The organism is Leptospira vanthielii serovar Holland str. Waz Holland = ATCC 700522 (assembly GCF_000332455.1).
GTDB classification, from domain to species: domain Bacteria; phylum Spirochaetota; class Leptospiria; order Leptospirales; family Leptospiraceae; genus Leptospira_A; species Leptospira_A vanthielii.
Genome location: NZ_AOGY02000072.1, coordinates 75,172 through 190,514 on the forward strand (window position 1 = coordinate 75,172; position 115,343 = coordinate 190,514).

Here is a 115,343-nt window from a genome sequence, read left to right on the forward strand (position 1 = left end):
GAAGGACATAGGGAAGAAAGAGGACAAGTCGAACAAAATGTCCGGCGTGCCTGGCAGTTCTTACGACCGAGAAATATTAGGTACAGAGATAGGTTTCGGCAAATCTCCTTAGGAGTGATTTTCAGCATCTCCCGTTCAATTTGTACGGGGTCCGTTTTTTGGGTAAAACCCAATCGTTTGGTAAGACGTTTCACATGGGTATCCACTACAAAACCTTCTACCACTCCATAAATTTCGGCAAGCACTACGTTCGCGGTTTTTCTTCCAAACCCAGGGAGTTTGATGGCCTCCTCCATTGTATTAGGAATGGTTCCACCATATTCATTTAAAACCATACGCGCAAAACCTTGGATGCTTTTGGCTTTGTTTTTATAAAACCCGGTGGAAAAGATTTTTTTCTCTATTGAGGTGAGTGGGGCGTTAGCAAAAGATTCGAGTGTGGGAAAACTACGAAAAAGTTCAGGTGTGACTGTATTCACACGTTCGTCCGTACACTGTGCACTGAGAATGACCGCAATGGCCAATTCATAAGGTTTGGAAAAATGAAGGGGGGTTTCTACTTCACCGAACTCCGCCGCTAAGAGACGGTAGACTTCGGTGATTTTAGGTGTTTTTTTGGATCGTTTCAATCCACAAGCAAACTAAAAAATTTAAGCTGCTGGCGTTGGTTGTGCTTTGGGAGTGATGCCAACGTATTTTTTAGGAGTGATGGCTGTGATATCGCCGCCGTGGTCTTTAATTGCCACTTTCAAACCTTTTTTACGAAGAGTTCGCAAAGCACGTGTAGAAATCTTAACGCGAACCCAACGGTTCTCGTCTTCCAAAAAGATTTTCTTTGTGATCACATTCACCTTCCAGATACGGCGATTCTTTTTATGAGAATGGGCTACGTTGTTCCCTGCCGTTGTTCCTTTTCCGGTTACTACACATGTTCTAGCCATAATTATTACCTTGTTTCGCTATGTTTTTGTACCCTCAGAATGGGTCAATTCGAAACGAATCTTTTCCTGAAAGAATCGAAGGGCATCTACAGGTGTGTCAGCAAATCCAAACAACTGCAGGTCCTCTTCTGAAATCAGACGCATCTCGGCTAGTTTTTTGAAATTAATCACTTGGGTCCAAAATTCTGTCCCATACAATAGGATGGGAATTTTGGATTTTTTTCCCGTCTGGACAAGGGTTAAGGTTTCGAAGAGTTCATCGAAGGTCCCAAACCCACCAGGAAAGGCAACCATCCCCCGACAAGTTTTCATAAACCAAAGTTTTCTCATAAAGAAATAATGAAACTCGAAAGTGAGCTCTGGATCTACATAGGGATTCACATGTTGTTCGTGAGGGAGAACAATATTGAGAGCTACTGATTTGGACCCGGCTTCTCTAGCACCACGGTTTCCGGCTTCCATAATTCCCGGCCCCCCCCCAGTGCAAATATTCAAATTTCTAGAAGGATTTTCTTGTTTCAAAGTAAAAGCCCACTCGGAAATCAATCGTGAAAACTCAGATGCCTCCTGATAGTAATGACCCAAAGTTTCGAGAGGGGAAGTTGGATTCTGTTTGGGTGATTCAGGTGAGGGGATTCTTGCAGATCCGAAGACCACAATGGTGTCTGTGATTCCATGGGTTTGGAATTCGGATTTAGGGTGGAGGTATTCGGAAAGGATACGGATGGGGCCGGCTTCATTCCCCCATAAAAAACTTTGATTCTCAAAGGCTAAATCATTCATCTTGTTATCATAGATCGACCGAATGGTATAAAAAATGCGGAAATTCCCAAAAACACTCCCCGTCTCTATTTCTTTAGAACATCTCCCAATGACTGAGACCGATTTAAAACAAATTTGTTTAGATTGGGAAGTGCTGGGGTTTCCTTTCTTTCGTCCCGCCGTGGTTATGGATTGGAAAACAGAAACTTTGCCTTTGGGTAAATCTAGATTGGACCTAGATTTAATCCTAAAATTGCGGTTTTGGCAAAGTTTAAGTGATTGGATCTTACCGGAATGGTATTCTAGAAAAAAAGCAGAGCAACTAACAGAAATATTGCGGAATCAAATTTTTTCAAAAGATCGGGAAAACAAACCAAACTCACTCTCTGGGCTATGGAAGCGTTTTTGGAACACTCCCCTTTCCCTAATTTGGCTAGATTTAGGATTCACTAAGCTACGAATGGATTTAGATTTAGAACAGGATTTCTTTTCGAATGCAATTCCTCTTTCTTTTGATGGCGAAAAGAAACTCTACTTCCGCACAGGGTATCTAAAAGCCATCCACTACCGATTGACTAAAAAAGAATTTAAAGCGCCCTATCCAAAGTTTGCGGAACTTTACATCAAAACCAGAGACAAACATAAAGATGAAAGTTTAGGTGGGGTTTATTATAGTTTTATCGGATATTTACTGGAAAAAAAGAGCGACGAATACCTGTTATCTTACTGGGGATTTCCATCTAAACTAGCAAATTACATACGGAACCAAGTTCCAGAAGAAATCTGGAACTTTACGAACTTAACAAAAACACTCCTATGGAAAGAAAAAAATCTTTTGGGAAAGGAATTAGAATTTAGGACTGTCTACCAGGTTTCCACTTCTTCGCCAAATCATCCAAGATGATAAAACGAGAGTTTTTACCAATGACAACCTCATTGATTTTTTTATCTTGTAATGCTCGGTAAACAGAGGTTCGGCTAGTGTTTTTCTTTTCAGCGAAATACTTGATCTCCAATAGATTTTTACTGATTTGTTTGCATGTATTCACTAGTGCATCTGACATTGTTGAACTAACCTCTCTCATGTTAGACAGTCTGTTCGTTAAAGAGATAACAATTTTTTAAAAACGATCCAAACGAATGGAAAATTCTATCTGTTTTTCTGTCTTAGGTGCTATCGTTTTAGGATTACCACCAGGGAAGTGTAAAAAATTCCCTGTTCCCGTCATAGGTTCAATCGCTATAGATCTTCGATCTTGTGGAGTATATACTTGATAAAACTCACCACCTTGGATGATGAGTTTTTCTTTTTTATTCATAGAAAAAAGCCCAATATAGGAATTTTGTCCATGGATGGCCGAGTAAAGATCATCTAAATTTTTGCCCATCAGTGTTTCTTCAGAACTAAGTACAACATCTTCTGTGTGAATCTTTTCAGGAAGTAGATAATCCCCTAACTTCACTTTATGAAACCCAGAACCAAATAAAAAAAGATCATCGATGGATTCATCTTCATTCCAACGAAAGTAAGGATGGATTCCGAGTGCAAAAGGAAATTCTGAATCCGATTCATTAGCCAAACGATAAATAATTTTTAACTCTGATGGATAAAGAAGGTAACATTCTTTCACTTGAATTTGGGATAACAAAGTCCCTTTCCAAATAGAAGGGATTTCCATTTCGAATTCAGCGTAAGATTCTTTGTCACCGATTTCTTCTTTTACCAAATGCCTGGGAAGGTTATGGTAGAGGCCATGTAAGGGAATTCCATTCCCATCAGTGAGCCAATGGGTGCTGGGATAAAAAGGATCTCTGGCCCAAGGATTGGGTTCCAGACGGTTCACCCAGGGGAACATAAAAAATGACCCAGAAGCAAAAAAAGGATCTGGGGCCTTGTGTCCAGAAACGACGGATATGGATTTTCCGTCCACTGGCGAAAGGAGATGTAAACCGAGCCATTGGCCACCACCGGTGGGGTGGGTTTCAAAACAAGACTGTTTTGTTTTCAGTTGGTACAAGATTTATCTCCCAAAAATGATTGAAGTCACAGTTTGCCATCTTAGAAAGGTTTGTATGCCTTCAAGAAAGCCTTTTCTTTTCGTTTGTATCGTTCTTCTTTCGGTTCTTTTTGCCGAATCTTGTGTCATTGGGAACAGTCTGAACTTGTTACCACAAAGTGGCAAGGCTGATTTCGAAGAGAAACTCATTGCCGGAAGGGATCAAGAAAAAATCGTTATCATCTCCATTGAGGGTATGATTTCTGATGATTCCAAAGAAACCTTTTTTGGTACTTCCACGGAATCCATGGTCGCTCGGATCAAAGAATCTCTGAAATATGCAGAACGAGATCCAGATGTAAAGGGTGTGATTCTAAAAATCAACTCACCTGGTGGAACGGTGACAGCAAGTGACATTATCTACCAAGAAGTTCTCAAATTTAAAAACAGAAAGTCCATTCCTGTGTTTGCAGGATTTATGGATACCGCAGCGAGTGGAGCCTACTATATCGCAATGGCAACAGATGCCATTGGCGCCCACCCAACAACTGTTACAGGTTCTGTTGGTGTCATCATGTCTGGGATCAATGTAAAAGAAGGTTTGGATAAAATTGGAGTGAAGGATCAGTCCTTTACCTCTGGCCCAAACAAAGCTCTTGGTTCTCCTACAACAGAGATGACTGCGGAACAAAGAAAAATCCTTCAGTCCATCATTGATAGTTTGTATGGTCGTTTTTTTGAGATCGTAAAAAAAGGAAGACCGAATGTAGGAGAGACTCGCCTCAAAGAAATTTGTGACGGAAGGATCTTTACTGCAGAACAGGCTAAAAAAGAAGGGATGATTGATTTCATCGGCTACTTTGATGACTTTGTTTACCAAATGATGCAACATCCAAAATTCCAAGGGAATCGTGCTGGAAATCCACGTGTCATCACTTACCAAAGAGGAAAAGGTCGAGTAGATAATATTTACCAAGCAACAGAAGGAAACAAAAATCCTTTTTCATTAGGAATTGCTGATAAAATTTTAGGAACAGGAACCAATGCTAAATTTCTTTATCTTTGGGATCTATAATTTTTAAGGCCAACTAATCAATGTTATTTAATTCTATTCCCTATTTATTACTTTTTGCGTTTACATATTTAATTTACTGGAATATCCCACAAAAAGGAAGAAAACCATTACTAGTTGTCTCTTCCTTAATTTTCTATGCTTATTTCAGTTTTCCTTTTTTGTTTCACTTCCTACTTGTCATTTTAGTCAACTATGGGTTTAGCGAATGGATCTTTCGTAAAAAAGACAAAGGGGAAAAATACAACCATTTACTGTTTAGTATTGTTGCATTAAACCTAATCAATTTAGGTTTTTTCAAATACTTCTACTTCATTACAGGTTCCCTATTTTCTTTGACTGGTTATCCAGCTTTCAAAGAAATTTCTGGAACTTGGAGTATCTTTTTACCATTAGCCATCAGTTTTTATACCTTTCAAATCATTGCGGTGCAGGTGGACATCCATAGAGGAATCATTGAAAAAAGAATGTCCGCCGTGGATTATTTTTTATTCATACTTTTTTTCCCACAATTGATTGCCGGTCCCATCATGCGTTCCCAGGATTTCCTTCCGCAACTAGACCATCCCACAATCGATTCCGACCGAATGAAAAAAGGTCTATTTCTCATCATCGGTGGTCTTTTTAAAAAAGTAATTATTGCTGAAAACATTGCACCGATTATCTCCCCCATCTATATGGATCCGTCCAAATTCGATAGTTTTTCGATATTTTTTAGTGTTCTTGCATTCGCCGTACAAGTGTATTGCGACTTTTCTGGATACACTGATATGGCACGTGGTTCGGCAAACCTACTTGGGTATGAGATTCCCGAAAACTTCCAAGGTCCATTTTTTTCACAATCGTTTCGAGAACTATGGTCTAGATGGCATATCACACTTTCTTCTTGGTTACGTGATTATATCTATATCCCACTGGGAGGAAGTAAAGGTTCTATTTTTCGTTCCAATCTAAACTCTTTCATCACAATGTGTCTTGGGGGACTTTGGCATGGTGCCAATTGGGCTTTTGTGTTATGGGGGGCCTATCTGGGTGCTTTGATATGGATTGAAAGATCGTTGTATCTGGGTCGGGGGAAAAAGAAGCTCCTTTCGGACTCCATTCCCTTTGTTGGAATTTTTCGCACGATAGTCATCTTTATCGCGTTTTCTTTTTCCGGTGTTTTTTTCCGAGCCGCAGCAAGAGGTGAGGAATCGATGAATGTAGCCTTCGAGATCTTTAAAGGTGTTTTGACATTCCGTAATACCGGGGAGACGTTAAGCCGAGTGGATGAGTTACCTACCTTTATTGCTTTGGGTTTGATGTTCAACTGGTTCCAACACTCTAACTTTGTTTACGAAAAACTAAAACCTTACCAAAATATCCTCCTTCCGTTTCTGTCCGTAGTCATCCTGTTGTTACTAGGAATCTTTGGAGATGGTGGACAAGATTTTATCTACTTCCAGTTTTAAATCCGCACTTCTCAGAAGTAGGGACAATTATAAAAGATCGGAAAGAATGATTCCCATTCTTTCCCTTTGTCTCCTACTCTTAAGTTTACAATGTACTCCCAAAGTGGAATGGATTCGATCCCTTCCTGTGGATGCTGCAAGGGATCATCAAATCACCCTTGGATTCTATTCAAGACCTGCTGAAAAAAAATCGGCTTTTGGATCTAAACAATTCCAACTGTATTGGAAGGAAGAAATTCATTTACAATCTAACTCCAAATTCACAAAAATCTGGATCGAGTGGAAAGTATATGAAGACCATTCTGAATTCCACCATAAAGTAGGATTGGGTAACTTTGAAAAGTCTGGGGATTGGGTTCTGTTGCAAACAAACATAATCACGGAATCAAAATGTATTTCCTTTGAAAAAACAAAAACCATTCCACATGGCAAAGATTGGTCAAAGTTGTTTCCTTGTTCCACACCAATCTCGCCAAACAACCGTTCGATAGACCATCGATTGTTGTATTATTATGATGGAAAATCTCTTTACCCATTGCAGTATGAATCGGGATACACGGAAGCTAACTTTGGAATTGCTTGGGAATCAGACCTTCCCTACACTAAATCGAGTTTGTTTGAAATTGCTAAATTAAAGTATGGAAAAAAAGAATTCCAACCCCACGTGTACAACCACGTGAAGTTGGATTGATTCGAAGACGAATCAAAAAAGGGTAACCATCTCTAGAAAGAATCATTACATATTGTTTATCGAAAAGCCACTACTGCACAAACACGTGCATACTCTTTATGTTCTACATTTGCTTTTTGTTCGAATTTAGTAATACCATGTTGGCGGAATCCTTCACTTGCTTTTTTTGCAAATGTGGATGCCTCACAAAAGTTCCCTGCTTTGGAATGGGCAAGGCTTGCTAGGTATTGGATGGAAGCAAAACTTTTGTGTTCACTCATTCCAATCGCTTCTCTAATTTTAATCGCTCGTGTATAATGTCCAGAAGCCAAATCAAACTCCCCCATCCCCTCTTCTTCACTGGCAAGTTTTACAAGTTCGTTGGAGATTGCGGTCAGAGTTTCTTTGTCGTATTGGCTAATGAGGGAATCTAGGTCTTCGTTCATAAAGGAAGACTCTCCAGCAGAAATCGAAGCGGTAAGTGCCAAAACTAGAATGGGTAGAATTACTTTTTTCATATTCCCTCCGAACCAATAGTTCTCTTACAATGATGCAACTATCGTGCCAGGACCAAAAGCCTCCAAAACGCGAGAGAATGGCAAATAGGAGAGTCCACAAAGGGAACTTAGGACCAAAATGCTTAAATTGTACGCACAATGGTGAATTTGAAATAAATTTCCTACGAAATCAATACCTAGGTTCTAAGATTTGTTTTCAGGGTCTTAGGTTTTAAATTTCCGAGAAATTTTACGTAAAACGCGCAACAAAAAAGAGAAACACGTTCCGAACAGAACCTAATGTGAATCTTAGATGGCTTGGGGTTTAGAAAGCGGGATGCATTTCTCCTCTTAAATGTATATTAAAGAGGAGAAATAATGGTTAATAAAATTAAAACTTACTTTAATTCCTCATCGGAGATTTCTAATTCTCTTTGGAGAAAGTCGGTTAGATCCATGGACCTATAGTGATCACGGTCCCCATCACATTGCCTTCCACCGGGAACGGCCAAAGTTCGACCAGCAATGGTAATCGGTTTTAAAAACAAGTTCCCCGTCAAAGGACAGTTAGGTCCTGGAGACAGACCGTTAAAAGCACAGGTGGCTCCCTTAACTACGTCTGCCGGGATCTCTTCTGTGCGTCCATTGGGGTAAAATACTGGGTAAGGACCTTCGTTGTACCAGCGTGAGTAGATTTTTCCCCAAATCGGTGCAGCCACTCCCGCCGCAGTCACTCCCTTTCCAAGGGACAGTGACGATTTATCAAATCCCATCCAAACGATGGATGTGTATTTTGGGTCAAACCCGGCGTACCAAACATTGGTATAAGAAGAGGTGGATCCAGTTTTTCCGCCAGACTCTCCCTTATAATTACCTTTATCAGCCGCACGAAGGGCTTGCGTAGGAGTTCCCCCCATAGCAACACCAATTAACATTTGTTTAATGATGTAAGCCGTAGCTTCGGGAATGATTTGGATGGATCCATTTTTTGCTTCTTCGGCAAGAGTTTCTTGGACTTCCTTTTCTTTATTGTAAACAACAGTTCCACTTTGGTTCAAAACATAACGAACACTAAAAGGAATCACATCCTTTCCCTTGTTTGCAAGAATAGAATAACCAAGTGCCATTTCATAAGGAGTCAGTTCCGCCACACCGAGGGCCAAAGCGGGTCCTGTGGGAAACCGAGCTTTATTTGTTTTGGTTACCTTAGATGCAAAATCAATCACTGAATCGGTTCCCGTTCTCATAAGCACTTGCACAGAAACGATATTTAAAGATAAAGATAGTGCGCGGGAAAGAGGAACCATTCCTCTAAAATCTCCAGAGATGTCTTGGGGCGAATACCCTTCCCCTTCTTCCGTAATCGTTGTGAGAGGAGCATCCATAATTCCTGTTCCAGATCCTACAGCCCTATTTTGAATGGCCGCTGCATAAACAAAGGGTTTGAAGGCAGATCCGGTTTGGCGTCTTGCTTGCATGGCCCGGTTGAACTGATTTTTTGGAGAGAACCTAGAACCACCCACCATCGTTTGGATATAACCCGTTTGGTGGTCGATCGTGACAATAGCACCTTCTACGTGTAAGTTGGAAGAAAATACAAGCGAAGACCTTTGAAATTCTTTCACTGCGGAACTTTCGTTTTCCGAAGGAACAAAGTCAGTGAGAAGTTCCAAGGCTGGTGCCATTTCTTTTTCTAAATGGAGACGAAACACTTGCCTATCATCCAAACTAGTTACGTAAGGAACTCCCACTGGGAATATAGAACCAAATAGATGGTATAAGGAAACAAGACCTCGATCGGCCCGTCCCACATAACGGAAGTTTGCTCCGAATGCATATTTATCTTGTTCAATTAGGCCTTTTCTAAGTTCTTCTTCGGCGATCTCTTGTTTTCTCACATCGATGGTTGTGTACACTCGTAAACCACCCGTATACAGAGCCTCTTCCCCAAGTTCCTTCTCTAAAATTTGCCGCACCCATTCCGTAAAATATGGTGCTCGGTTGAGTTTTGCTCCCCAAGTGGAACGAGAAGGAGATTGTGTGATGACAACAGGCCAATACCGATCCCAAAAATCATCATGGATTTTTTGCACCTGGTCTTTCGGAATGAATCCATTTTTTGCCATAAGACCTAAAACAACCATCTGGGCCTGTTTGGCTTCTTTCGGATTTTTAAATGGGGAATAAGTAACAGGAGCTTTGGGTAACCTTGCAAGCATGGCCGCTTCCGCAATACTTAAGTCTCTTACATCTTTTTGAAAGTAAACATTGGCTGCAGACGAAAGACCTGTTGTCCCATGACCTAAATAAATTAAGTTAAAATAAATTTCTAAAATTTCTTCTTTGGTATACTCTTGTTCAATTTGTAAAGTGAGGAGTGCTTCTAAAAACTTACGACCAAAGGTTTTTTTCCTTTGTTGTAAGATGGTTTTTGCTAACTGTTGGGTAAGAGTGGATCCACCTTGGACAATCCGTCCAGCAAATACGTTTTTGATAGCCGCACGAACAATGGCCAAAAAATCGATCCCGAAGTGGTTGAAAAAGTTATCATCCTCAACAGAAAGAAAGGCATGAATAACATGGGGAGGAATGTCGCTGTATTTTAATAATTCTTGTTTGTGACGGTAAAGTTCTGCAAACAAAACCCCATTCGAATCATAGAGTTTGGTGGGAGTTGTAGGTTGGTAAGATGCCAACTTTTGTAACTCTTTTCCTTTATTTACCTCAGATAGGATATATCCAAAAAAGAAACCACCGAGGAGTGCAATGCTAAAGAAAGTAGTGATAGTGATTCGAAGTGTTTTTTCTTTGTTCATAGTATTATAGGTGGAATCGCAATCCTTCCCTTGCTAAATGAATTTTTAATTTTTTTTCGCCTAACTGCTCTTTGTGAAGTTTGGCATCATTATAAATTTCGTAAATTTTTTCATCGGAGTAACTTGGTTCGTGATGAGTTAAAACCAAGTTCTTTACCTTCCAAGAAGAGGCGCAGTTCACAGACATAGTGTATGCCGTATGGCCCCAATCAAACTTAGAGAAAGATTCGTCTAACGTGTATTGGGTGTCGAGTATGAGTAAATCTGCTTCGGCAAAAAAAGGATGACACTCATGGATTAGGTCCATGTCGGCGCCCGTAAACTCGGCGTCGGTTGCAAAAATAAAGATTTTTCCGGCCCTGTTTGTAAACTTGTAAGCAAAAGACCCACCCGGATGTTTCAGTGGGTAACATTCCACCTTCATTCCTGAGGCAAATTCCAGAACATCCCCTGGAAAAAAAAGTTTGAAGTCCTTAGCAGAACCCGTCCCATCCAAGGAAACCGGAAAGTATTCTGGTTCTTGTTGTTTTTGAAGTCTGGATTCTAAATCCGAATAAGGAGAATAAAAATTCAGTTGAAAATCGGGAAAATAAATGGGTTTGAAGAAAGGAAGGCCTTGGATATGGTCCCAGTGGGTGTGGGTAATAAAAAAAGAGACCGTCTTTTTTAGCTTAGAGGAAAGATAATCCGAGACAAGTTCGTCCCCTAAATTCCGAAGACCCGTTCCCATGTCCAAAATGTAGACTTCTCCCTCGTCGTCTGTGACAGAAACGCAAGTGGTGTCGGATCCTGTGACAAATTTTAGATGGTAAGGAAGATTTTGCCAAAACTCATCCGCCGATACACCAGCCCCCGTTTGCCTGTAGAGGTCCAGAATATCGATAATTTTTTTGCGGTAGTCTTGGTTTCGGAGGGGACTCGCTATGGAGCCGCGGACTCCGTAGAGTTGCACAATCACTTCCTCGATGCTAGGAAATCGACTTTCCTTGTCACTCAAGATTTGCGACCTTGAATTTATGGCCTCTCGTTACCCAGGATATGAACTCCGATTTGGACCTCCCATGGTTCCCGTTGTACGCACTCTCATGATTATCAATGCAATTCTCTTCCTCCTGCAGATGGCAACGAAACTGGCTTTCCATTCTCCGATTATCGAACTGTATTTCGGGCTTACTCCGGAGCTGGTTTTTAATGGTTGGGTCTGGCAACTCTTAAGTTATGCCTTTCTCCACGGAAGTTTTCTTCATATCCTTTTTAATATGCTGAGTCTTTGGATGTTTGGTTCAGAGCTCGCTGAAATTTGGGGAGAACGTGCTTTTTTAAAGTTCTATCTGTTTACCGCATTTCTTGGTGGGATTTGTACCATTGTTGCCCATTTTTTTGGCATCCCCCAGGGACTTGTCGTTGGTGCCAGTGCCAGTATCTATGGCCTACTTGTTGCTTATGCGATGACTTGGCCCAATCGTGAACTTCTAGTTTTTCTCATTTTTCCCATGCGAGCCAAATACTTTGTGATGATTGTGATGCTTATGGTTCTTTTTGCGCAAGGGGAAAGAGTGGCCCATTTCGCTCACTTAGGAGGAGCCATTGGCGGTTTCCTGCTAATGAAAATCTATACTGGTTGGAAAAATACAAAGGCTTCCGTTCCAACTTGGTCTTTATCCCGTTATTTACAGAAACGTAGGTTCAAACGTTACCAAGAAGAAATGGCGAAAAGAGAAAATGCAAAAACGAAAGTAGATGAACTTTTGGAAAAAATTTCCAAAAATGGAATGGAGTCCCTTTCTCGTAGCGAACGAAAATTCCTCAATGATGCTTCGCAGAAATATTTCAACGAGTGAATTCCAAAGTATTTTATTTTCCACAAACTCCCCCCAGATCACCTTACTATAATTTGGCGATTGAGGAGGCTTTGTCTCTCCAACTGGTTTCGCAAAATCTCACTGCCGGAGTCAGGTTTTGGAAAAATCCAGATTCCATTATTCTCGGACTTTCAGAAAATCCTTTTCGTAACATCAAAGAAGAGGTTGTAACCAAATACGAAACAGAAGCCCGCACCAAGGGATTCCAAAAAAAACCAAGACCTAATTTTTGTTATATTGCAAGACGAGCATCTGGTGGAGGAACCGTATTTCATTCCCTCACAGGAAATATCAACTATTCCCTCTATGTAAATTTAAACGAAAGAAAAGAACTCTTTCCCGTGAAAGATTCCTATAATATTTTACTTGGGATTGTTGCAAAATCTTTAGAAAGGCAAAACATCCATTGTTCTCCCAAAGGAAAATCGGATTTGGTTTTAGAAAAAAATGGAATCTTTAAAAAAATTTCCGGCAATGCACAGTTTCGAAAACGCAACTGCATTGTCCAACATGGCACTTTGATTTTGGAAGAAACTCTGATCACACGAGTGGCCGAAGTCCTCCACCACCCTCCAGAAGAACCTGATTACCGCAAAGAAAGAACCCATAAAGACTTTCTCACCTCCCTTCCCGATTTTTTCTCTGAAAGTATTTGGGCAAATGATCTAGTTTCAGAAGTTTTTTCCTATTTAGGGGAACCAAAGCCCGAAGATTTTTCAAAAATTTCCTTCTTTGGCCCGGACTTTTCTACTTTTCGGAAACTCGTCCTCCAGGAATCTGAATCTATTCGTAAGAAGAAATACCAAAATCCAGACTATACACTCCATAGAGAAATTCCCACATGAGTTATTTAGAAAAACAAGATCCTGAAGTTTACGCTGCATTAAAAAAAGAAGACGAACGCCAAGAACATTCCCTCGAAATGATTGCGAGTGAGAACTTTGTTTCACGCCCAGTTCTCGAAGCCTACCACTCGACTCTCACCAATAAATATGCGGAAGGGTATCCTGGGAAACGTTACTACAATGGTTGCGAAAACGCAGACAAAGTAGAAGAACTCGCCATCGAACGTGCCAAAAAAATGTTCGGAGCAGAATACGCAAACGTTCAACCACATAGTGGGGCTCAGGCGAATATGGCAGTATTTCTTGCGACTCTCGAACCAGGAGATAGTTTTCTTGGAATGAATTTGGCACATGGTGGCCACCTAACTCATGGTAGTGCGGTCAATATCAGCGGAAAATATTTTAAACCCATACCTTATGGTGTGGATGAAAAAACAGAAACTATCAATTACGATGAAGTGGCAAAACTTGCCAAAGAACACAAACCAAAACTGATTGTAGTCGGCGCTTCTGCTTATCCAAGAACCATTGATTTTAATAAATTCAGAGAAATTGCAAATGGTATTGGTGCCAAAATTATGGCCGACATTGCACATATCTCTGGTTTGGTGGTTGCGGGCGAACACCCGACTCCGATTGGTGTTTGTGACTTTGTTACCACTACCACTCACAAAACATTACGAGGTCCTAGGGGAGGACTCATTCTTTCCTCTTCTGAACACGAAAAGATTTTAAACTCACGAGTATTCCCTGGAATCCAAGGTGGCCCACTCATGCATGTGATTGCTGCAAAAGCAGTAGCATTCGGTGAGGCACTCAGACCAGATTTCAAAACTTATATCCAACAAGTGGTAAAAAATGCAAAAGTTCTTTCGGAAGTATTCCAAAAACGTGGATTCCGAGTGGTATCTGGTGGAACGGACAACCATATCGTTCTTTTAGATGTGTCTGTCAAAGGACTCACAGGAAAAGACGCAGCGGATGGACTCGATCATATTGGAGTGACCGTAAATAAAAACGCGATTCCTTTTGATAAAAACCCACCGGCGGTTGCTTCCGGAATTCGACTGGGAACACCGGCTCTTACCACTCGTGGGCTAAAAGAAAAAGAAATCGAAGCAGTTGGAAATTTAATCTGCGATTACCTAGATCATTTTGGTGACGCCACTTGGGAATCCAAAGTAAAAGCGGCGGTGAAAGAAATCACTTCCGCTTTCCCTATGAAAAATTTCCGATTGGAAAACTAAGTTTCGCTAAACTGTAAAACCTCTCTCCGTTCCGTAAATTCATCTGAAAGCGGATCGGAGAAACTGCGCTCCACTACTTCTACCGATTCCTTTCCATAAAACACTAAAGTCGAGGCTCGGGTTCCGTAACCGGGAACACGAATCCGTATCGAAGACAAATATTTCTCTTTTTCGAGTCCGATTCCTGTATCGGGGAGAAGTGAGTCCTCTTTTACCAAATCCGAATCACTTAACAATCGAAAAAATTCCGGCGTCACTTCTTTAGTCCAGTCCTGGCCTTTCGCAATAGAATCAAACACCTGTTTGACGCCCAATTTTAATTTTTCTGTTTTGGGCCAGATGGTATTCCAATTGGCATTACTTACGGCATGAAACCCTGGCTCTAAAATCTCGGACTGCAAAGGATCCCCACCAACATAACTGGCAACCTCTCCATCAAAGACAAATAAATTGAAACCTTCATAGTCAGAGGCCGTTTTTAGAACTTCCTCTCGGTATTTCTCAGAGCTCAAATCCTTAGATGATTTTAAAAAATCCAAAACTAGACCACCGCGTGATTTCGGTTTTGGGTGCGGCGGTTTCTTTAGGTTTCGCACATTGGTGAGAAAGGCCAACTTGCCAAGAGAACTCACACCAAGCCAAGTCCCCCCAGCTTTTAAATCCTTTCCCGCAAGAACCTTTGGATTCGATTCCCAAAGGTGAAGTGGCCCCGTAGGTCTTTCAAAAAACTCATCTCTGTTGGAAACAACGACAAGAGGAAATTTGGGATGGATCCTGTATGCGATTACAACTAAACACATGAGAATTCAAATGACCAAAATAGATGGCAAAAGAAAGCGAAAAACCTGGGAAATATTTGGATTGAACGCCAAAAACCATATTAAATCATGAATTGCATTACGATATGAAAGCATTGGAAGCCAAAAAAGCCGTCTCTATTTTCCAGGAATCCGTTCTGGATTGGCATAAAAAAGAAGCCCCCCATCCAAATCCTTATCCTGAAGGAAGTTTGGAGTCCACTCTCTACCAAAAAAACCACATCGATACCATCCAGTGGCATATTGAAGATGAAATTCGTAGGCCAGACATAGCTTTAGAAGATGTTGTGACTCTCAAACGAAAGATCGACAAACTGAACCAAGACAGAACCGATATGGTGGAAAAACTCGACGACTTTGTGATCGAAATGTTTCGTTCCGTCACACCAAAACCGAATGCGCGGCTGAATTCTGAATCGCCCGCTTGGTTACTCGATCGTATGAGTATTTTAGAACTCAAAATTTACCATATGGAAGAACAAGTCGCAAGAAAAGACTCATCTGCTTCCAAAGAACATATCGCTAAATGCCAAGCGAAACTAGATATTCTCCTAGACCAAAGAGAAGATTTGAAAAAATGTTTGGATGAACTTTTTCTCGACTACTCAGAGGGAACAAAACGAGTGAAAGTTTATCGTCAAATGAAGATGTACAATGACCAAAATTTAAATCCGTCTCTGTATAAGAATCAAAAATGATAAACCTTTTAGTGTTACGATTTTCGGCGATGGGGGATGTGGCTTTAATGACACCAGCTCTCATTGCCATTGCAGCTAAATATTCTAACATTCAGCTGACAGTTGTTACCAGAGGAAACTTCGCACCATTTTTCTATAATATTCCTAACCTAAATGTATTAGGAATCAATTTAAAAAAATACAAAGGAATTTTAGGTCTTTGGAGGATGTATCGTGACATCGCCAAACTTGGACCATTCGGTCATGTCATTGACCTACATGGCTCTGTACGTTCTCGTTTCATTGCCTTTTTGTTTCGTAGTCAAGGAGTCGCTTACTCCAAAATCATCAAAGGCCGTCGCGAAAAACTAGCACAAACACGACGTTATAATAAAAAACTAAACCAACTCCCGCACACAGTGGAACGTTATTTAAATGTATTTCGCAAAGCAGGCTTTGATGCACCCATTCGCAAAGGCCCCTGGCTCAATGTCGATGGGGAATCTAAAATGTATGCCAAGGACTTTCTTAAATCCGTAGGGATTGATAAAAAAGAAGGCCAATGGTTTGGATTTGCACCTTTTGCAGGACATGCTCTAAAAGAATGGAGTTTTGAAAAATGCAAACGCCTGGTGGAAGTTTTGCTCGATGAATTTCCAGACTGCAACGTATTCCTGTTTGGCGGAAAAGACGAAGCGAAAGAATTAGAAATCCTTCGTAATGATCAAAAACGAGCTCATATTGTGCAAGGTGGGAATTTAGGAATCCGCGGAGAACTTGGGATTATGGATCGCTTAGATGTGATGATTGGAATGGATAGTTCGAACGTTCACATCGCTGCACTACTCAAAAAACCCGTGATTGGAATTTATGGAACGACCCATCCTCTTTCTGGATTTGGCCCCTTTGCACAAGAAGATTCGGGAGTTTTACAGGTGGATTTACCTTGTAGACCTTGTTCCATTTACGGAAATACAAAATGTTGGCGAGGGGACCATGCTTGTATGGAACTCATTGACCCACTAGACGTTGTTCGTCGAATCCGCCTCATCCAAAATGTAAATACACTTTGGTGATACACTAAACACTCACATCCTATTGAGAAAGGAAAGGAGACTTTATGTTATTCCTAGTGGAAAAGATTACTTCTGTTTCTCCAAATACTTTTAAATGTAAACCTAGTATCACCTCTCCTTTCCTCCATTCCCGATCTTATAGAACCATACCTAAGAGAGTTTTTTTCCTTTCTCTGACACTTTCGATTTTCCTTTCTCTTTTTTCATTCCCATCACAAATCCAGGCAGAAGAGTTTTCTTCGGAGTTTCAACCAGTCATTCTCCCTTCTCCCAACAAAGCCGATTACGAAGAACAAATCAAATGCCAAGAATTGTACTGTAAAAAAATTCCTTACTCAGAGGACGGAAAGTATTTATCTGAAGTTTGGGAAGAACTAGGAAAAAACGGTGGTAAGGTCGTCGTTGATTTTTCAGATTCTCCGCTTTCTCTCAGCGAATCGAAAATGGACGATATCACAGAATACTTACGCGAAATTGCCAAAAGGGATGGCCATGTCAGTTTAGAGCCATTTTATATCGCCACAAGAGGCCTTGGAATTACCGATGTCCCTATTGTTAAGGATCTTTTTGGCCTGAGTTATAATTTATACAAACGAATTCGTTCGGCACTCAAATTTGGTCGCATGGGAAATTACAACGCGAAGGTTCTCTACCATCCCACAACCGGTAAAGTGTTACAGGTATTTTTCTTTCATAAAAATTATGGGAATCTCTGTAACACAGTGTATTCGACCTGTGATCGCATTGAATACATCGATGATGATTTGTTTGACAAACAACTTTCTCTTAGGCTCGGTGATACAAATACAAAAGGAATTGAAGTTCGTTTCAACCAAACTCCCGCCATCCTTCCTCAAATGAAACTAGACATTGGAAATCTTTTGGATACAAATCGTTCGGCAAGACTTTATAAATGGCTGATCATTACTAAAAAAACAGATACTAAAACGGTTACTCGGGAACGGTTTCTTGGTGTGGAGCTTGCGATTAAAGTTTTGGATTATACTTTAAGTGCTTACGAAATTGTAGAAGCGATCCAACTCTATATGCCCGCTCGTACCAAACAGGCCGAAGTGGTTTATGAAGACACAGAAGAAGGTAGAATCCTTAAGTCTGTGACTTTTTATCCAGCACCTGATAAAGATTAGTTTCTAAATTCGATTTTCGAATCTTTACCATCATCACAAAAACAAGGCAAGCAATTCCAGCAGACGCAGGAAATAAAAGAGTCGTTGGATTCCATTCCGCTAAAGCAATGATCGCAAGGAAATTACGAAACAAAAAAATCAGGTAAAATCCAAGGGGTTCAGAGTTGGGAAGAAGATATCCTTTTCGAAAGGTAGGAATAAACCCCAAAATATCAGCGATAGACAAAACAATCACGGCAGCGAGTGGATGGGAAAAATAAAACCAAAATGGCAAACTCGAAAGCGCTAACCCAAAGAAAAACCAATCCGATTTTGTGATATTGATATCGCCACGTTTGCGATAAGCAAAAACGGCCACAAGGATAGTGATGATCCCAGAAACACCGATGGGAATACTTCCGATACCTCCATTTCCAGCCACTTGTGCAAAGAACACGATAAAGGTGGTTGCTCCCCAGATGATCCAAGAGAAAACATGAGGACGAATATTTCCTAAACGAATCCCCTGAATGTAAGGAATGTATGCATAAAAAGTTAAAAGAATAGCGCAGCCCGAAATTACCGAACGCACTTCAACACTGACTAAACTTGTCATTGCATAAAATCAAAAAACAAATCAAAGATATTTTGTTTTTTCACCTTTCCTTTCATTGCTTCAATCACTTTGGAATACACTTCTTCCATTGTATCTACACATTTATCCATATCATGGCCTGAAGCAATTTGAATGGAATTTTTGGAAAACTTGGCATACTCTTCTGGGTTACGAACAATTTCCAAGGCCCCTTGTGCGATTCCTTTGGAATCAAAGGGTTTGGCAATGTATCCATTTTCGCCATGACGAATGAGCTCCGGCAATGCGAAAGAATCCACTCCCACAGCAGGAAGTCCACAAGCAATTGCTTCCAAAACAACAAGTCCTTGAGTTTCCATAGTGGAGGCAGTCAAAAATACATCATACTTCGGATATTCTTCGTGTAACACAGCATTGGGGATAAATCCTTTAAAAGTAACCGCAGTTTGGATTCCTAAATGTTCCGCTTGTCTTTGTAAGGAAGGAATGGCCGGGCCTTCTCCAATGATGGTTAGTGTTGCCTTGGGGTAGTGTTCATGGATAGTTTTAAAAGCATTCAGGACCACGTCACAATTTTTTTCATACGAGATTCGACCCACATGTAAAAACTTCGGTGCGTCCCCACCAGTATAGGTTTTGGGAGTTCCCTGGAACCGTTTTAAATCCATTCCATTGGAAACTACTGTGATGGGACGAGTGATTCCATATTCAATCAGTTGTTCTTTAATCAGGTGGCTTGGTGAGATGACCACATCACAACGGTTATAGATATCATTACAGATCTTTAAGATGATTTTTTTCCGAATATTGAAGTTATCAAATTTTACAATTTTATCCAGTTCATCGATATTTAATTTTTTTTTGAACTTATTGGCTTTGAAAAAAAGTTTATCGAGTTTGAACAAACGATAAAAGGAAACATACATTTCCTGTTCTGCCATCAGTGTATGGTAGGTTCCAATTACGGGAACACCGAATCTCTCTGCAGCGTTCACAGCGTAAAGACCGAGTAGGCCCGGGGTATGGATGTGGATGAGGTCGGGTTTGAAGTCTTCAATGATCCTTTTGATTTTTCCAGGAGAAGGCAAAACCACTTTGATATCGGGGTAACTCGGTAGGTATCCCGAGCGAAATCGTACAACTTGGATGTTGTCCGTCATCCGATCAAAGTCCCCATCACCATATTTGGGAGCACAAATACAAAACTCGTGCCCACGCAAAGCCAAAAGTTCAGAAAAATTCTTAATCGAAACAGCGACTCCGTCGGTTTTTGGCAAAAAAGTATCGGAAAAATATAAGACTCGCAACTGTTACCTCTTTACAAATTGGAGAAAAGCATTAGTCTCATCCAAAGTTATGTTTTACCGAATCTATCGCTTCTTTCTTGCCTTGTCCATCATTTCCTGTGCCCTTTCTGTTTCTCTTAGCCAACTTTTTCTACTCCTTTCTTTTGTTTTTTTCCTCCTTCTCCCAGAAAAACCAAAACTGACAAGTCCTTTGATCAAAATTCTCTTCTTATTTTATCTTTGGCAAATTGTAACCGTATTGTATCATTTCTCCGCTTCCGGTTTTGACATAATTTCCATCAAACATGCGTTTCGTGATGAGATGAAAGATATTTTTCTTGTCGCGGCATTTATCTCAGTCCAAGGAATCAAACCAGCAGATAGAAAATACCTGTATAAAACTTTTTTTATTTTTGCTCTTGTAATCGTGATCACAGGTTTTATCTCCATTTTTTCCATGACGAGACTCTCTCGTTTGATTTCTGATCTTTATAAAACCTCTGCCTCATGGCCTTACCAACACCATTACGGCAAAATTTCAAACATCAACATTTATCTTCCTATAGGTCTTATGAATACCCACCTTACTTTTGGTGGGTTACTAGCATTTATCTTTCCTGGGTTTGTATTTCGATTGTACGATTCTTGGTATAAAAAAGAATCTTTTTCCAAAATCTCCATGAGTGCCATATTACTTTTGTTAGTATCCGTAGTGTTTTTGTTCAACAACGCCAGGTCTTCGCTTCTTGGAGCTTTGGTAAGCACAATCTTTGGTATTTATATCCTGGTATTTATCGACAAAGACATTTCCAAAAAAATGTTAAAACGCATCGGTATCTTTAGTCTTCTTTTTTTAGTAGTAGTTTTTACTGGTTACAAAACAACATCAGCAGTCAAACGGGTAGTCGATCCCTTGTTTGGTGGAGAAAAACATACGGACTCGGGAAGGACGTTTATCTGGGATTCCACCTTTCCGCTTATCGAAAAAAATCCTATTTTTGGGATTGGATCAGGGAACTACCAAAAAGAGATCGAGATCTCAAGAAAAGAAAGGGAAAAAGAAAACAAAGAGCTAAGTTTCTTTTACGAAGTCACTCAACGTGGTCATGCCCATAATGACTACTTCCATTTAACAGCCGTATTTGGTCGACCACAAGGAATTCTCTATCTTCTGTTATTTGGGACCATCCTTTATACACTTTTAAACGGAAACATCCCCAAAAAAATTCGATTTATGACTTATGGTTTAGTCGGTTTTTTCTTTTCCGGACTTTTACAATGTTATTTTCAAGATGATGAAGTTTTGATTGTGTTTTACTTTTTACTTGGGTATCTCAATCTCTATGCCGAATCAGAAAAAAAGACAACCGAACTAAAGATAGAAGGATAAATCAATGGCACCAAAAAAACTCTCCCCCCAAGGCGAATGGTTTGTAGATGTTAATGGAAGAAAAGTAATCTTACGTGGAATTAACTTAGGGGGCGATACCAAAGTTCCTTATCCGAATGGTGGGACCCAATTCCCTAACGATTTTTCAGACCATAAAGAAGTCAGTTTTATTGGCAGACCCTTTCCGCTTTCAGAAGCAGATACCCATTTCACACGACTCAAACAATGGGGGTTTAACGTATTACGTTTATTAACCACTTGGGAGGCTGTCGAACACAAAGGCCCGAATGATTACGACGAAGCCTATTTGGATTATTTTACAGAAATCGTTCGATTGGCTGGAGAATACGGATTTTATGTTTTTGTTGATTTCCACCAAGACGTTTGGTCACGGATGACTGGTGGTGACGGAGCTCCAGGATGGATATTTGAAAAACTAGGAATCGATTATCGCAAACTTTCGGAAGCTGATGCAGCCATAGTCATGCAAAGGACATATGACTACACAAGACCAGGCATTCGTCAGGAAGAGAACTATCCAACAATGTGTTGGTCGCAGAACTATCGTTATGCTGGTAATGCCATCCTTTGGACTTTGTTTTTTGGCGGAAAGGACTTTGCACCGAATTTCCTTATCGATGGCAAAAACGTTCAGGATTATTTACAAGATCACTACTTAGGTTGTATGAAACAAATTGCCGAACGAGTGAAAGGTTTCGATTTTGTTTTGGGATTTGATTCTCTCAATGAACCAGGCAAAGGATTTATCGGTCGAGCCATGAACGATCGTGGCCTCAAGAACACTGACGAAGATCCCGCCAAACCAGGACTAGGTTGGTCACCTATTGATGCCCTTTTTTCATCTCATGGACATGCGATTGATTTACCCTACCTCACTCTCAAAGTATGGAAGGGAGGATTTGTTCCTACAAAAACTGTCACCGTCAACAAAAACAAAGTATCCATTTGGTTACCTGAATCTCCAGGTGATCCCTTCCAATTGGAAGGAGCTTATACCATCACAAAAGACGGAACCCCCTTCATTGAACGGAATGATTTTTTTCAAAACATCAAAGGAAAAACCATCGACTTCGATAGAGACTACTTAATCCCTTTTATGCGAACCGTAGGCGAAACCATCCAAAACATTCGAAAGGATTGGATGGTTTTTATTGAAAGGGAAGCCTCTGATGCATTCACCCACCCTCACTTAAATGGAGAGGCGCCAAAGCTGGCAGTGAATGCTGCCCATTGGTATGATATCCTAACCCTCCTATTCAAAACCTTTCTCTATCCAATCGCCATCGATACTCTCACCAAACGGCCAGTATTCGGTAAGTCTGGAATCGAAGCAATGTATGTGCGCCAACTCACGCGCATTAAAAACACTGCCGACTCCGTTCCAGGAAAAATTCCAAGCCTTATCGGTGAGTTTGGAATCCCTTTTGACCTACAAGGAGGGAAGGCATACAAAGAATGGAAAAAAGGCAACCGCTCTCCAAAAATTTGGAAACGGCATGTGATGGCCCTTGATGCGATGTACAATGCGATGGACCATTTATTTCTTTCCAACACTCTATGGAACTACACTGCTTCGAACGAAAATGATTTGATGGTGGGAGATGGTTGGAACCAAGAAGATCTCAGCATTTTTTCAAAAGACCAAATCATTCCTGGTTCCGATCCCGATGTGTATGGAGGTGGCGGCCGCGCCATCGAAGGGTTTTGCAGGCCTTATGCTGCTTTTACCCAAGGAACTCCTATCAAAATGACATACAACCTAGATAACCGTGAATTCCATTTTGAATGGTTATCGGATCTTGCTATCACAGAGCCTTGTATCATCAAAGTTCCAAGGTTCGTATATCCAAATGGCGTACAAATTGTACTCTCCAATGCAGAAAAAATTTCGGAAAAGGAAGGGGAACTTACAGTCAAAGGGAATGGGGGGAAAGCGAGCCTCATCCTAAAACCACTATGATTGATTTGGAATCCTTACTGCAAAAATACCCCTGGGAAGATCGCTGGAAAACACTCGCAACTCCCATGGATTCTCTGTGGGAGTTTGATCTCCCTGTGACTCGGGAAGAAATTTGGCCCCACTTGATCGATACCTCCGATCTCAACCATAGGATTGGTATGCCCAGATTTGACTATCAGGAACAAAACGGAAAACTGATGGGAAAAACTAGACAAGTTGGTTTCCAATTAGAATGGGAAGAAGTTCCTTGGGAGTGGGAGTATCTCAAAGAAATTGGGAATGCCCGTATTTACAAAAAAGGATTTGGTCACTACGTCCGCAGCAGAATCATCTTAGAAACATTAGGTGAATCAAGAAGCAAAGTATACATATACTTCGGATGGATTCCTCGAAATTTTTTTATGCGTAAACTATTGCAGTTTGCAATGCCCAAATTAGAAATTTCCTTTCGCAAAGCACTGAGCGAGATAGCCGAAGAAATCAAACACAAAAAACCAAGACTAACTTTGGTTCCTGGAAAAGAATTTTCTTTTGTACCAGAAGCACAATGGATCCATCCAGAAAAGTTGGACAAAGAAACCCAAAACCTGATAGACAAAGGTATTTCTAAAGAGGCCGTTGGTTCTGTTTTCCAATGGATCAAAACTGCATCCGATAATGAACTCGACAGAATCCGCATAAAGGAAGTTAGCCGAAAATTAAACCTAGATCCCGACGAAGTTTTATTTTTATTTTTACAAGGATGTCGTTTGGGGATCTTTACACTCAGCTGGGACATTGTTTGCCCCCATTGCCGTGGCGTTCGAACAAGTCTCACTCGCCTAAGTGATTTACCATCCAAAGACGAATGTGAGGTTTGCGAAATTGATTTTGATACCACTGGTGTTAATTCCATCGAAGTCACCTTTCACCTCCACCCAAGTATCCGAATCATAGAAAAACAATTTTATTGTGCAGCAGAACCCGCCACCAAACAACACATCCTACTCACCAAAACAATACCCGCTAGAAAATCCTATTCTGCCAGTTTACTGGTTGGATCAGGAGTTTTTCGCCTACGAAAAAAAGGGGATAAAAAATATCGTCTAGTAGATATAAAACCCACTTACCAACAAACAGATATTTTGTGGTTACCGGAAACCAAAGAAGAAGAAATCAAGGTTTCACCAAAACCAAACTTAGTTTTTGAAAACGAATCCGATTCCGATGTTACCATTATCCTAGAAGAAAGAAGCGAAGACCAAACAAGCCTTAGACCCTCTGAGATTTTTAACTACCAAGAATTTCGGGATCTTTTTTCCGAGGAAGCCATTGCCACCAATTTACAGCTAGACATCGGGATCAAAACCATCCTATTTACAGACATAGTTGGTTCGACGAAGTTCTATGAAACGGAAGGGGACCACGGCGCTTTTTTGCAAGTGCGAGAACACTTTATCAAAACCAACCAAATCATCCAAAACTTTAGAGGAGTGGTTGTGAAAACCATAGGTGATGCGGTGATGGCGAGTTTTTCAAGCCCCTTACAAGCATTAAAAGCTGCCAAGGAAATGCAGGAATGGTTTCACCCCGAAAACCAACATACGCCCGTTAGGATACGAATTTCCATCCATACAGGCAACTGCCTGGCTGTAAATCTTAACAGTAACATTGACTACTTTGGGAACACAGTCAACTATACCGCAAAAATTCAATCTGTAACCAACTCCGGAGAAGTTTCCTTTAGCGAAACTATCTTCCGTGACCGCGACGTCCGAGAATACCTACGCTCCGAATCCATCAAACTTCACAAAACCGAATTCCCTCTCCCTTGGGCCGACCGGACTGATTTTGTTTACGTTTGGAAGGTATGAAGTTCTCTATTTCCCACTCCTGCCAGCGGAACATCCTATTCCGACTGGCGAGCTACGGCCATCCCTGGCCTCGCCTCCGTGGGAAACAGGGAACTTTGGATAAGAGAAGAGAAGTTTATAGGGATTAGTTGGTGGAGTGGCTGGGGCGCCTCGCAAACGTTTGGTGGAAGCTACATTAATTGTTCAAGCGACCGCGCTTTACGCTGCAATCGCTGGTGCGGGGTTTATTTAGGAGGCGGAGGGACGAGATATAACTCAAATCCGTTTTCAATTTGTGGTTTAACGGGATCTTCAAGAACTATCGAAAGAAATTTTCTTTTTTCTGTATCATCATAATGATCATAAAAGCGGTTCCCAATAGTGAGAAATAATCGGTGTTCGTTATCATCTCTATAATAACGAACATTGCAATTAATATATTCAATAGCGAAGTTTAATTTTTCACATTTGTCGTATTCACAAAACTGCTCATATATCCAGCTCTCATTTTTTTTATAAATTCTACCTTTTCCGATTTTTTCATACTCGACTCTTTTTCTCAAAGGCCCTCCTTCCAAAACGGTTATCGTACCTAGCTTATTAATGTAGTAATTTAAAGTTGCCTCTTGAAAGTTGGGACTTGTCCATTTTGTATTTTTTAAGACTTGGTCTATCCGTGAAAATTTTGAATTTTGCAGAATATTGAAGCAAAGCATGTCTTCTTTTTTAGTTATACATTGGCTCTTCTCCTTTATATTTCTATCTATTTGAGTTGAATAACAACCCTCTTCTAAATCTGAATAAAATGGGTCCTCATCTTCCGACATAATTTCTTGCTTTTTGCAGAGAGTAAGATTAAAAAGTATTAACATTAAAAATAAAATCCTAAGTCTCATTTTCTGCCTCGACTCTACTTTGTGGTCTTAATTCATATAATTCAGATCTATGAAAATAGTCAGATATAGGTGATGTTCTTAACATTTTTAGCAATTTGGCTTCAATTTGTTTTTTTGATAATCCATTGTTAGCTAAAACTGGTCGGAGTTTTTCTCTGAGCATTTGGTCCGTTTCAGACCGTACCCACCGACTATCAACTCCCTTCCCGCCTCGAGATTCCGCAATCTGATATTCAAAAATCCCAAGTTCCTTATTGAACCTTTTGTCGGTGATCATGTAGACATGATCCGACTTTACTGCGGATACCGTGCTATCTGGCAAATTTATATCGGCCCTTGTGATTCCAATAAGTCCCACGCTGAGTTCCTTGGATTTGAAATTGGCTTTGTGGTCTTTTAACTCCTTACTGGTTGTAATTCGATCAGAAACTAAATTCATAAAACCGGAAGCCTGGCGAAAGTATTCCACTCCATTTTTATGGACAGTGCGATTTGCGTATTCAGAACTCATATTTTTCATTTCATTTGGCATTTGGTAAACATCTGTATTTAAATTTGCAAAACTACCCGGGGTGGTGATACCAGAGGCATTCAGAACGGCTCCAATAAACCGAATACAATCAAGTCCATCCACAGAGCGAAATCCATTCGCATCTACAGGATTTACAGCAGATACCACTTCTTTACCATCGATTATTTTATATTGCTCGTAAGAAATTTTCCCTTTCAGCGATTCCCCTAAAAGCTTGGCCACGTTTACGGCATGTTCGGTGACTAATTCCTTAGTAGAAAGATCTACATTTTTGGAAGCTTCACAGATTTCATTCCCCAATCGTTTCAAATAGGCGGCATTTGATTCTTTCTTAGAGTCATGTTTTAGGTTAACCCCTGCCAAGGCACTTGCGGATGGGAGGTAAACTGTCGTTCCTGGAATGAATGTATATTGTGAATTGGCTTCTCGCAAACGGATGTATTCATTCAGTTCCTTTTCGACAGCCTTAGTGATAGGAATATCTTTACCGCCTTGGAGTTTTTTTATTTTTGCTTCAATCCCTGCTGAGTCAACTCCCGCCTTTCTTAGTTCATAAAGTTTCTTTTCTGTATCAAGACGAGAGTCCTTTTCAAAATCATCAATCACACTAGATTCAATTTTTTTGATTTCCTCACGAGATGTTTGTGGTTTGGACTCGGCTTTTGATTTTTGGTTGTGATCCAAATTTTTATCTATGGTGAATCCATCGGCAAAACTCGAAACAGATTCTCCCATGCGAAGTAACCCTGCCTTTAATGGATTGGTGATCGCTCCCAGTAGAGATTTCTCAGAGGAAGATTGAATATCAAAGGTTTGTGTATCAGAGCCAATGGACGGAATTCCCGTGAGTCCTTCTCTGAACCGGTTTCTTAGGCTAAATCCCAAACCCGCACCCCCGAGTAACAAAGCCCCCATGGTGCCAGCTGCGGTGGAAAAGTCAGAAAAAATATCAGAATCACTTTCCGGGTTAGCCAATGATTCCCCATCACCGACTTCACTTTCATCCTGTGCGGCATTGATATTTTGTTCTGCAAAATTCATTTCCTGCATTTCAAATCCGCCTTTTGAATTTGTTCCTAGAGTCACACCTTGTAACTCAGATGAGGTGGAAACTCCATTTTTATCTATTGAAGAAGTTAGACCAAGTTTTGAATTGGGATCAGTATAACCGATACTTCCACTAAGACCTCCCCCATTTAAGTCATACATCATAGAAAAATTCCAATCCTTTCTAGGACCCTCACCTGTAGGATTATAATTGAAACCTAAATTGGCAGCTCCATTGGTTGTGACATCCGCTGTCACTTGCACTCCCCTACCCAAAGATTGTGAAGCTTGGATGGTCGTATTTCCTTTCTCGGAGAAACTAACACTCATATTGCTAATTGTGTTTCCAATCCCGAGAGATCCGCCCCACCCATTCGTATTAGAATAGGTAACACCAATCCCGGGCACCATCCCCTTAAACAAACCCGATTGGATTTTTCCAACCCCTTGTGTAATTCCACCTAATACACCGTTAGCGAACCCTGCCATTGCTCCTTTCGGTCCTTCATGGCTTCCTGCGAGGGTTTGCACAAACGTAGAGGCAACAGCTTGTCCGACTTGGGTTGTAGCAGGCAGTAGTCCGTTAGTGACGCTACTCACAGCTTTTCCTATTGCCGACAGCGCTGAATTAGCTCCTGTCAATAATCCGCTAGCTCCCATAGTGATGGCAATGGAAACGGCATTCACAACAGTTTGTCTGACTGCATTCGACCTAGCCTTTTTATCTGATTTTTGTTTTTGGTAAGAAGAATAAGTTGAATCTACAAGTTGACCGATTGCGTCCTCATGTATTCCCATAGATTTTGCTAATTCTTTTGTAAGGGCTTTTTTTCCAAGATCTTCTACCACAGCTTTTGAATCGCGAAGATTGAGGTAGGCACTTTGGTGTTTTGTCCAACCCGCTTGCATACCCATAGCTTGTAGGGTATAACCAAAACTAGAGTTAGTTGACGAATTTTGATCTATATTTCCTGCATTGATGATTCCATTGGTGTCTTCCAAAACCGATTGGATTTCATCCTCTGGCATTCCAAACGCAACTATGGCTGTTTTCGCAATCCCGCCAAAGGCACCCATTACCTGTGATCCCAAATCCAAGATAGGATTTTTTGCCAGGTCATTGTTTGCTTTTTTTGCTTTGATTTGACCATACTTGTCACCTAACATTTTTGAGATAACATCAGTTGGTATCCCTGTACTTTGAGAAATTGCTGCAGATATTCCATTTTGAACTAACATTCGTTCATTTGCTTTAATCTCTTGTAAACGTTTGCCAGTTCCTGCGATTTGGCCATTGATTTTATTATATTGTCTATCTCCAATCAGTGATTTAGTTACAGCCATAGAAGATGCTTGTGTTAAATTTAAAGTCATCGTCGACATACCAAGTGTCGCTTTGTCCATAACTTTTATTGCAGTGGATAGAGTTTTTGCTGTAATTGATTCTAGAGCTTGGATTGGATTTTTGATCGATATAAATTGATCACGCGATTGTATCTTTTTGGCACTCATTCTACCTCGCATAAAATCGATTAACATTGATGCGGTTTGTATGTCGGACTCGCTACCACCAGTTGCCGTGATCCAAGCTTTTGCCAACTCACTATTAATCGCCGAATCCAGTTTTCCCTTTAGTGATGCTCTAACACCACCTGCCCCCCCTGTCAAATAAGCCACCGCCAATTCCTGGAAAATAGAATCTGCATTCTCTTGTGACTCCTTCCTTGTTAAAAACAATTCCTTATTTCGATTATCCTTCTCTTGGATAGAAGCCATACCCGAGCTGATAAACTGCTTATCTTTTTGCAGCGAATGAGTTAAAAAAGACTGAGTGATTTCGGATTTCTTTTGATTGAGAGAAACCCAATCTTCTTCATCCCAAATAGCAAAAAAACTGTTGTTATTTGCTATTTGTATTTTCCCGACGGAACTCAACTGAACATGACGAACCTCTTCCGTTTTTCCAGCTGTATACTGCCCTTCGGAATTTTTCCCGGCGAGTAAACCGTTATGTATTTCTTTTTTTAAGGTAACCACTCCATTCCTTGAATCAATAATTGTATCATATTCTTTTTTTAATAATGTTTTGCATACATCGGCATCAGGATTTTCGTAACAAGATCCAAATTTATTTTGTTCCTCAATTGATAGTTGCGATATGTCATAATTTCCAAGTAAAATCTTTTCCTCTTTGGTTAGTTCTCTTCCGCCCAATGAATCCCATTGGATTCCATAAGCCATTTGGTTGATTAGTTTCTTCTGTTCTAAACGTTTAAACTCTTCTAAATCAGTATTCATCTGAAGAACCGAAGCATACTGACCTACACCTACGATCGTTCTCTGTAATTCGTTTAAAAGACTACCATTGCCAATGGAAATGTCATTCGTTGGCCCATTAAAAATGCTTAAAGCCTGAAATTCAGAAAGTTTTTGATCTTGAAACAGATCTAATTTTACATTGGGGGACCAAGCAGAAATTGTGGGAGATGAAATCTCTTTTGTTTCCCCGCGTTCGTATAAATCTGTCCAAGTCCTAAGTCCGTTCCGTTTTTCCTCATCGAGACGTTGTAACCAATCTTCTTTTGAACGTTCAAGCTCCATTCGATTGGTTTCCAATTTAGCAGTAGCATCGGCGATTAAGTTTTCTCGATTGTCTTTCCAGTTTTCATAAAACTCGGAATACTCTTTTACCTTGGTTTCCCAATGGGATACAGCCGGTAATAATGTATTTTGAAAATGATCACGTTGTCCACCTAACTGGAAATGATTTCCCTTCCAATATAAAGATGTTTGGTAGGAATTATCATCATACATCTCATAGATAACCGAATAACCTATGGCACCCATTTGAAGGTTTAATCTCTTTTGATCCGACATCGAAAAACTTCTTTCAGCTAGCCATAAACCATATTTATCTTTTCCATCTAACAATAAATTCCCACTTGTGTGGTGCGCTTTATCAAAGGGAACGTAAAAATCGCCAATTTTTTCATTGTTAATATAATTATACACATCGGTATACAAATTCGCAGAAAATATGGATTGGACACTCCGTCCATCACCTAACCTACTGTTTATGATAGAGGTTAACCTTTGGTAATCAGAATTATGGATGGATTGAAAAATGCCTTGTAGTTCCGGATCGTAAACTCGACTAAAATTTCCAATTTCTCCAGATCCTCCCGCTAGCCAATTTTCATAACGTTTGTCTGACGATAGCTGCAAAAATGACTGATGTTTAAGGTTCCAATCTGCTCCGCCTAAATCAAATTTTGACTTAGTTTGATCTAAATTGATTTGAAACCCTGTTTGATATGTATAAATTTGATCGTTGAAAATTGTGTATTCCGAAAATGCTTTATTGGATTCATCAGACAGAAAATCTCTAATTTTCGTGGAAATTACTGTAAGGATAGAATCTGGATCAATATTCGATTGGCTTAATTGTTCAGAAAGATCACCAATGAACTTTGAAAATAGCTTTCCTGCTTCATTGAAACTACCATCAAAGTTTTTATATTGGCAACCGGTGTCCACCGAACATGAAGAATCCAATCCAAGTTGCAGTTGCGATACTACTTCTCGTAATGCGGTTTTGATTGTTTCCTTATATGTGTTAATTGCATTCAGGTTATCTGCAAATTGATTTTCAGTTTCAGATAAAGAATGAATATATGCCTGATAATCGCTTTCCAGCTCTGTAAATGAATTTGCAAAAGAATCCAAACCTTCTTGCCTTGTTTGTCCCCACTGAAACTCCCATTCTTTTGCCGATTCCAAAATTCGATTTCTATTTTCTGTGATTGTTAACTCTTCCTTTGTGTATTCCTCATACATTGATACCTGGCCAATCCTTTGGAAATACAGAGAATCTACCTTACCTGTCTCTAATTTGTATAAAAAAGCATTTCGATTTTCAAAGTAATCATCGATTAACTCTCTTTCCCATGCAGAATAAAGAACTGTAACTTCAGAAAATAAAGATTTCCTTCTTTCATCTATATAACCTTCGTTTGCGATAAATGCATCCGATCCATCTTCTAACATTAACATTTGTTCAACCATTAAGTCAGCCGCTTCTTTCCACTGGACCATTGATTGATACAAAACTTCTTCAACTTTATAGTCCCACTCATCTAAAGAATGTGAAAAATATACACTCCCATAAAACTCAGAGTAGTCGGAAGGTTGGTAAACAGGAGGGTTCCAAGTTTCAGAAAGAGACTGACCGGAGATGGTATACCCAAATACGGAAACCAAAAAACACAAAATAAAAAATAAGAAACGGCGAAAAGAGGATTGAAAATGCATAGAGAACCTCAGTTCTCTTAGGTATCAAAAGGCTGGTTTGGTTTTAAAAAAATCTCCTCTGTGAATAATTTTATATTGGAGTAGAAAAAAAATAAGAACAAGAAACAATCCCCCGAAAAAAAACTTACCTCCTTCTCCTGGAAAAAAATATGCAACGAAAAACAAAAGAATCAGGGGAACAATTGTTTTCGGATCAAAGGAATGACTTCGAACCCGCAAAATTGAAAACGCTAATGGGAGCACAACAGCCCCAAACAACAAATACTCAGCGCCTACAAATGAAACCTGCAACCTCCAAAGAAACAAAAATAGAATGGAACTAACAAATGAGCGAACCTTCTCTTTCTTTCGATACAGTAACGAAGTAATCCAAAGAAACAAAAAAAAGGGACGGTATTTCGTTTCAGCGTCTCGTTGCGGCAAAATTTCAGAAAGTTTTACTGGACCTTTATTTAGAAAATTGTTTATATTAGATTCTAAATCATCCCATTGAATATTTTTTCCTTTCACTAAAACCTCCAAACTGGTATCTCCATTTTTGTGGTAGATCCTTCCGGGTGTTTTGATGTTTTTGTATTCTGAAATTGATTTGTCAAACAAGGGTATCCCTGTAGTTAATTTTATAGGTTTATCAATATAACGTTCGACCTGTTTATTTTGTTTCACAGAAAAGCGAATGTCTGTTAACTTTTTATCAACCAACATTTTCCCAACAATCGCAGATTGTAAATCCAACGATCGTTCGCGAACAGAGTCCGCTGTATCATAATCATAACTAAATAAACTTCGAAATTTTCCAGGTGAATGTAACTCCAAACCTTCTGTAGACGGCTGAAAACACAAAACAACGTCAGAGACTCCTTCAAAATTACGTAGCCACGGAATCAAAGGTAGTATACCTTTCTCCAGTGACTCTGTATCTGCGTTAGAAAAACGAAGGATTCTATCCGAATTTGTTTGCGACTCACCTAAAATATGAAAGTATCCAGACTCAGTTGGTAAATCATTTAAACCACTCCTAACACCTAACTCATTTAGATCAAAATAAAAATCTGCATTGGATGAATTCTGTTTTACCACCAATAAATCAGTTAATTTTCTATTTAAAATTGTATCTTCTACTTGTTTGGTGATACGAAGGGATTCTTCTTCTGGAATCGATGTGGGAAATTCCAATCGACCCATTTGTATGGTTCCATTGGAGATTGTCAGCGGGTAAAACGAAAGACTAGAATGAATTGAGGAAACAAATCCGATCAAAAAGAAAACTAAAACCATGAGCCAATGAATAAATGTTTTCGATTGTTTAGATTGACCTATATTTATTTGTGGAAGGAAAAAATTAGAATCCAAAAATCTGAACCCAAGGTTTGAAATGGAATCCGATAAAAAGGGATCAAACAGAATTTTCAAAAAAGAAATGGATACCAAAAAATATAAATTACATACTAAAATGAAACAAAAAGACTTGGGGATCCAATTCCAATAAACAAATAGGAAAAATATAAAAAAGGAAAAAGTGCATTTTTGCATCCAACGACCAATCTTCTTTATCGGAAACACCGCCAAAAAGTATTTCCAATAGGTAAATAGAAAGAGAATCGGTTTGCCGATTGGATACGAAATGATACAACAAATACCAAGAAAAATAAGAAGAGAGGTATAATATGCGGTCAAATAAATTACTAATTCTTTTTCTCCTTTCATAAAATATGAGGCAAAAAAAATCAGAACCAAATCCAGAGAAAAGAAAATGACTAAAAACCGAAACAAATCATTGTTAAATTCCTGGTGACTATTATACAAGAAAATCCAATCACCATAATCCAATAAAATTTTCTTTAATCCATTTGTCAGAAGATGTAATGAAGTATTACTATCCGCTTTTACAATCATGGTTTCAGAACTTAACCCGTTAATACGTGTTCCGTGCCGAACCGCCCTCTCTTCCAAAGAAACTTTTCCAACCGAAGACAGTAACAAACCTTCACCAAATCGAGAAGGAATTCCCAGTTTTGACCAGTTTACAGATTGAATTGGAATGTCTTTGGGGAACCAGGCACCACCAGACTGATCCAAACTAAAACCCCAACTATAGTTTCTAATCGTCGAAAATATTTGCGATAAAGACGGAAATTCTAAAGTTTGAATCCAATCAGAATGGATTTGGATGAGAATTTCCTTCTCTTTATTGGAATAATGAACTAAGGATTCAAATCCTGGAATGTTACGTATCTTTTGTTCCAATTCCTTGCTATTTTTTTCCGAGCCTGCTTTTATCTTTTGCAAAATAACAATATAAGTATCTTCCGATTTTCCTGGTTTGATTCGAGGGAAAAAAGAATCTTCTGGGAATCTTTGCCTTTGTAATAAATACTCATTACGAATTGTCTGGATTATATTCTGGGTTTCTATTCCTTCCTCTAATTCTAAATGAATTAGAGAACTTCCAACTTCAGATATGGATTCTATTTTTTTGTAACCAGAAATCGATTTTAAAATTTGTTCCCAAGGTTTAGTGATTTGTTCTTCCACCTGTAAAGCAGTTTTGTTAGGCCAATGATTTGTGATTTGGATTGAACTGTTTTTCCCACCCAAGGAATCCTCACCAAAAGAAATTCTCTCTAAAGAAAGCACCGAAATTAATAATAAAAACAAAACTATAACCAAAAGACGATACCGAAAGAAGTAAATCCAATGGCGACTCATTACAGCTTTACCAAAAACTTCTGGAATAAAGTGGGATAAACATAAAAAACAAAAAATACCGAAACAGGGATTCCAACAAACATTGTCAAGGCGATTGATCTTGAAAATTCAGATCCAGAAGTCCCGAAAAAGATAACAGGAAAAATTCCCATCAAAGTTGTACCAGCATTTAAAAAAATGGGCCAAACTAACCAACGAAAAATCAATTCCCTTCGTGGTGAAGAAATAGTGTCCTCTTCGATTTCCATCCATCTCTCGCCAAACAAAGAAATACTATCAATGGACAATCCAAGTAATACAACAAGGCCTATGTAGTGTCCTAAATGAAATTCCCGAAATAAAATAAAAACAAAAGAAACTGTTACGGATAAATAAAACAAAGAAATCCCGAGATAAACTACAGGGGTTCTAAAAGATTCATAAATACCCACCAAAGCCAGGTAGATGAAAACAAAAGAAAGTAGAAGCAAAACAAACAGGATAAGAAAAAACTTTCTTATCTCTTTCTTAGCAGAAAATTGTATTACAGACAAACCATTCTTCGTAGCAAACAAATTGGAATCAAATTCCAAAACCTCCCCCTTCCATTCCGTGTAGAACAATCCAGATTCTCTATGGTATTGATCATAACTTTCCTGTTTTTTGGAGGTGAAAAGGGTGCCGATAAGAGTGGTTTCGTTCGTTTTTGTTTTAAAACTGATTCGTTCTGGATCGACTCTCTTCCCCAAATCTAAACCAAAAGAGTCCATACCTAAATACAAATCCGTTTTTGTGGCATCACCAATAGGTCCCAAATATTTTGGAATCTGTTGGTATAAAATTCTATGTTTTAAGTCCTCTTCATTAGGAATGAATTCAGGAATAGGGATTTGATTTCGAGACCACTCTTCCAGTGTGATTCGATTTGGGAAAAAAACAAAATCATCACCTAACTCATGATTGCTGATATTTTTTCGAAATTCTCTAGAAAAATTTAATAGTGCATCGAAAGATTCATGTAGAAAAACTATAGAATCATTCGGAATAAATGGCAGTGTTATCGAAACTTGAGATTCGATAGGTTCCAATTTCCAAGCCCATTTAGAAGGAGGAAGCAGCTCGACAAATAAAGTTTCCAATTCTTTGGACTTTTCGATTCCGAGAAGTTTCCATTGGATGGGAATTGGTTTTTGTGGATGTTGCTTTTTTGTATCCAATGGATCCAAAGGAAAAACAAGAGTTGAAAGTTTAGGATCAATTTTTTGCATCTTACTCTGCAATTCATACACAACATCAAGTTCTTCATCCAAAGAAAGATTTGTCTTTGGTGACATTTGCAATCGGAATCCGATGGCTGGTTGTTTTGGAAATATATTCCATTTAAATTTCAAAACGAGAAAACTAAATAACAGAAGAAAACAAAGAATCACGGCTATATTCTTTTTTTCTAAAGTGTTCCACGCATTATACGTTCTCTCATACATTGATACTAGCAGTTTTTCTCGATTAGTATTCAGCTCTGCCTTTTTTAAAGATTTCATAAGGGGAATTGATAATAAAGGTACAATCCATAAAGAAGAAACCAATGAACAAAAGACCAGGAGTGCGATACATACTCCCGAATCAAAAAAGAAGTTTTTCCATTCTATGGGAAAAACCAAAAGGGGAATAAAAACGACAATAGTAGTTAGGGAAGAAGAAAATAAAGAGATAAAAACAGATTGAATGCCTTTGGTTATCGATTCTGATGCGAATGCCATTTTTTCTAATTGTTTTCGAATAGAAAAAACAATTAGATTACTTGCATCAAACAACATCCCGATACCGACGGAAATTCCACCTAAACTAAGTATATTGATAGAGATAGAAAACAGTAATACTAGGTGAAAGAACAATACAAGGGAAAATAGGACCGAAACTAATAGGATAAGAGCTGGCACCCAACTCCGATAAAGAAAATAGGAAAATACAAAAGCAAACGTTAAACTCCAAATCAAATTAATTCCAAACTGGCGTATTTGATCACGTAACTCATTCGAAGCATCGTAAAAGATCTTCGGTGATAGGTTCGAATCCAAAGTTTGAATTTTTTTCTGAACCTCCGAAGAGACCCTAAGTGGATTTGCTGACGAATCAGTAAAGACTGCAATGTAGATAGCATTTTTCCCATCCATTCGTGTAAGTTTTTCGGCAGGAAATTCTGATTTGAAAATCGTTGTTAGTCGTCCAAGACTGACTGAGTTTCCATTCCCCAGATGGACGGGAAACTGTGAAAGATCTTCATAGGACTGAATTTCTGCAGAAAACTTTAATTCGGTATCCTGTGTATACCCCTCTATTTTCCCAAGAGAACCTCCACGCATTGCCGCTTGGATTTGAGATTCCAAATCGCGAATACTGATTGGAAAAAGATCTAATACATTTGTTTTGATAGAAATAAAAGCAGAATGTTTTGGTTTTCCTACTACACGAACTTCCGTTACACCTGAAATTCTTTCCAATTGGAATACCAATTGTTGAAAACGGAAATCGAAACTAGTGACATCGTTCCCAATCCCTTTCGGAATGAGGATTTCCATAAATGGTCTTTCCTTTGCCTCTCCCTGCAACAGTCGTGGCACACCTACACCTAACGGAAGTTTTTCATTCATTTCTAAAATTGTTTGATACAACTGATCTTTAAACTCAGAGACAGAAGCTCCAAATTGTAAATCGATTTGCACTATCGATTTTCCGTGTTCTGAAATTGTACGAATGCGTTTGACTGATTTCACAGAGGATACCATTTCTGAGATAGGTACACTTACCGACAGGTCTGTGTCTTCTGCGGAATGGTTAGGAAATTCTGTTACTATGTAATAACGAATTGGCGTTAACCTTGGTAATAGCCAAATTTCTAATTCAGGAATTCTAAAAAATGCCGCCAAAAAAAAGCAGATAAATACCACCCAATACAATCGTTTATGTTTGAATAAGGAAAGAACGTAACTTTCAACATTCATAAAGACAAACTAGTTTCTACTTCGTCTTCAAGAGAAAGCCCAGATAGAATTTCTAATTCATTCAATAAATAAGGTTTGAATTGTATGAATTTTTTAGTAGTCCCCTCTTTTTGTTTTACATTTACATAAAACCCGCTGTTTTCATCACCATGAAGCGAAGAGGAGGGAATCAGAATCTTTTCTATTGTTTCAAGCAGTTTAACTTGCACAAGTCCAAACATACCTGGTAAAATATTGGTTTGTTTTGGTTCCAACCGCACTTTAATTCCAATACTGTGAGATCTTGGATCTAAAAATCCACCGACCCGATCCAACTTACCTTTGATCGCTGGTAGGTTCTCCTGCGAGGGAACAAAAAGAACCTCCTTCCCTAGTGAAACATACAAAAGATCCGATTCACCAATTTGAAATCCAGCCGACAACTCTCCCTTCTCCATTAAAATCATTACAGGAGATTGGGTGGTCAATTCCCCTTCTTTGATTTGAATTTTTAAAATTTTACCCGATTTAGGAGCTCGCAAGCGAGTTTCAGATAACAATTGTTCATTGGATTTAATTTGGTTTTTTATAATTTTAAGATGAGACTTACTTAGTTCATATTCCGATTTTTCCAGAGATGTATTTTTTTCTCGCCAGACTTTTAGTTTTCCTTCAAAACTAAGATCCTCAAGTTCTAAATCTAAATTAATTCCTGATAAAAGATTTTCCCTATCTCTAATTAAGTTTTTATATTGCGTTTCTTTGGACTGCTCCTCTTGTTTTAATTTTTCCACCTCCGTTAAAGAAACAAAACCCTGTTTCCAAAGTATTATCTTTTTCTCTTTCAGATCTTTACTAAGAATCCATTCCTTTTCTGCTAATTCAACCAACTCTGTTTTTTTGTCGACTTCTCTGAGTTTTACATCAACTTGTTTCTCTGCCTGTTTCCATTTTTCGAAAGCAATTGTTGCCTGTGACTCAGAGACGTTCAGAGAGAGAGACAATCTTTCCCCTTCTAAACGAATCAATTCATCATCGATTTCCAATAGAACTTGGCCCTCTTTAACAAAACTTCCTTCATCTACATAGATTTTTCTTACACGACCACTCTGTTTGTTATGCAACTGAATTTCTTTTGTAGGTTCCACCACAGCAGGAAACTCAATTACTTTATTTTCTTCCAATAACCGAGGCCTCTGAAACACCAAATCTTGATTTGGTGACTCCATCGCTGAGACCTCATTTATTGTCTCCCAATAATTGGGAAAATAAAAAAAGCCAACCAAAAAAGGAAAACGATTTCTTATATCGACTGTCGATAGGAGTGTATATAAAACCGAAAAAAGAATATAACCAACTCCCATAACAAGGAGTTTACGAACCAAAATTCTAATTTTTGTCATTTGATTTGATTTCATACATTTGCCAAAACCAAAACAAAAAACATAAACAGGATGGGGTTCACATAACCCAAACTATGGGAAAGAAAGGAAACCGACCGATCACTGGATACAAACAACCTTTTATAAAGTTCCCCATTTTGAATGATAAAGAACAAAAATAAACCAGTCCAAAACATAACAACTAATACAGAATAATAACTTCTGTATTGAAAAAAGCCTAAACACTGATTCCCGACAAACAAGATGCAAACAAATTGAAAAAACTGTCGGGTAAGACTTCTGAAAAACTCAGTGATGTTAGTTCTAAATGTTTCCTTGGCTTTTTTCCCAAAAGAAAACAATAAATTGATACTTAATGAAACCAGAAAATACAAAACACCAACAATAAGCACACTTACGATTTGAAAAGGATACAAACTCCAAAGAGAAACCTGTTGGCCAGAATTTATTGCGCTCAATTCCAAATTTCTGTTTATATTCATAAACTCGGACCAATTCCATAGACAATGGAATCCGTAAAGGAAGAGATAAAGAAATACAAAGAAAAAAGGAGATCTATACAAAGTCATCAATTGACTCTCAATTGCCATCCATCGATTTCGAATACCAGTGCAAACAAATTCATACAAAACAAACCATTTCATTTTTTTTCCCCCAACTCTTTATGTAGTCTATCAGCTTGGGTTTGGAATTGTTTCCATTGGGCCAAAAAAAGTTTTTTCTCTTTGTTTGTATGTTTGTTTTTGTTGAATTTTAAATACAACAAACAGGCTTCTGGAGAAACGGGTAATAGTTCGATGAGTTTTGATTCATCACTGGAAGATACAGAAATCGGTGTTTTGGCAAGGAGAACTGCTTTAAAATAGAATAAAACCATCTCCGGTGTTTTGATAGAAACCACAGACCAATGATTAAAAAACTCTTTCCATTCCCCTGAGTAAAACAATGTTTTAGAATATAGAATTTCTTCTTCTTCTGTAAATTTTCGTTTTCCTCTTATCTCCTTAAAAATGGAACTGACTACAGTGAGATGACCTGCACGATAAGCATCTGTTAAAATTTTATATTCATTTTTTTCCGAAGACGAAGGCGGTGAACAATAGACACAAAATAGAATCATCAAAAAATAACTAGTCCGGTTTTTCATTTTTTACCCCTGTGATATGTTGGATAGATTCATGAAAGGGAATTGGATCTTCGGGATTCCAATTCCAATCAAAACGAATCACTTCTTTTTTTTCAAAATGAATCCAAAACATTCGGATTTGTTTTATTTTATGTTCTAAAGAAAAATGATACCGAAAAAGAAATACATCTGAGGCACCGATCTTTTCTGCACGTTCCTTCCAGACTTGAATCCTTGGCCGTTCTTCTACTGATGTGTGGCTTAAATTTCTTTGAAATATTTCTATGTTGTCTTTTGGGATAATAGGAACTTTTGGATCTTCCCATACTTTCTCACTCACAACTATCGAGTATCCTAACTCTTCTAGCTTTTCTAAAATCAGAAGGTTTACCTCTCTTTCCTCCGCATAAGAGTCATAAAAAACCGGTGAGGAAATGTTAACAAAAAGTATCTTTCTTCCATGAGGGATGGGATAAGTTACCGTTTTTATATCACGAGGACCAGAAACGCAAGAAACCAAAAAAAGGGGAATGGCAACTAACAAATGCTTCATTTTGCTTCTACCTGAATGACAAAGCCAACCTTCATTCGTTTTCCCGAAATGGATTTTGCTTCAGGCTCCAATCGAAATTCATAATAAGGGTAAAAATTGGGAGCTAGAGCCGAAGCGGAGAGATTAAAATCTCCTCCAGTGGAAATATTTCCAAACAAAGTACCATTACAACTGGCTTCACTTTCTGCATAAGAGTATGTCAACTGCCTACATCCAAAAGGGTATGTTGTTTGGCAATGGGACCAAACCCATGTAGACAAACGAATGTTTGTGGAAGGGGGTGAAACTTTTGATAATCTTGTGGCCCCGATCACAGAGGTTGTATCCATATATTGGTTAAAAAAAATTCGAAAATTATCTGTATTCTCATCGGCACAGGCAAGTGGACTACCAGAAATTCCCGTTCCATCATCACCTCCTCGAAACTGATAAAGATTGGGACTTAAAATAGGTAAATCTCTACTCCAGAAACAAAATCCAGAGTCCCAACGAGCACCCGTTATGGATCCTAATTCCTGAGTTCCTAAACCACAGTTTTGTGATTCTAAACCAAAACCTATGACCTCAGGATCACTCAAGTCAGAACCTACAAGAAAATTCAATTGTAAGGTTTCCAGAAGATCACTACCATCTAACGAGTGTATTCCCTTGGGGAATAAAATATGATATCTTGTGTCGGCCTGTAAAATGAAATCCGGCAAAATCCTAAACTGTGATGGATTTTCCCATTCCAATCGATAAGAAATAGGAGGTTCAATCCTTAACCCAAGTTCTACCTCTGTTTGGTTCATCGGTTTTGAAAATCGAACAAGGAAGGAAGGAGGCCCAGGAATACCCGAACATGCAGAGTTTATTTCACCTAACATTAAGTCTGTGAAGCTACCTCCAACCAAACATTCTGATTCTGTTCCTGTCAAAACTAATAACGATTCCAATTCCGGTGACTTTGGAATTTCTTTTTCTCCTACACGAAATGGAATGGTATATACTTGGTCTAAGTCCTTCCCATTTTTATCTTCACATTGTTTGGTGAGCCGAACGATATAACCACCCGAAGGGAGTTCGGATTTCGGCAAAAACTTCAAACTTAAATCTGTTGTTTCAAAAGCACCTCGCACTTGCGGTTCCAAAGAAAACGCAGAAATACAAGATTGGATGGACATAGGATGACTGAATAGAACCGTAATATTGGTTTCTGGCCTTACATCGATTGCATCAGAGGAAGGAGAAAATACCAAAACCTTGGGAGTATCTTCCAAACTCAAAACTCCTAACCAATCTTTCATAGAACCAAAATTTGAATGACAATGAAAAAATAGAATAAACCAGAGACAATTCCATCTAACGAGTTTCATACGGATCCTCCATAAAGAATGGGTATTGTTTTTTTGATTTTGGTTCGTTTATTTTTCTTTTTTCTATTGAGGAGTCTTGTTTCCAATGTTCCAAAAGCATTGTAAAGTCACTGGATATTTGTTTGGAATCCAGTTTATAATAGCGATTGTCAAACGGATTTTCACCGAGTAACAAAACAAGTTCCAAAGCAGTAGCGATGTATTGAAAGTAATGATCCAATAAAATTTCAAAACCAACAAAGACCTCTTCTTCTGATTTTAAATATTCTATTTCGGAAATAATTCCCTGAGTACGTTCTTCTCTTTTGAATCGGTGTTGAAATATATTGGATTTTGTACTTTCTAAATAGAGATTGTATTTACTATACAATTCAGTTAATTTGATTTCTGTAGATTGGATTTGGTTCAGAATTAAAATCTCGGATTGTTTCCATTCTGCTTTGGCCTGCAATAGACTCATTTTTGAATCGAAAACTTTTTTATTCCTCCCCATATCGTCAAACAATCCAATCGATCCACTTTGAAAGGAATTTTCACCGGGACCTACTGGTTGTGGGCCGTATCCTGGAATTCTTTGAATTCCATTCCCTTCGGATTGGATTCCGTTTTGTGTATTGGTTTGGAAACTAGTTCCACCCAAATTGGCTTGAACGCCAAAACTCAAACCATAAATTTCATTCTGTAAGGGAAAACCTGCATTTCCATTTTTGCCTACATATCCACCTAACACAAATTTTGGTTTCCAATCATTCTCCAAACTTTCCTGGTCCAGTTCCGCAAGCTCCATTTGCAATCGGGCTTTTTTTCGTATGGGATGATTTTCATTGGGCGTAGTTTTCGCTTGAAAAGGATCAAACAACCGAATGCGTTCAGTAAGTCCCCCTTCCAAAGTAATACCCACACCTGGATCAAGAGACATCGCATGTTGTAATTCCAAAACGGCTAGTTTCATTGCGGACTCAGAATGGATTTTTTTAGATTGGAACTCCACTTCCCAAACCTTCTGCCAATCAAAATCCCCTTTAGGAGAAAGGCCAAGATCCGATTCTTTTTTTCGTTTTCTTTCTTCCCACCTGTATCGTTCCGATCTAAGTTGGTAAACCATATCAACTAACTGTCGTTTATTGAGTAATAAATATGACAAGGAGATCGATTTAAAAACTTTTTCACGTAAGATTTTTTTTTCTTCGGAATGGATCAGTTTTCGGATTTCTATTTTTTGTTTTTCCCGTTCCGTTTCCCCTCCGTCATACAAAAGTTGTTGGATCTGCAAACGCACATCTCGGTATTCTTGGTCAATTTGTTCCTGGTTTTTGGAGAAAATTCCAAAATAATGCACTCCTAATTTGGGAAGGTATTGTTTCCATTTGTCCCTGGTAAGAATGGGAAAAATTTCGGAACGAATCTGCTCCAAACCCAAATTACTATTGCGCTCCATCCCAATCCAAACACAATCCTCCCATAACAATTTCCCCTCTGCTCGCAACGGAGTCCAAAGGCAGCCTAGATAAAAACAAAGGAGAGAAATTTTATACCACATATCAGAAGATAGGTGGTAAATAGGAAAAATGGTTCCCTTTCTCCTCATTTGTAGGGAATTTTTTGATTTTTTTTTTAGTTTTTTTGACTTGTAAGACAGGAGAGTTTGTTTATAAAAGTGGCATGATTCGAATCCTTGTTTCCATTTTTTTTCTACTTTTTACCGCCACCCTGACTGCTGATGAAGTAGGGATCATTAGTTTCATCCAAGGAAAAAACTATCTTTCTGGGCCACGTTTTAAAAAAGCAAAAGAACCAGTAAAATTAGGAAGTATCCTAAAAAAAGGAGACACCATCACTACAGAAGACGGCACTTGTGAAATCCAATTGGCAACCCAAGCCACCATCCGTCTCGCAAAGTATTCCTCTGTTCAAATCGAAGACCTTCTCAATCCAAAATCAAAATCCACCACTTTGAAACTAGTTGGTGGTAAGTTATTTGTAAAAGCACATAAACCGGCCGCGGGTGTGCCGAGCCAAAACCAACTAAGCGTGGTCAATCCTAGTTTTGTTGCAGGTGTTAGAGGCACAGAATTTTTAGCCGCAGCACCAGACACTGGTGGGGTAGATGAAGATCTTAGCAATGTGGAAACGGGCGTTTATGTAAACGAAGGAACCGTAGCAGTAAGCCCCGATAAAAAGGGAAAAGAAACTCTCGTAAAAGAAAACGAAGAAGTCCTTGTGTCTGGCAAAGAACTTAAGAAACAAATTTTAGATGAATTTGTAAAAGAAAAAATGCGCATCTTCGAAGAGTTCAAAGCCATCAAAGAAGAAAACTACCAACGAATCAAAGAACAATACGAAAAAAACGACCAACTGATGAATGATTACAAAGGTAGGGCAGACGAATGATGAAACAATTTTGGATTCTCTCATCCATCATTTCCCTTTCTCTCTTTTCTTCAGATCGAATCGGAAGACTCCCTGTTTACAAAATTGCAGTTGAGGTGTCTCCCTCTACCGAAGAGGCCATCGCCTTACGTGATTTTATGAAAGAACAAATCCAATCGACAGGCCGCGGGATGGTTTCTCTTCCATTGAAGGGCCTTGAGTCTGGGGTTTGGGAATTTGACAAAGAAGGAATTGCTTCCCAAAAAACTGCGGAAAACTTAGAGAAACTCGCAGATGTAGACAAACTAGTGCTTATTGCAACGGAAGATGGACAAGCAGTGGTTTCCTTTGTGGACGTCCTACACAAAAAATTGGAATACCGAAATTCCCTTCCCGATACTCTCTCTAAAACTTTGGTCTCCGACTTTCTTGGTTTTTTAGACAAAAAGAACATCTACTTGGCATTATCCGAAACAGGTTCTGGGTCCAATGCCCAACTCAAAATCAATTCCTTAAAACCTACTTATGTAGCAGGAGAACCCATTCGTTTTGAAATCGAATCCGCTGAAGACAATTATGTGTATGTAGTACTTGTCCCTGAAAACCAAAAAGGGGAACCCGTCCTACTTTTCCCAAACCAATTCCAAAACGATAACTTCATCCGCAAAGGAGACAAAGTTACGATTCCTGATAAACGAATTTCGTTTAAAGCCGCAGCCACTCCTTCCAAAGATCGGATTCGTGCCTTTGTTTCTCGTGAAGAATGGAAAGAGTTCCAACTTCGTGGAAAAAAAGAAGATTCGTTTTATAGACTCCTTCCACCAGCAGTCACAGGTACCAAGACCACTGCAAGGTCTATGATGCCACTAAATACCATGACCGCTGCCATTGAACAAAGTCCAGTGATGGAATGGGAATACCAAATTTTATCTAGATAATTTCTTGCAAAAACTTCTCGTACCTATTGTTATCATAGGTATGAGAAACGTAATCCTTAAATCCTTTGCCATTTTAGGACTCTCAACACTCGTCACTTGTTCACTCTTTAAAAAAGAAAACAAAGACGAGGATATGTTGAATGCCTTCTTACTTTTGCTTTGGGCAAATAGCCAATCTGCTGGTTGTTCTGGGACTAAGTCTGGATTTACCATCTGTATTCCCAAAGGAATCGCGGAGTAAACCATGAAAAAAATCCTATATACAATCATATTTCTCGGAATGAGTTTTCAAGTTTCTGACTTCAACAAACTCACTCGTTTAGACCAAAACAAACAACTGGCAGAGTTCTTTGGCAATGCCATCCAATTTGGATTTGGTTCTGAAAAACTTTGGTCTGCCACGAATGCAGACAATTGGGGATTTGTGCGCCAATCTGCCACTTGGGCGCGTGGAAACTCCGGTATCATCGACAACCTTATCTTGGGTTTAAAAAACGCCGGATACTTTAATAACTCTTCACCTCGCAATGATGTGCTAAACAATATCAATTTGAATGGATTTGGTTCGGCAACCCTTACCATCAAAATCAGTACACCAACAACTGGAGTAAGTTCCACAGCCTATACAGGAACCAAAGATTTTAATCATTTTTTTCAAATTACAAAAACAGGTGCGTCCGCTCCCTCCTTACAATTGTTCTTCGATGATCCCAATACCACCCTGGGAAACGATGGAGCTTTGATTTACTATCGTTTGGTTGATTTTGGAAGTTCACAATTTGCAACAGTGGGAGATGTCATCACAGAAAGTTACACTGCGAATGAATCTGTTTATGGAACCAAATTTCAAACCTATACTTGGCGAAACGGTCCAGAAAATGCGGCTTGGATCAGTAAACATGGCCGAGTGGTTTTAACAGAAGTGGATGCAGGGAGACAACTTTGTTTTCGTTCTGTGGTTCGTTTGAGTTTTGCCAAACTCAAAGCATTAACCCCTGCCAATACGGCTGCCCTTGAGAATTTGAGAACGTCATGTAATACTCAACTAGGTGTAGCCGCCGGCAACGACAACCTTTACTATGTGTTGGCCTATATGCAGAAGTTTGATTCTCCCTTCCAAACAACGGCGAAAGCTACTTACACAACGGCGGCAACAAAACATGAAACCATCTGTAACTTAGGAACAAAATTGTCTTATGGAATTTTCAATGTCAATGGTTATGTAACAGACCAACTGACAGCGGGAGAGGTTCCGTCAGATTACCCAAGTCCCACAGTCGGTGGTTCGGACTTTATGTCTGTGGATGATGCCTTCATTCGAACTTATGCTGCGCTGAACCAAAACGTAGGACAGGTCAGTTTAGGGTTAGTCAAACAATATGAAACCACTTCCCAATCATTTTTGGATGCCTTTGATGGGGCCGACCAAAACCTAAAATTCAAATAAGTGTAAGAGTTTTTTTAACTTAGTTACTTCTGTAAATGGCGTTGGAGAGGATAGAACCTGTGAGGGCAATCATCTCCAACCGCACATAAGAATCTTTCTCTTGAAAAGTATATTCTGCTTTGTTTGTGTCTGGGCTTACTTGTAATACTTCACCCTTTTGCCCAATGAAGCGAATCTCCAAATATCTTTCTTTTGAATTCAGTTGGATGGTATTCTTCTTTGTCACCTGAATCTTGGGAACTTTCGGGTCTTCTGCCGCTTGGAAGAATTTTTTTACACAATAAAACGATCCCGAGTTAAGAGATGCCAATACGGACGGTTGGTCCTTAACACCATCGGCTGTTACAATGTAACGTAGGAAACTTTCTCCCTTTCGGTATCTTTGGTTTCCCAAAGTTTGGATCATATCTTTCCAAAAAGGTTGATCAAAAGTTTTGATCGAGTTTTCTGGAAAATAATGTAGGTCATCACTGGCCATACAATGCACATTCCGTCCTTGGCTTAGAAGTGAATCCAAAATTTTAGGATCATCACCAAACGGAGAGTATACTTCCACAGCTTGGAAGCCGCCGATGGCAGATAGTTCTTCTCTAGAAAACGAATCAAATAGTTTTGGATGTGAAATGATGACATATCCACCTAACTTTTGCATACGATCCATCACCCAATTTAAGTTCTCACGAGTGGCATATACGGGAAAATAATCATAAAAGGATTTTTGAATTCCAATCGCAAGCAAGTGGCGTTTTTTTAAATTTTGTCCCCATTCCATTCCACGAATGTAATTTGGATTTTCAGTTTGCGAAATTTGTCCATAGTCGGTGATGGCTACGTTAGAAAAACCTTCTCGTTTGTATTCGGATTGGATTTCTTTTATTGTATGTCTTTCGGGGGTAAACCATACTTCATTGGAATGGGCATGTAAGGATATTTTTTCCTGGCCATTCCCATTCCAATTTTGGTATGGATTCACAATTTCTGATCCTTGGAACGAAGATGCTGGCAAAACAATAGTCTTTCTAAGGAGTAATACAACCGCTAGTTGGTAAACAATCAATATTCCGAGTAAAGATAATAAAACGAGTAAATATCTGTATTTCCACAGGGAGGGACGCATAGCTGTTTGCCTATCTGTATAGGCAATGGACCCAGAAACATTGAAAAGCATAAGGAAACTTTATAGACCTTTCTTTCCAATTTGATTCCAGTTTTGTTACAAAATGAATACAAAACCAAAGATTCATTTCTGCTTTGACAAAATGGAAGATGGTTTCAGTCCTTGAGACTGTGAAATTCCTATCTGTCCACCGCACCTTCCTCATCTTACTTTGTATTCTCATTGTGTTTTTATTCTATGGGAATTTCTCTCCTCTTGTGGACCAAGACGAAGCCGCCTACGCTGGTTTTTCACGGTCTATGATGGAAACAGGGGACTACCTTACCATGGACTTTCCCTACTCCACTCCGCATAGAAAACCACCACTGCATTTTTGGATTACCTCTTCTCTTTTCAAAATATTTGGCAGTACCGAATGGGTGTTACGTTTATTCCCTGCCCTTTGTATCCTAGGAACTAGTTTATTAACCTACCATCTGACAAATGTTATGTACGGATCAAGGACAGCTTTATACGCGTTCAGTATCCTTAGTTTTTCCTTGTATTTTCCACTCAATGGAAAAATTGCCCTAGTGGATTCGCTTTTAGTTTTTTTTGGAATGGTTGGATTTGTTTCTCTCTTCCACTGGATCCAATCAAAGAGGAAAATCTTTGTTCTTTTATTTTGGCTCTCTGTAAGTCTCGGACTTCTTGTCAAAGGGCCTCCCATTCTGATCTTTCTTGGGGGAACTTGTGTCCTTCTTTTGAGCGTAAACCAAATCCGTTCAGAGATTTGGAAATTAAATCCATTTATATTTCTCCCTATCGCATTTCTTCCACTTCTTCTTTGGGGTTATCTTTCTTGGCAAAAAGACAATGGTTCACTCATCCGATGGATGTTGGATTGGTATATCTTTCGAAGAGCAACCGATCCAGTATTTGGACAATCAGGCCCACCTGGCACCTACCTAGTGTTATTTGTAGTTACTCTTTTTCCCTGGAGCCGATTGTATCTTTCGTTCTTAAATGAAAACGGATGGAAACTCATTGCCTATCTAAAAACGGAAGGATTTTGGGTGATAAAAAATCTTCTTCCTTGGCATTGGGAAAAAAGTAATTTTATTTTTACATCCAAACGGTTTCTTCTTTTAGGTCTTAGTTTTTCTTGGCTCTTTTATGAATGTTTGGCGAGTAAACTTCCCTCTTATCCCTTATCTGCCTATCCAATACTTGCCATCCTACTCGGTGACCAACTCGCAAGAAAACACAATCAAATTTATATGTACAGGTTGTACCTTACAGTTTCAATTTTGATGATCGCGACCATTTCTTTCATTGTCCTACCTAAGTTTTCAGAAATGAGAACCGACACTATAAAAGCAGCAAGTATGGTCCAAAGTTTAGTTCCCGTAAATAAAACCTTACGCTCATTTGGTGCTCATGGAATTCCCAGTTTTGCCTACTATTACCACAGGCCTATCCATGAAATGACTTGGGAACAAATCCAAACAACAAAAGGGTATTTTCTTGTCTCCGAATCGGACTATGTGGTCTGGAAAGGACTCGGTTTAGAGTGGGAGGGAATCGGAGAACCACTATCCATTTATGCTTACGATCGGAATAAAAAGTTAACCCTTAGGCTTGTAAAAACCAAAGGACTTTAGTTTAAAAATCGTTTTTGGATGTTTGGTGAAGGGACCATACAGGATTCTGCTTTGCCAAACCATTCATAGCGGTGTTTGGCGATGTATCTATAAATGGGATTACGAAGAAACCGAGGAAAAAACCAAAACCCAAAAAATAAGGGCCAAGGAAATTGTAACTCCCTAGTTACTTGCAAAATGGCATCCGATTCTAAGTACAACTTACCTTCCTTCCAATACAGGATACTATCGGGCAACTGCGGATAGGAATCTTTCGGAAGCAGGGCCAAAAAGGTCTCAGATCCAATGGCAGAAAAATATAAATTTTCCTTTTTGTTTTGTTTCAAAAGAAACTGAACCGAACCCATACACAAATGGCAAACCCCATCAAAGAAAACAATTTTACTTTTTTCCGGTGGCATCCTTTCCCTCTACTCCCAAACTGACAGAGAACTATTTGAAATCGAGTCTAAATCTGTAGAGGTCATTATGTTTCCTGAATTTCATTCTGAAAATCTTCCTAAAAAAGAATCTGCCATTTTAGAAAAAATGGAGTCCAACAAAAGTTTCATTCAAACCCTATTAAAACTAGACAAACCTACATTTCAAAATTTTGCAAAACCCTACCAACGGATCCAAACAGAACTCGGTGATCTTGTTACTGAAATTTCTCATCTCAATTCGGTAAAAAACAACGATGAAAGCCAAACAATCTATAGTCGGCTTTTGCCAAAACTTAGCGAATACTATACAGACCTGGGTCAAAACGAAGACATTTTTTCTACTCTATTAAAAATCCAATCATTGGAAACAAATCTAAACCAAGAAGCATCCAAAGTTTTAGAAAATGAAATCCGCGACTTTCGATTGTCTGGAGTGAGCCTAAACTCAGAAACCAAAAATGCACTAAAAGAAATTCGGATTCGCCAATCGGATCTTTCTAACCAATTTTCGCAGAACGTCTTAAATGCAACCAATGCTTTTGCACTTTATCTTTCGGAAGCCGATGTTGTTGGCCTTCCCGAAAGCGAAAAAATCTCTGCCAAACAAGAAGATGGAACTTATAAATTCACACTCCACTTCCCATCTTACATTGCTTATATGACCTATGGTGAAAATAGAGAAATCCGAAAAAAACTCTATGATGGTTACTGCACAAGAGCTCCAGAAAATGGAAAACTAATGGAAGAGATTTTGGAACTCCGTGATAAAGAAGCAAAACTTCTAGGATTTCCCACATTTTCCCATTTAAGTTTGGCCACTAAGGTTGCGGACACTCCAGAACAAGTCATCGAATTTTTAGACCATTTAGCACTAAAAGCCAAACCAATCGCCTTACAAGAACTAAACGAGATCAAAAATTTTGCTAAAAAATTAGGACATAATGATCTCGAACCATGGGATCTTACTTACTACTCAGAAAAACTAAAAAAGGAATCTTTTTCCTATGATGAGGAAATCTACCGCCCCTATTTAGAAAAAGAAACTGTCATTTCGGGAACCTTTCAATTTTTAGAAAAACTTTTAGGAATCCAATTCCAACAAGTGAACACTCCCGTTTGGGAACCGTCTGTTCTTTGTTATAACCTCGTTGTGGAAGGAGAAATCAGGTCACGGTTGTATCTGGATTTAGAAGTCCGAACTGAGAAAAAAGGCGGGGCCTGGATGCACAACTGGAAACCTCATTTCCAAGATGAAACGGGAAAAACAGAACTTCCCGTTGCCTTTGTGGTTGCTAGTTTTCCCAAAGCCACAAGTACACAGCCCTCTCTTCTTCGGCCAAGTGATGTTGTGACTCTTTTCCATGAATTGGGACACGCACTCCACCACTTACTCTCTCGTGTTAAGGAAGCATTTGTGAGTGGGGTCAATGGTGTGGAATGGGATGCTGTCGAATTCCCATCCCAATTTTTAGAAAATTTTGCTTATGAACCAAAGGTATTAGAACTTTTCGCCAAACACTACCAAACGAAAGAAGCAATCCCCAATTCCTATATAGAAACAATGGTAAAGGCTAAAAACTTTATGTCAGCGATGGGTGTCGTGAGACAGTTAGAATTCGCAAAGTTTGATATGTTAATCCATAAAGAAAAACCTAACGAATCGAGAGTTCAGGAAATATTAGACCAAGTGAGAAAGGAAGTTTGTGTTGTGTTTCCTCCGGCATACAATAAATTCCAAAATTCCTTCACTCATATTTTTGCTGGTGGGTATGCAGCCGGATACTATTCTTATAAATGGGCCGAGTTACTTTCCGCCAACGCCTACTACTCGTTTGTCGACCGAGGCGTTTTTGACTTAGAACATGCGGCTCACTTTAGAAGGACAGTTTTAGAAAAAGGTGGTTCGGCAAGTGCTATGGACCTATTCCGCGATTTTTACGGAAAAGATCCAGAAATCGATGCCTTACTTCGACTGAATGGCATTGCCGCTTAACACCTGTATCGACTTGGTGATTACTTCTTTGGAATCGGTGGACTTGATGAGTTTTCGAGTTTTCCGATTTTTATCCAATACATAAATGTAGGTAGAGTGGTCAAAATTTTGGCCATCTTCCGTTTTTTGCACGTAAGCCGCATATTGTTTCAGAATTTGATTGGTTGTATCTGCAGAAAAAGAAAGTCCCACAGATTGAGGTAAATAGAACTGCACATACTTTGTGGTTGTTTCTGGGGAATCACGCACTGGATCTACAGAAATAAAAACAACTTTGAATTTTGATTTTTCCTCTTCGTTTAAGGGTTCTACCGCAGCCTTAATTTTTGCCAAGGTATTTGGGCAAAAGTCGGGGCAATAGGTGTACCCAAAAAAAACCAAAAGAACCGGTTCGCTAAAAGAGTTGAAAGATATTGATTTTCCCGATTTATCTTTGGCTTCAATATTTCCACCAATCGGAAGTTCGGTGAATTCTAACGCCGAACCACATCCTACAAAAAATCCAACTAACAATATTAAGACAAATTTTATTTTCATAACGCTCTCTCTTCCACTAACACAGTCCTACTTTCTCCGTTAGAAAATTGAATTTTTAATTCCAACTTTCCCGAATGATCCAATTTCTCATATAACATCAAATGTTTTCCAGATCGCACAAGTTCAATGGTCTCATTGGCTTTCAGTAAAATTGGATAATCCAATTTCCGCATCCTAGTAACTCCCGACTGGTCGTCTAAACTCGTTTCATGAAAATCGACTGTTTTGTATCCATTGCTAACAATGGTTCGGATCTCCACATCAGTTGCATAAGGATTCTTAATTTCCCCATAAACGGCAGCAGTTTTTGCTACCTCTGGGGGAGGTGTCATCCAGAGTCGGATGGGTTCTGTCGGTTTGTGACAGAAAACGAACAAATTGACTTGAATTAGTAACAGAATTCCTGCATTTGTTATATTTATCTTTCGTAACAAGAGAACCTCGATGAGAATAATAATCAAATGGGTGATTGCGATCACTCTCATTCTTTCTTCATTTCTAGTATCCACTTACAACTGGTCTACCGGCGAATACAATTATGATTCCTCTCGTAAATTCGAAAATTTTGATGCCTTTTACCAGAACGAACTCGAACTGAGTGCGAAAGAAAACACAAGACCTAACAACGAAGAACTACTCGTTCGAGTTTCGGAAGAAAAAACTCCGATAGTTATCGTTTATATCCATGGATTTGGTGCCAGCCGAGGTGAAGGTGAAGAAGTCACAAACAAACTCACAGAATACTTTGGTGCCAATACTTATTATTTAAGACTACCTGGACACGGAACCAATCCGGAGGACCACCTCCACACAAATTTCCAGAAGTATCTTCAAGATGCGGAAGATAGTTTGATTTATGCAAGAGAGCTTGGCGACAAAACTGTGTTAGTGGGAACGAGCATGGGTGGAAACATTGCTTCTTATTTAGCGGCAAAACATCCCGATCTTGTGGACTCACTTGTTCTTGCGTCTCCTTTTTATGATTTCGACGACCCAAGCGCCCACTTCTTTCGATTCCATTGGGGTAAATCCTTTATCAATGGAATCAAAGGAGAAATGCGAATTTCTAAAACTGATCCAAGAGATGAGTCGGCCAAGTATTGGTATTTAGATCAGTATTATGCAGCCATTCAAAATATCCTAGAATTAAAACGATTTGTAGACAAAGCAAATCCTTATCCTCAAATAACAGCTCCCACCTTACTTATGTACTACTACAAGTCAGAAAGAGAACATGACTTCGTAGCCTCCATACCAGCAATGTTAAAGGTATATGATGCGATTCAAACAGGACCAAATCCCAATCCTAAAAACAAACTCTTAAAAATCGAAAACGGGGCCCATGTTTTACTTTCGAAATATGTGAAGTCTGACAAAGAATTGATCGAAAAAGAACTCATTCAGTTTATTAAAGATACTACAGGTGCTGAAGAAGTTAAAAAATCAAAGAAATCCAAACGATAACAAAATGGTTTCGTAAAGTTCATCTACGGATATTGGTTTGGAACGAACCAATATCCCTTCGGCATCCAATTCCTCAGAATCAAGTCCATCCATATTTCCCGTATAAAGAACTGCGGAAAGATTCGGATTTGCTTTTTTAATTTTTCGAATGAGATTAAGCCCATTCATTTCTCGCATCCTGTAATCAGATAAAATAAAATCGGGAATTCTAATTCTTAAATTTTCCAATGCCGAAGAGGCACTTCGGAATACTTTGGGAGTGATTTGTTTTTGAGAAAGGACAAAACTGATGGCCTCGCTAGCAGCTTCATCGTCTTCTACGATCCAAATTTCTTTATCAGAAATCACAGACCAAACATCTTTAGGTTTATTCTCTTGGTTTGATTTTGTTGCCCCGAGTAGGACCTGTCCTTCTTCCAAAGGCAAAAAGATATGAATAAGAACTGTCATCGGTTCTGGTTTTTCTATATAAAACTCACCACCCCAGTTCTTCACATAACGATTGATTAGGTGCATTCCAGTCCACTGGAATTCCTCATCACCAAAATTGACAAAGTCGAGTGTGTTTAAACCAGAAAGACTGGGCAAAGAAAGTCCGGTAAACTCCATAGAAACCAAAAGTTTGAACTCATCCGCAGGTGAAGTTTTGACTCGAACAAGACCACGTTTTCTGTCATCCCAAACAAGGAGACCACCAGAGGTTAATTCACAGAGAATTTTAGAAAACCTAACTGCATCTAATTTAGTATATAGGGGAGATTTATGGAAATCAAATTGGGCCTCCACATTTTTCGGTAGACCAGCATTTACGAGGGGAATGGTAGATTCAACCACGGATGAAATTTCAATTTTTGCTGCCGAGTCTTCATCTTTTACCTTTGAGTATTTAATGATTCTATGAATCATAGAACGAGCATTATCTGCTCCCATCCGAATTTTTTCCAAATACTCTAAAATTTTGTTTTGATCATATTTTCCCGCTTTGATCTGTTCTTCACCTAACTGGGAAAAAACATGAATGGGTTGTAGGTAATTATTTAAATCGTGGGCAATGTTTGTCGCCAAACTTCCAATAGTTTCCATTTTCTGAGAGTGTAACTGATAAGATTCTATTTGTTTTTTTTCTGTTACATCATCCAAAAACACATAATAAAAATCTGGTTTCCCTTGTGAGTTACGAAATGCACTAATTCGGCGATAAACATTAATTCGGCGACCATCCTTTCGGGTAAGTCTCGACTCTTCCGCCCCTTCTTTAAAAAATCCGAAGTATTCCATTTCCTCTTCGGATATGGGTTCTCCTTTGATTCGTTTGATATTCAAATCCGTTAGGTTTTGAAAACTATAACCGGTGATTTCTGTAAACCTGGGATTGGTTCGGAAGTATCCACCTTCCCAGTCCTGTAAAGCCATCCCCACCGAAGCATTTTCAAATAACCCTAAAAAAAACTGAATTTGTTCAACGATATTGATTTCGTTTGTTTTTTCATTGGTAACATCACGAACAAAAACAATTTGAAATTGTGAATCCATATTAGGAATGTTTACTTTTCTTTTTTCAAATTGGAACCACCGAACTAAAATTTCATTCGGCATACGGAAACGGTAGTCCCCTTGTGCGGTGTCGCGTTCAAAATGTTTACTTGGAAAAAGAATTTGGTCTCGAAAATTTGACTTATCTTCTTCTGCGACCCATAACAAAAGGTCGGACTCAAAACATTCCTCATTGGTTTTGTGACAACCCAAATTGTTTTTAAAAAAATCGTTGGAAAATAAAATCTGACCGGTTTTGGGATCTGTTAAGTAGACACCGCCGGAAAATAGATTGGGCAAGACCTTAAAGAATTCTATCATTCCGCTTGCTTCTAGATTCGTTTGCATAACTCTTGCCTTAAGAGGGAAATATGCCATCCAATCCGTTTTCTTTTCAAGCACCTATTGCTTTTTTTAATTTGGGACCATGGGAGATTGCACTCATCGTCTTCTTAGCGTTACTTTTTTTTGGTGGGAAACGCCTTCCAAGCCTTGCCAAAGATTTGGGTTCCGGAATCAAAGAATTTCGTAAATCCCTAACAGGCGGGGAAGAGGAACCGACCCAACCCACTTTCCCACAGGAAGAGCCTAAGTCGACTTCACAAGCTGCTTCCAAGTCCGGTAAAAAGAAAAAAGCTTAAAAGATCCAAACCTTGGCTGGGAAAAAGAGAACCACAATTCCACTTCCGCTGCCGGAGGATTCCGAAACCAGGGAAAAGTATATGTCCCTGGGGGATCATTTAGAGGAACTCCGTCAAAGGCTAATTTATTCCATCTTAGTGGTGTCTGTCTTTATGATCGGCACTCTGTATTTCGGTAGCGAAATCCACAGTTTTCTCATCCAACCCTACAAATCAGTTCTTGGCCCAGACGCCCATTTTTTCCAGATCCAACTAATGGCGCCATTTCTGATCTATCTCAAAACTTCTTTTATTTTATCTGTCCTTGTTTCTTTGCCGTTTTTGTTGTACATCCTTTGGGGTTTTGTAACTCCCGCCGTAGACACTCGGACAGAAAAATGGGGGAAGTTCATTATTCTTTTTTCTACCTTACTGTTTTGGTCGGGACTTGCTCTTTGTTGGTTTACTGTTTTTGAAAATTTTCTTAGAGTTTTCCTTGTGGTCCTCCGGCCCGATGGGGTGGATCCTTATTTACCAATTGACGAATACTACGATTTATTCTTCAATTTGCACTTAGTGTTTGGTGCGTCCTTTCAGTTACCAATTGTCCTCATCCTACTCGGTAGGATCGGAATCCTTTCCTCTCGTTTTCTGATTTCTAGATGGCGAGAGGCAGTCCTTATTATCGCTGTTGTATCTGCGGTTCTCTCTCCTGGTCCCGATGTGTTTTCTATGTTGATGTTACTTGTTCCCCTTAGCTTTCTATTTTTTCTCTCTGCCATTGTTATGAAAGTTTTGGAAACAACAGACCGCAAATGAGCTTTCGTGTCAAACTTCCCGTCCTACTTGGAATCATCAGTTTCCTCTTCTTTTTTATCCATTTTTTATTAGCAGAATTTACTTTTACCCATTGGCAAAACCCAAAAGGAGAAAACACACTTAACTTCAATTTGGTGGGGATCTACTCTTCTTTCGTATTCTCTTTGTTAATTGGATTTTTAACTTATTATTTCCTTGGATTTTTATACCAATACATTCTACATTTAATTGCACATATCCAGGACAACGAACTTCCCAAAGACATTCGTAATCTAAACCCTGAATCAGAAGAATACAAAATCTACAAGTCGGTCAGGTTTACTCTTTTGCAAGGGGATGAAAGTTTAGGGGAAGAACAATTCGAAAACAAATTCGATTGGAAAACAAACCAAGCAGTAGCCGTTAACAAACAAATTCCTGACATTCATATTCCAAAAACACCTGGGTTTGAAGTTTCCGTATTTCCATCAGTCATGCGTTATGCGGGAGCCGATTACATTCGTATTGTAAGGGCCAAAGATGGAATTTTTGGAATCCTTGCCGGACATATAGAACCAGGGATTCTGGAATCTTCCGAAAAGGTTTTTATCCATGGGATTGTATCTTCTTTTGGGGATAGTCTTTTTTCCACAGAAGAACTTTTGGAAAAATTAGAAAATGCCCTTCACCAATTTACTTTTTTAAAATTAAAAATCTCCGCCTTTGGAATCCAAAACAAAGAAGATAAAATGTCGTTTCTTCACTATATGGACATGCCCATCTTCCAATTTTCTGATCATGGAATCCAAGTGATTGAAGGGAGTGGTGACGACCATTGGTATCCCAACCACAAACACCCACTCTCCATTGCGGATGGGATTGAGATTGGAGACTATCTGGTTTGGGCTAGTGACAGAACTCTCACTCAGTTTGGACTTACGTCTTTTGAAATTATGGAAGAGTTTGTAGATTATCTTTTGGATTTAAAACCAAGTTCTTCTAGGCAGATGTTACTTGCCATTGCCAAAAAGATGAGTGCTCTTGGGGCCGAGAGAAATCTCACAAACCCCATGGAAAAACTTTCCATCTTAGTGGTTCGCCGGAACAAGTAACCGAATCGTATGACGGAGTAAATCTAACTTCCCCCAATCTCCATGGCCTGGAACCACAACTTCCGCATCGGGGTAACGCGCAAGAACCCTCTTCAAAGAATTTTCCCACTCCTCTAAATTGGCATCTTTTGTGTTACCGAGGTCTTTGGCATCGAGTGACTTCACAAGACAACCTCCAAAGAGGATATGAGTGTCTGGGAGCCAAACCACTATGTTATCTACAGAATGACCAGGCCCAGGATAAAATACTTCCACCGATTGGTTTCCCGCACCAAGTCTTGTTTGGAGGTCGAGGATAGGATTTGTTTTTCCAAACCCTCTTTCTTTTGCCAGTTTCGCTGTTAGATTTGTGCTATAAATGGGAATGTTTCGATTTTGGAAAAGTGAGACTCCCGCCATACGGTCGTCATGTGCATGAGTCACAATGACATAAAGAATTTCTTTTTGGAATTTGGCTTGGATCTCAGAGAACAACTCTTCGGTTTGTGATTCCGTCCATGGTGTATCAACAACAACAACACCTTTATTTGTTAACACCACGAGTCCGTTAGCAGAATAGATCTGTCCCCCAAACTCGCCAAAACTTCTATGAATCCAAACGGATTCTTTGATTTTGATCCATTCGAGATGATTTGATTTTTGCAGATGCTTCTCAATGGAAACGGGAGTGGGATTGAGATCAGGATCTTTTTGCCAATGGCAATGAAAAATCGAAACTCCAATGAATAATAATTTAATTAAAGAGAAAATCAAAATCGAAGATTTTAAGTTTATATGAAAGAGTTTTGGTAACCGAGATTTGATCGAATTTAAAATTTTATTGGAATCCATCATAGGTTCTTACCCCACAAAAAACAAAACCTATCACTGCGATAGGTTCTTAAAAGTTACTCTAGATCCACAACCGGAATCCAAAAAAATTAAATTTAGTTTATGCGATTTTTTCGATATCGCCTTTTAAGATGGTGATGGGAGCTTCTTTTTTAAGGACAGTTTCATCGGTTACAACTACTTCCAATACATCTTTCCGAGAAGGAATTTGAAACATAAGCTCCATCATAATCTCTTCTACAATCGCACGCAGGCCCCGAGCCCCACTTTCGCGTTTGATCGCAGTCTGGGCAATGGCTTCAATCGCAGCTTCTGTGAACTTGAGTTTTACATTCTCAATATCAAACATCTTTTGGTATTGTTTGAGAAGGGAATTTTTAGGTTCTGTAAAAATAGATTTCAAACTTTCAATCGTGAGTTCATCTAGTGTGGCAATGATCGGAAGTCGTCCTATGAATTCTGGGATAAGGCCAAACTTCATCAGGTCATCAGGAATCACATGGTGGACCATAGATTCCCCTTCTTCAATCTTTCTTCCCTTATCGTTTACAATTTCATTGGAGTGGAATCCGATCGACTTCACACCAACTCGTTGTTTGATGATATCACTTAGACCCACAAACGCTCCCCCGCAAATAAAGAGGATGTTTTTTGTTTCCACAGGAATGTACTCCTGGTGGGGATGTTTCCGTCCACCTTGTGGCGGAACATTGGCAACAGTCCCCTCAATGATTTTAAGAAGTGCTTGTTGCACACCTTCCCCACTTACGTCACGTGTGATAGAAGCGGAATCAGACTTACGTGAAATTTTATCAATTTCGTCGATGTAGATGATTCCCATCTCCGCACGTTTCACATCATTGTCAGCGTTTTGGATGAGTTTGAGAATGATGTTTTCCACATCTTCACCCACATAACCCGCCTCTGTTAATGCCGTCGCATCTACAATGGCAAAAGGAACTTTTAGAATCCGAGCGAGAGTTTGGGCAAGGAGAGTTTTTCCAGAACCAGTAGGACCAATGAGCATGATATTGGATTTTTCCAATTCCACATCTCCCGCCTTACGTTCGTTATGAAAAATTCTTTTGTAATGATTATACACAGCAACAGCCAAAGCTTTTTTGGCCTGTTCTTGACCGATCACATACTGGTCTAAGATCTTTTTGATTTCGGTTGGTTTGGGTATGTCACCGACGATAGCAGTTTTTTCGCCACCTTGCGGCTCTTCTGCGATGATTTCGTTGCATAAAGAAATACATTCATCACAGATATAAACACCAGGACCTGCGACAAGCCTTCTTACTTCGTCTTGGGCCTTTCCGCAGAAAGAACAATGTAATTTTTCTCTGGGGTTACCCGTTTGGCTTGCACGTTTGGTCATGGAGTAAAGCCCCCCTTTAGGCTTGTGGCATCTGTTTGCGTTCTTGAATGACGTTGTCTATGACACCGTATTCTTTTGCTTCTTCTGCACTCATAAAGAAATTTCTTTCTGTATCCTTACGGATTTGGTCGGAGGTTTTTCCAGTGTGCCTTCCATAAAGATCGATGAGTTTGTCCTTGATCTTTATGATTTCTTTGGCAGATATTTCGATATCAGAGGCTTGTCCACCCGCGCCACCGTAAGGTTGGTGTAACATAATGCGAGAGTTTGGCAGGGCCGAACGTTTTCCTTTGGCTCCACCAGCAAGGAGAAGTGCCGCCATAGAAGACGCTTGTCCAATACAAAGGGTTCGCACTTCAGGTTTGATGAGTTGCATGGTATCGTAAATGGCAAGGCCAGAACTCACATACCCACCAGGGCTATTGATGTACAAATAGATGTCGCGATCTGGATTCTCTGCTTCTAAAAACAAAAGTTGTGCCGAAATCACATTGGCATAAGTTTCATCAATGGCAGATCCAAGAAAAATGATCCGATCTTTTAGAAGCCGTGAAAAAATATCATATTGGCGTTCGCCACGGCTTGTTTGTTCAATTACATAAGGCATGAGTGTAGACATAGTTTACTCTTCTTTCCCGCTGAGAATTTTCTCTGCTTCTTCCGTTGAAATAGTCTTAGGCGACTTCTTTTCTACCTCAGCGTATACAAACTCGTCGATTTTATCAAACAGGAATTTGTCACGGTAGTAGGTTTCCGCCTTCTGTTTTTGGACTTCTTTTTTGAGAGTTTCGGCAGGAATTCCTTGCTGAGTTGCCTCTTTTTCGTAACCCGCTTCTACTTCTTCGTCAGAAATTTGGATTTTGTGATCTTCTGCGATTTTCTGCTTCAAAATATAAGTTTGGATCCGTTTTTCAGCCGCTTTGGAGAAAGATTCGCGAACTTCTTTTTCTTCTTTGTTCAATCGTTTTGCGTAGTCCGCAAGTGAGGAAACAGGAAGACCGAATTCACGCATAAAGTTTTGGAAAACTGTTTCTGTTTCTTCGTAAATCAAAGATTCAGGAATGATGAACTTGGATTCTTTGATGATTTCATTATATGCATCATCGGTTGCACGTTTAGTCAGTGCGTTTCCGAAAATTTCAACAAGTTGTTTTTTTGTTTTTTCTTTTAACTCTTGTAAGTTGGCAGAACCATCGACTTCCGATGCAAATTCGTCGTTGATTTCAGGATAAGTCACTTTATAAATCGCAGTTACGGTAACCGTGTAAACAATAGTTTTTCCTGCAGATTCTGGCGATTGTGGATACGAATCAGGGTAAGTAAAAGAGAACTCTTTAGTTTCGTTTAGTTTCATCCCAAGAAGGTTGGTTTCAAAACCTGGTGGGTTTTGGGGAGCACCCATTTGGAATTTTCCCACTTGCCCTTGTTCCGGGTATTCCTTTCCGGATTCCTTAAACTTATAGTTGATTTCGAGTAAATCTGCAGATTCCACAGGTTCTCCCTCTTCTTTCAAAGAGTTACGAGCCATGTTTTTTTGGATTCCTTCCAATTCTTTTTGGATGTCCGCGTCAGAAATTTTTATTTCTTTGGGTTGGATTTTGATTTTCTTAAGCTTTGGCAGGGTGACTTCTGGTTTGGTATCGTAAGTAGCTTTGGCTTTGGCACCAGTATTTTTATCAAATGTTTCCATTTGGAATTGCGGCAGGCGAATTGGTTTGTGTTCCAATTTATCAAAAAGATCTGCCATAGCTTGGTTTAGCATAATGTTGGCAGCATCATCCATAACGGAATCACCCAAAACTTTTTCGACCATGCTTAGGGGGGCTTTTCCGGGGCGAAAGCCAGGTATTTTTACTTTTTCAGATGCATTTTTGTAAGCCTTCGAGTAGGCAGTGCGGACTTCGTCAGCGCTAAATTGAATGCTGAGGTCACAAGTTGCGTTGTTATTTTTTTTAGCCGTAAATTCCATCGTATTATATCCAATGTAAAAAAAGAGAGTGTAGTGGAAAGAAAAAGAAGCGTACCTTCATTAGCGGGAAACGGGACTTGAACCCGCGACCCTCTCCTTGGCAAGGAGATGCTCTACCGCTGAGCTATTCCCGCAGAAGGTTTGTGAAACCATCATTTGGAATTGGGGCAAATCGGCAAGGAAAAAAGGCAAAAATTACAAAGGAAAATCAGAAACGAAATAAGAACTTGTTATTCAAAATTCATCTAAAACAAGCTACCGCAAATGCCACCTAATAAATATTCAACCAAATAATGACAAAAAGTTGTCATCCCATTTTCTGATCTCCACCTTTTGACTTTCCCTTCCTGAAATAATAACACCGTACTTTTTTAATCAATAATCGACCAGTTCAGCATACCTTTATATTCGAAAACGCAAAGTGACAACTAAATCCATTGTTTCTCTCTTTGCTGAATTCTTTGGCTCTACGGTGAGTGATCCAGGCAATAAGGAACAGAATTCAATACACAGTGACCTAAGGAAATCCCTTGAAAGAACTCTCAAAATACAAGCCATATATGGTATTTTAGCTTCTGGATCTATTACTTAAAGATTTCGCGAACGCAAAATTCCCTCCAAACAACGCCCGTTAGTACCGCCGAACCAACGCTTTCATTACCGGGACTAAGTTTCGTAAGGCTATTTTTCTACCAAACAAAGTTCACTGTTCTTATATTCTTAGATTGATTCCATGTCGCCGTAACATCTGCACATATACTCAATGAACCTGAAAAAATATGACAGTTCAGAAAAAAAATACGTATTTAAACCGAATTCTCTTGACACATTTTCCATATCTGCGACTAACTAGTACCCGCTGGCAAACGGCGACAATATTCCATAAGGAAACACGAATGAAAAAAACTACCTCTATCCTCCTCGCTCTACTTTTTGTAGCTGCGGTTTTTGCAAACTGTAAACCAAAAGAAGAAGACGATAACACTCCTGTACTAGCTTTATTGCTTTATGCAAATGACCAATTAAGCGGTAACTGTGCTACTATCGTAAAACAAGGAACTGCTTATGCTGCAAACCTCTCAGTTGTACCCAAGGGTGGTTGTAAAGTGAGCCAAACAAAAGCAGAAGCTGTTGCAAGTTTAGAAACACAAAGAAACAGCATTGTTGCATTCTACACAAAAGCTGGTTCGGCTTGTGATGCAGTAGCAGCATCTGTAACTACTACTTATAATTCTTTTATTACTAATACTAACAACACCGCAGATGCTACGTATGCTGCTTCTGCTGCACTTCAAAGAGCTGTAAGCATTAGCAATATAGTAACGGAATCAAAGAATACACTTGTAGTGCAAGGTAGAACAGAAGCTCAAATTGCTGCGACTAAACCAGGTAACTTAAACGACTTATTTTTCGCATCAGCTTTCCAAACAGCTGCGGGAGTACCTGCATGTGCTACAGCTGTAAAAGCTCTTGACCAAACAAGCGCAGATGCTTTAACATCGACTCCTCCTACTAAAATCGTAAGTAGTGCTTGTGGGTATGGTACAGGTGCTTCTTACACTACATCATCAGGTGTTACTTTGCCTCTTGCAACTACAAAATGTGCAACTCTTAACACTGAATTCTAAGAACTCTTAAGAAATTTAAGTTTTTAAGGACCGGTCACCTAAGTGGCCGGTTTTTTTATTTACTTTGCCCATCTCATTGTAATCCTCTTCTCTATATGAAAAAAATCTTATTCATTGTAATTTCCTGTCTTTATTTTAACTGCTCTCCCGTGCAATTCACAGAAGTAAAAAACCAAGCGATCATCCAATGGAAAGATTTAGGTCTTGGGTTTTTCTTAGCTACCAAAGAAGAGGGAAACCTTTATCATGACTTAGCTTGGATCTACGGCGATTTAGAGGACCAAACCAAAACCTTTCCTCTGTTTAACGAATCGAGAGACCCTAAAACAAAAAAACCAATCCGTCGTTTGTGGTTTGGACCAGATACACAAAAACTGGTCGAATGGTCTGACGAAAATCAAAATGGGATTTGGGAAACAAAAACCTATTTCAACCAAGCGGCTAAAACAGGAATCATATCGGGACATATTGCCTATTCCGACTTCGATACTGATGAAAATGGTTTTATGAATGTTCGAATTTTTTTAGGGGCTCGAGTCGAAGAATTGGTCCAGGAAAATGGAACCATTCGTATCTGGGCTGAAGGAAAAGAGAATCTTGAAAAAGTCGATGCTTTTATTCGCTCTAAAAATCTAACCGACTTAGGCCCAAGCCGTAAAATTCCCATTTCAGAATCTTGGGCGATTCACCCAGAAAAAGTATCGCAAAGTAAATATAGGGCGGTTTATCAACCTTAAGGAGGATAATGGTTGATAATTTCCTGATTGAATCAATAAATAAGTTTACACAAAGTTTTGTCAGTTTTAGGGTCTAATGGTTATGTCAGGAAAAGTTGTAAAAAGTTCTGATCTAAAAGACCAGTTGAAGCAAATGCAGGAACTTACGAAAAAAGTGACCGCATCTAAGGTTTCAACAAACGCTTATTTAGCAAAGACAGGTATTTATACCAAATCAGGTCATCTCAAAACTGCATTTAAAAAATAGTGTATTCATCTGTACCAGGTCTTGTTTTTGGTTTTCACGGATGCGATGAAGAAATAGCCAATTTAGTAATTTCTGGCAATATACCACTCTCGAAAAGCCAGAATAGTTACGACTGGCTCGGACATGGAATCTATTTTTGGGAAGGAAATTATTCAAGAGCACTCGAATACGCCCACCTATTGATAAAAAATCCAAGCAGAAACAAAGGAAAAATCAAAAAGCCAGCTGTCATCGGTGCAATCATAGATTTGGGAAACTGTCTAAATTTACTGGAATCGGAATCAATTGACCTTCTTAAAGAAAGCTATAATTTACTATCAATATCCAGTAAAACAACAGGTAAACCACTACCTGAAAACAAATCCATAGACACGGAAAAAGACCTTTTACTAAGACACCTCGATTGTGCTGTCATTGAAAATCTTCATGCAATGAGAAAGGAAATAGAACTACCTGTTTTCGATTCTGTAAGAGGTTATTTTAGAGAGGGAAAAGAAATCTACCCCAACGCAGGATTTCATGACAAAAACCATATTCAGTTATGCATAAGAAATCCGAAATCGATTAAGGGTTTTTTCAAGCCTATAATTTAATCCCAAAAAACACCTAACATAAAGCAACCGACAACAGTTTTAAAAATCCAGATACTTATCATTCTCTTACTTAAGTTACAAGCAAATAAGGCAAAGACACACCTATTTCACTAACAAAGGTTTCAGATATGGATAAACTGTTTCGGAAACTAATTTATGGCCTGCTTCTGTGGGGTGAATACCATCTTTTTGATTGAGTTTACGGATGGAGGCAACTTTTTCTAATATAAATGGAACTAGAGGCACATCCTCTTCTTTAGAAAGTTCTGGATATATAGAATTAAATGCACTCGCATATTTTTTTCCCATATTGGGAGTTGCATACATCCCGACTAACAATATCTTTGTGTTTGGATATTGGGATTTAATTTGTCGAATCATCAAACGAAGATTTTCTTTTGTTACGTTTGGACTAATGCCTCGGAGCATATCATTGGCACCTAACTCGAGCACAAAGATAGAAGGTTTTTCAGCAAGCACCCACTCCAACCTTCCAAGGCCTCCGCTGGTTGTGTCCCCAGAAACCCCTGCGTTTGTCATTTTATAAGAATACCCTTCCGCATTGATACGTTTGGTAAGGACATGGGGCCAGGCATCTTCGTAATCCAAAAGACCATACCCTGCCGTCAGGGAATCTCCGAAATAAATAATACGTTTAGTAGCATTTTGTGTTTTACTTGCTGAAGAATTGGTATTCGTCTGGTCGGAAGAGTTCCCACAAGAAAAAAGAAAAAACACGCTGAAAAAAATTATATAAGGCATTATCTATTAGATTGTTTGGAAAGGATACAAATCAAACATTTTTGATCACAATATATACAAACTCTTCGACTGATTGGCTTTCAAAAAATTTACCTTAGGGTCGGGAATGGTTGTATTCAGTAAATTTTGTCTGCGTCGTAAAAAAAAGAAACTCCTGGCATAATATAAAACTCTGTCACTGTATGTTTAACCGAGGCAGACATTTCCGAAAATCCAATATATACACTTCTAGAGGAATAATCGCTTCTTGGAACACCTCCGAGCGTATCACCCAAATACGTATCGTAACTACGTTTGATATCTTGGCGGATCATTCCAATGTCCAAGGTAAAACGACAATATTGAAAGGAAGATTCGATATTAAGAATCGTTCCTTTGTCTCTTACTTTTCCGCCATAAGCTGGAAGGACTCCTGTTAAATTTGAACTCCCATCGCTAAAAACTTCTTGGATGATCTGAGAACCTAACACCGAAAAGTTTCCTTTTCTATCCAACAATTCCAAACGAGCACGAAGTTCCCACCAATCCTTTAGTTTAAATTTGGCAAAGATACCAGGTAAAATTCCTTTCATAGAATACTCTGCATTGGCATCTCCTCCAATGGACCAAGTGGCTTTATTAGGAACGGCCGATTCTGGTCTACTTGTAGAATAAGAACCATAAGAGATATTATTTCGTTCCGTATAACGGTGAAAGTTGATAGATGGTCCAATCATAAAAATCTTAGAAACAGGATGTGTATAAGAAAAACGAAGATGTTGGCTCACACCTTCAAATCGTAACAATCGGTTTCCCTCAAAAGCGCTGGCCCAATAGGTATCGGTTCTAGGGGAAAAAAAGTTATTGGATGCTGGAAGATCTCGGCTATAAACACCGAGGGACGTATCTTCCGCCAACTGAACTTCAAATTTATTTTTGTATCCGTAACGAATGTCCCAAAACTGAGAATTGAGTCCCAACTCTTTGGCTGGTTTGTATGGGACAGAAAGTGGAGTTCCAGGTTCTGTGAATTGACGGAAAAGGGAATTTTGAAACCAAGCAGGCCCCGTTTCATTGAGGATTGCAGGAGATAATTTTCCAATACCCCAACCAGTTCGAAGCATAACTCTATGTTCATACACCTGATTAAAAATATCCATTCGAGTTTGGTTATTTTCTCTATCTTCTAATGGGACAGAAGAATTTGTATTTGCATCTGTGCTTCCCGTTTTAGATTCCTCTGACCGCAAAGGTATTACTGCAAAGACAAATAACATAGAGATTAGAACTGAATAAAATTTTAATGAAATCAATTTTGAAAATTTAATAAACAATGCGAACCGTCCCTACATAAATTTCAGTTCTACGGTTTTTCTTTTCCGCAAGCATTGTATCGACTATTTTGTGTAAATCAGCGAAACCATCCACTTCCTTAAAACGTGCTTCAACAATTCTGTGAATTAGTTTTAATTCAAGTTTTACGGATTGAGAACGTTCCTTACTTAACTTAAGGTTCATTGAGAATGCACCCACACTATCTGTGTGTCCACCAATACGACAATTGGTTTCAGGGTATGCTTCCATAGCGTCGCCAACTTTGGCGATGAGTTCTTTAGCTTTAGGAGTGAGGGTGGACTTTCCTGATGGGAAGGCGACGTCGCCATCAATGACAATCAGTAGTTCTCTAAGACGTTTTTCATCATCTTCAATTCGTTTGAGTTCAACCCCTTTTCCGACAAGGCTACCTCCCACTTCTTCAAATGGTGTTCCGGTATGTTCGAAATCACTACGGAGTCCTTTGTATAATTTCTCCAAATATTCGGAAGTTCCCATTTTATCCAAAGAACCTTCGGGTAAACTTCCTAAGTGGTCACCAGCTTTATCCTCTTTAGGGGTGACGCAACCGCAAAACTTTTGAAAGGCTACCGACTCTGCCCATTCTGGTTTTCCTGTTGTATTACAACTTACAACAGTTAACATGAGTAAGATCGAATTTAAAACATTGTAGGAATAATTTTTTTTAAGCATAAGGTGACAATCCTTATCTTTGGAACCAATCAATGAAATCAATTGTTAAATTACAGAAAGCAAAATTAACACCATTAAGATGGTGAACCAATCTTCATAACATGAAGTTGACACATACATTAGGAGAACACACTAGGGACACTCCTCAGATTCCGCTACAACCTGCCTATTTTTTCACCACCAACTAACTTCTGTATTAAGATATCTTTCGAAATTCATGAAACTTCGGATTTTCGTTGCTCCTACTAGATAAAAAGAAAGATTTGGACTAGCTGAAACATTGGTGACTAAAAACTATTTATGAACTTTTATCAATACATCCGATCCCTTCCCTTAGTTCTTTTTTTATCTTTATTTCTATTCCAAAATTGCAGCGGCCAAGTTTCTGCAGGAGATACATTTCTCTTTGGACTGAGCGAACAGTTTGATAAATTATTTGGGAAGGAAGCTGCGACTATATCTTGTTCGACTGATGTAGTGATTACGGCAAAAAAAATTGATCTCGTGGAAGATGGAAACGTTTCCGCATCATTTAGTACAACAGAAGATTCTGGAATTACTCCTTCTCCAACGGAAAACGATTGGGGATACAGTAGTTTCGAAACGTGTATTTACCCCAATTCTCCCTTTAGCGGTTCTCTTGAAATTCCTGTATCACTCTCCGCAACCTATGGCACAAGAATCAATTCTGAACAATCCATACCTGCCCTTCCTGCTATACCTGCCAAACTTACATTTACTGGAAATGGGGTAACAGCAAAACAATGTCTGCGATTCACATCAGTGAACGATAATGATCGAAATGTAGTTGTCGATCCGATGACAGTGGATTTAGGTAAAATGGTCCAAAAAGATGGTGATGGGAAAGCAACATCGGGAACTTACTCAGGAAAAGATGCCTGTGATATTTCTATATCCCTAGAAGATGATGAAGCACCTGGAGTTAGGGTTTCCAACATTCGCGTTATGGAAGAACCTGGACCTTTAGCAAATACCACTTACGGAACTTTCAAAGTCAAATTGCGGTCTGCTCCTTCAGCCAATGTAACTATCCCCATCAATGATGTTTATGATGCGGTAAACGTTGGGAATCGAGAAGGAACTGCCAATCCAAAAACATTAACATTTACAACAGGAACTTGTCCAGCAACAGGAAACTGGTGTGCGGAACAAACTGTCAGGGTTGATTCTGTCGACGATTTAGAGTTAGATGGACTAAAATCTTATACTATCGAACTTGGAAAAACAACGAGCACCGATTCCGAGTATAACGGAATCAAACCAAGAAATGTAGTGGTTTACAATCTAGACCAAAGTGTCCCAGGGTTTAGTGTTCTTAAATTTAGTGGTGGTTCCACAATCAATTCAGCTAGTGCAAATATTCCAACGATTACAGGTTTTGCGACTGACGAGAACAACCAATTTGGCGATAAATATGCCAACTTCCAAATTCGACTTCGTTCCAAACCAACAAACAATGTTACGTTAAATTTTACATCCAATTGCGGAAATAAATGTACCATCCAAACACCATCCTTGGTATTCACACCGAGTGATTGGAATACCTACCAAACCTTTCGCGCCATCGGGAAAACAGATTCGGCAAATGCGGGTAATCAAGATTATACTGTCTCGTTTACAGTAAGTTCCTCTGACTCAACCTATAGTACAACAGTCTATAAACCAAGTGTTACGATTCGTTCTTGCGATAATGATGGGACAAATCTCATCCAACCTTGTAATTATTCTGGTTCTCCCGATGGAACTACGACGAATACTCGACTCAGTGCAGCGGAAGGAGGGTCCACTCAAATATGGCTCATCACTCAATCTTCTCCGACTTCTCCTGTCACCGTTGGTCTCACTTCCAGTGATACAACAGAAGGTACAGTTCCTGCAAGTGTTACTATCGATTCTAGCAATTATCATGGAATGGAAACAGGCGCCACAAATCGAATAGGTTTGACTCATGTGGATGATGCTTTAGTAGACTTAACACAAAACTGGACCGTCACTACGGCCACTTCTACGGGTGGTTTGGCTTATGATCCAATTGATATTTACGCAGCTACAACAGACGACGAAAAAGCATTTTATATAACTCACACAGGTTCGCCAAAAGAAGGAACGGCCAATGTAGCTACAGTGCATGTTTGTTTAGGTGGAAATAATCCAGATGAACCTGTGGTTCTAAATATTAGCTGTAAAACATATACCTCTACAGAGGCCGCTTACAACGAGTGCGATACGATTTCCCCCTCGCAAATTACTTTCCCTATAAATAGCGAAGTTGAGCCAATTAATGCTTCTGATTCGGGATGTGCTGCTTCAGCAAAAAAACAATCTTTTACCGTTAGTGGTAAGGATGATTTATTTGCCGATGAAAACCAACCTTTTGACATTCGGTTTACTATGGCTGCCAATACAGATACAAACTATTCGGTCGCAACCAATCCTTCAGACCATTCCATTACGAATGAAGACGATGAGCCAGTAGGTAAAAAAATATTTACAACTTCCAACTCCTATAAAGGTGAAATGGGTTCAGATGGGGTTTTTGGTGCCGACCTTACCTGCAATAACAATAAACCGCCAGGCGTTTCAGGAACGTACAAAGCGTTGATCATAAGTAATAGTGTTGGAGATACATCGATTGCAAACCACCGGGTGCCAAACGGAATTAACTGGGTCCTTTCGCCTAACTATCATTACTACCGTTGTATCGGTTCGGGATATAATGTTTGTAGCGATGAATACACAAGACTTTTTGTTACAGATGGGTCTGCTTCATTCAATCCGACCTCCATGTCCCGTGATTTTTCAACTACTGCATCAGATGAATTTTGGACTGGAATGAAAAGTGACCTAACGCCTGCAACCCAAACAGCATTAAACCCTGATGCAACGGCTTGTAATGATGCATCACTAGTCTATAGACAAAACTGTCACGGCTTCAATTACGAAACTTGTACAACAAATGCCGCTACCTACTTCTACGGCGAGATATGGGTTCGCAATGGCAATGGTTCCGTATCCAATGCATCGAGACGCTGTGATTTGTTTAAAAAACTGATCTGCGTAGAACAATAAACAACGGTTAGCTCAATACCTTCAACTTTTCTTTCAAAGACTTGGCGGCCATCGCAAAACCGCCGTCAGCTCCATCTACAAAATGAACTTCCTCTGATGATGCCACTTTTAATACACAGGTCATAAGCGACCTGTTGGATACATAAATTCCATAACAAAGAAGGCCTTCCGATTCTAACTGGTCCAAAAATGAAACAAGGGTCTCTCTATGTTGTTTAGATCCATCAATGACCATCTTTAAGGTTCCATCGTACTTACGAAAGTCCGCAGAAAGAACTTGGTAGTCTTTCAATTTGTTTAAGGAATAATGTCCCGATCGGAGAGGGATTCCAAACCGCATGGCGAATGCCATCACCGTTCTTTCGATCCAAATTTTTGCGAGTGTCAGATAGAATTTTAATCCACTGGCGGTGCCCACACGAGCAAGCGCTTCGTTTCGTAAATAAGGACCCGAATCGAGTTCAATGTGGTTCACACGTAAAGGATGATAGTCTCCTTCTTCCCCATATTCGGAACGAATGAAATGGAGAACACGGGTAACTATTTTTTTGCAAACTTCAAAATCTTTGTGGATGGGTTTTACAATGAGAGAAACAATTTCTCCTCGTTCACTTGGGATATCTTTCCATCGACAAGTAAATCCTGTAAAATCAGCAGGTAATATCTTTTCATTTTCGCGAACCAGATAAGATTCATCTTTTCCTTCTTTGATCCAGGTTTCTGCGAGTGGCAAAGCATCACCAAACAAAGAACATTGGACATAGTGTTCGGATGCACGAAACTTACTTAAAAATAACTCTGCACCGGCACGATACAACTCCTGAACCGGTACAATCCCGGCGCGCATCTCTAAACCAAAGGCAGATCGCACTTGGGAGATGGTATCAGCAATGGCAGAACGAATGGGAAATAATAAATTGATAGGAAGTAAAAAAGTAACACCATCCCCACCAAATACAAAAGGGAAGTCCATATGTCCATAAACATTGGCAACAGCTATGGCGGTAAGTCCTCCCGCAGTATTCACATCTTTATATCTACCCTCTTCAATGGCTTTGGTTGACCCGACAATGTCGGTAATCAAAACAAACCAATCATCAGGAACTTTAGTAGGCATATTGCCATCAAAAAGATTTTGAAAATCGGGACTTGGCTTTAGGTTTTTATAAAAATCATCCACAGAAAGTCAGACGATGGATTTCACATACAAAGTAGAAATTTTTCTTAGTTGTCTCGGAAAAGCCGTCTGTAAATCGTACTATCATAGCTTATGAACCAAGTTCTACTTCGCACATCCTTTTCTCTCTTCCTCCTTTTCGGATTTTTTGGCTCTTCCTATTGTTTTGGATTTTATTTAAGCGAACTTGCCGCCAACGAACGTAAGGTTTGGTTAGAAGAAAAAGCATGGGCCATCACTAATTCCATGACAGAAGCGGAACTTGTCGGTCAAACCATCCACATTGCCATTCCTCAAAAAATAGTGGATTCTGTTGCCATCGAAGAAATTTCAGAAACTAAACCTGGCGGAATCATACTCTTTGGAAAGAACTTAGGCAAAAAAGAAGAAATCCTCTCTCTCACAAGAGGATTACAATCGCAAGCAAAGGAGAAAGGACTTTCCCCCTTTCTTATCTCCACAGACCAAGAAGGTGGACGAGTTTTCCGAGTTCAAGATGGGATCACACCTTACCCCGGAGCTATGGCTGTGGGCCAAACAGGAAATACCCAATGGGGAGAAACCGTAGGGTTTGTTACTTCTTATGAACTTCGTAACCTTGGACTCAATTTTCTTTTTGCACCAGTCCTTGATATCAACAACAATCCGCTAAACCCCGTCATCAACACACGGTCGTTTGGTTCTGATTCCAAACGAGTTTCGGAAGTTGCAGTGGCTTATGAAAGAGGAGCTCGTGCGGGAGGATGTCTTCCCGTTATCAAACACTTTCCAGGACATGGGGACACCACTGTCGATAGCCATTTGGGCCTTCCGATTATAAACAAAAGTTTGGAAGAGTTAGAACAATTGGAATTGGTTCCTTTTAAAAAATCCATAACGGGCGGTGCCGAAGCAGTGATGTCTGCTCACATCATGTATCCTAAAATTGATCCGCAGTTTCCCGCCACTCTCTCCAAGACCATATTAACGGATGTTTTACGAAAGAGTTTAAATTTTGATGGAATCATCATCACAGATGCGATGGAAATGCATGCTATTTCCAAAAACTATGAAAAAGACAGGCCGGGAGTTTTGACCCTACTCGCTGGTGCCAATATTGTTCTTCTTACTAGTTGGGGTGAAACGGCTCGTAAGTTTAAAGCGCAACTAAGTGATGCTTACAAAAACGGAGAGTTCCGTTACGTGGACAAAGATGGAAAAGAACATGACAAACTGAGAGATGCTGTCCAAAAACAAATTCGCAAAAAATTAGAACTGGGACTTTATGATGAAAACTCTATCCTTCCCAAAGTTTACGATGAAAACCAAAAACAAAAAGATTTTTTGACCAATTGGAATTTGGAAAGAAACCAAAGATACGCAAAACTATCAGAGTCCAAAAACTTTGTAAAAGAAATTAACGAAGACTCCATTCACGCTTATCCAAAACCAGTTTTGACAGCAAACATCTTACCAACCGAGACTCTATCGTTTGTAAAAAACAATCGTTTGCGAGAAACTCTCAAATCAAAAAAAATCGATTCGGTTCCTTTCAAATCCTTCCAAACCCAATCAAAAAACAAATTGGTCACAACTTATCTTTTTGATTCCACTTCCGAAGCAGAAGTTCTATCCATTGTTAACTTAGCAAAAAAACATCCCACAAAAAGATTTATCACTTTGCATGGAGGAACTCCGTTTATCAAACTTCCGGAACTTCCCAACTTAGAATATTTGTTATCGTTTTCTTTGACCCAAGGATCTTGGGAAGCATTGGGTGAGAAAGTAAATTCAGGGAAAGAGATCCCTAAAGTAGATTTGATTTTACTACCTAAGGGATCGAAGACACCATCCAAAGGTGCCTTCCCAGAACGACTGTAAATCTTTAAGTAAGAACCTCTCTGATTCCACCACGTTTGCGGATTTCATCATACAAAGTTTTCCGCATAGCTTCATCAGCATCGACATAACGAAGCAAATACAAATCTGACTTTTGTTTGGTGGGCATCATCTTTGCTCGGATATGAAACATAGGTCCATTATCAAAACTAAAACTCACTTCCCAAAGGTCTTGTTGTTTCCAAATTTCGGACGAAATCCCTGGAGGAAACATAAATACAATTCCTCGATCCGACAATCGTTCTGAAAGTGTAATAAAAGGTCTGGGTGTTTCTTTAATATCGAATCGTTTTTCGTTGTTTTCTTTTTGGTCTTTTGCAATTCGTTTTAAAACTTCTAACTGTTTATCTATATTTTCTTCTGTGAGTAAAAGTTTATTTTTATCCAATTCCAAAACCTGTTTTTTTTCATCTGGTGGAGGCCAAGGAGAAACAGTAATGGATACTTTATCCGTTAACATCAAGTGGGATTCCCCTTTCCTTTCAATTTTACCATTAAAATGAAAAATCACTCCACTCTCGTTGGTTCGAATCACTTTACCTTCCAAAAGATAACCACCGCTACTTGGTCGGAACACGTATAATTTGGCTTCCTTACCTGGAACGAGTAAATCTTTAGAAAGACCTTTGATCGACAAAAGAAGTTCGTCTGCCGTTTTTTGCATCACATAGGTAAGTTCTTCTCGTCCATCAGCTTCCAAAGCACCTACTTCACCCACGGTCAGTTCATTCAAAGAAAGAATTTCTTTTTTGAATTCCACACCAGACCGGAAGAGTTTATCAAAAAGGTCCACCTCCTTTTCTGTTGTATTGGCATTGGATTTTAAAAAGTATCGATAGAGTGCGTTCTTTAGTTTGTTACGGTTTTCAGGTAAAAGATAAATTTCGCGTTCTTCTTCATTCAAATGGTCATAAAAAGCGTGAAGGATATTCAACTCTACCTGGTTACACTTTCTTGCTATGGCATATCTTTGGAACTCAACCCAGTAGTTTACAACATTTGCTTGTTTGTGTTGTAAATAATTCATCACCCTCACGTAAATAAAGGCGGCAACACCCATAAGAAAGATGTAAAAAAGGTAGATTGTATCAAATTTCGGAAAAATCCAAACGACTTGTGCTATAAAATTCATAATTTACTTTTCCTCATATCCATATTGTGTCGAATGGAAGCAAGGTGAGTTCCTCCTACTTCAAAATTATCGGCAAAAATCCTCTCCACGGGACAGTTGTTCCCCAAGGAAATAAAAATGAAGCATTACCGCTTCTCGGAGCTCTCCTTCTTTGGGAAGGAGACGTCATTCTGGAAAACCTTCCAGAAATTGCCGATGTTCTCAAACTCATGGAAGTCCTCCGCCAAATTGGTGTGGAAATCTCTGCCCTCGATACAAAAGGATCATACCTCTTTCAGAAAAAAAATCCAGTGAAATCGGATCTTCCTTACGAACTTTGTTCCCAACTCCGAGGAGCTGTGACACTGGCCGGTCCTATCCTTGCTCGCACAGGTAGAGTTTTCCTTCCTAAACCTGGTGGGGACAAAATTGGCCGTCGGCGTATGGACACCCACTTACTTGCATTAGAAGCACTGGGTGCCAAAATCGAAGTTTTTCCAGACGGATATATGATCACTGCAGATCGTTTGGTGGGAAAAGACATCCTTCTAGATGAGGCCTCTGTCACTGCTACAGAAAACGCAGTAATGGCAGCTGTGTATGCAGAAGGTGTCACCACCATCCGTAACGCCGCCTCCGAACCACATGTACAAGGTCTCTGCCGTTTTTTAATCGGCGCTGGTGCCAACATTGAAGGTGTCGGTACAAACCAGCTAACGATCACAGGTGTCAGCAAACTTTCTTCCCCACTGGGTGGACTCAAACATAGAATTGGTTCCGACTACTTAGAAATTGGATCTTTTATTAGCCTTGCTGCCGTCACTGGGGGAGAAATCCACATTACGGATGTTAATCCCGAGGACATCCGAATGATTCGGATGGTTTATTCTCGACTGGGCATCGAAGTAAGGCCGACAGAAAATGGAATCCTTGTTCCTGCCGACCAAAAGATGGAAATCATCCCCGACTATCATGGTGCCACGCCAAAAATTGATGATGCTCCTTGGCCTGGATTTCCAGCAGATATGACTTCTGTGGCTCTTGTCACAGCGACTCAGTGCAAAGGGACAGTCCTTATCCACGAAAAACTTTTTGAATCCAGACTCTTCTTTGTAGACAACATCATTGCTATGGGAGCCCAAATCATTCTCTGTGACCCCCATAGAGCCATTGTAATTGGTGCCAATCGTTTGTATGGCCAAAGGGTAGCAAGCCCCGATATTCGAGCCGGGATGGCAATGATCATTGCTGCCCTCTGTGCCGAAGGCCAAAGCGAAATTCATAACATAGTTCAGATTGATAGAGGTTTTGAATCGATTGATACCCGTTTACGTTCCTTGGGTGCTCAGATCGAAAGAGTCTCCGATTAGATGAAACGAAAGGATCTTTTCCGAGAAGGTTTTAAGTCTGTCTTTCAATTTACCTTTACGAAAGCAGATGAACTGACAGAAGCCATAAAAGAAGTTTGGGAAGACGAAAAAACTCCCAAACCGAAGCCCTCCCATAAATCCAAACGACCATCTGACAAAGAAAAGTCGGTAAATAAACAAACAACTGTCCGGAAACGTAAAACAAGGATGTTCCAGACTTTGTCCCAACCTCCTGGTGCTTCTCCCGATTTTTATTCTCTTTGTACTGGATGTAACGAATGTATTTTTTCTTGCCCTTACGCCGTCCTATTCCCTGTCACAATACCGGAATCAGGAAAAATATTTCCCCATTTAGATCCCAATGCAAAGGCCTGCCATCTCTGTACTGACTGGCCTTGTATTAGTGTTTGTCCTGAACAGGCACTTCTACCGTACGAACTGTCCGGAGAAAAACCAAATTTTGGTAAGGCGAAAGCCATCACAGAACATTGTATTAACGAAAAAACCGGTGAATCGACTTGTAATGTTTGTTTTGTTACCTGTCCTATTGAAAAAACAGTCAAATTTAAAGGGAATTTGCCAGTTTTTACATCATCCTCATGTACAGGATGTGGACTTTGTGTTGAATCATGCCCTAGTTTTCCCAAAGCAATTCAAATCAAATTCAAAAAATAATAACGATCACCTATCAATCGTTTTAGAAAACAAAATCGTCGCAAAACATCAAAAAATTGTTATTCGGTGAAAAAAATATCTTGAATTTTTCAGAGAGCAGAGAGATACCCTTGTTAGGGCAAGGGAATTTCCCTCGTCAAAAAAAAGATAAAATCTAGATTTAAAGGAAAAAGAAAGCTATGGAACCACAAAAAGTAGGCCCAGGACAGATCGACAAAATTGCAGAGGATTTGAAAAAAGATCCTGAAAAATCCATTGGAAATTACCTTTTCAAAGGTTTCAGAATTCAAATCTCTAAATACAAAGCTTCCGGAGCAGAAAGAGTACAACAACTCTACAAAAGAAGAAGAGCTCAAGGTCTTTGCATCGTTTGTGGAACTAAAGTAACTCGTAAAAACCCGGTAACAGGAATCCTTTACAGACTTTGTGACACACACAGAGCTGAAATTGACCAAAAAAACAAAGAAAAAGCAAAAGCTAAAAAAGGTAAATAAACCTTTCATCGCATTTTTCTAACTAAGAGGGGGCCTTGGTCCCCTTTTTTGTTTACAGACCACTCCTACCGCTTATCCTTTTTGTCATGAAGTTCCTCCTACCAATTTTAGCTCTTACCCTTATCGGATGTTCTCAAATGATCTGGCGCCACGCACAATTGGCAGAAGAAGTCTCACCGAGTAATGACCCCAACTTCAATTTAATTCTTACGGTTGAATATGAAGAAAAAGATTCCTGGAATCCAATGAACGGAACTACGGACAAAAAAAATTATAAAAGTAAAATCAAATTGGTAAAAAATGCACCCACAGGCGGAAAGTCTGTGAAGGAATGGGACCTACCTTCTTGGTCACTCGGTGATGGGATTTTTTACCATACGAGCACTTCCACTTTATTTGTGTTATATGGAAAGGATGATGAGTATGGGACTTTAAACCAAACTCTCTCTTTGTATCCAGAAACTGGAGGTGCCTTTTCTTATCCAGCCACTCCCGAAAAACGTATTATCTTTCAAATGGCACCATCCCCTAACGGTAACTTGGTGGCACTTGTCACTGCAAATCCTACGGCGGAAGGGGAATTTTCCGAATTTGAATTGAATGTCATCCAACTCTCCGACAAAAAAATCCAAAGTTATCCCATCAATTTCTGGACGGCCCTCCCTCTTTACGGAATTCGCTGGGCAGAGGATGGAAAAAAACTCTATCTCCGAACCCCAGACCGCATTTTGGTTTGGGCTGGATCAGAGATTCAGGAAACCAAATCCTTTCCCGATTGTTTCACTGTCTCCACAAACTTCGGTAAATGGGCATACGAATCGGCGAGTGTCAGCGATGGTGGAAATGTAGTTCTTGGGAAAAAATTACCACCCCCCCGCCAAATCTCCAATATCGACAATATCAAACTCTGTCGTTAAGGAGCCAACCAATCTAGACCTCTCAATTCGCTTGATTTAATTATGTCACATGATTGGATGAGTGAAAAGCCCCCATGATTGAAAAGAAATTTACGGAACATATCGATGCCATTTCCAAGTACCTGAATGTCGTCGAAAAAATTGAACCCATTCGCAAAAGTGGGGTCGTTGTATCCGTGGTAGGCAATGTCATTTACTCCCAAGGACCTCCCGATTCCAAGGTGGGAGAAATTTTAGAAGTCGAACGTGGTTCGGACAGAGGATACCTCGCTTGTGTCCTTGTGGGTTTTAAAGACCATCTCTACACCTTAATGCCATTAGGTGACACCCAACAGATATTTCCTCATGCTTTTGTATTTTCTTCCGGTAGACAAATCACTCTGAATGCGGGTCCAGAACTTTTAGGACGAGTGTTAAACGGTCTTGGCAAACCCATCGATAACAAAGGGATTCTCATTACCAAAGAAGAAAGACCTTCCGAACCTCGGTTCTTAAATCCACTCGATCGTCCACCAATCACAGATATTCTGGAAACAGGAGTTCGGGCCATTGATGGAATGTTGACTGTGGGACGTGGCCAAAGGATCGGAATTTTTTCTGGATCCGGTGTGGGTAAATCAAGTTTACTCGGAATGATCGCTCGTTATACGAACGCTGATGTGAACGTGGTAGCTCTCATTGGGGAAAGGGGTCGCGAGGTAAATGAATTTTTACACGTAGAACTTGGAAAAGAAGCCTTGGCAAAATCTGTTGTGTTTGTGGCAACATCAGACTCTTCCAAAATGGAACAAGTCAGTTGCGCCAATTTAGCTTGTTCTGCTGCCGAATACTTCAGAGAAAAAGGAATGTCCGTAAATTTGTATATGGACTCTCTCACTCGTTATGCGGAAGCCCTCCGAGAACTTTCCATCGGGGAACCGGTGGTTACCAAAGGTTATGCCTCCAGTGTTTTTAGCAAAATGGCAAAACTTGTAGAAAGAGCCGGTACTTCACATAACGGTGGTTCAATTACCGGTTTTTATACAGTATTAACTGATGCAGAAGATGATATGGATGATATTGTGGCAGATAAAGTGCGCGGGTTCATTGACGGCCATATTGTTCTTACAAGAAAACTTGCCGAACAAAGTCACTATCCTGCGATTGATGTACCCGCTTCCCTTTCTAGGCTTATGCAAAAGATTGTGAACGAAGACCACTATATGCGTGCCTCCATAGTCAGAGAATTGATTTCCAAATATAAAAACTCAGAAGATATCATATTACTCAATGCTTATGTTCGTGGTGCCGATGAAAAAGTGGACATGGCCATAGATAAAAAATCTCAAATTGATGATTATCTGAAACAAAGGATTGAAGAAAAGTCTAGTTACAACGATTCAACAAACAGACTCACAAAAATTTTACAATCTGCAACTCGTACTGAGGACGATTTCTAACTGATTTCTAGAGATAGGACCTAATTCCGAACAGACACAATTCCAATCTCAAACTACCTATAAACTGTATCTAAATTCAAACTAAACTGATCGGGATTCTATTCAATCTCTAAAATCACTAGAGTCACATCATCATCTGGAGAACGATTTCCCGTAAATTCTTTGATTCTTTCGAGTAACAAACGTTTGGATTCGGAAATCGGATACCCGCTGTACCTATGTACAACACTTTCCCAATTTTCCTGACCAATCATTTCTTTTTCTGCGTTAGTGGCTTCCGTAATCCCGTCTGTATACAAAACAATCCGGTCCCCAGTATGAAGAGAAACTATATCTTCCTGAATATCTAACTCAGGAATCCAACCAATGAGTTTTCCTTGTGGCAAACTGAGTTTCGATTTGGATTCTCCTCTGCGGTTGATGATCAGAGGTGGGTGGCCGCAGCGTGCATGGATCATTTGTTTTGTTTCTAAATTTATGTAAATATAGGACGCAGTGAGAAAGGCACCTTTCATTTTTCCAAGTAAGGTGGAGTTGATTTGGGTCATCAGTTGGGCGGGTTCTCTGGACAAACGGATTTGCGTGGAAAAAGCAATCTTTAACATCGCAGAGATAAGAGCTGCAGGAATTCCATGCCCCGAAACATCAGCAACCATCACACCTAGTTCCGTCTCCGAAATGGCATGAAAATCAAAGAAGTCCCCTCCCACACTGTCCATTGGTTCATAATAAAACTCTGTTTTGATACCAACAATATTAGGGGCTTCTTCGGGAAGGATGGAACTTTGGAGTTTTCTCGCAAGACCCAATTCATTTTGGAAGGCAATGAATTTGTTTTGTTCTTCTACTGCCTTTTTTAAAGTAATTAAGTTCTTAGCACGAGAAATTAACTCTCGTTTGTCGAAAGGTTTTACTAAATAGTCGTTTCCACCAGCTTCCAAAGAAGCTATGATATCGGTGATTTGGTTTTTAGCGGTCAAAAACAAAATAGGAAGTTGGTATAAAGAATAAGACTCTCGTAATACAGAACAAACATCGTATCCACTCATTCCTGGCATCATAATGTCGAGTAACATTAGCTCATATGGGCCATCATCACGCACCATACGAATGGCATCTCCCCCATTGGATGCCTCATGTACATCACAACCAATCAGTGTTAGGTGATTTTTGAGAACTTGGCGATTGATGGGTTCATCGTCCACAACAAGAACTTTGATTTTTTCCCCATCATATTCTTCGGTGGTTTCTTCAATGGGTTCAAACTCGGGAGACTCACCACCAAACCATAAGTCTGATTTTTTGGTTGGAGGTTTTTCCATTGGAATTTCCCCTTCCCTTGCCAGAGGAAGAGTGAATCGGAAAGTAGAACCTTGCCCCTCCGTAGATTCCACCCATATCGTTCCGCCATGTAATTCCACCAAACGTTTGGAGATCGCAAGACCAAGTCCCGTTCCACCAAACTTACGTGTGGTGGTCGCATCCACTTGTTCAAAGGACCTAAAAATATCGTTAAATTTATCTTTTGGAATGCCGATTCCCGTATCTTTAATCGAAAGAACCAACATCCTTTCCATAATTTCAGCCGAAACATCAATCCGGCCTTTTTCTGTAAATTTGATCGCGTTTCCGATGAGATTGAAGAGGATTTGTTGGAGCCTTGCTTCATCTCCTAAAATCGGAGGAAAATCCATAGGAACATGATTTCGCACCGTTAGATTTTTGGTTACATAGAGTGGACGTGAGATCACAAGAACCAAATCACAAATTTGATGTAGATTTATTGCCTTAAGATCCAAATCCAAATCTCTATTTTTCATTTTGGAAAAGTCCAAAATATCATCCACAAGGGAAGAGAGACGTTTTCCAGAACTCACAATCATTCCTAAATTTTGTCTTTGTTCTTGGTTTAATCTTCCTCCAATCCCATCAAACATAGATTCAGCGATTCCAATAATTCCATTGAGAGGTGTTTTTAATTCGTGAGAGGTATTTGCTAAAAACTCATCTTTTAGTTTGTCGAGAGCAAGAAGTCTTTTAGAAAGGGTTTCCACTTCTGAAAAAGCACGGCTAAACCGCCTGGAAAGTGTTAATGACTGCACTAAAATAAACACAAAAATTCCAATAGGAATCGCTTCCACTGTATACACAATTTGGTAGGCGTTGAGTAAATCAATGAAGGCTGCTGTCACCACAGAAATAATCCCAATCGCAAATAACAAACTACTCTCTTTTCGACCTAAAACCGCACGAAACACCCCTTGTAAAATCAAAAGAATTCCCGATAAAAAAACGATATGGAAATATCCATTTAACTCTGTATAAACGGGTGTTGGCAAAATCAAAAGAAAACTAATAAAAATTAAGGTGGGAATGAGGAGAAGTCGATCCATCCAACGCGGATAAAAGTTAGGATAAAATTCACGAAAAAAAGCAAAAAATAGATAAGGTGATAAATAAAAAGTTAGGTATTCAATGCGAAGGCAAAGGTTCCAACCGATATAGGGAGATAATTCATTAAACACAAACCTTTCCCCAGTAAATAAAGTGCGTAACGATAAAAGAAGTGCGGCAAACCCAAAAAGCAAATTTCCTTTATCGGAATGTCTAAAATAAAACAATCCAAAATGGTATAAGGCAATGATAAACACAGCTCCTGCTAAAAACAGAGAGGAAGCTAAGTCTTTTTCATTTTCTTTAAAGAGTTTGTTCCACTCACCTACGTAAGGCGGCTCCCACATTCCACCCTTGTCATGATGGAAGTTGGAAATTTCCACCAAAAGTTCGTTAGGCCCTTCCTTCCATGGAAGAGGATAAAATTGAAATTGGTAAGAGGGTCTTGATTCTTCGAGATTTTTGGAAACCACACCGGAGGACCCGAGGAGTTTCCCATTCCAGTAGACTCGGGATGCAGTAGCTAAATCTACAAGTTTGATTCCGTACACTGTGTCTGGATCTGTGCCCTCTGGCCTTTCCAAAACCAACCGGTAGGTCCCAAACCCATTCCCGGTCCCAAGTGCTGAATTCCAAATCCCAGGAACTAAAAGTTGGAGTTTGGTCTTTGGCACTTCACCCATTTCTGAAAGGAAGGTATGGGGATAAAAATCCCATTCTCCTTCTAAGTGGACTGGATTTCCTTGGCTTTTTCGCACAATCTCGGCCGGGGAAGTCGCAAACAACGGCGGTGCCATAAGAAAAAAAAGTACAGAGGCCGAAACCAAGAGATGTAAGTGTTTATAGGACAATATTGCAAGTTTTACTCATTTTTTTAAAAATACGAGTAAAAAAGAGTACAAAAATTATTCAGAACCGAAGAAATAGACAGGTGTGAAACGATTTCGTTTTAGTTTAGAGACAGTTCTCAAATTACGAGGTTGGCGGGAAGAAGAAGAAATCCGCAGGCTCTCTTTGGTTGTCTCCAAACTCAATTCCCTCATTGGCGAAAAAGATTCCAATGAAAGGGAAATTGAATCTTCTTACGAAGCCATCCTTGCTTCCTCAAAAGTAGGAACAAGCCTTTCCGATTACCTTTCCATCGAACAATACATCCAGGGCCTAATGCGGCGCAATGAGGAACTAGAAACACGGATCAGAACGCAAAATGACGAAGTCAATTTGGTTCGTAAAGATGTGATGCTTGCCCGAATGAATAAAAAGGTGATCGAGGTATTAAAGGACAAACGATTTGCTGAGTGGAAAAAAAAGCGAAACCGAATGGAACGAAGAGAAGTCGAAGAATTTAATCTTCAACTAAGCAAACAATCATTATTCGATTCGACAGAAAGTTACGGGCCGGCAAAATCTAAAAAGATTCCAAGAACTTTCAAAATTCTGAACCGAGAGGACGGGGGTGACGAACTCACATCCGACTTCAAATCTCTTCGTGATTTTTATGAAAAATACTACCTAGGACAAGGGAAATCATAATGGCAAGTGTAACCGATAGCACAAGATCCTTCTTTTTAATCGTTCTCATTTTCTTTTTAATCGCAATCGGTTTTTTCGTTTTTGATTACTTCCAAGTCATCAATGCAGAGGACTATTTACCTTTTTTAAAAAAACAAGCTGGGCTCGTCAACCAAGACCTACTCTCTCCTACCGAGTTAGAAAAGTTGGAGATGGAAAAAGCAAAAGAAAGACTGATTGCTGACCGCGAAGAACTAGAACAAATGAAACGCGAGTTAGAAGAAAAATCTTCTTCTCTTCATGCCGATAAAGAACGTTTGGAGGAACTAAAAGAAGGTATCCAACGAAAAGAAAAAGAAATGGCGGACAAGTTAAAAAAAGACAATGCTCGCGCAGAGAAAGTGAAGGTCCTCGCAAACAAAGTGGCCAATATGCCACCAGAATCTGCTAGAGACATGTTAATCAATTGGCCGGACTACGATATCATTGAAGTGTTTGAACAAATGGACAGAGATGCAGAAGAAGACGGTAGACAAACCATCACTACATACCTACTCACACTATTTCCCGCAGAACGAAGGTCTGTGATCTCTAATAAGTGGTTGGATGCAGGAGCAAGGAACGTTCCCAATTACGGCAAAAGCATCGACGAGGACAACGACGAACCGTAATGGTTTGTTTTTGTTTAAGATTCTTTTCGAAAGAGGATGGCTTTGACGTCTTCAATGGCGTCTTCTAGTCGATCATTCACAACCACATAATCAAAGTTAGGTGCTTCATCCAGTTCCTTGATTCCGTTTTCAATCCGCCTTTCCACACTCGTTTTGGAATCGGTTCCCCTGCGAATCAATCGTTCAATCCAAATCTCTCGACTCGGTGGTTCAATAAAAATAGTCACGGACTCTGGCCGAAGTTCTTTCACAGACTTGGCACCTTGTACATCCAAATCAAGTAGTGCCACTCTATGTTCCCGAATGGCAGCAAGGATTGGCCCTTTGGGAGTGCCGTAATAATTACCATGTACTTCGGCCCATTCATAAAACTCACCATCGAGAATTCTTTTTTTAAATTCAGGAACCGATAGAAAATAATAGGTTTTGCCTTCCTCGTCCCCAGGCCTTGGTTCTCTCGTGGTACAAGAAATAGAAAAATAGAAATCGGGATACTCGGCAAGTAAGGCAGAGATGATGGTAGACTTTCCACCTCCGGCAACAGAAGAAATAATATACAAATTAGGATTTGCTTTCAATCTTCAGACTCCTCTTCTCCTTCCGCAAAATGATTGTCCCCGGATTCTAACCGTTTGGATAAACTTTCTGGTCGGATGGCAGAGAGAAGGATATGTCCCGAATCTAAAACGAGAACAGATCTTGTTTTCCGTCCTCCAGTGGCATCAATCAGCCTACTTTCCGATTTGGCTTCGGAGCGAAGTCGTTTGGCTCCGGCAGAGTCTGCCTGCAGGATAGTCAAAATTTTCGATACAAATACTACGTTCGAAAAACCTACATTGAGTACCGGAAACGAAGACATGGAAACATATTTTTAGATTCTTCTAGATCGATCAAGTCGAATCGTTTCAATTAAATGAATTTCATGAATGCCAATATTCATGGCTTCGGAAATTTCATCATGTTTGTATCCCTTTTTGATGAGATGCACCACTTTATCTATCTTTGTTGCTGACGGTGGAAGCTCTTCCAGTGCAGACTCAATGGAAAGATCCACTTTATCCATACTCATTTTTTGGTAAGAAGCAAAGGCAGGATCATTGGCTTTTGATACTTCGTTTAAAAAATCTCTTTTTTTAGATCCATCAATGAGTTCATTGCGAATGGCTTCTGTTGGTTTTTCTTCTGTAAAGGGATTTCCACCGACCGTATAATTCATCTTAGGTTGGAAAGTTTGCACTTCTAAATTATCGAGTGCCTCTGGGGAAGGAGAATTCATAGACTCCATTCCAAAAATTCCTTTTACCGCTTTGCCTAATTTTCCAAAGGCTTGGTTCACGGCCCCTTCCGTGGTTTCGGCTTCCGTTAATGGAGTTGGAATTTGGTTGGCTTGGTAAATTTTGCCTATCCCTGTTCTTTGTTCTTTCAAATCGAGAACTGGTTCTTCTTCCAGAACCGACTCAGGAACTAACTCCGATTTCATGGAAAGGCCAGAATTTTGGTAATGTTTGAATTCTTTGACAAGTATCTCTCCACGTTCCATCATAGAACGAAGAGCCACCATTTTTGATTCGATGACAGCAACTGTGGCATCTAACTCGCGTATGGTTTCCTGAGTAGCCATATCAATGGCCCGATTCAGTTTTTTATCGTAATACTCCCCAACGGCTTTTTGGACTTTCGCAGAGATGAATACATACATCATCCCACAAAATAATAAATTAATTAGAACAAGGGAAAAAAGTTCCATGCCATTCTCCTACAGAACATTTCCAACAACATTCCGAGTGAGAACTTTAAGCTTTTAAATCAAAACGAAATCCACTTTCCAAACTAGGGCGGTCATAAATGACTCCTTCTTTGGAATAAGCATAAACCGAATTTTCTTTGTCTTGTTTCGGTTTTGCCGCCGAACTTTGGCTCCCTGATTTTGTATCAGGAACCGTTTGGGCCCGGTTTTGGGTTTGGATCACAACCTTTTGCAATTCCACCACCTGGTTTTGGTGGGTGAAGGGATTCTCTGCCTGGGCCCTACGTGCAAAATCGTAGTGGTGGGCGATGCTCGCGAAGTTTTCGTTTAGAATCATCGGAATGCCTCCTAATTCTTAGACTTACCACGCCCTCTCTTTTTTCTCCAGTCATTTTTCTGTTCGTCTGGATCTTCGTAGGGAGCGCTGCGATCCTGGGACTCTTCTTCGTAAAAAGTCTTTGCTTTGGTCTCGTGGCGGAGTTTGAACTCCGCATTGCGGATGCGGATGGTAACACCGGGGAAAATGGTCTTCTCGACCGAAATACGGCCACTGGCGGCCTGTTCATCCATATATTCGGTAAGGGTTTGGATGTCCTTTCCTGCCTCAGCAATGCGCTTTTCGAGTTTTTTGGTACCGGCATCCAATTTCTGCAAATGGGCGTCTTGTTCGGCAGTAAAACTGGCAGGATCGACATCTTTACGCGCTTTAAGCGTGCGCAAGGTTTTTGTGAGTTGGTCCAGTTTGTCCTGGTTTTCTTTTCGTTTCTCTTCGTATTCCTGAATCTGTTTTAAGATCTTGGGATTGTTTCCCACGATAAGATCGGTTTGAGGGTTGGCTTGGGATCCAATAATTTTGGCAGAAATGAGTTGGGCGGCCTGTATGGTTCCCCCCACAATCTGTCCCCGTTTTCCCTTACAGGAAATTTTCCCCCCCGCCATCAGATGCGAATGTAAAATTCCTTCTTGGACGATGATGTCTTTTTCTGTAATGCAAGTGGCGTTCTGGATGAACTTGGCGACAATGTTTCCACCGGTAGATTCGATTCGTGCCTCTTCCCTTCCCGTTACCCCTTGGCGGACAATGATGTCTCCGTCCGCTTCCACTATGGCTTTTTGAACCGTTCCATAAATTTCGATGTTACCGGCAGCTTTTACTGAATAATTATCTTCTACGTTTCCTGTGATGATGATAGAACCAAGGAAGGTAACATTTCCCGTGCGAACTCCCACATCTCCATTGATGCGGTAAACTGTTTCCACAGAAAGTCTTCCGGCCGCGTATAACACCTGTCCGTTGACCTCGGCAGTGAGACGCATTTTGTCTTCGGAAAGAATGGTTCCTTTTCCTTGTTTGAGTTCGGTATCCAAACCATCTTTGGCTGCGAGTACCATCCCAAACAAGTTGCGCCCAAACTTTCCTTTTTCTGCAGGGAGTTTTTCTGCAAGAAGTTGTCCCACAACAACGTTTTCAATCATATCTAAGTCTTTGTAATCGACTCGACCTGATTGGTCTTCCTTGAAGTTGATTTTCTTTTCCGTACGGACATAGTATTTAATTTCCGCATTTTTACCGTTTACCGGGAAATCACCTTCAGCCCCAATGAAAGGTTTATTATGAATGTCTTCATCTAGGGCTTTGCGAATCTCATCTTCTTTGAGTCCGTGAGCCACACCCATCCCTTTGAGAGCTGCCACTATATCAGAAACTTCTAAATCACGGCCACCGGGTCTTGCTGGAAACACAGTCACAAAGGCTCTCATGTTTTCCTGGGCAATTTCTACGTTGCAACTAGAATCATTTCCAGCTTTAGGTTTCTGGTTGGATATGAGAACGGGTTCCCCTTTTTTATCTTTAAGGATTTTATTAATTAAGTTTTGATCAACACCCGCCACACCCCGAAACGAAAGTTTTTTGGAAACATCCGCTGTGGTCATGGCAAGCCCTTCCCCACTCGGAGGATATACGGTAATAAATACACCGGTTCTATAAATTTTAACTGTGACCCGACCATCTTTATTTTTTGGTGTGACGAGTTCTTTTAAGTCTTTAGAAACTAATTTTCCACTACCACCCGTTAGGTGTTCATCTAAAAGGCTGAGTTCATCCAAAAGCATATCATCAGGAATGATGGAGGCCCGGATATGATATGGTTCAGAAAAGAATAAAGATTTTTTTCCTCTTTTTAAAACAGTATAATCAATTTCATGAACTTTGCGGCCAAGATGTTGTGATGCGATTGCCAGACACTCTTCGATGGTATCGGCTATAACTTCCACTTGTTCTTTTTCCTTACGGTCGAACTCTTTCAGTTCCTCTGTAAGAAATTCAGTGAGAGACATATCTGTTTACCTTTTTTGGATTGCGGATTTTACTTTAGAGAGTTTGCTGCGAAGTCTTGCGACTGCTTTTGTGTGGAGCTGCGAAATCCGAGATTCCGTAACTTCTAAAACTTCACCAATTTCTTTTAGAGTGAGGTCTTCATAATAATAGAGTACGATGACTTTCTTTTCTTTTTCAGGTAAGGATTGAATAGCTTCTACGATAACGTTTTTGATTTCTTCTTTTTCGATGATATTGTCTGGGTTCATATTCATCGGAGACTCTAAAGTTTCCATAAAGGAAACTTCGTCGTTCTCATCACCAAGAAACCAAATATCATTTAGAGAGACAAGAGAGGTTCCAGAAAGTTTGGCAAGTAACGAGTTGTATTCTTCCATAGAGACACCGAGTTCTTTAGCGATCTCTTCATCTTCCACTTTTTTGCCTTCTTTGTTCTCAAGCATGGCAATGATGTTTTCCAACTGTTTTGCTTTTTGGCGGATAGAACGAGGGATCCAATCCACACTTCTAAGTTCGTCAAAAATTGACCCCCGAATCCGGGTCATGGCATAAGTTTTGAATTTAATTTCGCGAGAAGGGTCGAATTTTTCGATGGCGTCTAACAGGCCAAAAACGCCGTAACTGACAAGGTCTTCAAATTCGACATTTTGAGGCATGCCAATGGCAATCCGCCCAGCCACGTGTTTGACGAGAGGTGAATATTTTTCAACAAGGTAACTTCGGATCTCCGCATCCTTTGTGACGCGGTATTGTTTCCAAAGATCTGTCTCATCAAACTGATTGTATTTGTCTAGCAATCTTGACATAGGGAACCGAAGTACGGAATCTCTTTACTTTATAGAAAAAATCGTATAGAAAGGGAAATTACAAGAGGATTTTTTCTTATGTCCTCTAAAAACAGTAATTTTTCAACCCTCCTGGGTATCATCCTTCGCCATCATGGTACGAATGGCCTCTGCCATGAGTTTTGGCTCGTTTTTGATCGCAATTTTGTCCACAATGATATGATCGCCAAATTTTCCAGACTTCGCCATAGCAAGTTTTGCATCCACGGCGCTATCCCCCACCTGTTGGACTCCATAATCATCAGACCCGACAGAATCAGACCGAGAAGGTTCCATCCCACCGTGTTCCTGGTCATAGTCTTCCGAATGGCCTGTGCCACCGAACCCACCAATGGAAAATGTAGATAAGAACTCTAAAAATTCAGGGACTTTCTTTTGTAAGACAGAAAAAATACCAAATCCCAATCCACCAAAAGCAAACGTGGAGATAAGGGAGACAAAGAGTATATAACCGAGTCGGTTTCCAACAAGAAACCCACAGACGGTACTGATGATGGCTCCGAGAACCGCAAACCCCAGTACAAACCCGATCTGCACTTAGTTGTCTTCCTCCATGTCCTCTTGCATTTCCTTCTCTTTGGTGTCTACGAAGCTAAAGAATTTTTTAAAGAAACCAGTGAGTCCTTCCTCATCCGAATAACCACCTTCGGTTTGTAAGAGGGTGTGTGTGACTCTTGTAAGGCAAGCTGCTGCCTTAGAACGAGGAGCTCCAATGATGAATGGTTTTTGTTCCCTGATGGACTTCTCAACCTCTTCGTCTTGGAAAATAAAACCTAAGTTCTCTACTTGCACTTCTAAAAATTGGCCAGAGATATCGATGACACGGTCGGCTACTTTTTTCCCTTCAATCGCAGAACGCACACGGTTCACGATGATTTTGAGATTTTTGTCTTTGGATTGAGAAACAATCGATTTGATTAGGCCATAAGAGTCGGTAATGGAGGTAGGTTCTGGTGTTGTGACAACAATCACTTCATCGGCAGGCATCACAAGGCCAATGACATTGGCAGAAATCCCAGCACCGGTGTCTATGATCATTACATCATAACGATCCAGCTCTACGAATCCTTTGATTAAATTATTTCTTTGTGTTTCATTTAGGTTGGCAAGTTGGGAATAACCAGAAGCCCCTGCAATGATGTCCACACCTTCTGGAGTGGAGATCACGATGTCTTTGAGGGATTTGTGGCCTTTCACCACGTGGTATAAATTGTATTTCGGAATGATTCCAAGAAGGACGTTTACGTTCGCAAGACCCAAGTCACCGTCAAAGATCAAAACTTTGAGTCCGGTTTTTGCAATGGAGATGGCGAGGTTGACAGATACAGTACTTTTACCCACACCACCTTTACCCGAAGCTACCGCGATGATTTTGGTTTTTTTAACTGTATCCTGGGGTTGAACAAGTTTTAATCCAGCACCAGATTCAGTGAGCTTTCTAAGATTTGCAGCTTGGTCCATCGTTACCCCTAGGCGTTAAAGGATAACGACGCTCGTCACACGGTCTTTTCGAAGACCTCGCCCGCTATCCCTTTCAATTTTTCCGGAAAAATTACACATTCGGCAAGAAGTTTTTTCGAGGCATTTAGGATATCAAAAGGAACATCCTGGCCTACACTTAAAAATGCGAATTCCCTGTGAATAGTATCGGCTAATTCCACTACAGAACCTAAAAATTCTGCTTCATCCAGCTTCGTTAATAAAATTCTTTTGTACCCGACCGATTCATAAGCGTTGGCGACGGCAAGGGCATTGTCTTTCGAAACAGTGGAGGAAAGCACTAAGATGGTTTCAATATAATCCTTTTCCCCAAAAACTTGGTAGAATTCCTGAAGTTTTTCCAGGTTTTCCGACTTTCGATGGGAATAACCAGCCGTATCGACAAGGATGAGTTCAGATCCATCACGAACAATTGTCTCTTTCATTTTGCGCAAATCTTTGGCGGCATAAAATGGCAATCCCATCGCATCCGCATAAAACTTAAGTTGGTCAATAGCGGCAATCCGGTAGTTGTCCGTTGTATAAAGGGAAACTTTTTTACCCATGTGCAAACTGTATTTAGCGGCCAGTTTTGCTATAGATGTTGTTTTTCCTGATCCAGTAGGACCTACAAAAAAAATGATTTTACGTTTTCCCCTTGGAGTTCCACTAAAAAGATCCGAGTCAATTTGGATCCTTTCTTCTAAATAAGTCACTGCTTTGTCGGTAACATTCGCATAACGTGTGAGATCGACCGCCGATAACCTACGCTCCAGAGCCACGGCCATCTCTTCCAAAAATCCAGAAGACATACCTTCATTTAACAGACGATCTACGAGTTTTTGAATATGAGGGTGACGTTCCGGGGTTTGCGATTTGGTGGAGGGTGCAACCTCTAAGATAGAGTCTCTGGCTTCAGATAGAGAAAGGCCTACAGGTCTTTCTTCATGGACTTCCATTGCATAAACAGGCGGATTCTGTCTACGACGTCGCTCGGAAAAAGGACGCACGGCATCAATATTCTTTTTCCGGACATGCAGGTTTCCCCCAGTTCCAATAGATACCGAATGATTGGATCCAATCCCCACAAGGCCTGATTCAGGAATAGAATCCGTTCGTTGTTTTTGTTTGATGAGTTCTTTGAGATCCTTTAACTTACGTTCAATTCTCTCTTTGGAATTTTGTTTTTCGGGGACACCCACATCGATTTCATACATACGTTGCGCCATAAGACCTGTGCCAAAGAGCCCACCTTCTGTGATCACTCTTTGGTCGTAGAGATGTGCCTCAGGACCATATTTCATCTTCATCTGCATAATGCAGTCTTGTAAGTCTTTACCTCGGATTTTTACAAAATCCATAGAATATCCCCCGAACCTGGGAAAAATATGCAAAGTACCCTCGATTTGGAAAGCCTTTTTTATGAGACATAATAAATTCAAGTGAATTATGATAGTTTTGGGTGAGAACTTGGAATTTTAGGACTGTCTGGCTGAAATGGCTAGCGATATTCTATTTTAGTGAGTGGATTTCGAGATTCGGTTTCCAAGGTATGCCTCTTGCAAAAACTAGGGGATAACTTTTCCATTATGCCCCCTACCCCAAAAAATCATCCCGAAACTTCCATTGAATTCAAAGACGGGGTTCCGGTTTCTAAATTATTCGACGATGTGTATTTCTCAAAACAAGGTGGGTGGGAAGAATCACATTTTGTATTCTTAGAAGGAAACGGAATCCAATCGAAGTGGGAACAAAGCGGCACGTCCACCTTTCGCATTGGCGAATTAGGATTTGGATCAGGGCTCAATATTTTTGTAACTTTAGAGGTTTGGAAGTTCACCAATAATCCTCCACCCGTTGCATTCATTAGCCTAGAAGGATATCCTTTAACGACAAACATTCTACTAACATTAAATACGAGTTATCCGAACAAAAACCTTTGGTTTGAAGAATTGATTCATTCTTATGAATCTGCAATCCAAATATGGGAAAAGGATCCTTCAGAAAATCTATGGACTTATACATGGGATCATCCTAACAACCAACATCCATTTACATTACAAGTTTACTTTGGGGATATCAGAGATTGTTTACCTAAGTTTCCAGAAATCCATTCCTGGTATTTAGATGGTTTTTCACCTATGAAAAATCCAGATATGTGGTCTTCAGATGTGCTTAAGCAGTTACGTGAAAAATCCGTCAAAGGAACTAGTTTTGCCACTTTCTCCTCTGCCGGTTTTTTACGAAGGAATCTCGCAGAACTTGGATTTGTTGTAGAAAAGAAAAAAGGATTCGGCCGCAAACGTGAGATGATATCCGGATTTTTAAAATAAAAACTTATGGATCATCAGGAAAAAATTGCAGTCGTTGTAGGAGCAGGAATCGCCGGTGCCAGCATTTGTTTGGCGCTAAACAAAAGAAACATAAAAACGATTTTATTGGATTCAGACACAGGGCCTGCAAAACATGCCAGCGGAAATCCCATTGGCGTGGTGTATCCATTCCTCACCAAACACAAAACAACGGAGTCAGAATTTTCCCTAGCTGCTTTCCAATACTTTCTATCAATTTGGGATAAGTTTCATTTAAAAAAACTTGTTCCTCATGCAGATGGTATTTTTTTTCTTATGGATACAAAAGAATCTTACGATCGTTATTCGAATGCAATCATATCTAATCAGATTCAAAACCATACCGCAAAGGAAAGTATCGAACCATTTTCTGGCTCCCCTTCCCTTTTTTTTCCCGAAGGGAAATCTGTCTCTCCCGTAGATCTGACAAAACAAATCCTGACTCTATCTAACCCACTTACAAAATATTCCTGTAAATTACTTAGCTGGAAGGAAGAGGATAATGAATCCAAAGTTCTCTGCCAAACTTCGGAAGGCGAAATCGAATGTGATTATTTATTTCTAACCCAAGGATACCAATTTGCTGACGATCCTCATTTGGAATGGCTTCCCTTACGGAAAGTGAGAGGACAAATTGTGAAAATTCCCGAGCAAAAACAGACCAACACATATGGAATTTTATATGGCGACTATATCACTGCAGCGATTGATGGATATCAGGTTTTAGGTGCCACATTTGATGAATTCAAATTAGAAGAAGAACCAAGGCCAGAAGAATCCGAATCTATGTGGAAAGAACTACTGACCAGATTGCCAAACCTTTCTTCTTTATGGGAGCCACAAAACCCTCGTTTGTTTGCAACTAGGGTCAGCTACAGAACCCAATCGCAAGACCGCCATCCCATTGTAGGGAAATTGCCTAACATCTCTAAACTAGACTTATCTGTTAAATACCAAAACTTACTTCGGAATGCAGACAAAAAGATGAATATTCCTTATTATGAATCTGTGGGAATTCTCAATGGACTTGGATCACGAGGACTCACCCATGCATTGTATTCGGCAGAGATACTTGTTTCTTCTATGTTGGAAGAAACAAGTCCAATATCAGAAACAACTTTTAAGTCTTTGAAACCAGACCGTTTTTTGATTCGTATGTGGAAACGAGACCAGCTAACATAGATTTCAACTCTTTATCTTCCTCAACGGAAACTTGGATTAGTAACAAACCGACTCGGATATTTTTTTTTCCTAGTTCTCCTATAAAACTGACATCCCTTCGCATCTTAATCCAATCTTTTTCGGTGGTGATTAGGATCTCACTTGTTTTCATTTCATTCAATAATGATAATAAGGAACCTGTTGTATATTCAAAGTGATCCGGAAAAAATTTGGTTCGGATAGATTCTGAGAACAAAGTAGATTTTGCTGTTTCGTAAACATTCTTAGGATTTCCAACACCAGTTACCAAAAAATATTTCAAAGGCAAATCTAAGTGTAATGGAAATGGTATTTGGATCAAATTTTGATTCAGCAAAACTTCTCTAATGGTAGCCTGGAAACTAGAATGAAAAATAGGAACAGTAACTCCGCTTTGGCTTAGGTTTTTTTTATATGGATCCAATTGTTGTTTGTTTTGCAAAGTTAACTTAGTAAAGACGATGGCATTGGCTCTTTTGCTATGATGAATCGGTTCTCGTAAAAAACCTAAAGGGAGAGTCAAACCATTCCCAAAAGGGGAATTTGCATCGAGTAAAACAAAATCAAAATCTCTATGTAAAAATTTATGTTGGAATCCATCATCCAGAATCACGATATGATTTTTGGATTGGATTTGGTTGTATAATAGAAAGGATTTTTTTCTATTTCTCCCAATGATTACCTGTACATCAGGAAACATTTCTTTATGTTGGCTTGGTTCATCCCCATACAAACTTGGTTCGAGACCACTCGGTAGAATTGCCCCTTCTATAGTTTTTGCTGCTTTATAACCTCTGGATAAAATTGTTATCGCGTAACCAGGGTATGTTTCTTTAAAAAAACGAACCAGATATTGGACAAATGGTGTTTTGCCAGTTCCCCCCACAGTGAGATTGCCAACACTAATCACTAAAACATTCGGTAGGTGGAACGAAGAAGTCCTTTGTCTGGACCACCAGAAAAGGAAACGGTAGATCCAACTCAAAGGGTAAAGTAAATACAGAAATATGTTCATTTAGTTTCCTGCGGGAAACCTACTTACTTAGCTGTGGCGTTTTTCCAATTCTTTTGCGATGGTAGATAGACTGATGCCTTTTTCCACCATAAGCACTTCTAAATGAAAAACCAAATCGGCAATTTCATGAATGAGTTCTTTTTCATTGGGATTTTTTGCTGCAATGATAACCTCACCTGCTTCCTCACCAATTTTTTTGAGAATGCGGTCAACACCATCGCGGAAGAGTTCAGCTGTATAAGACTTTTCAGGCAATTCTTCCTTACGTTTGCGGAGTAGTTCTTCCAATTTCAGTAAAAATTCCATATTTTGACCTTCTAGCGACCATGGAAACTGCCCATTCCATTTCGAAAAAGCGAAAATTGACTATTCAAACAAAGAGAATCCAATAGAATTCAATGGATGGTTCGTAAGTTTTTACCTGTTTTTTTCCTCCTATGCACGAGTGCCGTATTTTCTGAATCCCCTTGGGGAAATTCGATTCAGAAAGGATTTGAATCGGCAAAACAAGACAAAAAATTTATCATAGTGGATGTATTTGCAGATTGGTGCACCTACTGTTTGGTTTTAGAAAAAGAAATTTTTCCTGATCCAGAAGTGAGCCGAGTTTTGGATAGTTTCGTAAAAGTCAGGTTAGATGGGGAAGAATTTCCTAATCTACGGAAAAAATATAGTATCGAAGGTTATCCTACGATTCTTTTTTTAGATGGGGATGGAAACTATGTGACTAAGATATCTGGACTCGCCACAAAGGAAGATATATTGGGTGTTTCCAAAAGGATCCTCCAAGAACCGAATATTGAGTCGTATCTAAAAACAGAGCTTAGGCGAAATGTAAATAGCCCCGATATCCATTTTCGTCTGGGTTTATTGTATTTTCAAAATAAAGAATTTGAGAAGGCGGAACTTCAGTTCACTGAAACCATTCAAAAATCCAAAGCCGCCTCAATACTTAAAGAAAACGCATATTTCAACTTGAACTTAGTCAAATCCATTCATGGCCCGAAAGAATCTGCGGCAAAGTCTTGGAAAGAATTTTTGGATCTGTATCCAACATCCAATCGAAAAATCACTGCCAAACTGTATTATGGACTGACATTAAAGGATGCAGGAGAATCGAAACTTGCAAAATCGATTTTGACCGAAATCAAGCCACAACTAACAACCGAAACCGATAAAACAATGTGTAATGAGGCATTGTCTGAAATAGAAAGAGGATTTTAGTCCAACCTAAGTTTATCTCGGTTGGACTAAATAATTTATCTGTTACCGATAGAATAATAAGTAAAACCTAACTCGTTCATAAGAGTTGGTTTGTATTGGTTTCTTCCATCAAAAACTAACGGGGATTTGAGTAGAGACTTGATTTTATTAAAATCAGGTTCCCTAAATTCTCTCCATTCCGTGAGTAATAACATAGCGTCTGCCCCTTGAAGAGCTGAGTATGCATCCTTTTTGTATTCAACCTTTCCATCAAAATAATACTTTGATGTCTCCAAGGAAGCAGGATCAAACACTTGGATTTTGGCACCATTTTTATGTAGTTCATAAATCAGAGGAATGGAAGGTGCTTCTCGCATATCATCTGTTCCTGGTTTAAAGGATAAACCCCAGATACCAAAAGTTTTACCTTTCATATCTGTAGATTTGAAGTGTTCAAAAATTTTATCGGTTAACCGAGTTTTTTGTTTTTCGTTTACATCTTCCACCGATTGAATGATATGCATAGGTGCATTCACTTCTTCTGCTGTGCGGAGAAGTGCTCTTACATCTTTTGGAAAACAAGACCCACCGTATCCAATCCCTGCATATAAAAACTGGCGTCCAATTCTTGAATCGGTTCCCATCCCTTTTCTAACATCATCATAGTTAGCACCAAGAGCATCACAAAGATTTGCGATTTCATTGACGAAGGAAATCTTTGTCGCAAGGAAAGCGTTACAAGCATACTTAGTAAGTTCCGCAGAACGAATGCTCATGGTAATGATTGGATTTCCGTTTAACACAAATGGAGAATAAAGTTCGCTCATTTTTTTAGCAGCGACTTCAGACTCAGCACCAATCACAACACGTTCTGGCCGCATAAAGTCATCAATCGCAGCACCTTCTTTTAAAAATTCTGGATTGGAAACGACATCAAACGGATGTTTTGTGTGTTTTGCCACAATGGCCTTTACTTGGTCTGCGGTTCCCACTGGAACTGTAGATTTATCAACGATGATTTTGTATCCGTTCATTGTTTTGCCGACTTCTTCTGCAACAGCAAAAACAAATCTTAAGTCAGCGGATCCGTTATCAGAAGTGGGTGTACCTACAGCGATAAATACAAATTCAGAAGATTCAACACCATCTTTTAGTGAAGTGGAAAAGTGGAGTCTTCCCTCTTTGTGGTTTCGTTCCACAAGTTCAGTAAGTCCAGGTTCATAGATGGGAATGATCCCTTGTTTTAAGTCACTGATTTTCTTTTCATCTTTATCAATACAAATGACTTCATTGCCATATTCAGCAAAACAGGTTCCTGCAACGAGGCCCACATATCCGGTTCCAACTACACAAACTTTCATAGGATTTCCAGAATTTAGTTTTTTCCTTTGAAGGAAACCGTTTTTCTATTCGGATTTGGGAAGAGTTTGGAATGTAAATTCGGTCGGTAAATGACAAACTCCGACAAATTTTTCAATTTTACCTCGTTCGACCTCAAAATCCAAAACGGATTCCCCCCAAAAATAACTTCCTTCGGTATGGGACTCACCTTTGTGAATAGAAACCCCCAAACTGTATTTCCCGTCACTGAATTGGATAGGGAATTGAAATTCTACGATCGAACGTTCGAAGTTTTTTATGTTTAAATTTTGTTTTCCCAGATGGTAGGAATTGGTTCCAAAAATTCGAATTCCTTTTTCACTATCAATATGAAATCCAATGGTTCCGTTTGTGATTGGTTTTGTAGTTTGGAATTCGATCCGAAGAGTAACTGTATCACCCAGAAAATGGTGGCGAGTATCCAATCCCTTGGAATTTTTCAATGAAACATAAAGATCATTAACGGATTCTGTAGGTAATATGGAAGAAGGTTCCAGACTTCCAGCTAACACATGCATGTATTCTTCGATTGTTTGTTTTGGATTCCCATCAAATAACAAACGACCTTTGTTTAGAAGAATGGCTCTTGAACAAAAATAAGAGATAAGTCCAAGATCATGACTTACAACCAAAATACAAGACCCGAGAACGGAATACTCTTTGATTCGTTTCAAACATTTCTGTTGGAAACTAGCATCCCCTACTGCCAAAGCCTCATCTACAATTAAGATATCCGGTCGTTTGGCAGTGGCAAGGCTAAAGCCAAGGCGCATCGCCATTCCCGAACTATAATTCTTTAAAGGAGAATTTCGAAACTCATTAAGCTCAGCAAAATCAAAAATGGAATCTGTGAGTTCCTTGATCTCAGATGGTTTGTATCCCCAAACGAGTCCATTGTAATACACATTCTCTTCCCCAGAAAGTTCTGGATTAAATCCAACACTGAGCTCCAGTAAGGCACGAACCGATCCATTGACAAATAAATTCCCTTTATCTTTACTGATGACCCCAGTGATCAGTTTTAGAAGTGTAGATTTTCCGGCACCATTTCTGCCAATGATTCCTAAAATTTCACCAGACCCAACTTTCAAATCTATCGATTGTAAGGCGGTAAATTTAGAATCAATACCGAAGTATCCAAAACTAAGACCCGCAAGGATTCGTTTCCAAGGTTTTGAAAATCCATGGTAATCCTTAGAAAGATTTTCTAAAACAACGGAAGCCATACAATTAAAGATGGTCCAATATCACCGATTGGAATTTACGTTTGGCAAGTAAGTAAACAAGAAAGAAAAAAAACAAAAAAGGCAAAACTTGAATCCAATCAAATTGGGGAGTGTATCCAGGAATCACGGAGGTACGAAAGATATCCAAAGGTATGGTAAATGGATTCAAACGGTTCCACTCTTTTAAATATCCCGTTGGATAATACAAAACAGGAATTCCCCAGAAAATGAGTTGGCTCACCAAACGAATCAAAGGTGAGATATCTTTTAATAAAATATTCAACCGAGAAAGGTAATGCAGAAGTAACATCAAATAAAGCCCAGAAAATGCTAAAATCAAATACCCAAGAAGGATTCCAGATAGATTTAACTTCCCCGAATAGGCCAAATAGATAAATACGGGGATGGATGTGACTAGGCTATGGATGAGAAATTGGACATAGGGAATCCATAAAAACAAATCAATCCCAAGACTGGATCTTTTTAACAAACTACGATTGTCGGTAAGAATTCCTGTACCACGAACAAGGAGTTCTTGGATGGGAATCCAATACAAAAGACCGGTAAGTAAGTAGGCCGTGAAATCTTCTTGTGTGGATGGATTTTTTAAGTTCAGCACTAGAAATACCAGTGCATAGAGACTGATGAGTACTAAATTCTGCAGGAACATCCAGGAGATCCCCAAAAAGGATCCTGCATATTGAAGTGCGTAGTCACGGCGAACGAGTGCCCAAAGTATGGATATTTTCTCCATACTTTGATTGTCGGCCTATGGCTCCCAGTTCTAGAACTGAAAGCCGGTAATTTGGAACTACATCCTCTTCAGGTTCTTTTGGCCAAGGGTAGAGAGGTTTGGTGACACCCACTCTCCATTTTGGACCACTTCCCCTTGGAAGGCTTCCATCAAATAATCTTCAAAGGTCTTCCCTGTTTGGTTCTGGGAAAATCCCTTCTTCGGACCTTGCCCTGTGAGGCCTTGGTCCTTGTGGCGGTTGTAAGCGGGTTGTTGGATGGATCGAACGATCATAGGTTTTTCCTCCCCGTCGTCTTTTTAGACGACATAAAAACTAAAAATAATACCAATAATATACTAAACGCTTGTTTACACTACTTAACGGATGAGAAGTTAAGTCAATATTTTTTCACGTTTTTATCGGTTACTATATATAAATTTAGCATTCCCCTGGGACAAAACCCGCCCCCAGATGGATTTTTTTTATTGGGAGGCTTAGAATATGTCCCTTCTTTAAAAAAAGCAACAGGACTTAGGGCAAAAAAACGAAATTTTAAACCCCAATCCTGGTGAATTGGCAGAAATTTGGGATCATTTTGTGGCTTTCTCTCATACAGACTTTGTTTGCTGTAGAGAAAAAGCCAGACCAAGTCTCGGTCCCGGAACTTCTTAAGGCCGGTTTTCCTCCCCATTTAGTGGCGGCCTGGAAAGAAAAATCCAAACAATCCCCAGAAAAGTTCTTAGAATGGAAAAGGTCCCTAAAAGGAAAGGACGCTGCCCTGGTTTCGAAAGTTTGGAAAGAACAACAAATCACCCTATATACCAACAAACATCGATTAGCCGAAAATAACACCTCCAAACAAAATGTAAAGTTCCCTCGGAATACAAAAGATCAAAAATCCAAAGAAACAACATCCAAGTCTTTGGAAAGATCCGATTCACTTTATGAACTTTTTTTTGGAATGAGTTATCAAAATTTAGATGTACGGTATTTGCCAAGGAAGGAAAAAAATCATTCCTCTGTGTTTCTAGGAGGAAGGGGGAAAGGACAAATTTGGATTTTGGAAAAACGAGATGAAGAATTTTCTTACGGAGCCAATCTTACCTTCCAACAATTTCGACTTACCTCAGGAAACCGTTACAAACCCATTCCCCATTTTTACTTTGCCAAAGATCCTAACTTCTATTCCCAGTTGGAAAGGACAGGATCTCCCCTACCCCAACCTTTATTACTTTCTCACTTTTTAGGATATAGGTATCTCCGTGAAGGGAAGGATTACGAATTTGGAATCTATCAAGCAGATGCATTTTCTGCCTATCCTGGACTTTACTTTGTATCACCAAACAAATCTTATTCGGGAGTTTGGTCAGCGGGAGAAAATAAATCGAGTTTGTATGTCAATGATTCTTGGAATTCCAAAGACTGGGGAAACCATAGAGTCCAGTCAGAATCCATACTTAGTAAAAAAGAATCCGTTGGCTTTTTCTATTTAAAGTCCGAATCTCCTGAATCAAAATACTTTTTAGATGCCACTGTATATAGAGATTCACCCTTGTTATATGGAATGGTATCACCAGAGGAAGTTAGACCACAAATCCCACAAACATTAGGATACACTCGTGGTAGTTTCAAACACTTCCTAGGTTTTGAGTATTTAAGTTCTATCGAAGGCCATAAGTATGAAAGTGGAAGGTCGGGATTTTTTCCCTTCTTTCTTAGTGAATGGGGAAACCTACTCTATCGGTATAGAGAATACAATGAATCTGGGAATTACCAATACAATGAAATAGGTCGAGCTGCGTTTTACGAATGGAGAAAGGAAAAAACCGTGGTGTCTTTTGGATTTGAATCGAGAGAGAATGGAGGCCAATGGGAAGGAAAACTCGCCCTCCCCATAAATACAGGAAACTTACTGGAATTCAGCGCTATCTTTCGAGAAGGCCATCCCAAAACCAGGGCTTGGTTTGAAAACTGGACTTACGCTACTGATTTTAATATCAACTTAACTGATAGACAGGAAATCATCAAACTAAAATGGGTGAGTCCCTTTATTTCACTAAACATAAGTTATTCGGAAAAAGAAAATGATCCAAATCCCATTTTGTTTATCAACTTTCAATTATTACAAAAAATTGATCTTTAATAGAGGAGATCGTCGGTTCGCACTTCGATGTATTCTTTTAATTTAAAAATAGGAACCGATTGCCTATCCGTAAATTCTTTAGGTTCTGCTGGTAACTTTTTTGGAGTGGGAAGGGAGGAACGTTTCCCCCTTTCATCGATAGAATAAAAATAATACCCAATCCACTCTCCTTTCACCCGGTAAGGATTTCCTGGAAACAAATCCTTTACAAAAATTTCCGCATCCAAATCAAATTTATTTCTTCTGTAACGGTAATGAATTTCATCTCCATTTAGGTCATAAAAAACAACAAAATCCCCTTGTTTCCCTTTATAAAACAACTTCCATTCCAAGGGAAAAGTTCCCAATTTTTGAAATTCTGATTTTCCATCTAAGATCCTTTTTTCGGAACGAGGAATGGGACCTGTGTATTTTCCATCCTCTTCCGAATAAAGCGGGATTACAGAAACAGAAGAGAAGATTACTAGGAACGATGTTAGAAAGAACTTTAAATTCATTTGGGTTCTTCTTCTGGTTTTTCCTCTATGGATTTTTCTTCCTCTATGGGACTCTCTTTTCCATTGATTTGGTCGATGGCTTTTTTAGCGGCCTTCTGTACTTTCGGACTTGGATCACGATCGCGTTTGTATTCTAAAAGTTCCAATGCTTTTGGATCTTTCAAACTGCCCATAAATTCAATCGCTCGGAGTCGCACCATACTATCATCATCACGGGCAAATTCATTCAGTTCTTGGAATACTTCTTTATCTCCCATGGTAACAAGGGCACCGATAGCATAGATTTTTAAGGATTGGGCTTTTTTGGCATCCAACTTACCGGCAGTTTTTTTTAAGGAATCCAAAAGTTCATATAACTTTGGTTTGGCTGTTTCCGATTTTAACTTACCAAGTGTATTCATCGAATAACATCGTAAAGTTGTGGGTTGGATTTCATCAAAGGCAACTTCCATAAGAGCCGATTCAGCCTCGGTATACAAAACAGTTCCAAAGTATAATGCAATCTGGCCACGCATATCGGCGTTATTAAACTTTTCGCGAAATTTGGTTTCGAGAAAGGGTGCTGCCACCTTTCCATCCGGTAAGTCCGCCAGAGTACTAATATACAAACTGAGCGAATTACTATTTTTTGTAAAATCTTCCTTTTTTACTTTTTCAAGTAAGGGGTTTGTTGCTTCCGCTAATTTCATTTTTTTAGCAGAGTTTACGGCTTGTTTGGCGACATCTTCATTGGGGTCTTCAAAAAAAGTAATGATTGTATCTTTGTTTTCCTTTAGATCCAAATCCCCAATGGTTTTGAGGAGAACAATTTTCATCCCCATATCTTTTTCAGATTTTAATTGTTCACCAATGAGATCATAAAGTTCACCGGCATTTTCTTTGGGAAACCGAGTTAGCTCACCTAACGCTTGTTTCCTTTCCTGGCTTGTTCCGTAACGAATGATTTTAGAAAGGACTTCTTTTTTTTTGGAAATTTGTTCGGGAGTGAGTTCTTTCTCTTTCCCAAAAACTGAAGAAAGAGAAAGGAAAACTAAAAAGAGGATGAGCGACTGTATTTTGTTACTACTGAGATTCCAATTCGATGATGCGACGGTTGAGAGCTTGGATGAGATGTTGGTTTTCCAAATTCTGCCGAAACTTATCGAGTAGGTCTTTGATGTCTTTGGATAGTTCGTCAATGTTCCAAGGTTTTTCGACATACCGACTGAGTCCCCCGTTATTAATGGCATAGATTGCAGAATCAAGTCCTGCCTGACCGGTGAGAAGGATTTTGATCGCATCAGGAAGGCGATGGTGCACCTGTTCCAAAAACCGATCCCCTTTCATTCCAGGCATCACTTGGTCAGAAACAATCAACTCCACGATGTCGTTGCTACTGATGATTTCGTCGATGAGGGAAAGTGCCTCTTCTGCACTACTGGCGGTCTCGATGATATGGGATTCGCCAAATCGAGCCAGAAGTTGTTCTGCAAGCGTTTCCAATACCGATACTTCATCATCGACACATATAATATAACCTTTACTCATTTGGGACCCTTTCCTTGGAACGATACAACCTTAGTTCTTTTATGTCGATTCAGTTTTGTGGCAATTTATAGATAGTTTTAGGAGGAACTGTGTCAAGAAGGGGAACCTTCCAGATGTCCTTGGCGTATTCCCGGATGGTGCGGTCAGAAGAAAATTTGCCAGACCTTGCCACATTCAAAATGGATTTTTTTGTCCAAGTAGTTTCATCCAAATAATCTTTGGCCACAAGGTTTTGGGTCTCGTCATACGCATCAAAATCAGCCATCAGCAGATAATTATCTGTATAATAGAGGCTATCATAAATGGGGCCAAAAATTCCAGGTTCTCCCATGGAGAATAAATTTTCACGGATCATAAGGAGAACACGGTGAAGGTCTTCATTGCGACGAATGAAATCGGCAGGTTGGTATCCCGCTTCCTTCAAACGAAAAACTTCCTCCGTGTGAAGACCAAAAATATAAATGTTTTCGGCTCCCACCTCTTCCAAAATTTCCACGTTGGCACCATCCAAAGTTCCAATGGTCAATGCACCGTTTAACATAAATTTCATGTTGCTTGTACCAGAGGCTTCCGTTCCAGCAGTGGAAATTTGTTCAGATAAATTGCTACCAGGAATGATTCTTTCAGCAAGGCTCACTCGGTAGTTCGGAAGAAACACTACCTTTAACCTGTCAGCTACATCTGGATCTCGGTTAACCACCCAAGCCACATTGTTGATTAACTTGATGATGAGTTTGGCCATGTAGTATCCGGGAGCAGCTTTTCCGCCAAAAATTACTGTCCTTGGTGTGACCACTCGATATGGATTTTCTTTGATTCTTCTGTACAAAGCAATCACTCGAAGAATATTTAAAAGTTGGCGTTTGTATTCATGGAATCGTTTGATTTGTACATCAATCAAAGACTTTGGATCAATGGTGATTCCGGTTTCACTTTTGATCAGTTTTGCTAAATCCTCTTTGGCGACTTGTTTTACTTTACGCCAATCATTTTGAAAATCTGGATCATCTACAAAAGATTCTAGTGCTTTTAGTTTGTACAAATCAGTTGTAAAATCATTTCCAATTCGTTTGGAGATAAGATTCGCCAAACCAGGGTTTGATTGGAGTAACCATCGGCGTGGTGTAATTCCATTGGTTTTGTTATTAAACTTTTCAGGAAATACTTTGGTGAATGCCTGGAAGATGGTTTTTTTTATGAGCTCCGAATGGAGTTCCGCCACACCATTCACACGGTAAGAACCAATGACTGCTAAATTTGCCATTCGAATTCTTTTTTCGTGGCCTTCTTCTATGATACTGACTTGTTGGATTTCCTCTTCTGATAGAACGCACTTGCCACGAACCTCTGACAAAAACCGATGATTGATTTCATAAATAATTTCTAAATGTCTGGGAAGAAGTTTTTCAAAAAGTTCCACCCTCCATGTTTCCAAAGCTTCTGGCAAAACAGTATGGTTGGTATAAGAAAAAACTTTTGTGACAACCTCCCAAGCGGGTTCCCAGTCCATCTCTTCATTATCCAGAAAAATTCGCATGAGTTCCGCAATCCCAATGCTTGGATGGGTATCATTCAATTGGATGGCAACGTAGTTTGGAAGTTCTTTTAGGTTGTAAGTGGATTCTCGAAATTGAATTAAGATGTCCTGGAGAGATGCACAGACCATAAAATACTGTTGTTTGAGACGAAGCACCTTCCCTTGTTCGGTGGTGTCGTTTGGATACAAAACTTTGGAAATATTTTCTGATATGGATTTGTCCTGCACGGCTTTCATGTAGTCGCCATGATTGAAATAATCCAAATTAAACTCTTCAGAAGATTTGGCAGCCCAAAGACGAAGGTAGTTCACCGTACTCGTGTTAAATCCAGGTATTGGATAATCATGGGCAGAAGCAAGGACTGTTTCATCAGGAACCCAGTCGTGTTGGATTTTTCCTTTTCCAGAAACACGAGTTTCCGTATGTCCAAAAAAACCAACAGAAAAGGAAATGTCTGAGCGAACCACTTCGTAAGGAACTCCGTCGGCATCCCAGTGGTCGGGCATTTCGAGTTGGCTTCCGTTAGCAATAATTTGGTTGAAGATTCCATAATCGTAGCGGATTCCGTAACCAAACCCAGGAACATTGAGAGTGGCCATGGAATCTAAAAAACAAGCCGCCAGTCGCCCAAGTCCCCCGTTCCCAAGGCCCGCATCCGTTTCAAATTCTAAAACGTCTGTTAGCTCAAAGCCGATCCCTCGAAGCATCACTTGGATGGTTTCGTATAACCCGAGATTGATGAGAGCATTCATCAGAGTGCGCCCCATAAGAAACTCTAAGGAAAAATAAAAAACTCGTTTGGGATTTTCATTTCTGTAACGTTCGTGAGTGACATTCAATCGATCAATGAGAAAGTCCCTTATGGTATGACCGAGTGCTTTGTATATATCTTCGTTTTTAAGATTGAACCTGTTTTTACCAATGGTATATTCTAAATGATGGGCAAATTGTTTTTCCATCGAAGCCAAGTCGGCTTTTTGTTCTTCTGATAAAAGGGTAATTAAACGAGGATTCGTGACAACCATGGGTTAAAATGGTATCGAAACCTTGTGAGAGATTCAAGTAAAAAGAAATTTTTTAATCTCTGGCAGAGACCTTTCTTTCCAAAGTGAGGACTGCATCCTTACCTATTTTGTGTTTTGCGAACCAACCTTGGTTGACTTCCAAAGCATACATTGCCGGTTTTCTAGCGTTGTAAACTTCCTCTGTTTGGTTTGGTTTCATATCGAATGATTCTAAAAGTCGCATATCTTCTGAAAAATAACCAATCGACAAAGGAATGAGAGTGTTCTTCATCCAAAAACTTAAAAAATCAGGGCGAGGAAAAACAAAAAGCATTCCTTCATCCTCTCCGAGTTTCGTTCGGTACATAAGGCCCGTGGCCCTTTTGGAAGGAGTGTTGGCAATTTCTAATTTTAAAGCACGATCGGCTACACTACCAAATAAAATCTCCGGTGTGTTGGTTTGAGACGGAAAGGATTCTGCTTGTTTACAAACAGAAAAAGTCAGAAGAACAAGAAGAATTCCAATCCGTATTTTCATCACAATTAACCTTTGAAGTTTGGTTTTCTTTTTTCTAAAAAGGCAGAAAGACCTTCTTTGGTTTCTTCGTCCGCAAACCGGCCACCAAATAGTTGTTTTTCCCACTCCAAACCGCCTTCCATATTGGTTTCCAAACCTTGGCGGATGGCCGTTTTTGCCGCCTTGATCGCGTTAGGTCCTCGAGATAAGATGGTAGTGATGGTTTTTTCGGATTCGTTTAAAAGTTCTGCAGGATCGGTGATTTTATTAATCAGTCCTAATCTGTATCCTTCTTCAGCGGAGATCATATCACCAGATAAAATGAGTTCTGTGGCGCGCCCGACCCCAATGAGCCTAGGAAGTCTTTGCGACCCACCAAATCCTGGAAGTAAACCGAGTGTGACTTCCGGGAGGCCTAATTTGGCAGACGAAACCGCATAACGGATATCACATGCCATAGCAAGTTCCATCCCCCCACCCAAACAAAATCCATTGATGGCAGCAATCGAAATGAGGCCGGAAAGTTCCATCTTACGAAAAACAGTTTGTCCAAGTTCTGAAAATGCCTGTCCTTCTCGCACATTGAACTCTTTCATTTTGGCAATGTCGGCACCGGCAACAAAAGCTTTTCCTTCGCCAGTCAGAATGAATCCACGAACAGAAGGGTTGGATTCCAGTTCATCCACCATGGCACCAATTTCCGTGATGACTACATCGTTCAGTGCATTGAGGGCCTCTGGCCTTTTGATGGTGACAAGAGCAAAATTGGATTTAATTTGAATCTCTAAAAAAGACAAATGATTTCTCCTTATTCTTCTACTTCCAAGATTAGAAACATGGTGTCATCAGAAAAACTGTCGAGTCCGTAGTTGGATTTTAATTCGGTAAGAAGGTTGATTTCGAGTTCTTTGATGTTTGCACTTCGTCTATGCCGATTGAGGAGTGCGAGGAGTCCTTCTGTTCCTAGACTATTCCCTTCCGAATCTGTGGATTCAATGAGCCCATCAGTATAAATAAAAAAACGATCCCCCGGTGCTATGGACATAGTCTTTTCGGCAATAGGTGGAATTTTAATATTAAAACCAAGGATGGCACCTTGGGTTTCCAACTCTTGGTAGTCTTCGTCTTTGTGTGCTAAAATTAAATAAGGATGACCGGCATTCCCTAATGTTAGTTTTTTTCAATGAAATCAAAAAATAGATAAATTGCTGAAGCGTGGTATTTGTTTAAATCATTTGCCAAACGATCATCTAAATAATCCATCAGTTTGGCCGGTGCTGTTTTGAAACGGTAAGGAATAGTGGAAACAAGTACCTTCATGATGGAGGCAACCATGGCAGAAGAAATTCCATGCCCCGCAACATCCGTTAAAAACACACCTACGTTTCCTTCCCGGAGTTGTACAAAATCAAAAAAGTCTCCCCCAATGACATTTGGACTTTTGCGATAATAAGTAAAAGCAAGACTAGGAATTTTGATATTCCCCGGGAAAAGTGCATCCTGTACTTTTTTTGCAAGCTCCAACTCATGTAACATAAATCTTTTTTCTTCGGACAGATTGTACATATCTGTGGTGTCTTTTCGTTTGTTGAGAACAAATACAGTGCCGAGAACAGCACTCCCCCAATACACTAACAATAAGAAATATTTACTAAAAAAAGAAAACTGCTCGGATACAATAGAAGGAAGATTTAAGATATAAATAATATGTAAAATAGAAAAATAAAACGCACTAAGGAAACATGCCTTTGGATCAAGTCTCGTGCTATACAAAAGAATGGGAAAAATAAAAGACATTAAATAAGAATTTAATAAATAAAAACTTCCAAGTGAGGGGAAGGAATGGATTCCCACCATAAAGACAAGATAAACGAGTCCGTCCGCAACAAATCCACTGAAGTAAATGACTCTTTGGATAGGAACATTCTTGGTATAAAATTGCAAAAGTAAAACGAGCCTTGCAATGGACACACCAAGTAAATAAGGTAATACTTGAACTCGAATTTCAGAAAACGGTGGTGCGATGAGTAAGGAATATACAATAAGGTGCGTGATAAAAATATAATAGGTATATTCTTTATCATAACGAGCTTCTACTAACTTTAAAATTTCCCATTCTGATCTTGTGGGTTTTCGAAAGATTTCTTTGAAGTATAAGTAAAAGGATCGGATCAATCAGGGTTCTCCCCATACCAAAGTTTGGATCTCTGATCCATTCAAGGTGATGGTGAAAGGTTTTCCAGAATCCAAATACTTGTCCATTTGATTCGCAAGTTCGAATGCTTTTTTCTCATCTTCCATCCGAAAGAAAAAGGGATGGGATAATGCTTTGTAATTGTAGGGGAATCGTTCACAAACAAGGAGAGTCACTCGATAATGGTCAGGCCTTCTTTCCAAAACAATATGCGAAACTTCTTTCCTAGTTAAAATACGGACATCAGGTCGTAAATTCCACGGATTGATTTCGGCGAAAAGGAATCCTGGTAAAAAAAAGCATAGACCAACAAATCCTTTCATATAGAAATACAATCGGCAAATGCGATCGAATCCTTACCTCATATCCTTACTTCCTTTCCTTTTTTGGGTTTGTACACCCAGTTCGTTTACTCTTCCAAAAAACCCATATGCAGGTTGGGCCAAAGAAAGTGGTGGTTTACAGTCAAAGAACCTTCCTCACTTACAAGGAACATGGAATACACGTATATTTCCCTTGGATTCCAAACGTTTGGATACATTAATTGCTATTAATGCCATTGATGGAATTGAGGACATTCCGGGTCCAACCAAGGATCTTTCCCCTTGGAAATTAGAACTAAGTCAAATTTATAAAACCTTGCCGATAGAACTGAATGCACTGACTGACACTCTCGTTTATGGAATTTACTTTGTAACAAACTTGGGTTCTACAGGACTTACGGGTATCGTTCGGGATGAGTCAGGTAAACCCATTGGTGGGATTATCTATTTAGATTCTGATCTCTTAGGAGACGGGGGAAATGATTGGGCATCCAAAAAAGAATCCACAGCATTTCTTCCATCCAAAGAACATTCAATCAAAATTCATTTGGATGATTCCAACTCGAAAGAATCGGCCATTCGTTTCATCATCTTACATGAGTTAGGTCATATTGTATCTATTGTCAAAGGCCACGCCCCGGATTTTTCGGAAAACCAAAGAGACTTTCGAAACTTTCCTCTTTATGAAGGGATTTGGTGGTCCGAAACCTATTCTCCTTATGAGGCCACTTTTTTTCCCGAGAGAAATAAAATCAAATTTTACCAAAGTAATCCTCCTATTTCTTTATTTCCTGAAGGTAAATTTCTTTATAAAAAACTAAATAACACACAATTTGTTTCGTTATATGCGGCAACTAATGCAGACGATACCTATGCGGAAGCCTTTGCCCAATACATTCATGTTTTTTTACTTAAAAAAGAATACAAAGTAATCCTTACTTCAAATGGAAGTTCGGAGACTCTACTACAAGACCCGATCAGAAAGGAAGGAGGCAGAAGATTTCGTGATTTATTCCAAAACATTTTTTATCCGCCAAAACCTTAGCTTTTTATTTGTCTTTATATCACTGTCCTTCCCCTTACGATCACAAACGAAAACAGAGGAACCAAAGCCAATCATCATTGAAACCAATACGGAAATTGTATCGGACTTTCTTTGGCGAGGAAACTCATTTGCAGGAGAGGGGCAAAGCAGAAGGAATGGTGCGACTTACCAAAGTTATACTTATGCTCCCGCCCTCCAACCTTCCATCAATGTTTGGTCCCCGGAAAAAAAATTCCAATTTTCTCTTTTCGGAAACTTTCAACTAACCAATCGAGACGATAGAGATTCAGACCGTCGCCTATTGCAATCCAGTCCCGGAGCTGTGGGCCCTTCCTACTTGGGTGAAGAAACAAAATTCTTTGATCCTTATGGCCAAGATCCATGTGTTCGCTCCCTTCACGATCGAATCTCTTCGGGTCGGGATGGATCTGATCCTTGTTTGGGTTACAGCCCCAACCAAGGTTTTGGCCCAAAAAAAGAGCCAAATGGCAACAAACGATCTGATGGAATGTTTTTTTCCATGAGTTATCATTTTGACCCGAGCAGATTTGGTGATTTTGCCGTTGGGATTTGGTTTTATAATACATTTCAAAAAACTCCAAACTCACTACTTAGCCCAGGTACTCAAAAACAAAATCAGTATGTTTCCGGAGGACCGAATAACACGTTCAATGCGAACAATCCAGATGCCATAAGCCGACTGGTTTGGCATGAATACTTTTTACATTGGAAACTTCCCTTTTTAAAAATGGTAAAACCAACTTTCTCTTATTACACACAATATTCCACTGAGAACGGCGGACTCTTCGCTGGCAAAAATTATTTATCCCTTAGCGGATCCTATACCTTTCGAGAAAATCAATTCTTTCGAATTATGCCTCATTTCAATCTTGGTTATGCCATGGGAAACAATGCTGTGGACAATCGAAACGGAATCCAAGACATCACAACTTCAACTTCGTTCTTCTTCGGGGATTTTTTTATTAAGTTCGCTCATATCTTTCGACCCGATTTATATCTTTGGGACACAAATAATTATTATGGCTATGCTGGGGGAGATCCAAACAAAGCGCATTGGAACCGTAGTTCCGAAGATGGAAAGGTAACAAACCCTTCTCGTATTTATGGTGCGTACAATTCCTCAATTCTAAATTCAATCGAACAAATCAATACTGGGAATTCCCTAGGTGATTCGATTGTAAAAACCTGGCTAAGAGAAACTTATACCTTACAAAAAATCCCTTCCCATTTATTTTATGTTAGTTTAGGTTATTCCAAAGTTTTCTAATTCTAGTTTTAAACAATTTAGTTTTTTGTATTTTAATATTAGGAAAGGCTTGACTAATGCAGCGCATTGAATATATTTCCGTCCACCTCTAGGGGAAAACTATGAAATGGATTCATGATTTAAAGATACGTGTCAAATTACTTTTGGCTTTTATGGTAACCATTCTCTTGATGATTGTGGTTGCTGGTGCAAGTTTCTATTCGGCACGCCAAATTTTAGCCTCACTCCACACTGTGTTTGAAGACCGCGTGGTTCCGATTAGCCAAATCAAAGAAGTATCTGATGCGTATCTCATTGGAATTGTCGATTCAGCCAATAAAGTTCGCGCAAAAAAGATTACTGTTGAGGAAGCTCTCGAGTCCATACGCCAATCCGAAACGAAAGCAGATGAAATATGGAAAGTATATTTAGGAACCTATCTTGTTCCTGAAGAAAAAGTGATCATCGATCAGATGGAAAAAGAATTTCCACCACTGAAAGCTGGTGTCAAACAACTTCGTATACTTTTGGAAACCAGAAACGAAGAAGAGTTAGAAAAGTTTGTCACTGTGGATATGTATCCTATCTTCGAACCCCTCACCCACCACTTAGACGATTTGATCCGAGTGCAACTTAAAGTTGCTAAAGAAGAATACCATAAATCAGAAGCACAATTCAAAAGTTCTTTAGTCATTGTTTCTGGCGTTGTCATCCTTGCCTTCGTTACGGTATTTCTCATTGCAATTTTTTTCTCTGATTCCATTGCCGCACCGATGAAAAAAATTGTGGAAGTTGCACAAACAGTATCTATTGGAGATTTGGATGTAGATTTAGATACCAAACATAAAAGATCAGCTAATGCAAAAAATCTAGAGGGAAATGAAATCCAACAACTTTCGCAAGCCTTTATGGAACTTGTTTCTTTTATCAAAGAACGAGCCGAACACTTAGAACGAATTGCGAATTCTGATCTCAGTGCCGATGTTACGCTTAAATCGGAACGTGATCAACTGGGTTTAAGTCTACGGAGAATGCTCATTAACTTATCCGATGTTGTGGAAAAATTATATTTCACATCACAAGAAGTAGATTTGGGAGCCCAACAATTGGCTGACGCCAGTACTTCTTTGTCTGAAGCTGCTAGCGAACAAGCAAGTGCGGTTGAAGAAATTTCGGCAACACTCACCGAGATCAGTAATAGTTTCTTAGCAAATGCTGAGAATGCAGAAAGGATGACGGAATTTTCAGAGTCAACCGCCAAACAGGCGCTTGAGGGAAATTCCAAAATGAAGGATCTGGTTTCTGCTATGGGCGAAATTAGTAGTTCCTTTGATCAAATTTCAAAAATCAATAAAGTCATTAACGACATAGCCTTCCAAACCAATATATTAGCACTCAATGCGGCAGTAGAAGCAGCAAGGGCAGGACAACATGGAAAAGGATTTGCAGTTGTAGCAGAAGAAGTGAGAAACCTTGCCCAAAAGAGTGCGAATGCTGCCGACGAAACAACTCTTCTTATAGAGTCTTCTATGAAAAAAGTGAAACTAGGAAATGAAGCAACGGAAAAAACCGCCGAAGTCCTTGGAAAAATTTCAGAAAGCGCAGACAATGTAAGTAGCTTAACAAAAGATTTAGCTCTTTCTATCCACGAACAGAAATCCGCCGTCCTACAAATCACTCAAGGAATAGACCAAGTAACAACAGTTACTTCCACAACAGCAGCTTCCGCAGAGGAAGTAGCTGCCTCAAGCGAAACCTTAAAACGCCAAGTGGAAATCATGCGCTCAGTCATTATGGGTTTCAAACTCAAAGAAGATGCTTCCAAAACAACCGCCCTCACTCGGGTCGAAAGACCAAGAATCGTATTGTAGGCTAACAATGAGTCAACATTTAAAATCATGGGATTTAGATATAGACGAAGATACCATGAAAGACTTGTATCTTTGTTTTAGCTTGGAAGAAAGAGACTATGCATTTGAAGTTCGTCACCTAACGGAAATTTTAGCGCTTCCTGCTATCACTACGATTCCGGGAACAGCACCATTTTTGAAGGGTGTAATCAACATCCGAGGAAAAATCATTCCAGTGATGGATGTTCGATTGCGATTTGATATGCCATTTAAACCTTATCACGAAAGAACCTGTGTTTTGCTCGTTGAATTAGACGGGTTACCACTCGGATTAATTGTTGATACAGTAAATGATGTATTACGAATCCCTCAAGAAAATATTGATTTAGCACCAAAGATCGGGGAATCAAAATCTTCAAGATTTATCTATGCCACAGGGAGAGTGGGAGATTCAGTAAAAATCTTAATCAATTTACAAAGATTACTCACAGAAGAAGAGGCACATTTGATTAAGGATATTCCGGGAAACTAATCCATGGAAAGAGATGATGTATTAGAATACTTACTAGAAGCACGAGAAACACTGGATAATATCGAAAAGGATTTACTTCATTTCGAGAAATCAACGTTAGATGGTAGTCTTGTAGACAGGGACCTCCTCGATACCCTATTTAGGCATTTTCATACGATCAAAGGGAGTTCTGGTTTTTTTGGACTTACTGCCATTGTAAAAATGGCACATGCAGCAGAAAACCTTTTGGATTATCTACGAAAAAATCCAGAAGACCAAGATGAAGATACCCTTGAGTTATTAATCACTGCCCTTGATTACTTAAATGAATTAGTAGAACATGAGGAATCCTCTCCATCGGGTGGGGATTTTTTTTCCGAAGAACAAATTCAATTTTTAACTAAATTAAACAACAAAAATGAGTCCATACGAGTTCTGCACTTGCAGAATCCCGAAAAATTACCCTCCGCACAAACAAACGACGAGTTTGGTTTGTTTGGTGATGATATAACGAATGAAAATCCTAAAGAAGAATTTGGTTTGTTTACGAATGCAAAAGAACCCACAGTAGTAAAAGAATTTGGTCTTTTTGTAGACGACTCCACTCCAAAACCAAACAAAGAATTCGGTTTGTTTCAAAAACCTGATTTTGATTTAACAAAAGAAAAAAACCCAAAACCTGAAGAGAATCTAAA

At 39.6% G+C, this 115,343-nt stretch carries 105 protein-coding genes and 1 tRNA gene (2 of these 106 only partly in view); 45 read left to right on the forward strand and 61 right to left on the reverse strand.

The window, feature by feature from the left end; translation table 11 throughout:
- The 3 genes in view from LEP1GSC199_RS21050 to LEP1GSC199_RS18110 are tightly spaced (at most 21 nt apart) and all read right to left on the reverse strand, a layout consistent with a single transcriptional unit that may run on beyond the window.
- A protein-coding gene (locus LEP1GSC199_RS21050; protein WP_083901975.1) for an endonuclease III domain-containing protein crosses the window boundary here: on the reverse strand, window positions 1-629 show its 5' portion. It extends 13 nt beyond the left edge of the window; 629 of the gene's 642 nt are visible here — the first part of the coding sequence; it begins with the start codon at window positions 627-629; the stop codon falls past the left edge of the window.
- 21 nt (window positions 630-650) lie between these two features.
- The gene (rpmB, locus tag LEP1GSC199_RS18105) at window positions 651-941 is read right to left on the reverse strand and encodes a 50S ribosomal protein L28 (RefSeq protein WP_002989629.1); all 291 of its coding nucleotides are present in this window, start codon (window positions 939-941) and stop codon (window positions 651-653) included.
- 18 nt (window positions 942-959) lie between these two features.
- Complete coding sequence (locus tag LEP1GSC199_RS18110; protein WP_002989213.1) at window positions 960-1,724, reverse strand: LOG family protein; 765 nt, start codon at window positions 1,722-1,724, stop codon at window positions 960-962.
- Between the two features lie 34 nt (window positions 1,725-1,758).
- Here LEP1GSC199_RS18110 and LEP1GSC199_RS18115 point away from each other — a divergent pair, with 34 nt between their 5' ends.
- Window positions 1,759-2,607 carry a hypothetical protein gene (locus tag LEP1GSC199_RS18115; protein ID WP_002989644.1) on the forward strand — a complete coding sequence of 283 codons (849 nt, stop codon included), beginning with the start codon at window positions 1,759-1,761 and terminating at the stop codon, window positions 2,605-2,607.
- Here LEP1GSC199_RS18115 and LEP1GSC199_RS21055 read toward each other — a convergent pair.
- Both LEP1GSC199_RS21055 and LEP1GSC199_RS18120 read right to left on the reverse strand, forming a co-directional pair.
- A complete protein-coding gene (locus tag LEP1GSC199_RS21055) occupies window positions 2,558-2,767 on the reverse strand; it encodes a hypothetical protein (protein ID WP_002973090.1) in 210 nt (69 codons plus the stop codon). The two genes, LEP1GSC199_RS18115 and LEP1GSC199_RS21055, sit on opposite strands and share 50 nt — an antisense overlap.
- 57 nt (window positions 2,768-2,824) lie before the next feature.
- Window positions 2,825-3,721, reverse strand: coding sequence for an aldose 1-epimerase (locus tag LEP1GSC199_RS18120; protein WP_002989478.1), 897 nt, complete (start codon window positions 3,719-3,721; stop codon window positions 2,825-2,827).
- A 55-nt stretch (window positions 3,722-3,776) separates the two neighbouring features.
- Here LEP1GSC199_RS18120 and sppA point away from each other — a divergent pair, with 55 nt between their 5' ends.
- Genes sppA through LEP1GSC199_RS18135 form a run of 3 tightly spaced genes read left to right on the forward strand, consistent with a single transcriptional unit; the run spans window position 3,777 to window position 6,914 of the window.
- Window positions 3,777-4,775, forward strand: coding sequence for a signal peptide peptidase SppA (gene sppA / locus LEP1GSC199_RS18125; protein ID WP_002989372.1), 999 nt, complete (start codon window positions 3,777-3,779; stop codon window positions 4,773-4,775).
- A 20-nt stretch (window positions 4,776-4,795) separates the two neighbouring features.
- Entirely contained in the window at window positions 4,796-6,223 is a 1,428-nt protein-coding gene (locus tag LEP1GSC199_RS18130) for an MBOAT family O-acyltransferase (protein WP_002989623.1), read from the forward strand.
- Entirely contained in the window at window positions 6,189-6,914 is a 726-nt protein-coding gene (locus LEP1GSC199_RS18135; RefSeq protein WP_198288803.1) for a hypothetical protein, read from the forward strand. Before LEP1GSC199_RS18130 ends, LEP1GSC199_RS18135 begins: the two co-directional genes overlap by 35 nt.
- A gap of 56 nt (window positions 6,915-6,970) precedes the next feature.
- Here LEP1GSC199_RS18135 and LEP1GSC199_RS18140 read toward each other — a convergent pair whose 3' ends face one another.
- The 3 genes from LEP1GSC199_RS18140 to LEP1GSC199_RS18150 all read right to left on the reverse strand — a co-directional run bounded on the left by LEP1GSC199_RS18140 (window position 6,971) and on the right by LEP1GSC199_RS18150 (window position 11,164).
- Window positions 6,971-7,411: a tetratricopeptide repeat protein gene (locus LEP1GSC199_RS18140; RefSeq protein ID WP_002989633.1), complete on the reverse strand. Its 441-nt coding sequence runs from the start codon at window positions 7,409-7,411 to the stop codon at window positions 6,971-6,973.
- 377 nt (window positions 7,412-7,788) lie between these two features.
- Window positions 7,789-10,206: a penicillin-binding protein 1A gene (locus tag LEP1GSC199_RS18145; RefSeq protein WP_002989291.1), complete on the reverse strand. Its 2,418-nt coding sequence runs from the start codon at window positions 10,204-10,206 to the stop codon at window positions 7,789-7,791.
- 4 nt (window positions 10,207-10,210) lie between these two features.
- Window positions 10,211-11,164, reverse strand: a complete 954-nt coding sequence (locus LEP1GSC199_RS18150) for an MBL fold metallo-hydrolase (protein WP_039927360.1) — start codon at window positions 11,162-11,164, stop codon at window positions 10,211-10,213.
- A gap of 58 nt (window positions 11,165-11,222) precedes the next feature.
- Between LEP1GSC199_RS18150 and LEP1GSC199_RS18155 the strand changes: the two genes are divergently transcribed.
- From LEP1GSC199_RS18155 to glyA, 3 genes are read left to right on the forward strand one after another with little or no spacing between them, the layout of a single operon-like run.
- Complete coding sequence (locus LEP1GSC199_RS18155) at window positions 11,223-12,047, forward strand: rhomboid family intramembrane serine protease (RefSeq protein WP_002989534.1); 825 nt, start codon at window positions 11,223-11,225, stop codon at window positions 12,045-12,047.
- Window positions 12,044-12,913: a lipoate--protein ligase family protein gene (locus LEP1GSC199_RS18160; protein WP_002989367.1), complete on the forward strand. Its 870-nt coding sequence runs from the start codon at window positions 12,044-12,046 to the stop codon at window positions 12,911-12,913. The genes LEP1GSC199_RS18155 and LEP1GSC199_RS18160 overlap by 4 nt, the downstream gene beginning before the upstream one ends.
- Entirely contained in the window at window positions 12,910-14,160 is a 1,251-nt protein-coding gene (glyA, locus tag LEP1GSC199_RS18165; protein WP_002989432.1) for a serine hydroxymethyltransferase, read from the forward strand. Before LEP1GSC199_RS18160 ends, glyA begins: the two co-directional genes overlap by 4 nt.
- Here glyA and LEP1GSC199_RS18170 read toward each other — a convergent pair.
- The gene (locus LEP1GSC199_RS18170; protein WP_002989174.1) at window positions 14,157-14,960 is read right to left on the reverse strand and encodes an NRDE family protein; all 804 of its coding nucleotides are present in this window, start codon (window positions 14,958-14,960) and stop codon (window positions 14,157-14,159) included. The genes glyA and LEP1GSC199_RS18170 overlap by 4 nt on opposite strands.
- 104 nt (window positions 14,961-15,064) lie before the next feature.
- Between LEP1GSC199_RS18170 and LEP1GSC199_RS18175 the strand changes: the two genes are divergently transcribed.
- The 3 genes from LEP1GSC199_RS18175 to LEP1GSC199_RS18185 are packed head-to-tail and all read left to right on the forward strand — an operon-like array spanning window position 15,065 to window position 17,879.
- Window positions 15,065-15,676: a DUF4254 domain-containing protein gene (locus LEP1GSC199_RS18175; RefSeq protein WP_002989341.1), complete on the forward strand. Its 612-nt coding sequence runs from the start codon at window positions 15,065-15,067 to the stop codon at window positions 15,674-15,676.
- Window positions 15,676-16,731, forward strand: a complete 1,056-nt coding sequence (locus tag LEP1GSC199_RS18180) for a glycosyltransferase family 9 protein (RefSeq protein WP_332307948.1) — start codon at window positions 15,676-15,678, stop codon at window positions 16,729-16,731. The genes LEP1GSC199_RS18175 and LEP1GSC199_RS18180 overlap by 1 nt, the downstream gene beginning before the upstream one ends.
- A 44-nt stretch (window positions 16,732-16,775) precedes the next feature.
- Window positions 16,776-17,879 carry a hypothetical protein gene (locus tag LEP1GSC199_RS18185; protein ID WP_002989262.1) on the forward strand — a complete coding sequence of 368 codons (1,104 nt, stop codon included), beginning with the start codon at window positions 16,776-16,778 and terminating at the stop codon, window positions 17,877-17,879.
- Here LEP1GSC199_RS18185 and LEP1GSC199_RS18190 read toward each other — a convergent pair.
- Together LEP1GSC199_RS18190 and LEP1GSC199_RS18195 are read right to left on the reverse strand one after the other, a co-directional pair.
- Window positions 17,839-18,474, reverse strand: coding sequence for a hypothetical protein (locus tag LEP1GSC199_RS18190; protein ID WP_002989297.1), 636 nt, complete (start codon window positions 18,472-18,474; stop codon window positions 17,839-17,841). The two genes, LEP1GSC199_RS18185 and LEP1GSC199_RS18190, sit on opposite strands and share 41 nt — an antisense overlap.
- A complete protein-coding gene (locus LEP1GSC199_RS18195; protein WP_002989396.1) occupies window positions 18,471-19,760 on the reverse strand; it encodes a glycosyltransferase in 1,290 nt (429 codons plus the stop codon). Before LEP1GSC199_RS18195 ends, LEP1GSC199_RS18190 begins: the two co-directional genes overlap by 4 nt.
- 49 nt (window positions 19,761-19,809) lie before the next feature.
- On the opposite strand from LEP1GSC199_RS18195, the gene LEP1GSC199_RS18200 reads away from it, so the two are divergent.
- From LEP1GSC199_RS18200 to LEP1GSC199_RS18210, 3 genes are read left to right on the forward strand one after another with little or no spacing between them, the layout of a single operon-like run.
- On the forward strand, window positions 19,810-21,129 hold the full coding sequence (locus LEP1GSC199_RS18200) for an O-antigen ligase family protein (RefSeq protein WP_002989234.1): 1,320 nt from the start codon (window positions 19,810-19,812) through the stop codon (window positions 21,127-21,129).
- 4 nt (window positions 21,130-21,133) lie between these two features.
- Window positions 21,134-23,110, forward strand: a complete 1,977-nt coding sequence (locus tag LEP1GSC199_RS18205; RefSeq protein ID WP_002989537.1) for a glycoside hydrolase family 5 protein — start codon at window positions 21,134-21,136, stop codon at window positions 23,108-23,110.
- Window positions 23,107-24,963: an adenylate/guanylate cyclase domain-containing protein gene (locus LEP1GSC199_RS18210; RefSeq protein WP_002989459.1), complete on the forward strand. Its 1,857-nt coding sequence runs from the start codon at window positions 23,107-23,109 to the stop codon at window positions 24,961-24,963. Before LEP1GSC199_RS18205 ends, LEP1GSC199_RS18210 begins: the two co-directional genes overlap by 4 nt.
- Window positions 24,964-25,187: 224 nt before the next feature.
- On the opposite strand, the gene LEP1GSC199_RS18215 is transcribed toward LEP1GSC199_RS18210, so the two are convergent.
- From LEP1GSC199_RS18215 to LEP1GSC199_RS18260, 10 genes are read right to left on the reverse strand one after another with little or no spacing between them, the layout of a single operon-like run.
- The gene (locus tag LEP1GSC199_RS18215) at window positions 25,188-25,814 is read right to left on the reverse strand and encodes a hypothetical protein (RefSeq protein ID WP_002989562.1); all 627 of its coding nucleotides are present in this window, start codon (window positions 25,812-25,814) and stop codon (window positions 25,188-25,190) included.
- Window positions 25,815-25,827: 13 nt separating this feature from the next.
- The gene (locus LEP1GSC199_RS18220) at window positions 25,828-31,728 is read right to left on the reverse strand and encodes a TIGR04388 family protein (RefSeq protein WP_002989324.1); all 5,901 of its coding nucleotides are present in this window, start codon (window positions 31,726-31,728) and stop codon (window positions 25,828-25,830) included.
- 24 nt (window positions 31,729-31,752) lie between these two features.
- Window positions 31,753-34,437: an efflux RND transporter permease subunit gene (locus LEP1GSC199_RS18225; RefSeq protein WP_002989317.1), complete on the reverse strand. Its 2,685-nt coding sequence runs from the start codon at window positions 34,435-34,437 to the stop codon at window positions 31,753-31,755.
- Window positions 34,437-37,418 (reverse strand): efflux RND transporter permease subunit, encoded by a 2,982-nt coding sequence (locus LEP1GSC199_RS18230; RefSeq protein ID WP_002989418.1) that lies wholly within the window; start codon window positions 37,416-37,418, stop codon window positions 34,437-34,439. The genes LEP1GSC199_RS18225 and LEP1GSC199_RS18230 overlap by 1 nt, the downstream gene beginning before the upstream one ends.
- Window positions 37,415-38,815, reverse strand: coding sequence for an efflux RND transporter periplasmic adaptor subunit (locus LEP1GSC199_RS18235; protein ID WP_002989226.1), 1,401 nt, complete (start codon window positions 38,813-38,815; stop codon window positions 37,415-37,417). The genes LEP1GSC199_RS18230 and LEP1GSC199_RS18235 overlap by 4 nt, the downstream gene beginning before the upstream one ends.
- The gene (locus LEP1GSC199_RS18240) at window positions 38,812-39,444 is read right to left on the reverse strand and encodes a hypothetical protein (RefSeq protein ID WP_002989460.1); all 633 of its coding nucleotides are present in this window, start codon (window positions 39,442-39,444) and stop codon (window positions 38,812-38,814) included. The genes LEP1GSC199_RS18235 and LEP1GSC199_RS18240 overlap by 4 nt, the downstream gene beginning before the upstream one ends.
- The gene (locus LEP1GSC199_RS18245; RefSeq protein ID WP_039927365.1) at window positions 39,441-39,947 is read right to left on the reverse strand and encodes a hypothetical protein; all 507 of its coding nucleotides are present in this window, start codon (window positions 39,945-39,947) and stop codon (window positions 39,441-39,443) included. The genes LEP1GSC199_RS18240 and LEP1GSC199_RS18245 overlap by 4 nt, the downstream gene beginning before the upstream one ends.
- Window positions 39,931-40,479: a hypothetical protein gene (locus LEP1GSC199_RS18250; protein ID WP_002989539.1), complete on the reverse strand. Its 549-nt coding sequence runs from the start codon at window positions 40,477-40,479 to the stop codon at window positions 39,931-39,933. Before LEP1GSC199_RS18250 ends, LEP1GSC199_RS18245 begins: the two co-directional genes overlap by 17 nt.
- Window positions 40,476-41,834, reverse strand: a complete 1,359-nt coding sequence (locus LEP1GSC199_RS18255) for an Ig-like domain-containing domain (RefSeq protein ID WP_039927367.1) — start codon at window positions 41,832-41,834, stop codon at window positions 40,476-40,478. The genes LEP1GSC199_RS18250 and LEP1GSC199_RS18255 overlap by 4 nt, the downstream gene beginning before the upstream one ends.
- Complete coding sequence (locus tag LEP1GSC199_RS18260) at window positions 41,821-43,374, reverse strand: TolC family protein (RefSeq protein WP_039927417.1); 1,554 nt, start codon at window positions 43,372-43,374, stop codon at window positions 41,821-41,823. Before LEP1GSC199_RS18260 ends, LEP1GSC199_RS18255 begins: the two co-directional genes overlap by 14 nt.
- 122 nt (window positions 43,375-43,496) lie before the next feature.
- Between LEP1GSC199_RS18260 and LEP1GSC199_RS18265 the strand changes: the two genes are divergently transcribed.
- From LEP1GSC199_RS18265 to LEP1GSC199_RS18280, 4 genes are read left to right on the forward strand one after another with little or no spacing between them, the layout of a single operon-like run.
- Window positions 43,497-44,225 carry a FecR family protein gene (locus LEP1GSC199_RS18265; RefSeq protein ID WP_051999792.1) on the forward strand — a complete coding sequence of 243 codons (729 nt, stop codon included), beginning with the start codon at window positions 43,497-43,499 and terminating at the stop codon, window positions 44,223-44,225.
- Window positions 44,222-45,142: a DUF4384 domain-containing protein gene (locus tag LEP1GSC199_RS18270; RefSeq protein ID WP_002989408.1), complete on the forward strand. Its 921-nt coding sequence runs from the start codon at window positions 44,222-44,224 to the stop codon at window positions 45,140-45,142. Before LEP1GSC199_RS18265 ends, LEP1GSC199_RS18270 begins: the two co-directional genes overlap by 4 nt.
- A 40-nt stretch (window positions 45,143-45,182) precedes the next feature.
- Window positions 45,183-45,383, forward strand: a complete 201-nt coding sequence (locus LEP1GSC199_RS18275) for a hypothetical protein (RefSeq protein WP_002989184.1) — start codon at window positions 45,183-45,185, stop codon at window positions 45,381-45,383.
- Between the two features lie 3 nt (window positions 45,384-45,386).
- Entirely contained in the window at window positions 45,387-46,589 is a 1,203-nt protein-coding gene (locus LEP1GSC199_RS18280; RefSeq protein WP_002989498.1) for an LIC_12337 family protein, read from the forward strand.
- Window positions 46,590-46,608: 19 nt separating this feature from the next.
- Here LEP1GSC199_RS18280 and LEP1GSC199_RS18285 read toward each other — a convergent pair whose 3' ends face one another.
- Window positions 46,609-47,757 (reverse strand): hypothetical protein, encoded by a 1,149-nt coding sequence (locus tag LEP1GSC199_RS18285; RefSeq protein WP_002989551.1) that lies wholly within the window; start codon window positions 47,755-47,757, stop codon window positions 46,609-46,611.
- Window positions 47,758-47,855: 98 nt separating this feature from the next.
- Between LEP1GSC199_RS18285 and LEP1GSC199_RS18290 the strand changes: the two genes are divergently transcribed.
- Window positions 47,856-49,349: an ArnT family glycosyltransferase gene (locus LEP1GSC199_RS18290; protein ID WP_051999789.1), complete on the forward strand. Its 1,494-nt coding sequence runs from the start codon at window positions 47,856-47,858 to the stop codon at window positions 49,347-49,349.
- Here the strand turns inward: LEP1GSC199_RS18290 and LEP1GSC199_RS18295 are convergent.
- Window positions 49,346-49,750, reverse strand: a complete 405-nt coding sequence (locus LEP1GSC199_RS18295; RefSeq protein WP_002989565.1) for a thiol-disulfide oxidoreductase DCC family protein — start codon at window positions 49,748-49,750, stop codon at window positions 49,346-49,348. The genes LEP1GSC199_RS18290 and LEP1GSC199_RS18295 overlap by 4 nt on opposite strands.
- A gap of 67 nt (window positions 49,751-49,817) precedes the next feature.
- Here LEP1GSC199_RS18295 and LEP1GSC199_RS18300 point away from each other — a divergent pair, with 67 nt between their 5' ends.
- Window positions 49,818-51,764 carry a M3 family metallopeptidase gene (locus LEP1GSC199_RS18300; RefSeq protein ID WP_002989441.1) on the forward strand — a complete coding sequence of 649 codons (1,947 nt, stop codon included), beginning with the start codon at window positions 49,818-49,820 and terminating at the stop codon, window positions 51,762-51,764.
- Here LEP1GSC199_RS18300 and LEP1GSC199_RS18305 read toward each other — a convergent pair.
- Entirely contained in the window at window positions 51,735-52,301 is a 567-nt protein-coding gene (locus tag LEP1GSC199_RS18305) for an SCO family protein (RefSeq protein ID WP_002989616.1), read from the reverse strand. The two genes, LEP1GSC199_RS18300 and LEP1GSC199_RS18305, sit on opposite strands and share 30 nt — an antisense overlap.
- A complete protein-coding gene (locus tag LEP1GSC199_RS18310; protein ID WP_232420837.1) occupies window positions 52,298-52,735 on the reverse strand; it encodes a copper chaperone PCu(A)C in 438 nt (145 codons plus the stop codon). Before LEP1GSC199_RS18310 ends, LEP1GSC199_RS18305 begins: the two co-directional genes overlap by 4 nt.
- Window positions 52,736-52,745: 10 nt before the next feature.
- Between LEP1GSC199_RS18310 and LEP1GSC199_RS18315 the strand changes: the two genes are divergently transcribed.
- On the forward strand, window positions 52,746-53,765 hold the full coding sequence (locus LEP1GSC199_RS18315) for an alpha/beta hydrolase (RefSeq protein WP_039927370.1): 1,020 nt from the start codon (window positions 52,746-52,748) through the stop codon (window positions 53,763-53,765).
- Here the strand turns inward: LEP1GSC199_RS18315 and LEP1GSC199_RS18320 are convergent.
- Complete coding sequence (locus LEP1GSC199_RS18320) at window positions 53,745-55,646, reverse strand: hybrid sensor histidine kinase/response regulator (RefSeq protein WP_002989439.1); 1,902 nt, start codon at window positions 55,644-55,646, stop codon at window positions 53,745-53,747. The genes LEP1GSC199_RS18315 and LEP1GSC199_RS18320 overlap by 21 nt on opposite strands.
- Window positions 55,647-55,669: 23 nt before the next feature.
- On the opposite strand from LEP1GSC199_RS18320, the gene LEP1GSC199_RS18325 reads away from it, so the two are divergent.
- The 3 genes from LEP1GSC199_RS18325 (at window position 55,670) to rktP (ending at window position 57,828) form a co-directional block, all read left to right on the forward strand.
- Window positions 55,670-55,939: a Sec-independent protein translocase subunit TatA/TatB gene (locus LEP1GSC199_RS18325; RefSeq protein ID WP_002989641.1), complete on the forward strand. Its 270-nt coding sequence runs from the start codon at window positions 55,670-55,672 to the stop codon at window positions 55,937-55,939.
- An 81-nt stretch (window positions 55,940-56,020) separates the two neighbouring features.
- Window positions 56,021-56,737 carry a twin-arginine translocase subunit TatC gene (gene tatC, locus LEP1GSC199_RS18330; protein ID WP_002989215.1) on the forward strand — a complete coding sequence of 239 codons (717 nt, stop codon included), beginning with the start codon at window positions 56,021-56,023 and terminating at the stop codon, window positions 56,735-56,737.
- Complete coding sequence (gene rktP, locus LEP1GSC199_RS18335; protein ID WP_002989542.1) at window positions 56,734-57,828, forward strand: Arg-Lys translocation region protein phosphatase RktP; 1,095 nt, start codon at window positions 56,734-56,736, stop codon at window positions 57,826-57,828. The genes tatC and rktP overlap by 4 nt, the downstream gene beginning before the upstream one ends.
- Here the strand turns inward: rktP and bla are convergent.
- The 5 genes from bla to LEP1GSC199_RS18360 all read right to left on the reverse strand — a co-directional run bounded on the left by bla (window position 57,805) and on the right by LEP1GSC199_RS18360 (window position 62,143).
- Complete coding sequence (gene bla / locus LEP1GSC199_RS18340; protein WP_232420838.1) at window positions 57,805-58,662, reverse strand: subclass B1 metallo-beta-lactamase; 858 nt, start codon at window positions 58,660-58,662, stop codon at window positions 57,805-57,807. The genes rktP and bla overlap by 24 nt on opposite strands.
- A 97-nt stretch (window positions 58,663-58,759) precedes the next feature.
- Complete coding sequence (gene clpX / locus LEP1GSC199_RS18345) at window positions 58,760-60,040, reverse strand: ATP-dependent Clp protease ATP-binding subunit ClpX (RefSeq protein ID WP_002989502.1); 1,281 nt, start codon at window positions 60,038-60,040, stop codon at window positions 58,760-58,762.
- A 16-nt stretch (window positions 60,041-60,056) separates the two neighbouring features.
- On the reverse strand, window positions 60,057-60,659 hold the full coding sequence (gene clpP / locus LEP1GSC199_RS18350; protein WP_002989489.1) for an ATP-dependent Clp endopeptidase proteolytic subunit ClpP: 603 nt from the start codon (window positions 60,657-60,659) through the stop codon (window positions 60,057-60,059).
- A gap of 3 nt (window positions 60,660-60,662) precedes the next feature.
- Window positions 60,663-62,009 (reverse strand): trigger factor, encoded by a 1,347-nt coding sequence (gene tig / locus LEP1GSC199_RS18355; RefSeq protein WP_002989168.1) that lies wholly within the window; start codon window positions 62,007-62,009, stop codon window positions 60,663-60,665.
- 62 nt (window positions 62,010-62,071) lie between these two features.
- Window positions 62,072-62,143: transfer RNA gene (locus tag LEP1GSC199_RS18360), tRNA-Gly, on the reverse strand.
- A gap of 762 nt (window positions 62,144-62,905) precedes the next feature.
- Between LEP1GSC199_RS18360 and LEP1GSC199_RS18365 the strand changes: the two genes are divergently transcribed.
- From LEP1GSC199_RS18365 to LEP1GSC199_RS18375, 4 genes are all read left to right on the forward strand, one after another.
- Window positions 62,906-63,637 carry a hypothetical protein gene (locus LEP1GSC199_RS18365; protein WP_198288804.1) on the forward strand — a complete coding sequence of 244 codons (732 nt, stop codon included), beginning with the start codon at window positions 62,906-62,908 and terminating at the stop codon, window positions 63,635-63,637.
- Between the two features lie 95 nt (window positions 63,638-63,732).
- A complete protein-coding gene (gene lsa25.6, locus LEP1GSC199_RS18370; protein ID WP_002989255.1) occupies window positions 63,733-64,374 on the forward strand; it encodes an Lsa25.6 family adhesin in 642 nt (213 codons plus the stop codon).
- A gap of 82 nt (window positions 64,375-64,456) precedes the next feature.
- Window positions 64,457-64,621: a hypothetical protein gene (locus tag LEP1GSC199_RS21365; RefSeq protein WP_002989492.1), complete on the forward strand. Its 165-nt coding sequence runs from the start codon at window positions 64,457-64,459 to the stop codon at window positions 64,619-64,621.
- On the forward strand, window positions 64,621-65,214 hold the full coding sequence (locus LEP1GSC199_RS18375) for a hypothetical protein (protein ID WP_002989285.1): 594 nt from the start codon (window positions 64,621-64,623) through the stop codon (window positions 65,212-65,214). Before LEP1GSC199_RS21365 ends, LEP1GSC199_RS18375 begins: the two co-directional genes overlap by 1 nt.
- Window positions 65,215-65,316: 102 nt before the next feature.
- Here LEP1GSC199_RS18375 and LEP1GSC199_RS18380 read toward each other — a convergent pair whose 3' ends face one another.
- From LEP1GSC199_RS18380 to LEP1GSC199_RS18390, 3 genes are all read right to left on the reverse strand, one after another.
- Complete coding sequence (locus tag LEP1GSC199_RS18380) at window positions 65,317-65,976, reverse strand: arylesterase (RefSeq protein ID WP_002989589.1); 660 nt, start codon at window positions 65,974-65,976, stop codon at window positions 65,317-65,319.
- A gap of 116 nt (window positions 65,977-66,092) precedes the next feature.
- Window positions 66,093-67,232 carry a hypothetical protein gene (locus tag LEP1GSC199_RS18385; RefSeq protein ID WP_002989349.1) on the reverse strand — a complete coding sequence of 380 codons (1,140 nt, stop codon included), beginning with the start codon at window positions 67,230-67,232 and terminating at the stop codon, window positions 66,093-66,095.
- A gap of 46 nt (window positions 67,233-67,278) precedes the next feature.
- Window positions 67,279-67,983, reverse strand: coding sequence for an OmpA family protein (locus tag LEP1GSC199_RS18390; protein WP_002989394.1), 705 nt, complete (start codon window positions 67,981-67,983; stop codon window positions 67,279-67,281).
- A gap of 300 nt (window positions 67,984-68,283) precedes the next feature.
- Between LEP1GSC199_RS18390 and LEP1GSC199_RS18395 the strand changes: the two genes are divergently transcribed.
- Window positions 68,284-71,073 carry a DUF1554 domain-containing protein gene (locus LEP1GSC199_RS18395; RefSeq protein ID WP_002989249.1) on the forward strand — a complete coding sequence of 930 codons (2,790 nt, stop codon included), beginning with the start codon at window positions 68,284-68,286 and terminating at the stop codon, window positions 71,071-71,073.
- 7 nt (window positions 71,074-71,080) lie between these two features.
- Here the strand turns inward: LEP1GSC199_RS18395 and LEP1GSC199_RS18400 are convergent, their stop codons facing one another.
- Complete coding sequence (locus LEP1GSC199_RS18400; RefSeq protein WP_002989511.1) at window positions 71,081-72,253, reverse strand: DUF3095 domain-containing protein; 1,173 nt, start codon at window positions 72,251-72,253, stop codon at window positions 71,081-71,083.
- Between the two features lie 90 nt (window positions 72,254-72,343).
- Here LEP1GSC199_RS18400 and LEP1GSC199_RS18405 point away from each other — a divergent pair, with 90 nt between their 5' ends.
- On the forward strand, window positions 72,344-74,110 hold the full coding sequence (locus LEP1GSC199_RS18405) for a glycoside hydrolase family 3 protein (RefSeq protein WP_002989269.1): 1,767 nt from the start codon (window positions 72,344-72,346) through the stop codon (window positions 74,108-74,110).
- Window positions 74,111-74,114: 4 nt separating this feature from the next.
- Here LEP1GSC199_RS18405 and LEP1GSC199_RS18410 read toward each other — a convergent pair whose 3' ends face one another.
- On the reverse strand, window positions 74,115-75,260 hold the full coding sequence (locus LEP1GSC199_RS18410) for a hypothetical protein (protein WP_002989476.1): 1,146 nt from the start codon (window positions 75,258-75,260) through the stop codon (window positions 74,115-74,117).
- A 44-nt stretch (window positions 75,261-75,304) separates the two neighbouring features.
- Between LEP1GSC199_RS18410 and murA the strand changes: the two genes are divergently transcribed.
- The 5 genes from murA to LEP1GSC199_RS18435 all read left to right on the forward strand — a co-directional run bounded on the left by murA (window position 75,305) and on the right by LEP1GSC199_RS18435 (window position 80,134).
- A complete protein-coding gene (gene murA / locus LEP1GSC199_RS18415) occupies window positions 75,305-76,609 on the forward strand; it encodes a UDP-N-acetylglucosamine 1-carboxyvinyltransferase (protein ID WP_002989195.1) in 1,305 nt (434 codons plus the stop codon).
- Window positions 76,610-77,284 carry a 4Fe-4S binding protein gene (locus tag LEP1GSC199_RS18420; protein WP_002989462.1) on the forward strand — a complete coding sequence of 225 codons (675 nt, stop codon included), beginning with the start codon at window positions 76,610-76,612 and terminating at the stop codon, window positions 77,282-77,284.
- A 179-nt stretch (window positions 77,285-77,463) separates the two neighbouring features.
- Window positions 77,464-77,778, forward strand: coding sequence for an LIC10235 family protein (locus LEP1GSC199_RS18425; protein ID WP_002973161.1), 315 nt, complete (start codon window positions 77,464-77,466; stop codon window positions 77,776-77,778).
- Between the two features lie 137 nt (window positions 77,779-77,915).
- Entirely contained in the window at window positions 77,916-78,695 is a 780-nt protein-coding gene (locus LEP1GSC199_RS18430) for a hypothetical protein (RefSeq protein ID WP_002989659.1), read from the forward strand.
- Window positions 78,696-78,769: 74 nt separating this feature from the next.
- Window positions 78,770-80,134 (forward strand): FliI/YscN family ATPase, encoded by a 1,365-nt coding sequence (locus LEP1GSC199_RS18435; protein ID WP_002989166.1) that lies wholly within the window; start codon window positions 78,770-78,772, stop codon window positions 80,132-80,134.
- Window positions 80,135-80,232: 98 nt separating this feature from the next.
- Here the strand turns inward: LEP1GSC199_RS18435 and LEP1GSC199_RS18440 are convergent, their stop codons facing one another.
- Complete coding sequence (locus LEP1GSC199_RS18440) at window positions 80,233-83,286, reverse strand: SpoIIE family protein phosphatase (protein ID WP_232420840.1); 3,054 nt, start codon at window positions 83,284-83,286, stop codon at window positions 80,233-80,235.
- A gap of 175 nt (window positions 83,287-83,461) precedes the next feature.
- Between LEP1GSC199_RS18440 and LEP1GSC199_RS18445 the strand changes: the two genes are divergently transcribed.
- The gene (locus LEP1GSC199_RS18445; protein WP_002989447.1) at window positions 83,462-84,061 is read left to right on the forward strand and encodes a flagellar export protein FliJ; all 600 of its coding nucleotides are present in this window, start codon (window positions 83,462-83,464) and stop codon (window positions 84,059-84,061) included.
- Window positions 84,061-84,711 carry a periplasmic-type flagellar collar protein FlbB gene (locus tag LEP1GSC199_RS18450; RefSeq protein WP_002989672.1) on the forward strand — a complete coding sequence of 217 codons (651 nt, stop codon included), beginning with the start codon at window positions 84,061-84,063 and terminating at the stop codon, window positions 84,709-84,711. The genes LEP1GSC199_RS18445 and LEP1GSC199_RS18450 overlap by 1 nt, the downstream gene beginning before the upstream one ends.
- Window positions 84,712-84,725: 14 nt before the next feature.
- On the opposite strand, the gene LEP1GSC199_RS18455 is transcribed toward LEP1GSC199_RS18450, so the two are convergent.
- From LEP1GSC199_RS18455 to flhF, 9 genes are all read right to left on the reverse strand, one after another.
- Entirely contained in the window at window positions 84,726-85,289 is a 564-nt protein-coding gene (locus LEP1GSC199_RS18455; protein WP_002989163.1) for a guanylate kinase, read from the reverse strand.
- Window positions 85,286-85,570 carry a DUF370 domain-containing protein gene (locus tag LEP1GSC199_RS18460; protein ID WP_015681102.1) on the reverse strand — a complete coding sequence of 95 codons (285 nt, stop codon included), beginning with the start codon at window positions 85,568-85,570 and terminating at the stop codon, window positions 85,286-85,288. The genes LEP1GSC199_RS18455 and LEP1GSC199_RS18460 overlap by 4 nt, the downstream gene beginning before the upstream one ends.
- 12 nt (window positions 85,571-85,582) lie before the next feature.
- A complete protein-coding gene (locus LEP1GSC199_RS18465; RefSeq protein ID WP_002989204.1) occupies window positions 85,583-86,458 on the reverse strand; it encodes a hypothetical protein in 876 nt (291 codons plus the stop codon).
- A 46-nt stretch (window positions 86,459-86,504) separates the two neighbouring features.
- Entirely contained in the window at window positions 86,505-86,795 is a 291-nt protein-coding gene (locus tag LEP1GSC199_RS18470) for a hypothetical protein (protein WP_002989414.1), read from the reverse strand.
- 11 nt (window positions 86,796-86,806) lie between these two features.
- Complete coding sequence (locus LEP1GSC199_RS18475) at window positions 86,807-88,798, reverse strand: FapA family protein (RefSeq protein ID WP_002989252.1); 1,992 nt, start codon at window positions 88,796-88,798, stop codon at window positions 86,807-86,809.
- 6 nt (window positions 88,799-88,804) lie between these two features.
- Window positions 88,805-89,605, reverse strand: coding sequence for an RNA polymerase sigma factor WhiG (whiG, locus tag LEP1GSC199_RS18480; RefSeq protein WP_039927380.1), 801 nt, complete (start codon window positions 89,603-89,605; stop codon window positions 88,805-88,807).
- 102 nt (window positions 89,606-89,707) lie between these two features.
- Window positions 89,708-90,181, reverse strand: coding sequence for a hypothetical protein (locus tag LEP1GSC199_RS18485; protein ID WP_002989238.1), 474 nt, complete (start codon window positions 90,179-90,181; stop codon window positions 89,708-89,710).
- Window positions 90,182-91,105 (reverse strand): MinD/ParA family protein, encoded by a 924-nt coding sequence (locus LEP1GSC199_RS18490; RefSeq protein WP_002989157.1) that lies wholly within the window; start codon window positions 91,103-91,105, stop codon window positions 90,182-90,184. It lies immediately after the preceding gene.
- A 35-nt stretch (window positions 91,106-91,140) separates the two neighbouring features.
- Entirely contained in the window at window positions 91,141-92,484 is a 1,344-nt protein-coding gene (gene flhF / locus LEP1GSC199_RS18495; protein ID WP_002989505.1) for a flagellar biosynthesis protein FlhF, read from the reverse strand.
- Window positions 92,485-92,712: 228 nt separating this feature from the next.
- On the opposite strand from flhF, the gene mnmC2 reads away from it, so the two are divergent.
- Together mnmC2 and mnmC1 are read left to right on the forward strand one after the other, a co-directional pair.
- A complete protein-coding gene (gene mnmC2 / locus LEP1GSC199_RS18500; protein WP_039927425.1) occupies window positions 92,713-93,456 on the forward strand; it encodes a tRNA (5-methylaminomethyl-2-thiouridine)(34)-methyltransferase MnmC2 in 744 nt (247 codons plus the stop codon).
- Window positions 93,457-93,462: 6 nt separating this feature from the next.
- Window positions 93,463-94,656: an FAD-dependent 5-carboxymethylaminomethyl-2-thiouridine(34) oxidoreductase MnmC1 gene (mnmC1, locus tag LEP1GSC199_RS18505; protein ID WP_002989391.1), complete on the forward strand. Its 1,194-nt coding sequence runs from the start codon at window positions 93,463-93,465 to the stop codon at window positions 94,654-94,656.
- On the opposite strand, the gene lpxK is transcribed toward mnmC1, so the two are convergent.
- Together lpxK and hisE are read right to left on the reverse strand one after the other, a co-directional pair.
- The gene (gene lpxK, locus LEP1GSC199_RS18510) at window positions 94,595-95,689 is read right to left on the reverse strand and encodes a tetraacyldisaccharide 4'-kinase (RefSeq protein ID WP_039927382.1); all 1,095 of its coding nucleotides are present in this window, start codon (window positions 95,687-95,689) and stop codon (window positions 94,595-94,597) included. The two genes, mnmC1 and lpxK, sit on opposite strands and share 62 nt — an antisense overlap.
- A gap of 27 nt (window positions 95,690-95,716) precedes the next feature.
- On the reverse strand, window positions 95,717-95,995 hold the full coding sequence (gene hisE, locus LEP1GSC199_RS18515) for a phosphoribosyl-ATP diphosphatase (protein ID WP_002989187.1): 279 nt from the start codon (window positions 95,993-95,995) through the stop codon (window positions 95,717-95,719).
- Window positions 95,996-96,091: 96 nt separating this feature from the next.
- Here hisE and LEP1GSC199_RS18520 point away from each other — a divergent pair, with 96 nt between their 5' ends.
- Window positions 96,092-96,913 carry a thioredoxin family protein gene (locus LEP1GSC199_RS18520; protein ID WP_002989627.1) on the forward strand — a complete coding sequence of 274 codons (822 nt, stop codon included), beginning with the start codon at window positions 96,092-96,094 and terminating at the stop codon, window positions 96,911-96,913.
- Between the two features lie 35 nt (window positions 96,914-96,948).
- Here LEP1GSC199_RS18520 and LEP1GSC199_RS18525 read toward each other — a convergent pair whose 3' ends face one another.
- From LEP1GSC199_RS18525 to LEP1GSC199_RS18540, 4 genes are read right to left on the reverse strand one after another with little or no spacing between them, the layout of a single operon-like run.
- Window positions 96,949-98,253, reverse strand: a complete 1,305-nt coding sequence (locus LEP1GSC199_RS18525) for a UDP-glucose dehydrogenase family protein (protein ID WP_002989499.1) — start codon at window positions 98,251-98,253, stop codon at window positions 96,949-96,951.
- Between the two features lie 45 nt (window positions 98,254-98,298).
- A complete protein-coding gene (locus LEP1GSC199_RS18530) occupies window positions 98,299-99,498 on the reverse strand; it encodes an ABC transporter ATP-binding protein (protein ID WP_002989587.1) in 1,200 nt (399 codons plus the stop codon).
- A gap of 4 nt (window positions 99,499-99,502) precedes the next feature.
- On the reverse strand, window positions 99,503-100,252 hold the full coding sequence (locus tag LEP1GSC199_RS18535; protein WP_002989330.1) for an ABC transporter permease: 750 nt from the start codon (window positions 100,250-100,252) through the stop codon (window positions 99,503-99,505).
- Window positions 100,253-100,309: 57 nt separating this feature from the next.
- The gene (locus tag LEP1GSC199_RS18540) at window positions 100,310-100,525 is read right to left on the reverse strand and encodes an LIC12298 family protein (RefSeq protein WP_002989575.1); all 216 of its coding nucleotides are present in this window, start codon (window positions 100,523-100,525) and stop codon (window positions 100,310-100,312) included.
- Window positions 100,526-100,827: 302 nt separating this feature from the next.
- Between LEP1GSC199_RS18540 and LEP1GSC199_RS18545 the strand changes: the two genes are divergently transcribed.
- Window positions 100,828-102,375, forward strand: coding sequence for a hypothetical protein (locus tag LEP1GSC199_RS18545; RefSeq protein WP_002989191.1), 1,548 nt, complete (start codon window positions 100,828-100,830; stop codon window positions 102,373-102,375).
- Here the strand turns inward: LEP1GSC199_RS18545 and LEP1GSC199_RS18550 are convergent.
- Genes LEP1GSC199_RS18550 through LEP1GSC199_RS18590 form a run of 9 tightly spaced genes read right to left on the reverse strand, consistent with a single transcriptional unit; the run spans window position 102,372 to window position 109,975 of the window.
- Window positions 102,372-102,872 (reverse strand): LIC_11959 family protein, encoded by a 501-nt coding sequence (locus LEP1GSC199_RS18550; RefSeq protein ID WP_002989436.1) that lies wholly within the window; start codon window positions 102,870-102,872, stop codon window positions 102,372-102,374. The two genes, LEP1GSC199_RS18545 and LEP1GSC199_RS18550, sit on opposite strands and share 4 nt — an antisense overlap.
- Window positions 102,869-104,050, reverse strand: a complete 1,182-nt coding sequence (locus LEP1GSC199_RS18555; protein WP_232420845.1) for a HEAT repeat domain-containing protein — start codon at window positions 104,048-104,050, stop codon at window positions 102,869-102,871. Before LEP1GSC199_RS18555 ends, LEP1GSC199_RS18550 begins: the two co-directional genes overlap by 4 nt.
- Complete coding sequence (locus tag LEP1GSC199_RS18560) at window positions 103,935-104,399, reverse strand: response regulator (RefSeq protein WP_002989273.1); 465 nt, start codon at window positions 104,397-104,399, stop codon at window positions 103,935-103,937. The genes LEP1GSC199_RS18555 and LEP1GSC199_RS18560 overlap by 116 nt, the downstream gene beginning before the upstream one ends.
- 49 nt (window positions 104,400-104,448) lie before the next feature.
- The gene (locus LEP1GSC199_RS18565; protein WP_002989470.1) at window positions 104,449-106,962 is read right to left on the reverse strand and encodes a glycogen/starch/alpha-glucan phosphorylase; all 2,514 of its coding nucleotides are present in this window, start codon (window positions 106,960-106,962) and stop codon (window positions 104,449-104,451) included.
- Between the two features lie 52 nt (window positions 106,963-107,014).
- Window positions 107,015-107,479, reverse strand: coding sequence for a DUF192 domain-containing protein (locus LEP1GSC199_RS18570; protein WP_002989202.1), 465 nt, complete (start codon window positions 107,477-107,479; stop codon window positions 107,015-107,017).
- 5 nt (window positions 107,480-107,484) lie between these two features.
- Complete coding sequence (locus LEP1GSC199_RS18575) at window positions 107,485-108,255, reverse strand: enoyl-CoA hydratase-related protein (protein ID WP_002989353.1); 771 nt, start codon at window positions 108,253-108,255, stop codon at window positions 107,485-107,487.
- An 11-nt stretch (window positions 108,256-108,266) separates the two neighbouring features.
- The gene (locus LEP1GSC199_RS22115) at window positions 108,267-108,599 is read right to left on the reverse strand and encodes a SpoIIE family protein phosphatase (RefSeq protein ID WP_269746541.1); all 333 of its coding nucleotides are present in this window, start codon (window positions 108,597-108,599) and stop codon (window positions 108,267-108,269) included.
- 29 nt (window positions 108,600-108,628) lie between these two features.
- On the reverse strand, window positions 108,629-109,633 hold the full coding sequence (locus LEP1GSC199_RS22120; protein WP_002989670.1) for a PP2C family protein-serine/threonine phosphatase: 1,005 nt from the start codon (window positions 109,631-109,633) through the stop codon (window positions 108,629-108,631).
- On the reverse strand, window positions 109,634-109,975 hold the full coding sequence (locus tag LEP1GSC199_RS18590; protein ID WP_002989179.1) for a hypothetical protein: 342 nt from the start codon (window positions 109,973-109,975) through the stop codon (window positions 109,634-109,636).
- 19 nt (window positions 109,976-109,994) lie between these two features.
- Between LEP1GSC199_RS18590 and LEP1GSC199_RS18595 the strand changes: the two genes are divergently transcribed.
- The 5 genes from LEP1GSC199_RS18595 to LEP1GSC199_RS18615 form a co-directional block, all read left to right on the forward strand.
- Window positions 109,995-111,020, forward strand: coding sequence for a hypothetical protein (locus LEP1GSC199_RS18595; RefSeq protein WP_002989449.1), 1,026 nt, complete (start codon window positions 109,995-109,997; stop codon window positions 111,018-111,020).
- A complete protein-coding gene (locus tag LEP1GSC199_RS18600; RefSeq protein WP_002989264.1) occupies window positions 110,980-112,308 on the forward strand; it encodes a hypothetical protein in 1,329 nt (442 codons plus the stop codon). Before LEP1GSC199_RS18595 ends, LEP1GSC199_RS18600 begins: the two co-directional genes overlap by 41 nt.
- Before the next feature lie 101 nt (window positions 112,309-112,409).
- Window positions 112,410-114,158 carry a HAMP domain-containing methyl-accepting chemotaxis protein gene (locus tag LEP1GSC199_RS18605; RefSeq protein ID WP_002989508.1) on the forward strand — a complete coding sequence of 583 codons (1,749 nt, stop codon included), beginning with the start codon at window positions 112,410-112,412 and terminating at the stop codon, window positions 114,156-114,158.
- 7 nt (window positions 114,159-114,165) lie between these two features.
- Window positions 114,166-114,669 (forward strand): chemotaxis protein CheW, encoded by a 504-nt coding sequence (locus LEP1GSC199_RS18610; RefSeq protein ID WP_039927386.1) that lies wholly within the window; start codon window positions 114,166-114,168, stop codon window positions 114,667-114,669.
- A gap of 3 nt (window positions 114,670-114,672) precedes the next feature.
- A protein-coding gene (locus tag LEP1GSC199_RS18615) for a chemotaxis protein CheA (protein ID WP_002989303.1) crosses the window boundary here: on the forward strand, window positions 114,673-115,343 show its beginning. 1,210 nt of this gene lie beyond the right edge of the window; the window shows 671 of its 1,881 coding nt (coding positions 1-671); the start codon lies at window positions 114,673-114,675; its stop codon lies beyond the right edge, outside the window.

What these genes read in the sequence shown, in the direction of transcription:
- rpmB (WP_002989629.1), bottom strand. Translation starts at nt 941, where the DNA reads ATGGCTAGAACATGTGTAGTAACCGGAAAAGGAACAACGGCAGGGAAC.
- LEP1GSC199_RS18110 (WP_002989213.1), bottom strand. Translation starts at nt 1,724, where the DNA reads ATGAATGATTTAGCCTTTGAGAATCAAAGTTTTTTATGGGGGAATGAA.
- LEP1GSC199_RS18115 (WP_002989644.1), top strand. Translation starts at nt 1,759, where the DNA reads ATGCGGAAATTCCCAAAAACACTCCCCGTCTCTATTTCTTTAGAACAT.
- LEP1GSC199_RS21055 (WP_002973090.1), bottom strand. Translation starts at nt 2,767, where the DNA reads ATGTCAGATGCACTAGTGAATACATGCAAACAAATCAGTAAAAATCTA.
- sppA (WP_002989372.1), top strand. Translation starts at nt 3,777, where the DNA reads ATGCCTTCAAGAAAGCCTTTTCTTTTCGTTTGTATCGTTCTTCTTTCG.
- LEP1GSC199_RS18130 (WP_002989623.1), top strand. Translation starts at nt 4,796, where the DNA reads ATGTTATTTAATTCTATTCCCTATTTATTACTTTTTGCGTTTACATAT.
- LEP1GSC199_RS18135 (WP_198288803.1), top strand. Translation starts at nt 6,189, where the DNA reads ATGGTGGACAAGATTTTATCTACTTCCAGTTTTAAATCCGCACTTCTC.
- LEP1GSC199_RS18140 (WP_002989633.1), bottom strand. Translation starts at nt 7,411, where the DNA reads ATGAAAAAAGTAATTCTACCCATTCTAGTTTTGGCACTTACCGCTTCG.
- LEP1GSC199_RS18145 (WP_002989291.1), bottom strand. Translation starts at nt 10,206, where the DNA reads ATGAACAAAGAAAAAACACTTCGAATCACTATCACTACTTTCTTTAGC.
- LEP1GSC199_RS18155 (WP_002989534.1), top strand. Translation starts at nt 11,223, where the DNA reads ATGGCCTCTCGTTACCCAGGATATGAACTCCGATTTGGACCTCCCATG.
- glyA (WP_002989432.1), top strand. Translation starts at nt 12,910, where the DNA reads ATGAGTTATTTAGAAAAACAAGATCCTGAAGTTTACGCTGCATTAAAA.
- LEP1GSC199_RS18170 (WP_002989174.1), bottom strand. Translation starts at nt 14,960, where the DNA reads ATGTGTTTAGTTGTAATCGCATACAGGATCCATCCCAAATTTCCTCTT.
- LEP1GSC199_RS18175 (WP_002989341.1), top strand. Translation starts at nt 15,065, where the DNA reads ATGAAAGCATTGGAAGCCAAAAAAGCCGTCTCTATTTTCCAGGAATCC.
- LEP1GSC199_RS18185 (WP_002989262.1), top strand. Translation starts at nt 16,776, where the DNA reads ATGTTATTCCTAGTGGAAAAGATTACTTCTGTTTCTCCAAATACTTTT.
- LEP1GSC199_RS18190 (WP_002989297.1), bottom strand. Translation starts at nt 18,474, where the DNA reads ATGACAAGTTTAGTCAGTGTTGAAGTGCGTTCGGTAATTTCGGGCTGC.
- LEP1GSC199_RS18200 (WP_002989234.1), top strand. Translation starts at nt 19,810, where the DNA reads ATGTTTTACCGAATCTATCGCTTCTTTCTTGCCTTGTCCATCATTTCC.
- LEP1GSC199_RS18205 (WP_002989537.1), top strand. Translation starts at nt 21,134, where the DNA reads ATGGCACCAAAAAAACTCTCCCCCCAAGGCGAATGGTTTGTAGATGTT.
- LEP1GSC199_RS18210 (WP_002989459.1), top strand. Translation starts at nt 23,107, where the DNA reads ATGATTGATTTGGAATCCTTACTGCAAAAATACCCCTGGGAAGATCGC.
- LEP1GSC199_RS18215 (WP_002989562.1), bottom strand. Translation starts at nt 25,814, where the DNA reads ATGTTAATACTTTTTAATCTTACTCTCTGCAAAAAGCAAGAAATTATG.
- LEP1GSC199_RS18220 (WP_002989324.1), bottom strand. Translation starts at nt 31,728, where the DNA reads ATGCATTTTCAATCCTCTTTTCGCCGTTTCTTATTTTTTATTTTGTGT.
- LEP1GSC199_RS18225 (WP_002989317.1), bottom strand. Translation starts at nt 34,437, where the DNA reads ATGAGTCGCCATTGGATTTACTTCTTTCGGTATCGTCTTTTGGTTATA.
- LEP1GSC199_RS18230 (WP_002989418.1), bottom strand. Translation starts at nt 37,418, where the DNA reads ATGAATGTTGAAAGTTACGTTCTTTCCTTATTCAAACATAAACGATTG.
- LEP1GSC199_RS18235 (WP_002989226.1), bottom strand. Translation starts at nt 38,815, where the DNA reads ATGAAATCAAATCAAATGACAAAAATTAGAATTTTGGTTCGTAAACTC.
- LEP1GSC199_RS18240 (WP_002989460.1), bottom strand. Translation starts at nt 39,444, where the DNA reads ATGAAATGGTTTGTTTTGTATGAATTTGTTTGCACTGGTATTCGAAAT.
- LEP1GSC199_RS18245 (WP_039927365.1), bottom strand. Translation starts at nt 39,947, where the DNA reads ATGAAAAACCGGACTAGTTATTTTTTGATGATTCTATTTTGTGTCTAT.
- LEP1GSC199_RS18250 (WP_002989539.1), bottom strand. Translation starts at nt 40,479, where the DNA reads ATGAAGCATTTGTTAGTTGCCATTCCCCTTTTTTTGGTTTCTTGCGTT.
- LEP1GSC199_RS18255 (WP_039927367.1), bottom strand. Translation starts at nt 41,834, where the DNA reads ATGAAACTCGTTAGATGGAATTGTCTCTGGTTTATTCTATTTTTTCAT.
- LEP1GSC199_RS18260 (WP_039927417.1), bottom strand. Translation starts at nt 43,374, where the DNA reads ATGTGGTATAAAATTTCTCTCCTTTGTTTTTATCTAGGCTGCCTTTGG.
- LEP1GSC199_RS18265 (WP_051999792.1), top strand. Translation starts at nt 43,497, where the DNA reads ATGATTCGAATCCTTGTTTCCATTTTTTTTCTACTTTTTACCGCCACC.
- LEP1GSC199_RS18270 (WP_002989408.1), top strand. Translation starts at nt 44,222, where the DNA reads ATGATGAAACAATTTTGGATTCTCTCATCCATCATTTCCCTTTCTCTC.
- LEP1GSC199_RS18275 (WP_002989184.1), top strand. Translation starts at nt 45,183, where the DNA reads ATGAGAAACGTAATCCTTAAATCCTTTGCCATTTTAGGACTCTCAACA.
- LEP1GSC199_RS18280 (WP_002989498.1), top strand. Translation starts at nt 45,387, where the DNA reads ATGAAAAAAATCCTATATACAATCATATTTCTCGGAATGAGTTTTCAA.
- LEP1GSC199_RS18285 (WP_002989551.1), bottom strand. Translation starts at nt 47,757, where the DNA reads ATGCTTTTCAATGTTTCTGGGTCCATTGCCTATACAGATAGGCAAACA.
- LEP1GSC199_RS18290 (WP_051999789.1), top strand. Translation starts at nt 47,856, where the DNA reads ATGGTTTCAGTCCTTGAGACTGTGAAATTCCTATCTGTCCACCGCACC.
- LEP1GSC199_RS18295 (WP_002989565.1), bottom strand. Translation starts at nt 49,750, where the DNA reads ATGCCACCGGAAAAAAGTAAAATTGTTTTCTTTGATGGGGTTTGCCAT.
- LEP1GSC199_RS18300 (WP_002989441.1), top strand. Translation starts at nt 49,818, where the DNA reads ATGTTTCCTGAATTTCATTCTGAAAATCTTCCTAAAAAAGAATCTGCC.
- LEP1GSC199_RS18305 (WP_002989616.1), bottom strand. Translation starts at nt 52,301, where the DNA reads ATGAAAATAAAATTTGTCTTAATATTGTTAGTTGGATTTTTTGTAGGA.
- LEP1GSC199_RS18315 (WP_039927370.1), top strand. Translation starts at nt 52,746, where the DNA reads ATGAGAATAATAATCAAATGGGTGATTGCGATCACTCTCATTCTTTCT.
- LEP1GSC199_RS18320 (WP_002989439.1), bottom strand. Translation starts at nt 55,646, where the DNA reads ATGCAAACGAATCTAGAAGCAAGCGGAATGATAGAATTCTTTAAGGTC.
- LEP1GSC199_RS18325 (WP_002989641.1), top strand. Translation starts at nt 55,670, where the DNA reads ATGCCATCCAATCCGTTTTCTTTTCAAGCACCTATTGCTTTTTTTAAT.
- tatC (WP_002989215.1), top strand. Translation starts at nt 56,021, where the DNA reads ATGTCCCTGGGGGATCATTTAGAGGAACTCCGTCAAAGGCTAATTTAT.
- rktP (WP_002989542.1), top strand. Translation starts at nt 56,734, where the DNA reads ATGAGCTTTCGTGTCAAACTTCCCGTCCTACTTGGAATCATCAGTTTC.
- bla (WP_232420838.1), bottom strand. Translation starts at nt 58,662, where the DNA reads ATGATGGATTCCAATAAAATTTTAAATTCGATCAAATCTCGGTTACCA.
- clpX (WP_002989502.1), bottom strand. Translation starts at nt 60,040, where the DNA reads ATGACCAAACGTGCAAGCCAAACGGGTAACCCCAGAGAAAAATTACAT.
- clpP (WP_002989489.1), bottom strand. Translation starts at nt 60,659, where the DNA reads ATGTCTACACTCATGCCTTATGTAATTGAACAAACAAGCCGTGGCGAA.
- tig (WP_002989168.1), bottom strand. Translation starts at nt 62,009, where the DNA reads ATGGAATTTACGGCTAAAAAAAATAACAACGCAACTTGTGACCTCAGC.
- LEP1GSC199_RS18365 (WP_198288804.1), top strand. Translation starts at nt 62,906, where the DNA reads ATGAAAAAAACTACCTCTATCCTCCTCGCTCTACTTTTTGTAGCTGCG.
- lsa25.6 (WP_002989255.1), top strand. Translation starts at nt 63,733, where the DNA reads ATGAAAAAAATCTTATTCATTGTAATTTCCTGTCTTTATTTTAACTGC.
- LEP1GSC199_RS21365 (WP_002989492.1), top strand. Translation starts at nt 64,457, where the DNA reads ATGTCAGGAAAAGTTGTAAAAAGTTCTGATCTAAAAGACCAGTTGAAG.
- LEP1GSC199_RS18380 (WP_002989589.1), bottom strand. Translation starts at nt 65,976, where the DNA reads ATGCCTTATATAATTTTTTTCAGCGTGTTTTTTCTTTTTTCTTGTGGG.
- LEP1GSC199_RS18385 (WP_002989349.1), bottom strand. Translation starts at nt 67,232, where the DNA reads ATGTTATTTGTCTTTGCAGTAATACCTTTGCGGTCAGAGGAATCTAAA.
- LEP1GSC199_RS18390 (WP_002989394.1), bottom strand. Translation starts at nt 67,983, where the DNA reads ATGCTTAAAAAAAATTATTCCTACAATGTTTTAAATTCGATCTTACTC.
- LEP1GSC199_RS18395 (WP_002989249.1), top strand. Translation starts at nt 68,284, where the DNA reads ATGAACTTTTATCAATACATCCGATCCCTTCCCTTAGTTCTTTTTTTA.
- LEP1GSC199_RS18405 (WP_002989269.1), top strand. Translation starts at nt 72,344, where the DNA reads ATGAACCAAGTTCTACTTCGCACATCCTTTTCTCTCTTCCTCCTTTTC.
- LEP1GSC199_RS18410 (WP_002989476.1), bottom strand. Translation starts at nt 75,260, where the DNA reads ATGAATTTTATAGCACAAGTCGTTTGGATTTTTCCGAAATTTGATACA.
- LEP1GSC199_RS18420 (WP_002989462.1), top strand. Translation starts at nt 76,610, where the DNA reads ATGAAACGAAAGGATCTTTTCCGAGAAGGTTTTAAGTCTGTCTTTCAA.
- LEP1GSC199_RS18425 (WP_002973161.1), top strand. Translation starts at nt 77,464, where the DNA reads ATGGAACCACAAAAAGTAGGCCCAGGACAGATCGACAAAATTGCAGAG.
- LEP1GSC199_RS18430 (WP_002989659.1), top strand. Translation starts at nt 77,916, where the DNA reads ATGATCTGGCGCCACGCACAATTGGCAGAAGAAGTCTCACCGAGTAAT.
- LEP1GSC199_RS18435 (WP_002989166.1), top strand. Translation starts at nt 78,770, where the DNA reads ATGATTGAAAAGAAATTTACGGAACATATCGATGCCATTTCCAAGTAC.
- LEP1GSC199_RS18450 (WP_002989672.1), top strand. Translation starts at nt 84,061, where the DNA reads ATGGCAAGTGTAACCGATAGCACAAGATCCTTCTTTTTAATCGTTCTC.
- LEP1GSC199_RS18460 (WP_015681102.1), bottom strand. Translation starts at nt 85,570, where the DNA reads ATGTCTTCGTTTCCGGTACTCAATGTAGGTTTTTCGAACGTAGTATTT.
- LEP1GSC199_RS18465 (WP_002989204.1), bottom strand. Translation starts at nt 86,458, where the DNA reads ATGGAACTTTTTTCCCTTGTTCTAATTAATTTATTATTTTGTGGGATG.
- LEP1GSC199_RS18470 (WP_002989414.1), bottom strand. Translation starts at nt 86,795, where the DNA reads ATGATTCTAAACGAAAACTTCGCGAGCATCGCCCACCACTACGATTTT.
- LEP1GSC199_RS18475 (WP_002989252.1), bottom strand. Translation starts at nt 88,798, where the DNA reads ATGTCTCTCACTGAATTTCTTACAGAGGAACTGAAAGAGTTCGACCGT.
- whiG (WP_039927380.1), bottom strand. Translation starts at nt 89,605, where the DNA reads ATGTCAAGATTGCTAGACAAATACAATCAGTTTGATGAGACAGATCTT.
- LEP1GSC199_RS18490 (WP_002989157.1), bottom strand. Translation starts at nt 91,105, where the DNA reads ATGGACCAAGCTGCAAATCTTAGAAAGCTCACTGAATCTGGTGCTGGA.
- flhF (WP_002989505.1), bottom strand. Translation starts at nt 92,484, where the DNA reads ATGGATTTTGTAAAAATCCGAGGTAAAGACTTACAAGACTGCATTATG.
- mnmC2 (WP_039927425.1), top strand. Translation starts at nt 92,713, where the DNA reads ATGCCCCCTACCCCAAAAAATCATCCCGAAACTTCCATTGAATTCAAA.
- mnmC1 (WP_002989391.1), top strand. Translation starts at nt 93,463, where the DNA reads ATGGATCATCAGGAAAAAATTGCAGTCGTTGTAGGAGCAGGAATCGCC.
- lpxK (WP_039927382.1), bottom strand. Translation starts at nt 95,689, where the DNA reads ATGAACATATTTCTGTATTTACTTTACCCTTTGAGTTGGATCTACCGT.
- hisE (WP_002989187.1), bottom strand. Translation starts at nt 95,995, where the DNA reads ATGGAATTTTTACTGAAATTGGAAGAACTACTCCGCAAACGTAAGGAA.
- LEP1GSC199_RS18520 (WP_002989627.1), top strand. Translation starts at nt 96,092, where the DNA reads ATGGTTCGTAAGTTTTTACCTGTTTTTTTCCTCCTATGCACGAGTGCC.
- LEP1GSC199_RS18525 (WP_002989499.1), bottom strand. Translation starts at nt 98,253, where the DNA reads ATGAAAGTTTGTGTAGTTGGAACCGGATATGTGGGCCTCGTTGCAGGA.
- LEP1GSC199_RS18530 (WP_002989587.1), bottom strand. Translation starts at nt 99,498, where the DNA reads ATGGCTTCCGTTGTTTTAGAAAATCTTTCTAAGGATTACCATGGATTT.
- LEP1GSC199_RS18535 (WP_002989330.1), bottom strand. Translation starts at nt 100,252, where the DNA reads ATGGAGAAAATATCCATACTTTGGGCACTCGTTCGCCGTGACTACGCA.
- LEP1GSC199_RS18540 (WP_002989575.1), bottom strand. Translation starts at nt 100,525, where the DNA reads ATGATCGTTCGATCCATCCAACAACCCGCTTACAACCGCCACAAGGAC.
- LEP1GSC199_RS18550 (WP_002989436.1), bottom strand. Translation starts at nt 102,872, where the DNA reads ATGAATTTAAAGTTCTTTCTAACATCGTTCCTAGTAATCTTCTCTTCT.
- LEP1GSC199_RS18560 (WP_002989273.1), bottom strand. Translation starts at nt 104,399, where the DNA reads ATGAGTAAAGGTTATATTATATGTGTCGATGATGAAGTATCGGTATTG.
- LEP1GSC199_RS18565 (WP_002989470.1), bottom strand. Translation starts at nt 106,962, where the DNA reads ATGGTTGTCACGAATCCTCGTTTAATTACCCTTTTATCAGAAGAACAA.
- LEP1GSC199_RS18570 (WP_002989202.1), bottom strand. Translation starts at nt 107,479, where the DNA reads ATGAAAATACGGATTGGAATTCTTCTTGTTCTTCTGACTTTTTCTGTT.
- LEP1GSC199_RS18590 (WP_002989179.1), bottom strand. Translation starts at nt 109,975, where the DNA reads ATGAAAGGATTTGTTGGTCTATGCTTTTTTTTACCAGGATTCCTTTTC.
- LEP1GSC199_RS18595 (WP_002989449.1), top strand. Translation starts at nt 109,995, where the DNA reads ATGCGATCGAATCCTTACCTCATATCCTTACTTCCTTTCCTTTTTTGG.
- LEP1GSC199_RS18605 (WP_002989508.1), top strand. Translation starts at nt 112,410, where the DNA reads ATGAAATGGATTCATGATTTAAAGATACGTGTCAAATTACTTTTGGCT.
- LEP1GSC199_RS18610 (WP_039927386.1), top strand. Translation starts at nt 114,166, where the DNA reads ATGAGTCAACATTTAAAATCATGGGATTTAGATATAGACGAAGATACC.